The organism is Kosakonia sp. MH5 (assembly GCF_009935945.1).
Taxonomy (GTDB): domain Bacteria; phylum Pseudomonadota; class Gammaproteobacteria; order Enterobacterales; family Enterobacteriaceae; genus Kosakonia; species Kosakonia radicincitans.
This window is the reverse complement of the sequence record NZ_QODH01000013.1, coordinates 1-108,043: the sequence shown is the minus strand read 5'-3', so window position 1 is coordinate 108,043 and position 108,043 is coordinate 1. Positions and strand designations below refer to the sequence as shown.

Sequence of the window (108,043 nt, the reverse complement as noted above, 5' to 3'; positions counted from 1 at the left end):
GTGTGCATATTACGCTTTCCCGCTGTGAAGTCAACTGATTATTTTCAGATTTCTTCACCTGACAGGCCGGTGTGTATACCGTTGTGCCGTGTCAGTGGAGGCGCATTATAGGGAGATAATTCCGGCTGACAACCCCTAATTTAAAAAAAGTTTTCAACCGTCTCTTTTTTGTTCAAAGACGCCCTAAAGTGCCAGTTTTTCGAGCGTTTTAAAGCCATAGCGCTGCAAAACGGGCAATAACTGCGCAGTTTCAGGCGTTAGCGCCATACAGTACGCAATATTATCGCCAGCGGATTTTGCATCCGGCGCTTCATGCTCCAGCAACCAGGCGGTACGGCGCGCAATAGCTGCACCGGAATCCACCAGCCGAGTGCCCTCTGGCAGCACCTGCAACAGTTCATCCTGCAGCAGCGGAAAGTGCGTACAACCCAGGACTACGGTATCCGGAGGCTCTTTCATGCGTAACCAGGGACGCAAGATCTGACGTAGCTCTTCAAGCGGCACTTCCTTACCGTGCAGTTTCGCCTCAGCCAGAACAACCAGCTCCGCCGACCCCAGCATCTCAATACGACACTCATTCGCAAAACGCGAAATCAGTTCATGCGTATAAGGGCGTTTCACTGTGCCGCGCGTTGCCAGTAGACCCACAATCCCGTTTGCCGTTAAGCGTGCAGCCGGTTTGATGGCGGGGACAACGCCAACAACAGGAAAGGTGAATTTGTCACGTAACGCGGGAAGAGAGACGGTGCTTGCGGTATTACAGGCGATAACAGCCAGTGAGAGGGGGTATTGCACCTGAACAGCGGTAACAATCTCGACAACACGTTCAACGATAAACTCTTCGCTTTTCTCACCGTAGGGGAAAGCGACATTGTCGAAAGCGTAGATGTAATGGAGATCCGGCAGGAGATGCCGAATCTCATCATAGACGGATAACCCACCGACGCCGGAGTCAAACACCAGGACGGTGGGACGCGCGTCAGAAGGTGTAGCTGCCAGACAAGGTGTATTCCCGTCCTGCAGTTTGGTAGCCATAAGCTGTCTCGTACTCTTTATCGAACAAGTTAGCTATTTTACCACGAACTGTAAGATGAGATGTCACTGGATATGAGGCAGATAGATCAACCGTACTATAACTCGGCAAAACACGTTGCTCAGGGTTATAAGTTGACGTGCGATTGTCATAGCGTTTACCGAAGTATTCCCACGCCAGATCCATATCTACATTGAAAATGGACCAGTCGAGCTGGTACTTGGCCTGGCGTTTTGAGCGGCGCGGCAGCACTTCGTTCGTTTCGTCATCACGCGGATCGATGTACTGCAAGGTTACACGATGCGAGAAGATGCCGGTATCGACGCTTCCTGTCCACTCAACGCCTTTAATGGTTGCAGCGTTAATGTTGTAGTAAGCCGTATCGCTATAGGTGATCAGATTATCGATCTCATAACGGTACGCGGACAAACGCCAGTCAACCGGGCCGGTTAATCCTTCCACACCCGCTTCCCACTGTTTTGACTCTTCCGGTTTCAGATCCGGATTGGAAGCAATGCCAAAGCGCTTCGCGCCGTACTGCTGGCCAAGTGAAGGTGCCAGGAAACTCGTGCCGTAGGAGAGCGTCAGGCGGTAGTTTTCCACAAACTCCCAGCCAGCAGCCGTTTGCCAGGTACCGTGCCAGCCGAACGCATCATCTTTATCTTCGCGCCCGGAAGCCTCCAGCGTAACATCGCCAAACTGCTGCATGCCGTTCAGGTAGAAGCCGGTATTATCGCGATCGTAGCTGTCGCTCGTGCTTTGATTAGATGAAACCAGACGTTCCTGCTTCCAGTCGACACCTGCGCCCAGCGAGCCTTTACCCACCGCAATATTGTTACCCCACTGAATGTAACGCTGCTCCATATCATCCAGCGTAGTGCCATCGTTATAACGGCCATAGATGCTGCTGTAGTTGTAGTCTTTGCTTTTTTGATAGCTGGCCAGCAGCTGCGATGAGTAGATCCCCTGGTTGAAATTCAGCCCGGTATCCCAGCCCTGAACATACAACTGGCGCTCATCGGCGCTGTAATCTGGCGAATACGGCTCGCTGCCCAAATCGTAATCCACATTATTACTGAAGTTGTAGCCACGGAAGAAACCATCAAAATGGTCATCGAACTTATGCTGTAAGCTGCCCCAGAACGTTTTATTGCGGTAGCCATCACGATCTTCATCATGATCCCATGTCGAATCCGGCTGCACGTTGAATCCGCGCGTACTGGTATAAGAACCTGCCGCGGTCACCATCGTATCGCCAAAACGCTGGCGCCAAGTGCCGTCATAGGTTTGATAACCTTTCGAGCCCATGCTGGCGTTGACCTGGGATTTCTCGCTATCCGTCATCGTAATGACGTTGACCACGCCGCCAATCGCGCCGGAGCCATAAACTGCAGAGCGCGGCCCGCGAATATACTCAACGCGCTGCACCAACGAGAGCGGGATTTGATTGAGTTCGGGATCGTTCGAAATCCCTGAACGCGCCACCGGTACGCCATCAATCAGCAGCAGCAGATGTTTTGCTTCCGTACCGCGAACATAAACGGACGCTGTTTGTCCCAGCCCACCGTTTTGCGCGATATCCACGCCCGGTAAACGGCGTAGCACATCAATGAGTGAACGGGATTGCCAGCGATCGATATCCTCGCGCGTGACCACCTCGGTCGGCGCCAGCACGGTTTTAGCCGATTGTTGAAAACGATTTGCTGTCACCACCAAATTGTCTGAGCTGCTATCCTGCGCCCAGCCGGAAAATGCCGTGACGGAGAGCGCCGTCAGCAGCGAAGCTTTTTTAATCATTGTGAGAGCATCCACAAAATAAAAAGGATGCCGCAGGTTCCATCAATAGCACGCGATGATGTTACCAGATGCGACGTATTCCGGCAGGTCTTCGGGCTTGGAGGTACAACAAGACAGGACTTCCCACCACTGGCAGTGTCTGCTGTCTCACCTTAATCCTTACCGCTGCGCGTCAGCCCCAGATTTACACTGGGTTCCCTTTTAACTCACAGGACCGGAACACGGATGCTACATTCGGTTACATATGGATGTCCAGACTGCTAAGTGAGTATTTCAAAAACATCCAGCACTGGACATCCGGTGAGCAATCCCTACAATCGCCGCGTTATTCTTAATCTCTCAGGAAGCATCATGACCCCCGAACACCTGCCGACAGAACAATACGAAGCTCAACTGGCCGAAAAAGTCGTGCGTCTGCAATCGCTGATGACGCCATTTTCCGCGCCGCTTCCGGAGGTGTTCCGCTCGCCGGTCAGCCATTACCGCATGCGCGCCGAGTTCCGGATTTGGCATGACGGGGACGATCTCTACCACATCATCTTCGATCAGCAGACAAAATCGCGTATCCGCGTCGACAGCTTCCCGGCGGCCAGCGAACTGATTAACGTGTTAATGAAGGTGATGATTGATGCCGTGCGCGGCAACCACACGCTGCGCCATAAGCTGTTTCAGATTGACTACCTGAGCACCATGAGCAATCAGGCGATTGTGACGCTGCTGTATCACAAAAAGCTGGATAACGAGTGGCATGAAGCCGCCACCCAGTTGCGTGATGCGCTGCGGGCGCAAAACCTGAATGTGCAACTGATTGGCCGCGCCACAAAAACCAAAATCGAGCTCGATCAGGATTATGTCGATGAACGCCTGCCGGTCGGTGGCAGAGAAATGATCTACCGCCAGGTGGAAAACAGTTTTACCCAGCCTAACGCGGCAATGAATATTCAGATGCTGGAATGGGCGCAGGATGTCACCCGCGACGCCAGCGGCGATTTGCTTGAACTGTATTGCGGTAACGGCAACTTCTCACTGGCGCTGGCGCGCAATTTCAACCGCGTGCTGGCCACAGAAATCGCCAAGCCTTCTGTCGCCGCTGCGCAATACAACATCGCCGCCAACCATATTGATAATGTACAAATCATTCGTATGTCTGCGGAGGAGTTCACTCAGGCGATGAACGGCGTACGCGCCTTTAACCGTTTGCAGGGGATCGATCTGAAAAGCTACCAGTGCGAAACGATCTTCGTCGATCCGCCCCGCAGCGGGCTGGATGCGGAAACCGAAAAAATGGTGCAGGCCTATCCGCGCATTCTGTACATCTCCTGCAACCCGGAAACGTTGTGCAAAAACCTCGAAACATTAAGCCAGACGCATGACGTTTCGCGTCTGGCATTGTTTGATCAGTTCCCTTACACGCACCACATGGAGTGCGGCGTTCTGTTGACCAGAAAGTAAAATCTCTCATCCCTCTCCCATAAAGGAGAGGGAAAAATCACTCCGATGCTTCGTGTTTGCGGCTACGACTGCGCAGGCGGAAACCAATCCAGAAGACCAGCACCACCGACAGCACGGCCGGCAGGAAGTTGGAGCCGATCACCGGGTATTCAGCGCGAACGACCGTACTGTACAGAAGCACACCGAGAATAAAGCAGGCGGCGGCAAGGCCCGGCAGGCCAACTGGCATGGTGCGATTCTGGTAACGCTGATGCAGGCAATAGACCGTCAGCACCAGCGAGATAACCGGAAACAGAGAAAAGGGAACCACGGAACTGAACACAGCGGAAAATGCGCCGTTAATCGATAAGCCAGCAACCAGCGCCAGCAGCAACGTACCTTTATCTTGACCTGACTGTTTCATTACTCATCCTTTGCTTCACTCGTCGGTTGATGCGCCAGTTTTTCCTGCTCGCGGCGATACCAGTAATAGGCGCCTTTTGAAATCATCCGCAACTGTAGTACCAGCCGCTCTTCTAACTGCCGACGTTGTTCGGCACTCACATCCAGCGCCTCTGCGCCGGCGTTGAAAACGATCGTTACCATCGCCTCGGCTTGCGCCTCGGTAAAGGCGCGCGGCATATGGTTTTCGAGTTCGAGATAGTCAGCAAGTTCCGCGATAAAGTGCTGAATTTCGCGCGCGACCGCCGCGCGGAAAGCGGCTGACGTCCCGGAACGCTCACGCAGCAGTAGCTGAAATGCGTTGGGATTGTTGCCAATAAATTCCATAAAGGTGGAAACCGAGGTGCGGATTACGCTGCCGCCTTTGGCAATACGCTGGCGCGCCTGGCGCATCAACTGGCGCAGCATCAACCCGCTTTCGTCCACCATGGTCAGACCGAGCTCATCAACATCACGAAAATGCCGGTAAAAAGACGTCGGTGCGATACCCGCCTCGCGGGCAACTTCCCGCAGGCTCAGGCTGGCAAAACTTCGCTCGGCGCTCAGTTGGCTAAATGCCGCTTCCACCAGCGAACGCCGGGTTCTCTCTTTTTGTTGCGCTCTTACACCCATCACTATGTTTGAATCCTTCCTGGGGCTTTCTGGCAATATACCAGAGAAAAATCCGATCTGATCGTACTGGATTGTGACCGATTATTTACACGGCGTTTCTTCTTTTTTGCATGAAAAAAGCACAACGATAATTGGGATATCGTGGCTTTAATGTTAGTATTCTGTTGTTTTTATGTATAAGAACAGGTAAGCCTTACCATGCCACATTCCTACGATTATGATGCAATTGTAATAGGCTCCGGCCCAGGCGGCGAAGGCGCAGCTATGGGTCTGGTTAAACAAGGAGCACGGGTCGCGGTTGTTGAGCGTTACCATAACGTCGGCGGCGGCTGTACGCACTGGGGAACCATCCCCTCGAAAGCGTTGCGCCATGCCGTTAGCCGCATTATCGAATTCAACCAAAACCCTCTCTACAGCGACCATAGCCGCCTCCTCCGCTCCTCTTTTGCTGATATTCTGAACCACGCAGAGAGCGTGATTAATCAGCAAACCCGCATGCGTCAGGGCTTTTATGAGCGTAACCGTTGCGAAATTCTTGAAGGCAACGCCCACTTTATTGATGACCACACGCTGGCGCTGGAGTGCCACGACGGCACGGTAGAAACGATCACCGCAGAGAAGTTTGTTATCGCCTGCGGCTCGCGCCCCTACCATCCGGCCGATGTGGATTTTACCCATCCGCGTGTCTACGACAGCGATTCAATCCTCGATATGCACCATGAACCCCGCCATGTCATTATCTATGGCGCCGGGGTGATCGGCTGCGAATATGCATCGATCTTCCGGGGAATGAACGTCAAAGTCGACCTGATTAACACTCGCGATCGTCTGCTGGCGTTTCTCGATCAGGAGATGTCGGATTCGCTCTCGTACCACTTCTGGAACAGCGGTGTCGTTATCCGTCACAACGAAGAGTATGAGCGTATCGAACCGCTGGAAGACGGCGTTATCATGCACCTCAAATCGGGCAAGAAACTGAAAGCCGATTGTCTGCTCTATGCTAACGGCCGTACCGGTAATACCGACAGCCTGCAGCTGAGTAACATTGGTCTGGAAGCCGATGGTCGCGGGCAGCTGAAGGTCAACAGCATGTACCAGACCGCGCTGCCGCACGTTTATGCGGTGGGCGATGTGATTGGCTACCCAAGCCTGGCGTCAGCGGCTTACGATCAAGGGCGTATCGCCGCGCAGGCGATGATTAAAGGCGAAGCGACAGCGCACCTGATTGAAGATATCCCGACCGGCATCTACACCATTCCGGAAATCAGTTCTGTCGGCAAAACCGAGCAACAGCTGACCGCAATGAAAGTGCCGTACGAAGTGGGTCGCGCGCAGTTTAAACACCTGGCGCGGGCGCAAATTGTCGGCATGAATGTCGGAACCCTGAAGATCTTGTTCCACCGCGAAACGAAAGAAATTTTGGGGATCCACTGCTTTGGCGAGCGCGCGGCCGAAATTATTCATATCGGCCAGGCGATTATGGAGCAGAAAGGTGGCGGTAACACGATCGAGTACTTCGTTAACACCACCTTCAACTACCCGACAATGGCGGAAGCCTATCGGGTTGCCGCGCTAAACGGTTTAAACCGCCTGTTTTAACGTGTTATCGAAATGGCCATCCATTGCACCGCGGATGGCCTCTGCCAGCTGCTCATAGCGGCTGCGCAGCGGTGACCCCGGGCGATAAACCAGGCCGACAGTACGTTTCGGTTCCGGCTTAATGCACGGCAGGTAAACCACGCCATCACGTTTACGCTCACGCGGCACAGCCAGCGCGGGCAGCAATGTGATGCCACTCCCTGCCGCCACCATATTGCGCAGCGTTTCCAGGCTGGTAGCGCGGAAGTGCGTATCTTCGTCTGCCCCGGCTTCAAAGCAGAAACCCATCGCCTGATCGCGTAGGCAGTGGCCATCTTCCAGCATCAGCAGCTTTTCACCCGCCAAATCGGCCATCGGCACGCAGTCGCGATTCGCCCACGGATGATCTTCATAAATCGCCAGCAGCATCGGTTCGTCAAACAGCGGCACTTCAATAAAGGCTTCGCTCTCTTTCACCAGCGCCAGAATCGCGCAGTCGAGCTTGCCGCTGTCCAGTTGCGCCAGCAACTGATGCGTCTGCGCTTCATGCAGATACATTTCCAGTTTCGGGAACGTTTGATGCAGAAGTGGAATAATATGCGGCAACAGATAAGGCCCAACGGTTGGGATCAAGCCGATATGCAGCGGGCCGGACATGGTTTCCCCCTGCTGGCTTGCCATTTCCTTCAGCACTTTGACCTCGCGCAACACCGTGCGCGCCTGATCCACCAGCAACAAACCCGCCTGGGTGAACAGCACTTTGCGGCTGGTACGTTCCAGCAACATCACGCCCAGTTCATCTTCCAGCTTACGAATCTGCCCGCTCAGCGTTGGCTGGCTGACGTGGCAGGAGTCGGCTGCCCGGCGAAAATGGCGGTGTTCGGCTAACGCCACCAGGTATTCAAGATCACGAATATTCATTATTCATCCTCCGTCGCCACGATAGTTCATGGCGATAGATAGCATAGCAACGAACGATTATCCCTATCAAGCATTCTGTTGAATAATAAGCAACAGAAGCGAAGCGGAGCCTCACTTACCCCGTGATGAGACTATTAACCCTTTGTTTCTCTCTGAACAACTAAAGCCAACGTGAACGTTTAGCGGACCTGAGTGTCCGCTTTTTTTTGCGTAAAAAAGCCCGGCGAAGAGCCAGGCCCGGTATTGCGTTTTCTTGCCGGTTACACCAGACGCGCTTTCGCATCGGCGATAGCCTGCGCCACCTGAACCGGCGATACGCCGCCTTTCGCCGCACGTTTATCCAGGCAGGATTGCAGCGACAGCACAGGATAAACATCGTCGCCAATCACCGTACTGAATTTTTGCAGATCGGCAAGCGTCAGCGCTTCCAGCGGCTTCGCCTGGCGAATCGCTTCCACCACGGCTTCACCAACAATATGGTGCGCTTCACGGAACGGCACGCCTTTAGCGACAAGGTAATCGGCCAGTTCGGTGGCGTTTGCATAACCCTGCTGCGCCGCTTCCTGGCAGCGCGGACGTTTCACCTGAATACCGTCCAGCACCAGCGCCGCCATATGCAGGCAGTCGAGCCAGGTATCAAGCGCATCGAACAGCCCTTCTTTATCTTCCTGCATATCTTTGTTGTAGGCCAGCGGCAGCCCTTTCAGCGTCATCATCATGCCGGTCAGCGCGCCCTGCACGCGGCCGCATTTACCACGGATCAGCTCCAGCGCATCCGGGTTTTTCTTTTGCGGCATCAGTGAAGAACCGGATGTCACCCGATCAGACAGCTCAACAAAACCCGCTTCGCCAGAGTTGAAGAAGATCAGATCTTCGGCAAAACGCGATAAATGCACCATGCCGATAGAAGCATCAGAGAGCAGTTCCAGAACATGATCACGATCGGAGACGCTATCCAGGCTGTTGCGGGTTGCCGAGGCAAAACCCAGCCAGCCAGCCAGTTGCTCGCGATCGATTTCATAAGCCGTACCCGCCAGTGCGCCGCAACCAAGCGGGCTGACATCGAGGCGTTTCAGCGAATCCTGCAGACGGCTCTCATCACGCGCCAGCATCTCAACGTAGGCCAGCGCCCAGTGGGCAAATGTCACCGGCTGCGCACGTTGCAGGTGCGTATAACCTGGCATTACAGCATCCTGATTATTCTCTGCAGTTACCACCAACGCGCTCTGCAACTGACGGTTCGCCAGTAGCAATTCGCTGATGGTGTCTTTACACCACAATTTCAGATCGGTGGCGACCTGGTCATTACGGCTACGCCCGGTATGCAGTTTTTTACCCAGTTGGCCGACTTTATCGATCAGCTTGCCTTCTACCCAACTGTGAATATCTTCCGCATCGCTTTGCAGGATCTGCTGCGGATCGGCCTGCACTTCCTGCAACAGATTGTTCAGCGCCTCTTCCAGCTGCTGTTGCTCTGCCTGCGTCAGTACGCCAACCGTCACCAGCGCTTTAGACCAGGCCACAGAGCCAACAATATCCTGCTCTGCCAGGCGATAGTCAAAGCGCAAAGAGTCGTTGAACTGTTTGAACCGTTGATCCGCTGCCTGAGTAAAACGCCCGCCCCAAAGTGCCATAATATGCTTCCTTAATTTCTTGAATTTCATTGCCGGATAGCGCTGCGCTTATCCGGCCTGGAGGTTCAGTTCACGCAGGCCCGATAAGGCGTAGCCGCCATCGGGCACATACATTGGTTACGCCAGAATACGCGTGCCGATCGGCGTACCGTTAAACAGTGCCGGTAACTGCTCGGCATGACGCCAGGAGGCGATATCAACCGGGCGACCCAGCGTGCGCGCCGCATCCAGCGCAGCATTCACTTTAACGATCATGCCATCGGTAATAATGCCCTGAGCGATCAGTTGCTCGGCTTTGGCTGCTGTCATTTCCGCAATACGCTGACCTTTACCGTCGAGAATACCGCTCACGTCAGAGAGCAGGATCAGATCCGCGCCGAGCGTTGCCGCCAGCGCAGTCGCCGCCTGATCCGCGTTGACATTCATCAGCGCGCCTTCGTCGGTCACGCCAATAGAGCTAATCACCGGCAGAAAACCACCTTCCAGCAGTGCATTAATCAGTTTCGGCGAGCCGGGCTGCGCCAGACCAACATGGCCCAGTTCCTCATCCAACTGGGTTACCTTGACGCTGTCGCCATCGCCGAGGAACAGGCCAACGGAAGCGATATGGTGTTTCTTCGCCCACGCAAGCAGCGTTTTGTTGGCGGTACCCGCCAGCGCGCCGGTGATGATGTCGATTTGATCGGCAGGCGTCACGCGCAGGCCGTTTTTCTTCTTCACCGGCAGGTTAAGTTGTTTCATTAACTCATCCACTACGCAACCGCCGCCGTGGACAATGACTAACGGGCGCTGATGAGATTCGCGATATTGCACCAGCGCCGTAAACAGACGCTCCAGCGCTTCTTCACTGTCCAGCAGTACACCACCGAGCTTAATAATTAATGGATTCATCATCACGCCTGTCTTAAATAAGTGACTGGGTTTCAGCATAGCCGAAACGAATATTTGCACACTGCATCGCCTGTGCCGCCGCGCCTTTCAGCAGGTTATCTTCCGTGGCGACCACAATCAGATGCTCGCCCTGAACGGCGAAACCAATATCGCAGAACGGCAGACCGACCACGTTTTTCAGCGCCGGAACGCCTTTGTCATACAGACGTACCAGCGGCTTGTTACCGTAAACCTGTTTGAACAGATCGGCGATCTGTGCCTGCGTAACGCCAGGCTTCAGGCGGCAGGTGATAGTTTCCAGAATGCCGCGCGGGAAGCTCGCCAGGTGCGGCGTAAAAATCACGTCCGTGCCAAGATGTGTGGCAATTTCCGGCTGATGGCGGTGGTTAAAAATGCCGTAAGGTTGCAGGCTCACTTCGCAGAAGCTATTGGAGAGCGCCGCTTTACGCCCGGCGCCGCTCACGCCGCTGGTCGCGTTGATCACCGGCCACTGGTTCAGATCGAGCAGACCGGCATCGATCAACGGTTTCAGCGAGAGCTGCGCTGCCGTCGGGTAGCAACCCGGCACGGCAATTAATTGCGCTTCTTTCAGTTTATCGTGGTTCCACTCCGCCAGCCCGTAAACCGCCTGCGCGAGTAAATCGGCGTGCTGATGGGTGAAGCCATAGAATTTTTCGTAGAACGCGGGATCGTTAACGCGGAACGCGCCAGAGAGATCGAACACCACACAGCCTGCAGCCAGGCAAACCGGTGCCAGGTCGTGGCTCACTTCATGTGCCGTCGCCAGGAAAACGACGTCCACGCCATCAAGAAACTCAGTGATGTCGGACATCGGCTGCAACGGGAGATCGACAATGCCTTTCAACTGCGGATGTAAATCGGAGATACACTTTCCTGCATCATTACTTTGCGCAGAAACCGTCAAAGCGGTTATGTTCATATGAGGATGGCGATTTACATAGGTCACTAGCTCTGCGCCGGCGTAACCGCTGGCGCCCACAATTAATGTGTTCAACATTGGGGCGGTTTACCTTCTTACGTCATGTGTGCCAGGGAAAGACTCAGCATCCCTCCCACGTTGCTGAGCAAGTCGCCTTTTGGGTTCCCTTACGCTCAGCATTAATGTATTTTTATTCACATTTAGTGCATGAATATTGATACTATCACGAACTCAGGTATGTCAACAATGAAAATGAATTTGCCGCCATTTATCGAGATTTACCGCGCCCTGATTGCCACTCCATCAATCAGCGCAACGGAAGAAGCGCTGGATCAGAGCAATGCGTCTTTAATCAATCTGCTGGCAGGATGGTTTGGCGATCTCGGTTTCACTGTTGAAGTGCAGCCGGTGCCAGGCACGCGCAATAAATTCAATATGCTCGCCAGTGCCGGAACGGGCGCGGGCGGCCTGCTGCTGACCGGCCACACCGATACCGTGCCGTTTGATGACGGGCGCTGGACGCGCGATCCCTTCACGCTGACCGAACATGACAACAAACTCTACGGCCTCGGCACCGCCGACATGAAAGGCTTTTTTGCCTTCATTCTTGATGCGCTGCGTGACGTCGATGTGACAAAGCTGAGCAAACCGCTCTACATTCTCGCCACCGCCGATGAAGAGACCAGCATGGCGGGCGCGCGTTATTTTTCCGAAAATACGCAGCTGCGTCCGGATTGCGCCATCATCGGCGAGCCAACCTCCCTGCAACCGGTGCGCGCGCATAAAGGCCATATCTCCAACGCGATTCGTATCCTCGGACAGTCCGGCCACTCCAGCGATCCGGCGCGCGGCGTCAACGCTATCGAACTGATGCACGATGCCATTGGCCATATTCTGCAACTGCGTGACAACCTGAAAGAGCGTTATCACTATGCGGCGTTCACCGTACCGTACCCGACGCTGAACCTGGGGCATATTCATGGTGGTGATGCGGCGAACCGTATTTGCGCCTGTTGCGAACTGCATATGGATATTCGCCCGCTACCGGGCATGACGCTGAACGATCTGAATGGGTTGCTGAATGAGGCGCTGGAGCCGGTCAGTTCCCGCTGGCCGGGCCGTCTGACCATTTCTGAACTGCATCCGCCCATTCCGGGCTACGAGTGCCCGCCGGATCACCAACTGGTGAGCGTGGTGGAAAAACTGCTCGGCGTTGAAACCGAAGTGGTGAATTACTGTACCGAAGCGCCCTTTATTCAGACGCTGTGTCCAACGCTGGTGCTCGGTCCGGGCTCAATTAATCAGGCTCATCAGCCGGATGAATATCTGGAAACGCGCTTTATTAAGCCAACGCGCGAACTTATTACCCAGGTTGTCCGTCATTTCTGCTGGCACTGATCGTCCTTTCCCCCGCCAATAACCCCTCTGCGGAAGGGGTTTTTAGGCGCGCGAAAGGGTGACAAATGTCACAATCTCATAAGCATTTCTTATCTGGCAGAAAGCGAATTAAATTTCGTAAATTGACGCCATTTATTCGTTTGCTGAAGCGATTTCGCAGCAATTGACGTAGTGGGTTTTACGTGGCTTTATAAAAGGCGGTGTCTTATATCTGCGCGACGGCAGATATAACAAAATAAAATGAGATGGGGTGTCTGGGGTAACATGAACGAACAATATTCCGCTTTGCGTAGTAATGTCAGTATGCTCGGCAAACTGCTGGGAGATACCATCAAGGATGCTCTCGGCGAGAACATTCTCGACCGGGTAGAAACAATCCGTAAGCTGTCCAAATCTTCTCGCGCCGGTAATGAAGCCAGCCGTCAGGAACTGCTCACCACCTTGCAGAATCTGTCTAATGACGAACTGCTGCCAGTGGCGCGCGCTTTCAGCCAGTTCCTGAATCTTGCGAACACCGCTGAGCAGTACCACAGCATTTCTGCCAAAGGCGAAGCGGCCAGCAACCCGGAAGTGATTGCCCGCACTATCAAAAAGCTGAAAGACCAACCCAATCTCAACGAAGCCACCATCATTAAAGCTGTTGAATCGCTGTCGCTGGAACTGGTACTGACCGCCCACCCAACCGAGATCACCCGCCGTACGCTGATCCACAAAATGGTGGAAGTGAACAACTGCCTGAAACAACTGGATAACAGCGATATCGCCGACTACGAACGCCACCAGTTAATGCGCCGTCTGCGCCAGTTGATTGCTCAGTCCTGGCATACCGACGAAATCCGCCGCAATCGCCCAAGCCCGGTTGATGAGGCCAAATGGGGTTTCGCGGTCGTGGAAAACAGCCTGTGGGAAGGCGTGCCGAATTACCTGCGCGAACTGAACGAACAGCTGGAAGAGCACCTCAATTACAAGCTGCCGGTTGATTTTGTACCGGTGCGCTTTACCTCGTGGATGGGCGGCGACCGCGATGGCAACCCGAACGTCACCGCCGACATCACTCGCCATGTGCTGCTGCTCAGCCGCTGGAAAGCGACCGATCTGTTCCTGAAAGATATTCAGTTGCTGATCTCCGAGCTGTCGATGGTCGAATGCACCGATGAACTGCGTGAGCTGGCAGGCGCAGAAGGCGCACGCGAACCGTACCGTTATCTGATGAAAAAATTGCGTTCCGACCTGATGGCGACCCAGGCCTGGCTGGAAGCGCGTCTGAAGGGACAAAAACTGCCGAAGCCTGCCGGTTTGCTGACGCAAAATGAGCAACTGTGGGAACCGCTATACGCCTGTTATAAATCGCTGCAAGCCTGCGGTATGAGCATTATCGCCAATGGTGAGCTGCTCGATACATTACGCCGCGTGAAGAGTTTCGGCGTGCCGCTGGTGCGCATCGATATTCGTCAGGAGAGTACCCGACATACCGAAGCGCTGGGCGAACTGACCCGCTATCTCGGCATCGGCGATTACGAAAGCTGGTCGGAAGCGGACAAACAGGCATTCCTGATCCGCGAACTGAATTCCAAACGTCCGCTGCTGCCGCGCCAGTGGGAGCCAAGCGACGAGACCCGCGAAGTGCTGGACACCTGCCGGGTGATCGCCGAAGCGCCGCGCGGTTCCATCGCCGCCTATGTGATCTCCATGGCCAAAACGCCGTCCGATGTGCTGGCCGTTCATCTGCTGCTGAAAGAAGCCGGTATCGGCTTTGCCCTGCCAGTTGCGCCGCTGTTTGAAACGCTGGATGACCTCAACAATGCCGACGACGTAATGACCCAGTTGCTGAATATCGACTGGTATCGCGGCTTTATCCAGGGCAAACAGATGGTGATGATTGGCTATTCCGACTCGGCGAAAGACGCGGGCGTAATGGCCGCAAGCTGGGCGCAATACCAGGCTCAGGATGCGCTGATCAAAACCTGTGAGAAAGCCGGCATCGAACTGACGCTGTTCCACGGCCGCGGCGGCTCTATCGGTCGCGGTGGCGCGCCAGCGCATGCGGCGCTGCTCTCTCAACCGCCAGGTAGCCTGAAAGGCGGTCTGCGCGTGACCGAACAGGGCGAAATGATCCGCTTTAAATACGGTCTGCCGGAAGTCACTATCAGCAGCCTGTCGCTTTATACCAGCGCCATTATGGAAGCGAACCTGCTGCCGCCGCCGGAACCTAAACCACAGTGGCGCCACATTATGGACGCACTGTCAGAGAGCTCCTGTGAGATGTACCGTGGCTACGTGCGCGAAAACAAAGACTTTGTTCCCTATTTCCGTTCGGCAACACCGGAGCAGGAACTGGGTAAACTGCCGCTCGGCTCACGTCCGGCGAAACGCCGTCCGACCGGCGGCGTCGAGTCGCTGCGTGCTATTCCGTGGATCTTCGCCTGGACGCAGAACCGCCTGATGCTTCCGGCCTGGCTGGGCGCAGGCGCGGCGTTACAGAAAGTAGTGGAAGATGGTAAACAGAGCGAACTGGAAGCAATGTGCCGCGACTGGCCATTCTTCTCAACCCGCCTTGGCATGCTGGAGATGGTCTTCTCCAAAGCCGACCTGTGGCTGGCGGAATACTACGATCAGCGTCTGGTAAAACCGGAACTGTGGGGGCTGGGCAGCGAGTTGCGTAAACTGCTGCAGGCGGATATCAATGTGGTACTGGCAATTGCCAACGACTCCCACCTGATGGCCGATCTGCCGTGGATCGCCGAATCCATCCAGTTACGTAACATCTACACCGACCCGCTGAACGTCTTGCAGGCCGAGCTGCTGCACCGTTCGCGTCTGGCCGAAGAAGCCGGTGAAACGCCGGACGAGCGTGTAGAACAAGCGTTGATGGTGACCATTGCGGGTGTTGCAGCAGGCATGCGTAACACGGGCTAATTTTCTCCCCGCATCGCAAAAGGCCACACTTGCTGTGGCCTTTTTTTATGTCGCCAGCTAAGGTTGTTCCTTCGCCTGTCACGGAAGGGAAAGCATGAGCCACGACGTCAGCCATCTCATCTCCCGCCTGATCAACGGCCCGCTGCCGCTGCGTCAGGTCTGTTTTGCCGGAGTCACCGGTAGTGCGCCTGCGCTGGCCTGTCAGGTCGATTTTCCACGTCTGGAAATTGTGCTGGAAGGGTCGCTCATGGATGTCGGGATCGCCGGGGAAGCACCGTTGATGACGCAACATGACGTTCTGTATATTCCGGCTGGCGGCTGGAACTGGCAGCAATGGCAGGCGCCGGCCAGCACCTTAAGCGTACTGTTCGGCAAGCAGCAACTGAGCTTTACCGTGAATCAGTGGAATGGCGAAACCCTGCAAAACCTGGCGAAACAACATGTCGCACGCCGCGGTCCGCGCGTGGGTTCGTTCCTGCTGCAGACACTGCATGAAATGCAAATGCAGCCGCGCGAACAGCAAACCGCACGGCTGATTGTCACCAGCCTGCTCAGCCACTGCCACGATCTGCTCGGTAGCCATATCCAGACCGCTTCCCGCAGCGAAGCACTGTTCGAAGCCATTCGCAGCTATATCGACGAACATTACGCCAAGCCGCTCACGCGCGAATCGGTGGCGCAGGCGTTTTACATCTCGCCCAATTATCTTTCGCACCTGTTCCAGAAAACCGGCAGTCTCGGTTTTAACGAATACCTCAATCACACCCGGCTGGAGCATGCCAAAACGCTGCTCAAGGGTTACGACTTAAAAATCAAAGAAGTCGCGCACACCTGCGGTTTTGTAGACAGTAACTACTTCTGCCGCCTGTTCCGTAAAAATACCGAACGTTCCCCCTCCGAATACCGTCAGCAGTACCACAGCCATCTCAGCGAAAAACAGGATTGAGCCTGCGACACTGGATTTTTATACGTTAAAAATCGCATCACGCTGCGCAGAAAAGGCCTGACACCCCGCGTTTCATCGTGATACAGCGCAACTTGTGAGCCAAATCTCAATTCGCCGTGGAGCTTACATTTGTCCAGTGTTTGGCAGATTTGTTATATGGCGACCGCGTGGCAAGCGCTCGTATGCTGAGGTCAGAAACGTTATACGAGGAAGCACGATGGAACTCTATCTGGACACCGCCAACGTGGCGGAAGTTGAACGCCTGGCGCGAATTTATCCGCTCGCGGGTGTCACCACCAACCCCAGCATTATTGCCGCCGGGAAAACGCCGATATGGGATGTGTTGCCGCGTCTGCAAAACGCCATCGGCCCGGACGGAACGCTGTTTGCGCAGGTGATGAGCCGCGACGCGGAGGGCATGGTGTCTGAAGCCAGACGCTTCAACAGCGCCTTTCCCGGCATTGTGGTAAAAATCCCGGTCACAGCGGAAGGCCTTGCCGCCATCAAGCAGTTGAAAAAAGAGAATATCGTCACCCTCGGCACCGCTGTCTACAGCGCCGCGCAGGGCTTACTCGCTGCCCTTGCCGGAGCAAAATATGTTGCGCCTTATGTCAACCGTGTTGATGCCCAGGGCGGCGATGGCATTCGCATGGTGCAGGAATTGCAAACGCTGCTGAAACTCCACGCGCCGCAAAGCAAAGTGCTGGCCGCCAGCTTCAAAACGCCGCGTCAGGCACTCGACTGCCTGCTCGCCGGATGTGAAGCAATCACGCTGCCATTAGATGTAGCGCAACAAATGCTCAATACGCCCGCAGTAGAGTCAGCAATAGAGAAGTTTGAGCAGGACTGGAAAACGGCTTTTGGCAACCTCAACCTGTAAGGAGGCAATATATGGATCGCATCATCCAGTCGCCAGGTAAGTACATCCAGGGTGCAGACGTCATCACCCGTCTCGGCGACTATCTCAAACCGCTGGCCGATCGCTGGCTGGTCGTGGGCGATAAATTTGTGCTTGGTTTTGCCCAGGAAACGCTGCAAAAAAGTCTGGCGGATGCCGGGCTGGCCTGTGAAGTTGTGCCATTCGGCGGCGAGTGTTCACAAAATGAAATTGACCGGCTGCGCGGCGTTGCGGAAAACGCTCACTGTGGCGCAGTGCTCGGTATTGGCGGCGGGAAAACACTGGATACCGCCAAAGCACTGGCGCACTTCATGCACGTTCCGGTGGCAATTGCGCCAACAATCGCTTCCACCGACGCGCCGTGCAGCGCGCTTTCGGTTATCTACACTGACAACGGTGAATTCGATCGCTATCTGTTACTTCCCAACAACCCAAACCGCGTGATTGTCGATACCAAAATCGTTGCCGGCGCACCGGCGCGGCTGCTGGCTGCGGGGATCGGCGATGCGCTCTCCACCTGGTTTGAAGCCCGCGCCTGCTCACGCAGCGGCGCAAAAACCATGGCCGGCGGGCAAAGCACACAATCTGCGCTGGCGCTGGCCGAGCTATGCTACAACACGCTGCTGGAAGAGGGTGAAAAAGCCATGCTCGCGGCTGAACAGCATGTGGTAACGCCTGCGCTGGAGCGCGTGGTGGAAGCGAATACCTATCTGAGCGGCGTTGGCTTCGAGAGCGGCGGTCTGGCGGCTGCGCATGCCATCCACAACGGTTTAACCGCCCTTGCCGACGCGCACCACTACTATCATGGTGAGAAAGTGGCGTTCGGTACGTTGACGCAACTGGTGCTGGAAAACGCGCCGCTGGATGAGATCGAAACGGTTGCAGCGCTGTGCCACAACGTTGGTCTGCCGATCACGCTGGCGCAACTGGATATCAAAACGGATATTCCGGCGAAGATGCGCATCGTTGCCGAAGCAGCCTGTGCGGAAGGTGAAACCATCCACAACATGCCAGGCGGCGCAACGCCGGATCAGGTCTATGCCGCACTGCTGGTCGCTGACCAGTACGGACAGCGTTTCCTGGAAGAGTGGGAATAAGCGTTAACATACCCGGTAGAGCGAATATCCACCGGGCCTGTAAAGCAAAAGCCCGGAACGGTTGTTCCGGGCTTTTTATTTCAGGTTAGACGCCGGGGCGAACGCCCAGCGTGTGGCAAATCGCGTAGCTCATTTCCGCGCGGTTCAGCGTGTAGAAGTGGAAATCCTTCACCCCTTCGCGGCTCAAAATCTTCACCATATCCATCGCGATATTTGCTCCCACCAGCTTGCGGGTCTCAGCGTCATCATCCAGACCGTCGAACATTTGCGACATCCATGCCGGAATACGTACGTTGGTCATATCAGCGAATTTTTTCGCCTGCTTGAAGTTGGAAACCGGCAGAATACCCGGAACGATCTCCACATCAATGCCGGTCGCCGCGCAGCGATCGCGAAAGCGCAGGTAGCTTTCCACATCAAAAAAGAACTGGGTGATTGCACGGCTGGCGCCGGCATCCACTTTGCGCTTCAGGTTGAGCAGATCCGCCTGCGCGCTCTTCGCTTCCGGGTGTACTTCCGGGTAGGCGGCAACAGAGATATCGAAATCGGCAACCTCTTTTAACAGCGTCACCAGATCGGCGGCATACATATCCGGCTTACCGCCGCCCGGCGGTAAATCCCCGCGCAGCGCCACGATATGGCGGATGCCGTTATTCCAGTAATCCCGCGCAATCGCGCGCAGTTCATCGCGGGTGGCGTCAATGCAGGTCAGATGCGGTACGGCTTCCAGGCCGGTGCGCTCTTTGATGCCTTTGATTATGCTGTGAGTACGGTCGCGCTCGCCGGAGTTCGCGCCGTAAGTCACTGAAACGAATTTTGGCTTCAGGCTGCTCAGGCGATCGATGGAGTTCCATAAGGTTTGTTCCATTTCACTGGTGCGCGGCGGGAAAAATTCAAAGGAAACATTAATCTGGCCATGTACTTCCGCCAGGCTTTGATTCAGGGCTTCCCGCTGGTTGGCGTGAAAAAAGCTCATACCTTACCTCATCAATCGCATGTCATTGTCTGTTGTTTGTGAACTTCTATACGTTTAGACGTCCAGATGTAAAAATGACGGAATTTGCACAGGCCGTCAACCGGAAAATCATTATTCTGAGTGAGGAATGTTCAGCGAAGATGAAAAAAGTTCATGATGCGGGATGTAATGCCCTCTCCCCGCCGGGGAGAGGGTGAAGAGAAGATTACAGCAATTGCGCCAGACGGTTGATATCTGACTGGATAGCGCCAGCGGTGACATCACGCCCTGCGCCCGGCCCGCGAATGACCAGCGGATTATCGCGATACCAGCGGCTTTCAATGGCGAAGACGTTATCACCCGGCAGAACCGCCGCCAGCGGATGCTCCGGACGGACCGCTTCCACGCCTACACGTGCTTTGCCGTTCGCATCGAAACGCGCAACATAACGCAGCACAAGGCCCATTTCACTGGCGGCTTCCAGCCGCTGTACCATCTGTTCATTCAGTTCGTCGCCGTTTTCGAAAAAGTGATCCACCGAACCTTCTTCACAATGCGGTGGCACCAGCGATTCCACGCGAACCTGCTCAGGTTCGATGTCATAACCGGCTTCACGGGCGAGGATCACCAGCTTGCGCATCACATCTTTACCGGCGAGATCGACACGCGGATCCGGCTCAGTCAGCCCCTGCTGCCACGCCTGATCGACCAGGTCGGTAAACGGCACAGTACCGTCGAATTGCAGGAACAACCAGGAGAGGGTGCCGGAGAAGATACCGCTGATCGCCAGAATCGCATCGCCGCTATCGCGCAGATCGCGCACCGTATGGTTAACCGGCAATCCGGCGCCGACGGTAGCGTTGTACAGCCAGTGACGACCCGTCTTTTCAAACGCATCGTGGATCTGGCGATAATTATTGGTCGTGCTCGCCCCGGCCAGTTTGTTGGCGCTGATCACATGAAAACCGTGGCTGGCGAAATCCAGATACTGCCCGGCCAGTTGCTCGCTGGCGGTCACATCCAGTACGACCAGGTCGTCATACGGGTGAGCGCGCATCCACAGGAACAGCGACTCTTCATCCTGCTCGACGGCTTCATCATTGAAGAAAGCCAGCGCACGGCTGGCATCCAGCCCATCGTAATTCAGCAGGCTACGGCGGCTATCCACCACGCCGGCCAGCACAAATTCAAACCCGGTACGCGCCGAAAGCGCGCTCTGCTCGCGGGAGAACAACTCCAGCCAGCGGGAGCCGATATTTCCCTTGCCGAACAGCATCAGACCGATTCGTTTTTCCGCGCGGAACAGCGACTGGTGCAGCCCCTGAATCAGGCTCTCGGTCGGGCCAACGCGCAGTACAGCGACCAGGCTGATACCTTCGTCGGACTGCCAGATAAACTCAACCGGCTGGCCTTTCAGTTGCTGCCAGAAACGGTGGCTGTGCAACGGGTTACGGCATACGCCAGCACCGACCATCGCCACCAGCGCCAGCCCCTGACGCAGGCGTAATTCACCCGGCAGACCGGCTTCATCCAGCAGTTTAAAGACGCTGTCGACCACTTCCGAGGTGTAGCAGAGTTGCAGCAGATTACGGTCGGCATGAGCGCCCACCGCCAGCGGACGCGCCTGCGCGCGTTTGAGGAGCAGATCGATCTCTTTTTGCGCCAGTTTAAAATCCTGCCCGGCCGGAACGATAAACTCAATCAAACAGACATCATCGTGACTGGTCACGATGCGCGCGCCAGTGCCGGATGCCAGTACGCGTTCAATCCGCGTAGAGCCTTGATCGGGGTTATAGCTACAGCGCAATTGCAGATCGATATTGCTGCCGGAGACCGGTTGCAGCGTGCGGGCATGCAGTACCGGAGCGGCAAGACGCGCCAGTTCGCTGGCTTCATCGAGACGCAGCAGCGGCAGCAGACAGGCATCTTTCACTTTGCGCGGGTCGGCGCTATAGACACCGGCCACGTCGCTCCAGATGGTGACGCGGGAAACATCGCCCAGCGCGCCAATCTGCGTTGCTGAATAGTCAGAGCCGTTACGCCCCAGCAGCACCGTTTCACCCGCCTCATTACGGCTGATAAAACCGGTGACAACAATGCGTTTGCCTGGATGTTGCGCCAGCTTTTGCTGCAAAAGGGGATAAGACGCCCCTTCGTTCACCTGCGGCTGCGCCGAACGCTCGGCACGCAGAAAATCGCGGGCATCCAGCCAGGCCGCATCAAGGCCTTGCTGATTAAGTACGGCGGCCATCAAGCGCGCCGACCAGATTTCACCGTGGCCGACCACTTCCGCGTAAACCGCGTCGGTAATGCCGCCGTCGAGTAGCGCCGCCAGGTGTTCCAGATCGTGGATAAATTCGCTGGTCAGTCCATCGGCCACATCGGCGGGCAACAGCCCGCCAATCAAGTCACTTTGATAACGACGCAGGGATTGCTGAACCTGATGCGCAGAGAGCCTGTCAGTCTGGCTTAATTTCAGCCAGTTGATCAGCTGATTGGTGGTGCTGCCTGCGGCGGAGACAACCATCATGTCGCCCGGTTGTGAATACTCCGCCATGATCCCTGCAACGCGGAGGTAACACTTCACATCCGCCAGACTACTGCCACCAAATTTGTGCAGCTGACGAGCCTTCGTCCCTGCCTGCGCAATCACACTCATGTTTACCCCTCAGCTGCGACCCGGAAGCCATTTTCCAGATCGGCAATTAAATCTTCACTATCTTCAATACCGGTCGAGATACGCAACAACGTTTCCGAGATCCCGGCAGCGGCGCGCGCTTCCGGCGCCATACCTGCGTGCGTCATGGTGGCGGCGTGGGAGATTAAACTTTCTACCCCACCTAATGATTCCGCCAGAGTAAACAGTGACAAACCGCTCAGGAAACGACGCAGCGTTTGCTCGCCGCCATCCAGTTCAAAACTTAACATCGCGCCAAAGCCTTTTTGTTGACGCGCAGCAATCTCATGCCCCTGATTATCCGGCAGAGACGGGTGGTAAAGCTTTTTCACCAGCGGCTGAGTTTGCAGGAAATCGACAATCGCCTGTGCGTTACGCTGCGCCACTTCCATACGCGGCGACAACGTGCGCAGCCCGCGCAACAGCAAATAGCTGTCGAAGGCGCTACCGGTGACGCCAATATTATTCGCCCACCATGCCAGTTCGGTGACAGTCTCCGCGTCTTTTGCAATCACCACGCCCGCCACCACATCGGAATGACCGTTGAGGTATTTTGTGCAGGAGTGCAGTACCAGATCGGCACCCAGCGCCAACGGATTTTGCAACGCCGGGCTTAAGAAGGTGTTATCAACGACGCTAACTGCGCCCGCTTCACGCGCCAGTTGGCAGATTTTCGCAATATCCACGACGCGCAACAATGGGTTGCTTGGACTTTCTACCAGCACCAGTTTCGGTTTTTCCGCCAGCGCCGCTTTCAGTGCCTGTTCATCGCCCTGATCGACGAATTTCACCCGATAGCAACCGCGTTTCGCCAGACTGTCGAACAGGCGATAGCTGCCGCCGTAGCAATCATGCGGTGCAACCAGCAGATCGCCAGGCTTGAGGAAAACCGTGGTCACCAGATGAATCGCCGACATGCCGGTATTGGTCAACACCGCGCCAGCGCCCCCTTCCAGCTCCGCCAGCGCGCGCTGTACAACATCGCGCGTGGGGTTACCGCGACGCGAGTAGTCATGTGCGCGGGGTTCATTAAAACCGGTGAAATTATAGGTACTGGAGAGGTGAATTGGCGGGACAACGCAGCCATACTGCTCGTCATCGTTCAATCCGCTACGCACTGCAATGGTGGCCTGTTTACGCGTCATGGTGAAGGCTTCCTGGCTTAATGGATGAAAAATCTGACCACAGAGTAAACATTGAATAGATAGACGTCAATACATCTGGACATCTAAACTTCTTTGCGTATAGATTGAGCAAACGCGCAATAGCCGTTAAAATTATATGCTTTAGTGTGGGCGCGCAGAGCGATACACCGTGTCACTGTGATGACTCTACGGTAAACTACGCGGGATTACGGCCTGGGCTCGCCCGGGTTTAGACTAATGACTGAGAGGATTAAAGGTATCTCATGGCTGAATGGAGCGGCGAATATATCAGCCCATACGCTGAGCACGGCAAGAAGAGTGAGCAAGTAAAGAAAATTACGGTTTCCATTCCTCTTAAGGTGTTAAAAATCCTCACCGATGAACGTACCCGTCGTCAGGTGAACAACCTGCGTCACGCCACCAACAGCGAGCTGCTGTGCGAGGCATTCCTGCACGCGTTCACCGGTCAGCCTCTGCCGAACGATGAAGATCTGCGCAAAGAGCGCAGTGATGAAATCCCGGAAGAGGCAAAAGTGATTATGCGTGAACTGGGCATCGACCCGGATACATGGGAATACTGATTCAAAACAAAAGGGCGGAAGATATCTTCCGCCCTTTTTGCTTATGTCAGCTGCCCAATCAGAAGCGCGTCACTTCCGGGTGCACTTCTGCGAGAGAAAGCAGGTAAGACATAAATACATTTTTCATTGCCGTCAGCATCTCACGCCTCTTTTTTGCTCTGTTCACAGGACTGGAATGGCGAAAAGAATATGTGCGTTTTTTAATCAGAACAATATTTTCGTGATTCATTTCACAAAAATATCCCCCTCCGGCAAACGGCAGAGACAAAAAAAGCGCCTCGCGGCGCTTTTTTCTTTGGCAACTTATTTGCTGCCCGGGATGCTGAAGCGTTTGTTGAAACGCTCAACACGACCACCGGTATCAACAACACGTTGTTTACCAGTAAAGAACGGGTGGCATTTGCCGCACACGTCCAGGTTCAGGTCGTGGCCCACGGTGGAGTGGGTTTTGATCACATTACCGCAAGAACAGGTTGCAGTAATCGCAACGTAATTCGGGTGAATACCTTTTTTCATGGGAAACCTCAGTTTAAGGCCGCGTCGCTCTTCCAGCCCTAACGCCAGACACCACGCGAGTTAAATAATAAGTGTATCTTTGGCGCGCTAAATCCGCACTAAAGGCGGCGAATCATACAGAAATTAACCAGCACATGCAAACTGATCCGCTCGTCCGTAGCAACAATGTGTATACTAACCCGCCAGTTTTCAAGTCAGGAAGATGAGATGCCCGTCGCCCACGTTGCGCTGTCTGTACCCTTGCCCCGCACCTTTGATTATCTGTTGCCGGACGACATGATCGCCCGCGCAGGTTGTCGCGTGCGCGTGCCGTTCGGTACTCAGCAACGCGTTGGCATTGTGGTGGCGGTCAGCGATAAAAGCGAGCTGCCGCTTACCGAGCTGAAGCAGGTAGAAGAAGTGCTCGACAGCGAGCCCGCGTTTTCACCCGCCGTCTGGCGTCTGTTGTTATGGGCAGCTGACTATTACCATCATCCGATTGGCGATGTGCTGTTCAACGCCCTTCCCGTTCTGTTACGCCAGACAAAAACTGCCAGCGCAGAGTTTCAGGGCTACTGGTTCGCCACTGAGCAGGGCCAGGCGACGGACATTAATCGCGTAAAGTCGGCAAAGCAGCAGCAGGCCCTTTCAGCTCTGCGTAAAGGTAAAATCTGGCAACACCAGCTGGCAGCGCTGGATCTGAAAAGCGTCACTCTGCAGGCGCTGCGCGCCAAAGGGCTGGCGGAGATGAGCAGCGAAACGCCGACGTTCAGCGACTGGCGCAGCCAGTTCTCCGTCAGCGGCGACAGGCTGCGGCTGAACACAGAGCAGGCCACTGCCGTCGGCGCGATTCACAGCGCGGCCGATCAATTCTCTGCCTGGCTGCTGGCAGGCGTCACGGGTTCCGGTAAGACCGAAGTCTATTTAAGCGTACTGGAAAATGTGCTGGCGCAGGGGAAACAGGCACTGGTGATGGTGCCGGAGATTGGCCTGACGCCGCAAACCATCGCCCGTTTTCGCGAGCGCTTTAACGCGCCGGTCGAAGTGCTGCATTCAGGCCTGAACGACAGTGAACGTCTTACCACATGGCAAAAAGCGAAAAACGGCGAGGCGGCAATTGTTATCGGCACGCGCTCATCGCTGTTCACACCGTTTAAAAACCTCGGCGTGATCGTTATCGATGAAGAGCACGACAGCTCCTATAAACAGCAGGAAGGCTGGCGCTATCACGCGCGGGATCTGGCGGTCTATCGCGCCCATAGCGAACAGATCCCCATCATTCTCGGCTCGGCGACTCCCGCGCTGGAGACCTTATATAATGTGCGGGCGCGAAAATACCGGCTGCTGCGCCTGACGCGCCGCGCCGGTAGCGCGCGCCCGGCAACGCAACATGTGCTGGATATGAAAGGCCAGCAGTTGCAGGCCGGATTAGCGCCCGCGCTCATCAACCGCATGCGCCAGCATTTGCAGGCAGGCAACCAGGTAATTCTGTTTCTTAACCGCCGGGGGTTCGCTCCGGCACTGCTGTGCCATGACTGCGGCTGGATAGCAGAGTGCCCGCGTTGCGATCACTACTACACCTTTCACCAGGCGCAGCAGCATTTGCGCTGCCACCATTGCGATAGCCAGCGCCCGGTACCGCGCCAGTGCCCCTCCTGCGGTTCCACGCACCTGCTGCCCGTCGGTTTAGGAACTGAGCAACTGGAACAGGCGCTTGCGCCGCTGTTCCCTGGCGTGCCGGTGTCGCGCATTGACCGCGATACCACCAGCCGCAAAGGCGCGCTGGAGCAGCACCTGGCGGAAGTTCATCGCGGCGGCGCGCGGCTCCTGATTGGCACGCAGATGCTGGCGAAAGGCCATCACTTTCCGGATGTGACGTTGGTTGCCTTGCTGGATGTCGATGGCGCACTCTTTTCTGCGGATTTCCGTGCGGCGGAACGGTTCGCTCAGCTCTATACCCAGGTGTCGGGCCGCGCCGGGCGCGCCGGAAAGCAGGGCGAAGTGGTGCTGCAAACCCACCATCCTGAGCATCCTTTGCTGCAAACTTTGCTGCATAAAGGTTATGACACCTTTGCAGAACAGGCGCTGGCCGAACGGCAAACGCTGCAACTGCCGCCGTGGACCAGCCACGTGTTGATCCGCGCAGAAGATCAGAACAATCAGTTCGCTCCGCTGTTCCTGCAACAGTTGAAAAACTTACTGCAAGCCAGCCCGCTGGCGGATAATCAATTGTGGATCCTCGGCCCGGTTCCGGCGCTGGCAGCGAAGCGCGCCGGACGCTATCGCTGGCAGATCCTGCTGCAACACCCTTCCCGCATTCGCTTACAACATATTGTCAGCGGCGCGCTGGCATTGATTAACACGCTGCCCGATGCACGGCGGGTTAAATGGGTGCTGGATGTCGATCCCATTGAGAGTTGAGGTTGCGATCGGCGGCATAAAATTCAACTTTCATCACACTTTTCATGAAAATTCTGTAACCGCTGCGCCTAACTATCTGATAAAAATGTGACTACGCTTGCGCCGTGCATGCGAGGAGAACAAGTTGAAACCCAAAAATCAGGTTGCAGCAGCGACCATGAAAGATGTTGCCATGAAAGCAAAGGTTTCTACGGCAACCGTATCCCGTGCATTAATGAATCCGGAAAAAGTGTCGCAGACGACCCGTAATCGGGTTGAGCAAGCCGCCATGGAAGTGGGTTATTTACCCCAGTCGATGGGGCGTAACGTCAAGCGAAACGAATCCCGCACTTTGCTGGTGATTGTGCCGGATATCTGCGATCCCTTTTTCAGCGAAATCATTCGCGGTATCGAAGTTACCGCAGCCGAACACGGCTATCTGGTACTGATTGGCGACTGCGCCCACCAGAATCAGCAAGAAAAAACCTTTATCGATCTGATCATTACCAAGCAAATCGACGGCATGCTGCTGTTAGGTTCACGCCTGCCGTTCGACGCCAGTATTGAAGAGCAGCGCAATTTGCCGCCGATGGTCATGGCGAATGAATTTGCTCCTGAGCTGGAGCTGCCTACCGTACACATTGATAACCTGACCGCCGCTTTTAACGCCGTCAATTATCTACAGGAACAGGGGCACCATCTGATTGGCTGTATTGCCGGGCCGGAAGAGATGCCATTGTGCCACTACCGCTTGCAGGGTTATGTGCAGGCGCTGCGCCGCTCAGGAACGACTGTCGATCCGCACTATATTGCACGCGGTGATTTTACCTTTGAAGCCGGAGCGCACGCGCTGGAACAGCTACTGGCGTTGCCCAAGCCGCCAACGGCGGTGTTCTGCCATAGCGACGTTATGGCGCTGGGTGCGCTGTCGCTCGCCAAACGCCGGGGGCTGAAAGTACCGGACGACTTATCGATTATCGGTTTTGATAACATTTCACTGGCAGAGTACTCTGACCCGCCGCTAACCACCGTTGCGCAGCCGCGCTACGAAATTGGCCGGGAATCGATGCTGCTCCTGCTGGAACAACTGCAAGGTCATAACGTCAATAGCGGATCGCGCCTGCTGGATTGCGAATTGATCCTGCGCGGCAGTACCCGGGCGATTACGTAAATACCTGGCTTTAAGACACCCCCTTCTGGTCAAAAGCCCGTCGCTTAAGTAACATGGCGGGCTGATAAACGATATAAATACAGCGAAACGATAGTGGCACAACGAGATTATGTACGCCGCGGCCAGCCGGCTCCTGCGCGGCGAAAAGCGAGCAACTCAAGGAAAAAGCAACGCAGCAGGTCTGCGGTCTCTCCAGCCATGGTCGCCATCGCGGCCGCCGTGCTGGTCGCCTTTATCGGTGGTCTGTACTTTATTACGCACCACAAAAAAGAAGAATCCGAATCGCTACAAAATCAAAAGGTCACCGGTAACGGCCTGCCGCCGAAGCCGGAAGAGCGCTGGCGCTACATTAAAGAGCTGGAAAGCCGTCAGCCAGGCGTGCTTGCGCCTACTGAACCTTCTGCAGGCGGCGAAGTGAAAAACCCGGATCAGCTGACAGATGAACAGCGCCAGCTGTTAGCGCAGATGCAGGCGGATATGCGCCAGCAGCCGACGCAGCTTAATGAAGTGCCGTGGAACGAACAGACGCCGGAACAACGTCAGCAAACGTTGCAGCGCCAGCGCCAGGCTCAGCAGCAGCAACCGCAGTGGACGCAAACGCAGCCGGTACAGCAGCCGCGTACGCAGACGCGTGTAGTGGAACAACCGGTACAGCAACAACCGGCTCGGACAACGGCCACTGCGCCGCGTCAAACACAGACGCAAACGCAGCAGCAGCCGAAAGCCGCCGCAACATCGCAGCCGTATCAGGATCTGTTGCAAACGCCGCCGCATACTACCGCAGCACAGCCGAAAGCGCAGCAGGCTGCGCCGATAACACGTGAGGCGGAAGCGCCGAAAACGCAAACGGCGGAGAAAAAAGATGACCGCCGCTGGATGATCCAGTGCGGTTCGTTTAAAGGCCAGGAGCAGGCAGAAACCGTTCGCGCCCAGCTGGCGTTCGAAGGGTTTGATTCACGTATCACCAGCAACAACGGCTGGAACCGCGTGGTACTTGGCCCGGTGAAAGGCAAAGAGAATGCTGATTCCACCATTAGCCGTCTGAAAATGGCGGGTCATACAAACTGTATCCGTCTCGCCTCCGGGGGTTGAAACCCCCGAAATCCCCCCCATCTATAATTGCATTCTGCCCCGTACGCTGTGCGGGGCGCTGTATTCTGCATTTGTAACCAAGGGGTCTGCTCGTGACAACAATCGTAAGCGTACGCCGTAACGGCCATGTCGTTATTGCCGGTGATGGCCAGGCCACACTGGGTAATACCGTAATGAAGGGCAACGTGAAAAAAGTCCGCCGCCTGTATAACGACAAAGTTATCGCAGGTTTTGCCGGTGGTACGGCCGATGCCTTCACTTTGTTCGAACTCTTCGAACGCAAACTGGAAATGCACCAGGGCCATCTGGTGAAAGCGGCTGTCGAGCTGGCAAAGGACTGGCGCACCGATCGCATGCTGCGCAAGCTGGAAGCGCTGCTGGCGGTGGCAGATGAGAACGCGTCGCTGATCATCACCGGTAATGGTGATGTGGTTCAGCCGGAAAATGACCTGATCGCTATCGGTTCCGGTGGGCCATACGCCCAGGCCGCAGCCCGTGCGTTACTGGAAAATACCGAGCTTGGCGCGCGTGAAATCGCTGAGAAGGCGTTGGATATTGCAGGCGATATCTGCATTTACACCAACCACTTCCATACCATCGAAGAATTACCCTCTAAAGCGTAAGGATCTCCCATGTCTGAAATGACCCCACGCGAAATTGTCAGCGAACTGGACAAACATATTATCGGCCAGGACGCGGCTAAGCGTTCTGTGGCAATCGCCTTGCGTAACCGCTGGCGCCGTATGCAGCTTGATGAAGAGCTGCGTCACGAAGTGACACCAAAAAATATTCTGATGATCGGCCCGACCGGCGTCGGTAAAACCGAAATTGCGCGTCGTCTGGCGAAACTGGCTAACGCGCCGTTTATCAAAGTTGAAGCGACCAAGTTCACCGAAGTGGGCTATGTCGGGAAAGAAGTGGATTCTATCATCCGCGATCTGACCGATTCCGCAGTGAAAATGGTACGTATCCAGTCGATCGAGAAAAACCGCTACCGCGCCGAAGAGTTGGCTGAAGAGCGTATTCTCGACGTGCTGATCCCACCGGCGAAAAACAACTGGGGCCAACCGGAGCAATCCGCTGAACCTTCAGCTGCGCGCCAGTCCTTCCGCAAAAAACTGCGCGAAGGCCAGCTCGACGATAAAGAGATTGAAATCGATCTCGCTGCTGCACCGATGGGCGTAGAGATCATGGCGCCTCCGGGCATGGAAGAGATGACCAATCAGTTGCAGTCCATGTTCCAGAACCTGGGTGGGCAGAAGCAGAAACCGCGTAAGCTGAAAATTAAAGACGCGATGAAGCTGCTGATTGAAGAAGAAGCCGCGAAGCTGGTCAACCCGGAAGAGCTGAAACAGGACGCTATCGAAGCCGTTGAGCAGCACGGGATCGTGTTTATCGACGAAATCGACAAAATCTGTAAGCGCGGCAACACCTCCGGGCCGGACGTTTCCCGCGAAGGCGTACAGCGCGACCTGCTGCCGCTGGTGGAAGGCTGCACCGTCTCAACCAAGCACGGCATGGTGAAAACCGATCACATTCTGTTTATCGCCTCCGGCGCGTTCCAGGTTGCCAGCCCGTCGGATCTGATCCCGGAATTGCAGGGCCGTCTGCCGATTCGCGTTGAATTGAAGGCGTTAACGACGGAAGATTTCGAGCGCATTCTGACCGAGCCAAACGCGTCTGTGACGGTACAGTACAAAGCACTGATGGCGACCGAAGGCGTGAATATCGAATTTACTGACGACGGCATCAAACGCATTGCGCAGGCTGCCTGGCAGGTGAACGAAACCACGGAAAACATCGGCGCCCGCCGTTTGCATACCGTGCTGGAACGCCTGATGGAAGACATCTCCTACGACGCCAGCGATCTGGGCGGTAAGACCATTATCATCGATGCCGACTATGTAAGTAAGCACCTTGATGCTTTAGTGGCAGATGAAGATCTGAGCCGTTTTATCCTATAATCCCGTTCACAACGTTTTCATCACACTCGATGGGGGCTTATGCCCCCATTTTTGTTGGCGTAATTTATGAACGAAACGCAATCTCTCAGCCTTACTCAGGCCTGGCTGGAAAGCCTGCGACCTAAAACATTACCGCTGGCATTCGCGGCCATTGTCGTGGGCACCGTGCTGGCGTGGTGGCAAGGTTATTTTGATCCGCTGGTCGCCGTGCTCGCACTGATCACCGCTGGCCTGCTACAAATCCTCTCCAACCTTGCCAATGATTACGGCGATGCAGTGAAGGGCAGCGATAAACCGGATCGCATTGGGCCGCTGCGCGGTATGCAGAAAGGTGCTATCTCGCTCGCGCAAATGAAACGAGCGCTGATTATCGTGATTGTGCTGAGTTGCATTTCCGGGCTGTTGCTGGTGACGGCAGCAACCCAGACGCTGGCAGATTTTATCGGTTTCCTCGTGCTCGGCGGCCTGTCGATCATTGCGGCGATTACCTACACCATTGGTAAGCGCCCGTATGGCTATCTCGGCCTTGGCGATATCTCAGTGCTGATTTTCTTTGGCTGGCTGAGCGTGATGGGAAGCTGGTATCTACAAACGCATATGCTGATCCCGGCGGTTATCCTGCCCGCCACGGCCTGCGGCCTGCTGGCGACTGCTGTATTGAATATCAATAACTTGCGTGATATCGACAGTGACCGCGAGAACGGCAAAAACACGCTGGTGGTGCGTTTAGGGCCAATCAACGCCCGCCGTTATCACGCCAGCTTGCTGATCGGCGCGCTGCTGTGCCTGGCGCTGTTCAACCTGCTGTCATTGCATAGTCTGTGGGGATGGTTATTTCTCCTTGCAGCACCGCTACTTATCAAACAAGTGCGCTTTGTGTTGCGCGAACGCGATCCGCGCGCTATGCCGCCAATGCTTGAACGTACGGTAAAAGGCGCATTGCTTACTAACTTATTGTTTGTTATTGGAATAATTCTCAGCCAGACACACCTTTAACTGATTAATGTCAATTAACAATTGATGATTTTGCCAACAGTGCGGGATGCGCGATATACTAACGTTTCTCGCATCAACTGAACGTTAATCCTATGAAATACGATACTTCTGAGCTTTGTGACATCTACCAGGAAGAGATCAACGTTGTAGAGCCGCTATTCTCTAATTTTGGCGGTCGGTCGTCTTTTGGCGGACAAATCATCACGGTGAAATGTTTCGAGGATAACGGGTTGCTGTACGATCTGCTCGAACAAAATGGCCGTGGTCGCGTCCTGCTGGTCGACGGCGGCGGTTCTATGCGTCGCGCGTTAATCGACGCCGATCTCGCACGCACTGCGGTGCAAAACGAGTGGGAAGGCATTGTGGTTTATGGTGCTGTGCGCCAGGTTGACGATCTGGAAGAGCTGGATATCGGCATCCAGGCGATTGCCGCTATTCCGGTTGGCGCAGCAGGTGAAGGCATTGGTGAAAGCGACGTGCGCGTCAATTTCGGCGGCGTCACCTTCTTCTCTGGCGACCATCTGTATGCCGACAATACCGGCATTATCCTTTCCGAAGATCCCCTCGATATCGAGTAAAAAAAGGGCGCCATCAGGCGCCCTTCTTCTTTTGCGTCAGACAACGCTTCGCTTATCCGATCCGAACGATTTCATGTTGTAGCAAGGCGGCAAGCAAATGAATTCCCGGCAGCACAGATAGCCTGACCGGAGTGAATGCGCGCAGCCAACACCGTGAAAGATAAAGCGTAATCAGACTTCTTCCATGCGGCCCAGCAGCGCCTGCAAACGCTCCTGCCAGCCATGCTGCTGCTCTTTCAGCTGGTTGTTTTCGCGCTCCAGCTCTTCGCGACTATGCTGTGCAGCCTGAACGTCCTGCGCCAGACTATTGTTCTTTTCTTTCAGCTCTTCGATTTCCATCTGCAACAGCGTGATGGTATCAATCGCCTGCTGCACTTTCGCTTCCAGTTTCTCGAATACTTCTAATGACATTGTCATACCTCTCCTGAGTTGCAAGGCGTTGATAGGTAAATCTTCGTCCCTAATACCGGCGACGCCTTAATAAAAATGAGCGCATTTCGCTTGCCTCCGATTGTATGAATCACGCCAGCCCCTGTCCAGCGCGGAGCCGCGCTGTTTGCGCTTTGCAACACTTTTCGTCCTCATCCTGGTGCAACAGCGGTGCCCGTCTCTAAATTGTTAAGAGTGAAGTTACAAAAATGATTCAGCTCACATTTCGATATGGTACAAAAACACCCCAATTCGCGCGAAAACGCTCATTTTATTGACGCAGTACACACATTTTAATTTCGATATTTCTCGTTTTTGCTCGTTAACGATAAATTAACACTATGTCTACACGACATCATGGGAGACGTTGGCCCCATGCTAACAATAACCATTACTCTTTAGCAGGATCCGATTATGAGTCAGACATCAACCTTAAAAGGCCAGTGCATCGCCGAGTTTCTCGGAACCGGGTTGTTGATTTTTTTCGGTGTCGGGTGTGTCGCAGCGCTGAAAGTGGCAGGTGCCACCTTCGGCCAGTGGGAAATCAGCATCATCTGGGGTCTTGGCGTGGCTATGGCCATCTACCTGACTGCAGGGGTTTCCGGCGCGCATCTTAACCCCGCGGTAACGATCGCACTATGGCTCTTCGCCAGTTTTGACGGGCGCAAAGTAACTCCCTTCATCATTTCGCAGTTTGCCGGCGCGTTTTGCGCAGCGGCGCTTGTTTACGGGCTTTACTACAATCTTTTCCTCGACTTCGAACATACGCACAATATGGTGCGCGGCAGCGTCGAAAGTCTTGATTTAGCGGGTATCTTTTCAACCTACCCTAACCCGCACATCAACTTTGTGCAGGCTTTCGCAGTTGAAATGGTCATTACCGCTGTTCTGATGGGCGTCATCATGGCGCTGGGTGATGATGGCAATGGTGTTCCACGCGGGCCGCTGGCCCCCCTGCTGATTGGTCTGCTGATTGCGGTTATCGGCGCGTCAATGGGGCCACTGACCGGCTTTGCCATGAACCCGGCGCGTGATATTGGCCCGAAAACCTTCGCCTGGCTCGCAGGCTGGGGCGACGTCGCCTTTACCGGCGGCAAAGATATTCCCTACTTCCTCGTACCGCTGTTCGGGCCGATCGTAGGCGCGGCGCTCGGTGCGTTCGGTTATCGTAAACTGATTGGCCGCCATCTGCCGTCAGGAACCAGTGAGGCGGCGGAAGAAAAAGGCACTGCCTCAACGACTCAACAAAAAGCTTCGCTGTAATGTGACTACGGGACTCTAACCATGACTGACAAAAAATATATCGTTGCGCTCGACCAGGGTACTACCAGTTCCCGCGCGGTTGTGATGGATCACGACGCCAACATCATCAGCGTTTCACAGCGCGAATTTGAACAAATTTACCCGAAGCCAGGCTGGGTTGAGCATGATCCCATGGAAATCTGGGCATCGCAAAGCTCCACGCTGGTCGAAGTGTTAGCGAAGGCAGACATCAACTCCGACGAAATCGCCGCCATCGGTATTACCAACCAGCGTGAAACGGCCATCGTCTGGGAACGCGAAACCGGCAAACCGATCTACAACGCGATTGTCTGGCAGTGCCGTCGTACCGCCGAGATTTGCGAGCAGCTCAAACGCGATGGCATGGAAGAGTACGTGCGCAACACCACCGGCCTTGTGATTGACCCGTACTTCTCCGGCACCAAAGTGAAGTGGATCCTCGATCACGTTGAAGGCTCCCGTGAACGTGCGAAGCGCGGCGAACTGCTGTTCGGCACCGTGGATACCTGGCTTATCTGGAAAATGACGCAGGGCCGCGTTCACGTGACCGATTACACTAACGCCTCGCGTACCATGCTGTTCAACATCCACGCGCTGGACTGGGACGACAAAATGCTGGATGCGCTGGATATCCCGCGCGCCATGCTGCCGGAAGTGCGCAAATCCTCCGAAGTGTACGGTCAGACCAACATTGGTGGTAAAGGCGGTACGCGTATTCCTATTGCCGGGATCGCCGGTGACCAGCAGGCCGCGCTGTTTGGCCAGCTGTGCGTGAAAGAAGGGATGGCGAAAAATACCTACGGCACCGGCTGTTTTATGCTGATGAACACCGGCGAGAAAGCGGTGAAATCCGAGCACGGTCTGCTGACCACCATTGGCTGCGGCCCGAAAGGCGAAGTGAACTACGCGCTGGAAGGCGCAGTGTTCATGGCGGGGGCTTCCATCCAGTGGCTGCGTGATGAAATGAAGCTGATCAGCGATGCATTCGACTCTGAATATTTCGCTACCAAAGTAAAAGACACCAACGGCGTATATGTGGTTCCCGCTTTTACCGGCCTCGGCGCGCCATACTGGGACCCGTACGCACGCGGCGCAATCTTCGGCCTGACGCGCGGTGTGAACGCTAACCACATCATTCGCGCCACGCTGGAATCGATCGCCTACCAGACGCGCGACGTTCTGGAAGCGATGCAGGCAGACTCCGGTATTCGTTTACACGCGCTGCGTGTGGATGGCGGCGCGGTGGCCAACAACTTCCTGATGCAGTTCCAGTCCGATATTCTGGGCACCCGCGTAGAACGCCCGGAAGTGCGTGAAGTGACGGCGCTGGGCGCGGCCTACCTTGCTGGTCTGGCGGTCGGTTTCTGGCAGAATCTTGATGAATTGCAGGAAAAAGCGGTCATCGAACGCGAATTCCGCCCTGGCATCGAAACCACCGAGCGCAACTACCGTTACAGCGGCTGGAAAAAAGCCGTTAAACGCGCGCTGGCGTGGGAAGAACACGACGAGTAATCCTGCCACCTCTCCCCTCCCCCGTTTGGGGGAGGGGATCAATCCTCTCCCCCTCTCCCTGTGGTAAACTTTGTGCAATTTCTTTCACTACAGAGTGTGTTATGAGACGAGAACTTGCCATCGAATTCTCCCGCGTTACCGAGGCTGCGGCGCTGGCTGGCTACAAGTGGCTGGGACGTGGCGATAAAAACACGGCGGACGGCGCAGCGGTAAACGCTATGCGCATCATGCTCAACAATGTCGACATTGACGGTACCATCGTCATTGGCGAAGGGGAGATCGATGAAGCGCCGATGCTGTTTATCGGTGAGAAAGTCGGCACAGGAAAAGGCGACGCCGTGGATATCGCGGTCGATCCTATTGAAGGCACCCGCATGACAGCGATGGGCCAGGCAAATGCGCTGGCGGTACTGGCTGTCGGCGATAAGGGTTGCTTCCTGAATGCGCCGGATATGTACATGGAAAAACTGATTGTCGGCCCAGGCGCTAAAGGCGCTATCGACCTCAATCTGCCGCTGGCGGATAACCTGCGCAATGTCGCTGACGCGCTGAACAAACCCCTGACTGAATTGACGGTCACCATCCTTGCCAAACCGCGCCATGACGCAACGATTGCAGAGATGCAAAAGCTCGGCGTGCGCGTTTTTGCCATTCCCGACGGCGATGTCGCGGCGTCCATTCTTACCTGTATGCCGGATAGCGAAGTCGATGTGCTGTACGGTATCGGCGGCGCGCCGGAAGGTGTGGTTTCCGCAGCGGTGATACGCGCGCTTGATGGTGACATGCAGGGACGTCTGCTGGCGCGCCATCAGGTGAAAGGCGACAGCGAAGAGAACCGCCGCATCGGCGAACAGGAGCTGAAACGCTGCCGTGGCATGGGCATTCAGGCGGGCAACGTGCTGCGTCTGGACGATATGGCGCGTAGCGATAATGTGATTTTTGCGGCAACCGGCATCACCAAAGGCGATCTGCTGGATGGCATTACCCGCAAAGGTAATATCGCCACCACGGAAACGCTATTGATCCGCGGGAAATCGCGCACGATTCGCCGCATTCAGTCCATCCACTACCTCGATCGTAAAGATCCGGATGTGCAACGCCACATCCTGTAAGGCTATTTGTTCAATTGAGCTTTCCGGCCCGCACGGGCTGGAAATCTCCCTCCACAGGCACGAAGATAAGGCAACGCAACTGAACAGGAGATAACCATGGCGGAATGGGTAACAGGAAAAGTCACTAAGGTGCAGTTCTGGACCGATGCGCTATTTAGCCTCACCGTGCATGCCCCCGTTAACCCCTTCACTGCCGGGCAGTTCGCCAAACTTGGTCTGGAAATTGACGGCGAGCGCGTTCAGCGCGCTTACTCTTACGTCAATGCGCCGGGTAACCCCGACCTCGAGTTCTATCTTGTCACCGTACCGGAAGGCAAACTCAGCCCGCGCCTGGCAGCCCTGCAACCGGGAGACGAAGTGCAAATTGTCAGCGAAGCCGCCGGTTTCTTTGTGCTTGAGGAAGTACCGGATTGCGAAACGCTATGGATGCTGGCCACCGGCACCGCCATTGGGCCATATCTGTCGATTTTGCAGGAAGGCAAGGATCTGCAACGCTTTAAAAATCTGGTGCTGGTGCACGCCGTGCGCTATGCCGCGGATCTCAGCTACTTGCCGCTGATGCTGGAACTGCAACAGCGTTATGAAGGGAAACTGCGTATTCAGACGGTAGTCAGCCGGGAGACGATTTCCGGCTCACTGACCGGACGCGTACCGGCGTTGATTGAAAGCGGTGCGCTGGAAGAAGCCGTCGGGCTGCCGATGAACACCGAAACCAGCCATGTGATGCTGTGTGGCAACCCGCAAATGGTACGCGATACCACACAACTCCTTAAAGATTCCCGGCAAATGACCAAGCACCTGCGCCGCCGACCGGGGCATATCACCGCAGAACACTACTGGTAATCAGCGATACTTCACTTCCAGCGTCTCTTTGCCATATTTGTTTTCTCCCTGGGTGCCGACAAACGCGCCCAGGTCGATCAGCATCATGACAATAATCACCACCGGAATCAGACGTCCCACCGCCCATTCCAGCGTGCCGTTCAGCACTTCCCAGTGGCCGGAAAGCAGCATCCACGCCAGCACCATCAGCAATCCCCACGCGCCATGACGGCCGCGATCGTGCAAACGTTTCACCATTACGCAGGCAGTCGGCCAGATGAGGCACACCAGAATAAACGCGGCCATCTGGAAATCGAGCATTCCACTGTTTGCCAGCGCAAACAGCACTGTCATGCTCACTACCCAGAGGATGATCCAGACCCAAAAGTCGCGTCGACCAATGCGCCCTTTAAACGAAAACAACCACTGCTGTATGCCCATGTAAGGTTCCTTATTATCGTAATGCTGCGTAGTTTACCCTGGCAGCGGGAGTTTTTGACAAGCCAGCCCGATATCGTTTTAATCGTGAGCACACTTTAGAGAGGGCGATGTAATGAAAGCATGGCGTTACCCGATTTGGCTGCTCTTCTCAGCGCTGATCTTCGGCTCCCCGGTGTGGGCGGAAGAGACGCCTGCCACAGCAACCGCGCCCTACCTGCTGCCGGGCGCGCCGACATTCGACCAGTCGATCAGTCAGTTCCGGGAAAAATTTAATACCGACAACCCGACGCTTCCGCTGAACGAGTTTCGCGCTGTTGATGGCCGTAACGATCAGGCGAACCTGACGCGCGCCGCAACAAAAATTAACGACAATCTTTATGCATCGACAGCGCTGGAGCGCGGTACGCTGAAAATAAAGTCGATGCAAATCACCTGGCTGCCGGTACAGGGTCCAGAGCAAAAGGCGGCGAAAGCGAAAGCCCAGGAGTATATGGCAGCGATAATTCGCGCGTTTTCGCCGACGATGACTACCGCGCAAAGCGGGCAAAAGCTGCAAAAGTTGCTGAATAACGGCAAAAACAAACAGTACTACGCGGAAACAGAAGGCGCAGTACGTTATGTGGTGGCAGATAACGGCGAAAAGGGGCTGACCTTCGCTGTTGAACCGATTAAGCTGACGCTATCTGAATCGCTTGAAGATAACAATAAATGACAAAAAGCAAAGCCTTTCAGGGGATGAATCTCTATACTGTTTCACAGACCATGCTGCCCTGAAGGGCGGCCATATTCCTTAATTCGCCAAGCGCGTGGAGAGTAAAAATGCGACATCCTTTAGTGATGGGTAACTGGAAACTGAACGGCAGCCGCCACATGGTAAACGAACTGGTTGCAAACCTGCGTACCGAGCTGGCTGGCGTAACGGGCTGTGCGGTCGCGATTGCGCCGCCGGAAATGTACCTGGATCTGGCTAAACATGCTGCTGACGGTAGCCACATCATCCTGGGCGCGCAGAACGTCGACGTTAACCTGTCCGGCGCTTTCACCGGTGAAACCTCTGCCGAAATGCTGAAAGATATCGGCGCAAAATACATCATCATCGGCCACTCTGAGCGTCGTACTTACCACGCAGAATCCGATGAATTCATCGCCAAAAAATTCGCCGTACTGAAAGCGCAGGGCCTGATCCCGGTACTGTGCATCGGTGAAACCGAAGCAGAAAACGAAGCGGGTAAAACCGAAGAAGTCTGCGCACGCCAGATCGATGCTGTGCTGAAAACCCAGGGCGCGAGCGCGTTCGAAGGCGCAGTGATTGCCTACGAACCGGTTTGGGCGATCGGTACCGGCAAATCCGCAACTCCGGCGCAGGCGCAGGCTGTACACAAATTTATCCGTGACCACATTGCTAAAGCAGACGCGAAAGTGGCTGAGCAAGTGATCATTCAGTACGGCGGTTCCGTGAATGCAGGCAACGCCGCAGAGCTGTTCACCCAGCCGGACATCGACGGTGCGCTGGTTGGCGGCGCGTCCCTGAAAGCTGACGCTTTCGCCGTGATCGTCAAAGCAGCAGAAGCCGCAAAACAGGCGTAATGCTGTTGCATGGCGGGCGGCGCTTGCGCTTACCCGCCCTACGCAAAGCCAGGCCCGGTATGCGCTAACGCCACCGGGCTTTTTTACACCTATCCTCTCCTGCAGAAATAAGCGCATCGCTATCCGGCAATGTCAGACCGTTACAGTTTCCCCAGCACGCTAAACCACGCGTAATCCAGCGGTAACAATATCAGATACGTCACCACTGCCAGCGCCAGACAGAACAGCATTCCCGCGCGTGCCGGCACTTTCCCCAGCGCCATAGCTACCACAATCGGCGACGCCTGATACGGCAACAGCGGCGTGGAGTAGCCCAGCACCTGAATCATAATGACCGACAACAGCGGGAATCCGGTCGCGTCAGAAAAACTCTGCGCCAGCGTGGTAAACAGCGCCGGAACACCGTTGGCGGTCATAATGAAATTGAGTGCCGTGGTGATGCCCGTCAGCGCAAGAAAACTGGTGAACGGGTTAGCTGGATCGAGTGGCATCACCCTCAGCAACGCTTCCCCGACCGCACTGCCGATACCGGTTTGCGTCACCGTGATCGCCAAGCCCAAAATCCCGGCAACGTAAATACAGGTGCGGATATTCACCCCGCTGGAAAACTCGTCGCCATTGATAAAGCCAATGCGCGGCAGCAAGGTGACACAGGCCGCCGCCAGCCCGGTCCACGCCGGACCAATACCGTGCCAGCTCTCCGTCACCCACATCGTCAGCACCACCGCCAGCAGCCACGCCAGCCGTTTCTCCTCCCGGCTCATCGGCGCAGAAATGGCCTCTTCACGCGGTGCCTGCGGCTGCCCCGGAAACAGCCAGCAGATCAGGCCAATCAGAATAACGCCTTTCAGAATGCCGAGTACCGGCGTGTGCAACAGCAAATAGGGAAGATAGTTGAGATGGATGCCATAAGAGCCTTCCGCCGCACCGCTCATCACCAGATTGGGAACGTTGGCGGGCAGTATAGTGGCCGAAAGCTGGAACGTGCCGAAACCGACGGCCAGCGCCAGCCCGTACCATGAACGTGTACCTTCCTGAATGCCCGATCGCGCCGCCATCGCTGCAACGATCGGCATCAGCAGCGCAATGCGTCCCATATTCGACGGCATCACAAAAGCCAGCGCATAGCTCAACAGCACGACGCTGGCGACCATTTGCAGCCATGATGTTGTCAGCCTCGATGACAACGCGCGGGCGGCTCTGTCCGCCAGACCGGTTTTACGGATCGCCACGCCCAGCACAAAGCCGCTGAACACCAGCCAGAATGCCGAAGAAGCAAACCCACCGAAGACCACCTCCGGCGGCGCGATTTTCGCCACCATCGCTGCGGTAAAGAACAGCAGTGCAGTAATAAACTCCGGTAACAGCGAGGTCGCCCACAGCACAATGGTGATGCCGACAATTAACGAGGGAAGGAACAGAGGGTGAGTAAGCCAGAGCGACATGCCTGTCTCCTGTAGATTTTTTCAGCAAGTCTACGGCGACAGGCAGGTTGAGTAAACGCGAATTATAGTGGGGTTATTTGAGGATATCGCATTGATGATCCTGAATTTCCTCCGCAGAAGCGCGATTAAGCGCCAGCAGATTACGCTCGGTTGCCAGCAGCACAAATGAGCCGTCCGCCTGTTGCACCATCGCCAGCGCAAAACGCCCCATATGCGCTTTTGCTTCCGGGATTTCTTCCGCCAGCATCAGGAACGGGCTACGCTGCACCAGTTCTGCTTCCGTCACGCGTCGGGCCAAATATTGATGGCCAAGCAAACCGCCCGGGAATTCCAGCCACTGGCTGCTAATACGCGCGGCATTATCATTTAACTGCCGACGTACATCGGGGCGCAGACAAGAGATGTGAATGTGAAAGTGGTTTTGTGTACGCCCCATGCGGGAGTTGATGGTCAGAGAGATGGCATTATCCGGCACTTCGCTGCCGCGCAGTTTGCTCATCACATCGCGGGATTGCCACGCCTGCCAGAAAAAGTTTGGCGTTGTCGCTTGCAGCAGCAGCGGGCTTTCCGTGCCGTTGATGCGATAAGTCGACATCAACAGAAATTGCAGCGGCCCATTGCGATCTTTCATCAGCACGTAACCACTTTTCAGGTTCACCTGCGTACAGGGAGCGGGCGAATTATGTTCGCGGGCATTTGGCAGGCATTGCCCGATAACGATCTGCCGCAACGCGTCCGGATTGCCGCGACCTTTAAACCAGTATGCAGTTCCCGCGCCCGCCAGAACAACCAGCACTAACAGGGCAATGATAAGACGACGTACGGTTTTCATATTTCCGCTTCCTTTGCTGAAAGAACCGGAATGATAGCGCAAAACAGCAGTGAAGTCGGAAATCCTGGATTTTACGCAGGTGTAAAAACAACATCGCCCTCAAAAGAGGGCGATGTCTGGAGGATTAGCGTTTGCTGATTTGGTCGAACGTACCGCCGTTAGAGAAGTGCTCTTTTTGCGCTTTGGTCCAGCCGCCAAACTCATCATCAATGGTGAAGAGTTTCAGTTTCGGGAACTCACTCGCGTATTTCGCGGCAATTTGCGGATCGCGCGGACGGTAGAAGTTCTTCGCGACGATCTCCTGACCTTCCGGCGAGTAGAGATATTTCAGGTAGGCTTCAGCCACTTTCTCGGTGCCTTTTTTCTCGGCAACTTTATCAACGACAGAAACCGTTGGCTCAGCGAGGATCGATTCGCTCGGCGTCACGATTTCAAACTTGTCTTTGCCCAGTTCGTTGGTTGCCAGCAGCGCTTCGTTTTCCCACGCAATCAGCACATCACCAATGCCGCGTTCAACAAAGGTACTGGTTGCGCCGCGCGCGCCGGAATCCAGCACTTCAACGTTTTTATACAGCGCCTTCACGAACTCTTGCGCTTTTGCCTGATCGCCATTGTTATGGTGCAGAGCGTAGCCCCAGGCTGCCAAATAGTTCCAGCGTGCGCCGCCGGAGCTTTTCGGGTTCGGCGTAATAACGGAAATGCCCGGTTTTACCAGATCGTTCCAGTCATGAATCTGTTTCGGGTTGCCTTTGCGTACCAGGAAGACGATGGTTGAGGTGTAAGGCGCGGAGTTGTCCGGCAGGCGTTTGATCCAGTTTTTATCAATACGACCACGTTCAGCGATAGCGTCAACGTCATAAGCCAGCGCCAGCGTCACAACATCGGCATCAATGCCGTTAATTACCGAGGTCGCCTGTTTGCCAGAGCCGCCGTGAGATTGACGGATCACAACATTATCGCCGGTCTCTTGTTTCCAGTGCGCGCTAAACGCTTTGTTGTACTGTTCGTACAGCTCACGCGTTGGATCGTAAGACACGTTTAATAACTGGATGTCCTTAGCCAGAACGCTGGTGGAAGCCAGCAGTAAAGTAATTCCCACGCCCCATTTATTCATCGCCCACTCTCTTTGGTTGTGTATTTTGATAAGACCAGCGTGCCAGAAAGATAATCAATGATTAAAGAATAAAAAAAGATTGGCTATAACTATGAGGAATAAACAGACATAAAAAAATGCCCTCATACCGAGGGCATTTTCATGCGATCAGAAGAGTTTCTTCGCGCAGTCCAGCCAGTCGCCTTTGAACGGGCGCTTCATGTTCTCGATAGCGTCGATAATGTCGTGGTGAACCATTTTTTCGTTCTGGATACCGACGCAGCGACCGCCAAAGCCCTGCAGCAGCAGTTCAATAGCGTAAGAACCCATACGGGATGCCAGGATACGGTCGTAAGGCACCGGAGAGCCGCCACGCTGAATATGGCCGAGAACGGTCGCACGCGTTTCACGCTGTGTTTCGCTTTCGATATATTTTGCCAGCTCGTCAATGTCGCAGATGTGCTCAGTGATCGCCACAATCGCATGTTTTTTACCTTTGGCGATACCGGCTTTGATTTCTGCAACTAGATCTTCACGGTTGAATTCTACTTCTGGCAGAACGATAAACTCACAGCCGCCGGCAATTGCCGCAGCCAGAGTCAGGTCGCCGCAGTAACGGCCCATCACTTCAACGATGGAGATACGCTGGTGGGAAGAAGAGGTATCACGCAGGCGGTCAATCGCTTCAACGACGGTTTGCAGCGCGGTGAAATAACCGATGGTGTAGTCCGTTCCCGCAACGTCGTTATCGATGGTGCCCGGCAGACCAATGCACGGGAAACCCATTTCAGTCAGGCGTTTGGCGCCCATATAAGAACCGTCACCACCGATAACAACCAGGGCATCGATGCCGCGTTTTTTCATGTTCTCAATAGCCACGGCACGGATATGCTCTTCGCGGAATTCCGGGAAGCGGGCAGAGCCGAGGAATGTACCGCCGCGGTTGATCATATCCGATACGCTGTAGCGGTCGAGTTGGATCATGCGGTCTTCGTACAGGCCGAGGTAACCATCATAGATACCTGCAACTTCCAGACCTTCTGTTAATGCGGCACGGACGACCCCGCGGATCGCGGCATTCATGCCTGGCGCATCACCGCCACTTGTCAACACACCGATTTTTTTAATCATGACTACCTCTGAACTAGGAATGCAAAATAAATTCTGTGGCCCGAAGCGACTCCCCACGGGAGCGAACAACTATGCTGCAAATAGTATATCAATCACTGCTTGCTGAATTGATTCAGGTCAGCCCAAATGGCGGTAATTTATACACAAAAAACGGGTCTGGCTCACTTTTTTACAATGGAATACGAATGCACTGTTGTGCTTAACGTCCCTGAGGTACGACAGAGCAGGGATCCTGGTGAATAATTACATCCGATCCCGGAAAACGTTGCAGAATGGCCTGCTCTACCTGCTCAGCCACGAGATGCGCCTGAACCAACGGCAGGTTATCGTCCATTTCTAAATGTATTTGAATAAAGCGGGTCGGCCCTGACTGCCGCGTGCGAAGATCGTGCGCGCCGCTAACGCCTGGCCAGGCAGTGACGATATCCACAATCTCCCGGCGCTCTTCGTCGGGTAACGCTCTGTCCAGCAACGCCTGAACCGCTTCATAACCCATGCGTAACGCGCTATACAGAATATAGCTGCCAATCCCCAGTGCAAACAGCGCATCCGCCCGGTGCCAGCCGTACCAGGACAGACCAAGCGCGATGAGAATTGCACCGTTCATCATAACATCAGACTGATAATGAAGCATATCCGCCCGCACCGCCTGGCTGTGGGTTTTACGTACCACCCAACGCTGAAAAGTGACTAATATCACAGTACTGAATAACGCGATTAGCGTCACGGTAATACCAATCCCGGCAGCACGAAGCGGCTCGGGGTTAGCCAGATGCTGAATACCGGTCAAAAACAGAAACAGCGCCGAACCGGAAATAAACATACTTTGCGCCAGCGCGGCCAACGACTCCGCTTTACCATGCCCGAAAGTATGTTCTTCATCAGCGGGCTGCAACGAGTAACGCACCACTAACAGGTTGGTCAGCGATGCCGCGATATCCACCAGAGAATCCACCAATGCCGCCAGAATACTTACCGACCCGGTGAACCACCATGCAAAAATTTTAATTAACAGTAGTGACGATGCCATGACGGTCGCCGCGACTGCTGCCCGGGTAATCAGCCGCCCATAGGATTGATTCATAAACGCTCCTGCTTTGTCCTGCGGGAATTATAACGGATGGCATCGGTGGGAATAGTACGATTAAGCGTAAGATTGTTTGATAGTGAAGTGCATTGCGACAGAGAATCAACGACGAGTAACGATCACCTGGGGAAGATTCTCCTCCCCAGGTGATCTTAAAAAGATCGGGCCTTTGAAATCACTCAGTCACATTGTCAAACAGTGAAACAGAATACAGCCACGATGGCGCTTCACCAATTAAGTTATTATAACCATTGTAATCATTATAAATTGGCTCTTGGCAACCATGATGTTGCATATAATTTACAGATAACATACCCGAGTGGATAAAATATTTATCAACCAATGATGCCACACAGAAATAAGGCTTTTGGTTGGCATTTTTAACGAATTGTGCAATAGCTTCCTTATCACTCGACTTAATAAAAACAGGTACATCGCCAAGCTCCAAAGGATTCACATCCTTTTTAAAAGTAAAGTCATCATCTTTTTCTCCCACGGACAAAAAAAGATGATGGGGTAATACATTCCTATCATAGAAATATTTATTAAGAGATGGTTTATGATCACCATAAACGACAACGAGAGCATCCTTATCGATTTCTTCAATTTGATCCAAAAAATCTGACAGACGAGAAACAGCTTCCTCTGCCCTAGATCTATAAACAGCCTCGCCAGAATCATTCACATAAGGGAAAGGACCATGGGTTGACATTGTTATTAGATTCATAAAAATAGGCTTTCCGTTCTTCTCACGCAGCTTTTTTAATGCCGCCCGATATAGTAGGTAATCATCCGCCTGAACCACATAAGGCTTCTTGCCTTTGCTCAACTCAGCTGGTAACTCCCCCATCGCAAATATATCTTCAAATTGGTCGAAACCAAACTTAGGATAAACTGCAACTCTTTTCCAGAAGGCCCGATCATTATTATGTGCGGCGAATGTATAATAATTACTACGTTTTAATACACTAGCAAAAGACTCAGCATTATTTTTAAATACATCCGCATATTCTTGATAAAGGATGCCGGAAAGTAATCGTGTATTACTGGGTAACCCAGTTAACATCTCAAACTCTACGTTAGCCGTACCTCCACCATATACAGGAGAGGTTGCCCGGAATGTAGTCATTCCGTGGTTCAGTAAAGGCTGGAAAATATCCTTGAAATTATTATTGTCATACCAACATGACTCACATAAAATAAATATTATAGTTTTATTAATTGGTTGCGTTGGGGTATAGCTTTTACGGAAAGAATGATACTCATCTATTCCTTCCTTACTAATCTTAGGCGCCGCAATCCGCACACTAGTCTGAACCAAATGCATCGGCAAACCATGAGCTACAGCATTTCCAGGCCAGTTCCATGAGAAATAATCCATTTCATATTTATAATTAAGCTTACTGACACTTTCTTTTACCAAAACAGGAACAGAATCTGATGCAGTTAAATACGGGGAAAAAGCCATAGGTATAGTAATAGAAAAAAGTATCGCAATGACTTTTGATTGTGTTTTCTGCGTTTTTAATTTCTTATCCAAAAAAAACAAAAATATACCAACAAATATCACTTCGAAACAAAAAATAAAGTTATCTACAGTAAGATACTTCGCCGCAAGTGAAATGTTTGAACCTGCAATAATATCATTAAACGAAAGCGGCTCACCGGTAAGTGAAAATTTTTGTTGACTAATAAAGTTAATAACAAAAGAAGTCAGCACTACAAGGAAAAGAGAAAAAAAGACTCTTAACTTCATTAAACGAAGAAGCAAATAAATACAAATAACTGGTGAGGACATCCAATAAACTCTAATTAATTCATTACTATTTATACCGTTCTGGCTCTCACCCAATACACCCAATACGGATTTAAGGAAAAAAACCAATACGAAAACGAAAAGAACCTCCACAACAAGTTCTTTCAAAATTCTACTACTATTTTTTTCTAAATAGGCTGCTTCAATTCTCTGCGACATACCCTGAACCCCAAATATATTCCATGCAAATCAAAGAATTACAAAATAATATTCTATTATAATACATGTGTTTTTTGGAAAAAACTCACAATTGAGGATTTGTTTGCAAGAGTATGACAGAAAAATTAAAATTTTGATAAAAAACCTCATCATGGATGGGAAAGACAGGAATGGTAATTTAAACCCATGCCTATCAACATGAAATAAAAGGATTTATTTCATGCAGCATCCACCCTGCGATCACATTGACACAAAATCCGCTCTACAATCGCAGGACGTTTTCCACATCCACAAATTTTGTTGTCCTGAAATCGTCGGGCGTGGTCTGACTGGCTTCAGATATAGCGCTGTAGTGACTCCAGCGTTACAGATGTCGCACTACGTTAACGTTTTGGCATTGGTGATAACGCTCCTTGGTGGTATCTGTCCTGTAACAGCGGGTACGCGCATGAGCGGCATGTTGGCATAACGGGCAATGGAACATAATGAGCACCTCGACGGTTTGAGCAATGTCGAAATTTTACGATAAAAACCTTTAAATAACAAAAAGTTAAATCAATAACATCACTCATCGTTTTCTGATTCGTACTCAACCTCAGAAAGCTTTATTTCGAGCTCTACGCCCGTCGTGAAGCCATTATTATTGAGGTTATGAGTTACCCTACTAATCAACCACGCCTGCTCATCTATGACGCTCTTAAACCCTGAGACTTTAACCGGCGTTTCCGGGTAGAGATCGGCACGCCCGACGGCCAGACTTATCGAGAACTCCGCAACACCGCGCTGTAGCTTGTCCCATTTCGCCTGCGCCGCCCGCATGGCCTGGGCTTTTGTGGCATACACCGTTGTAAGCGCAAATACGTTATCCGCCTCACCGCCCAGATATTCGCCCTCGCGGGCTTCCGGTACTCTGGTTTCCTTCTTTCTGGCTTTGGCTTTCGGATGCTGTAGCGCGCGTAAATGCTGCTCTTTGGGCTTGCGCTTCACCTTCACTTTTTTCGGTTTCGGGTCTTTGGTGTGAAGCCACTGAGCCGTAACGCCGGTATAAGCTCCCCGGTCGGCAATCGCAAACTGGTGCCGGTCACCATCGCTGCGGGCGATCGTCACCTGGGAATGCGTTTGCTGTTGACGGTCGTTGCATTTCCGGCTTTGATGAAAAGTCATTTATCCATCTTGACCGACACCTCGCCGCCGTTCCGGTTAGCCAGACGCGTCAGGAATCTGGCGTCGGATTCCTGCGTCTGGTCGATATGAGGGATATGAATCCCGGCCAGCGCCGGGGTGACACTCGCGGTCAGCTTGTTGCGCGCGGCGATCACCGCCACGATATCGCCGAGGGTTTTGTCATGCCAGGACTCCTCACGCCGGGAATTCAGCGTCCCGCGAAAATCTGCGCTGCGGGCGCGGATAGTCAGCCACTGGAGCCAGTCGGTGATATTGCCGCCGGTCTGCACGCGACAGCGCCCGACGTTAAGATCGGTTTCGACAATAACGCCGGTGCGTATCATATTGCGGATGGCGCGGGCAAGTTCGTTAATGTTTGCTAGTGTGTTCATACAACGAAGCATGCAGCCACAAATATAAAACAGCAAAATATGTAGCTTTATTGACACATGAAACAACAGAGAGTAGAAAAATACTTCATTTCTGAATAAATAATAAAGGGAACGGGATGGCAACAGCGGAAAACAGCTCCAGACCTCTGACGGCTGGCGAAATAAGAATGATAAAACCTTTATTTAAAGATGCGATCAATTATAGTGCCGTAAAGGTTTATAACGGTGAGTATCTGCCTTTCGGACTTCAAGACAATCGCACTGCAATGACTCCCAACGGATATATGTATTATCCCGGAGACCTGTTTCAGTAAGATTTTTCCTTTGGCTTTGTCGGTAATATGGCTTTGTTTGTACATGAAATGGGACATGTCTGGCAGCATCAGATGGGCGCTAATGTCAGAACAAGAGGGCTGTTTAGCTGGGCGGCAAGCTATGAATACTCGTTGCCAGAAGAAAAAGATTTAGCCGATTACAACCTTGAGCAACAAGCCTCGATTATCGCCGACTATTATATCCTTACGAAATTTGGCGTTAATGTATTCGTGGATCAATCAACATTTAAAGGAATAATTGGCCCCGACTTAAAAAACAAATATGAGAATACTCTCAAATACTTTTTAGCCTCTCCTGCAGATAAACGGTGCCTTTGGAAATGAAAAAAATAATTTTGACTGTAGTATCGATGGTTTTGGGTGGCTGTACGTTACATAACTCACCTTACCGGGCGGCTGATATTTCATTGACTCAAAACGGTCAACCCTGCTTTGCCGTACCGAATGACTCACTGACAAAGGGAGGGAAATCCAAATTATTGGTTATCAGAGTAGCGGAGCGTTTTCCCGATAATTATATGCACCCGGTCTGGGAACGTGACTACAAGAGCGAGCCGACATTCAGCGTACAGCCAGGCACGTGCCTGCCAGTTGACTATCATTTTGAGAAAGGCAAAGAATACACTATTGACGCAATTACGGCATTTTCAGTAAGTGAAGTCGAAACAAAGCGCATCTGGTTAGCGAGCTTTACCCTGGAAAAGTTAGCTGAAAGAAAGTGACGACATAGCCCTTCCGGGCTTTTTAGTTTTGCAGATGTTGAAACACCATCTCTTCAATCGCCAGCATATCGGCGGCATTCAGCCCCAACAACGTACGTTCCGGGTATGTTAATACCGGGCTGTTTCTTCCGGGTCTGTCCTTCAAGCCAAACTGATGAACTCTGGCGATGCGCTGCACTTTGCCGGTAAACTCCACCACTGCCGCGCTGTCATTACCGCTGGCTTTCAGATAGCGATTCGTGCGCAGCTTCGCGAACATTTCTCGCTTAATCCGGCCTTTCTTTGCGCGCAGCGGCTGGGGCTTTCGCTTTGCATACGGTGAGCCGTCCGGGTTTTTCTGGGCTTTGACGCGCTGCTGTTGTTGCTGGCGCAGCTTCTTCGCTATCTCCATAGTCAGGCGACGACGTCCAGCGGGTGACAGCGCTGCCAGCAGCCCGGCAAGCTCATTCTCAAACGGTTTAAATTCAATCATCCCATTTACTCACCAGTTCGCCATTGATATACAGCTCCACCGGACGTGTGACCGGCTCCGGTGGGGCGGAGTAGGGGGCGTAACGCCCCGAACTTCAACGCCCATTTGAGCCAAAAGCCGTTAAACATTGCTGACTGAGACACTCAACCTGCATAAGTTGATTATGAAAAATTTTGCGGGGTCTTACGCAACGTGAAACCTGACATTCCACCCAATCAGGCAACACATATTCTGCGCCACACTTTCGCAAGCCATTTCATGATGAACGGGGGAAATATTATTGCCCTGCAACAGATTCTCGGGCATGCAAGCATTCAGCAGACAAGGGCCTATGCGCACCTTGCTCCTGACTACCTGCAAAATGCTGTCGCATTGAACCCCCTTAACGGAGGAGTGACGGTATAAATCATCTCTCTGAGTGTCCACATTGTGTCCACACTCAGAGGGTTTTGAAAACGTTCCATACCGTTACAGATTTTTATAAGTTGCTGTTTTATTTAGAATTATGCGTAATTGATTGATAAAAAAAACCCCCACATCATGTGGGGGAAGACAGGGATGGTGTCTATGGCAAGGAAAAACAGGGTTTGTTACCTGGTACTACTGCTACTTAACTCGGTCACCGGTGAACTTTGCTGCATTTGCGCTACGCTGCGTAACTGGTTCATCCGTTGTTGATGTTTCTGGTTCAAAACCGCTTGCTGCTCCGGCGTGAGCAGGTTGTACATCTGGTTGCGCACTCTGGCCATTTCAACCTGACGAGCTACCTGTTCCTGCGCCATTTTTTCTGCCTGAGCGCGCACAGCGTTTTCATCAAATTTTTCTGCGATGACAAGGCGATGCATTGTCTCCATTTCGCTAACATTAACAGGAGGCTGATCGTGCCGTGCCTGTCGCATGAGATCCCGCATCTGTTGACGCTGGTGTTCCGTTAAATTAATACCGTCGAACATATGGCTCTGAACACTGCGCTGCGCGAATCCCTCAGTCGGGTGCCAGTTATCGCCTGTTTCAACGTCAGCAGCACGACTAACCGTGCTTAACGCCAGCGTTGAGGCCATGACGGCAGCGGTAACGATGCGCATCATTTGCTCCAGTAACCTTTTCATCTCTCGATTCAACGATAATCAGTCTACGATTCAGGCTGCAAACATGCGTCAGGGGGTGTAAAACAACGTAAAGTCATGGATTAGCGACTCTTGATGACGTAATTTCTGCCTCGGAGGTAGTTAAACAATGAATAAAATCCTTTTAGTAGATGATGACCGAGAGCTTACTTCCTTGTTAAAGGAGCTACTCGACATGGAAGGTTTTAACGTGCTCGTTGCCCATGACGGAGAGCAGGCGCTCGACCTCCTCGACGACAGCATCGACTTGCTTTTACTTGATGTCATGATGCCGAAGAAAAACGGCATTGACACACTTAAAGAGCTACGCCAGACACACCAGACACCGGTAATTATGTTAACTGCGCGCGGCAGCGAGCTCGATCGCGTCCTTGGCCTTGAGCTGGGCGCGGATGACTATCTGCCGAAACCCTTTAACGATCGTGAACTGGTCGCACGTATTCGTGCGATCCTGCGCCGTTCCCACTGGAGCGAGCAACAACAAAGCAGCGACAACGGTTCACCCACGCTGGAAGTGGATGCCCTGAGCCTCAATCCGGGCCGCCAGGAAGCCAGTTTTGATGGGCAATCACTGGAACTTACAGGCACTGAATTCACCCTGCTCTATCTGCTGGCTCAGCATTTAGGCCAAGTGGTTTCACGTGAACATCTGAGCCAGGAAGTGCTGGGTAAACGCCTGACGCCATTCGATCGCGCCATCGACATGCACATCTCCAACCTGCGCCGCAAATTGCCGGATCGCAAAGATGGGCATCCGTGGTTTAAAACCCTGCGTGGTCGCGGTTATCTGATGGTATCCGCTTCATGATAGGAAGTTTGACCGCCCGCATCTTTGCCATTTTCTGGTTAACGCTGGCGCTGGTGCTGATGCTGGTGCTGATGGTGCCGAAGCTGGATTCCCGTCAAATGACGGAGCTTCTGGACAGCGAACAGCGCCAGGGCGTGATGATTGAACAGCATGTTGAAGCGGAGCTGGCAAATGACCCGCCGAACGACCTGATGTGGTGGCGCAGGCTGTTTCGCGCTATCGACAAATGGGCGCCGCCGGGTCAACGCCTGCTGCTGGTCACCAGCGAAGGGCGCGTCATTGGCGCCGAACGCAACGAAATGCAGATTATCCGCAACTTTATAGGCCAGGCGGATAACTCAGACCATCCGCAGAAGAAAAAGTATGGCCGGGTTGAGATGGTAGGGCCGTTCTCAGTTCGCGACGGAGAAGATAACTATCAGCTCTATCTCATCCGTCCTGCCAGCAACTCACAATCTGACTTTATCAATTTGCTGTTTGACCGCCCGTTACTGCTGCTGATCGTCACCATGCTTATCAGTTCGCCGCTGCTGCTGTGGCTGGCATGGAGCCTGGCGAAACCCGCACGTAAACTGAAAAACGCGGCGGATGAGGTTGCACAGGGCAACCTGCGACAGCATCCGGAGCTGGAAGCCGGGCCGCAGGAATTCCTTGCCGCCGGGGCCAGTTTTAACCAGATGGTGACCGCGCTGGAACGTATGATGACCGCCCAGCAGCGCCTGCTATCTGACATCTCCCATGAGTTGCGTACGCCGCTGACGCGTTTACAGCTTGGTACTGCGCTGCTGCGTCGTCGCAGCGGTGAAAGTAAAGAACTGGAACGTATCGAAACGGAAGCTCAGCGGCTGGACAGCATGATCAACGATCTGCTGGTGATGTCGCGCAATCAGCAGAAAAACGCGCTGGTCAGTGAAACCGTGAAAGCCAATCAGATGTGGAATGAAGTGCTGGATAACGCCGCCTTCGAAGCTGAGCAGATGGGCAAATCGTTCACGGTGAATTTCCCGCCAGGTCCGTGGCCGCTGTACGGTAACCCCAGCGCGCTGGAAAGCGCGGTGGAGAACATCGTGCGTAACGCGCTGCGCTATTCGCACAGTAAAATCGAAGTAAGCTTTGCGGTGGATAAAGACGGCATCACCATTAACGTGGACGATGACGGCCCCGGCGTCAGTCCGGAAGATCGGGAACAGATTTTCCGCCCGTTCTACCGCACCGACGAAGCGCGCGATCGTGAATCCGGCGGCACGGGCCTCGGGCTGGCGATTGTCGAAACGGCTATTCAGCAGCATCGCGGCTGGGTGAAAGCGGACGACAGCCCGCTTGGCGGGTTACGCTTAACGCTCTGGCTACCGCTGTACAAACGCGCCTGATAAACGCCCTCTCATCGCAGAGGGCGTTTTTTTATTTTCCCCACAGTCGGCGCGACTGATCCTCAATCTTGCCGTGAGTGCGTCGATTCTGCATAGTGCGCGTCCAGCTTGCCGACAGCCCCGCAGCCGAAAGCAGACGGTGATATTGTTCATCATCAAACGGCTGAAACCACGCAATCGCCGCCGCGTCATACACGCTGACATCGCTGACCCGGGAGAGCAGTTCAAGCGGCGCTTCTGCCGATACTTTCCCCGCAGCAACCACGCGATAAAGCCAGCCGACGCGGCCGCTGGCCTGCATCTGCGCGGAGATGTCGCCAATGCCGAAATGGAAGTTAAGTTTGAAGCAGGGCGAGCGCGGTTGCGTCACCTGAATCAGCGTATCGCCCCAGCGAAAAATATCGCCGATAAACACGTTCTGCTCGGTCAGCCCTTCCGTTGAGAGATTCTCGCCAAACGCTGGCGCGCAAAACAGCGCGGCCTGCTCCGGGAACATCTGCGCCCAGTGAGCATAGTGTTCACGAGGATAGTGGCACAACGCGCGATCGGTGCCGCCGTGGTAACTTTTTTCCGCCTGCTCGTCACCCGCGATGCCCAATTCCGTGAGGATTAGCTCGCCTTCCACCTGCAATTTAGCAATCGCGCTTGGCCGACTGCCGTCATAATCCCTTATTTTTCCAGTAAAAACGTCTACCTGATATTGCATGTTCCCTCCGGCCGCTCGTCGTCATCACGCTATTACATCACATTTGTTTGCTGACCTAACCTGCAAAAATGCGACATTCATGCCGATCCGCACCGGTCGGGCGTGCTATCACTTAACACAGTATTTGAAACGCAATTTCATTAATCAAGGAGGTTACAACGTGATCCGCGAAACATCTTTCTCCGGTGTCTGGTGCCCTTCCATCACGCCAATGAACAACGAAGGGAAACCTGACCTTAGCGCGCTGAGCCAGCATATCGCCCGGCTGGCAGCGGCGAAAATCGATGTGGTCTTGCTGATGGGCAGTATCGGCGAGTTTGCCTCCTTCTCGCTGGAAGAGCGGCTACTGTTGATTCGTGAAGCGCGCGGCATGTCGCCGATAACCATGGTGGCCAACGTCTCTTCAACCTGCTTTAACGACATTCTGTGGATGGCTGATGAAGCCTGGCGTACCGGCTATGACGCGGTCATGGTGCTGCCGCCTTACTATTACGGACAAACGCAAAATCAATTGTTGAGCTACTTCCGCGCCCTGGGCAAAGCGATAAGCGGCAAATGGTTCGCCTATAACTTTCCGGCGCGTACCGGCTGCGATCTGACGCCGGAGCTGGTCGCCACGCTGGCCGCCGAATTCCCGGATTTTGCTGGCATCAAAGAGACTGTCGATTGCCAGTCGCATACCCGTAATATGATTCAGGCCACCGCCCAAGTGCGTGAGGATTTTGCCGTGCTGTGCGGCTACGACGAGTACTTTATCCCCACTCTGCTGGCAGGCGGCGCGGGCGTTATTTCCGGGTTGAATAATGTGATGCCAGAACTGTTTGTCCAGGCGCGGGAGGCGTGGCGACAGGGCGATTTGCCGACGTTGCATGCAACCCAGCGGGAAATTGGCAAATTTATGGCGATCTACGCGATTGGCGATGACTTCGTTACCACCATCAAAACCGTGGTTTCACGCAAGTTTGGCTACTGCACGCCCGTATCACGTAACTTTGGCGGCACGCTGAATGAAGCGCAGTGCCAAATTATCGATCGGGTATTTGGAATTCAATAATTGCCGGATAGCGCTACGCTTATCGGGCCTGCAAAACGAACATGCCCGGTAAGCATTTCGCCACCGGGCAAACCGTTATTTCACCGCATTACGCATCACCACTTCCGCCTCTGCCGTTTTCACCTTGCGCGACCAGACGGACGTTAAAATCGGCACCAGAATTGACGTGACAATCACCGAGGTCGCCACCAGCGCAGTTGCGGCTGGCGCCATCGGTTTAAAGTCCGGCACCATTTCGGCGATCAGCACCGGCGTTGCCACTGCCGCGCCCGCAGAACTGGAGGCCGCCAGCCCTGCTGTACCATCACCGCCGCCAATCAGTTTATCGGCGATAATCAGCGGAACACCGGTAATCACAATCACCGCCACCCCCAGCAAAATCCCCAACAAGCCGGTCTGCGCAATCACGCTTAAATCAATCGTGTTACCCAGTGCGAAAGCAAAGAACGGAATCAGGGTTTGCACCGCTTTGCTGGAAAACTCCCGTAATTCCGGGTCCAGATTCCCCAGCGCGAACCCGACCAGGAACGGCAGCACCGCACCAACAAACACGTGCGGCTCGAACGAGGCAATTCCCGCTGTGCCGAGGATAATCATCGTCATCAGCGGGCCAGATTCCAGCGACATCAACACGAACGCACCGGCTTCCTCTTTGGTGCCGTACTGCTGCATGATTGACGCATACAGCCCGCCGTTAGTCATATCCATCGATGCTACCAGCGCCAGCGTCGATAACCCGGCGAAAAAACCCGCCTCTACACCGTGTTCAGGAATCAGCCGTGAGGCCACGGCCGCCACCACCCAGGCAACCGCAATTTTGGTCACCACCAGCGTGCCGGACTTACGCAACACCGTGCCGGTGGCGCTCAGTTTGATGGAAGCGCCCATACAGAAAAACCACACCGCCAGAATCGGCACCGTGCCAGTAATCATGCCGTTAGTGAACGAGCCAAAGTACTTTCCCGCGCCGGGCGCAAAAGTATGGCAGAGAGCGCCGATGAACAAAGGAATCAGCATCATCCCGCCAGGGATTTTTTCGATTGCACGCTTGATTTGCATATCTTCACCTGTCAAAAAACGTCCGATTTTTTGAGCGCCGACCCGCTATGTTTGCGGGACAACAGCAGCGCGGATGAAGAGAGGGTAGACCGGGTTTAGCGGAAGAAAAGTGATCAGACAATCATAACAAAACAATATTTCATTATTTTTAGATCATCGTTCCTGTTAGTTTTTATCTGAAGAAAGGATATAAAAAACCCCCGCAGACTAAGCCTGCCGGGGGTTCTGGCTCACGCTAACGCGCGGGGGAAAGCAAACTTATTTTTTCGCAGCGAAACGAGCCGCTGCTTCGTCCCAGTTCACCACGTTCCAGAACTCTTTGATGTAGTCCGGGCGGCGGTTCTGGAATTTCAGGTAGTAAGCGTGTTCCCACACGTCCAGACCCAGGATCGGGAAACCGGACGCGCCAGAGATCGCTTCACCCATCAGCGGGGAATCCTGGTTAGCAGTAGAAACCACAGCCAGTTTGTCGCCTTTCAGCACCAGCCAAGCCCAACCGGAACCAAAACGCGTGGCGGCTGCTTTTTCGAATTCAGCTTTGAAGTTGTCTACGGAACCGAAATCACGCTCGATAGCCGCTTTCAGATCGCCCTGCAGGGTGGTGCCTTTTTTCAGGCCTTTCCAGAACAGGCTGTGGTTAGCGTGACCGCCTGCGTTGTTACGCAGAACGGTTTTTTTGTCTGCCGGCAGTTGATCCAGTTTGGTGATCAGTTCTTCAGCTGACAGGCTGGCGAACTCCGGCAGGCTTTCCAGCGCGGCATTCGCGTTATTTACGTAAGTCTGGTGATGTTTAGTGTGATGGATTTCCATCGTCTGCTTGTCGAAATGAGGCTCAAGGGCATCATACGCGTACGGCAGAGCGGGCAGTGTATAGCTCATTTTCATCTCCATTATTGTCTGGCGGCATATATGTTAATGCCGCGTAAGCAGTCGGATCATTATAGTTAATTAAATGATATTGAAAATGTTTATCAATGCCGTAGTTTTAATAAGGTTATAACTTTTGGTTATGTTATTGAAATTGTGAAGCTGCTCACCTCCATCACGCGCTCATTGCCAGTTCGCCATCTATCGCGGCAAACGCCTCAAGGTTAATCTCCTGACTGATTTTTACACTCCTCAGGTCGGCTGCTCGTATTCCGACGATAAAAACAAAGAGGATGAGAAAATGAGTAACGCGATTACGATGGGTATTCTTTGGCATTTGATAGGTGCGGCCAGTGCAGCCTGTTTCTATGCCCCGTTCAAGAAGGTTAAAAATTGGTCCTGGGAGACCATGTGGTCAATCGGCGGCATCGTCTCCTGGTTGATTCTCCCCTGGACCATCAGCGCGCTGTTACTGCCTGATTTTTGGGCCTATTACAGCTCGTTCAGCGCTTCCACCCTGCTACCGGTCTTTCTCTTCGGCGCAATGTGGGGCATCGGTAACATCAACTACGGCCTCACCATGCGCTACCTCGGCATGTCGATGGGCATTGGCATCGCTATCGGCATTACGCTGATTGTTGGTACGCTTATGACACCAATTATCAACGGTAATTTTGACGTGCTGATCAACACCGATGGCGGTCGAATGACGCTGCTTGGCGTGCTGGTTGCACTTATAGGCGTCGGAATTGTGACCCGCGCAGGCCAGCTGAAAGAGCGCAAAATGGGCATTAAAGCCGAAGAGTTCAACCTGAAAAAGGGGCTGACGCTGGCGGTGATGTGCGGCGTATTCTCCGCCGGCATGTCCTTTGCCATGAACGCCGCCAAACCGATGCACGAAGCCGCTGCGGCGCTGGGCATCGATCCGCTTTACACCGCCTTGCCAAGTTATGTGGTGATTATGGGCGGCGGCGCGCTGATTAACCTTGGCTTCTGCTTTATTCGGCTGGTAAAACTGAAAAACTTGTCGGTAAAAGCCGATTTCTCGCTGGCAAAACCGCAGATCATCAGCAACATTCTGCTCTCGGCGCTGGGCGGTCTGATGTGGTATCTGCAATTCTTCTTCTACGCCTGGGGCCATGCCCGCATTCCGGCGCAGTACGACTACATCAGTTGGATGCTACACATGAGCTTCTACGTGCTGTGCGGCGGCATTGTCGGGCTGATCCTGAAAGAGTGGAAGAACGCGGGTCGCCAGCCGGTGAGCGTGCTGAGCCTTGGTTGCGTGGTGATCATTGTTGCCGCCAATATCGTCGGCCTCGGTATGGCGAACTAATCAGGCAGCAACCCGGCTACGATGACGCCACTGACCTGGCGTCATCCCCACTTCCCGGCTAAACACCACCGAAAAATAGTTACTGTCCTCAAACCCGCACTGCATGGCGATTTCGCCGATCATCTGCTCGGAATGCTGAAGCAAATACTGCGCATGGCAGATGCGCAACTGGCGCAGATAGTGGTTGATGGTCATCCCGGTCTGGGTGCGGAATTGCTGGCGCAGCGCGCGCTCGCTGCACTGTTCCTGCTCGCAAAACTGCTCCAGCGCAAAGCTGCGATTCAGGCTGCCGGAGAGCGCGGTAATCAGCTTATCGAGCAGCGTCTCACTGTGCGTCGCCGCCAGGTTATCGGCAGCAAAACGGTGGCGTTTGAGCGTCATCACCAGTTGGGCAAACAGCGTTTCTGCCATGATATTGGCCAGCGGATCGGCTTTGGCGCTCTCATGCTCCAGTTGCGCAATCACCTGTCGTGCCTGCGCCATACCGGTGCTGCCAATCCGCCAGTGCGGCGTTCTTGTCGTGCCGTTAAGTCCGGGAATATGCGCCGCCCAGTCGAGGTTAAGCGTCAATCGATCCGGGCAGTAGATGATATTTTGCAACACCAGATCGTTAACTGAAGCGTAAGAGTGGCAATCTTCGGCGCGGATATAAAACAGGTCGCCGCGCGTAATGCGGTAAGGACGGTCATTCAGCACATGCAGACCGTTGCCACGCCACACCATCACCAGTTCGCAAAATTCATGGGTGTGTTCAGCAAAGACATTTTGCGGATAGCGATCGGCCACCGCTACCGCTTGCCCGGCACGGGGAAAGAAATCCGCTTTGCGAAGAATCAGTTGGCCTGCCACACACTCACCTCTGCCTTGAACAACCTGAAATTATTAGCGGATCTTCGGCGACAAATCGGTGACAGCCTTCGCGTTACTGAAGCTGCGTATCGCGCCCCTGGCGGATATCGCGGGGCGACCAGTTGAATTCCCGGCGAAACAGGGTTGAGAAGTGATTGCTGTCGCCAAACCCGCAACGGAAAGCGATATCGGTGACGCTCTCGTCGCTGTGGCGCAACATGTGCCGCGCTTTGGTCAGCCTTAACCGGTTGAGATAGCGCTGCGGCGTCAGGCCCGTTGAATGCTTCAACTGGCGATGCAGCGTGCGCAAAGAGAGTGTGAACTGGCCGGCCAGCGTTTCCCAACAGACATCCTCGGCAAAGTGATCTTCCAGCCACAACATCAGTTGATTGAGGCGGGCATCGCTGCTGACAGCGCCCTCCTGCTGGCTCCCTTTACGCAGCATCACCAGCAGTTGCATAAACAGGATCTCGCGGTTCGCAATACCGTGGGTATCCATTTCGGGATCCAGTTTTTCCATCTGCCCGATGATCTCCCGTACCTGCGCCAGCGTCTGCTGGCTCACCCGCCAGTGCGATGGATAGTGACCATCCTGCTCCTGCGGCAGTAACTGGTTCAAACCGGCAAGGAACTGGAAAGCCTCCGGCGAACGGTACAGCACATTGGTCAGGCACAGGTTATCGGTATGCTCATATAAGTGCCGATCATGGTCGCGGACAAAACAGACGGTGCCGCCGCTGATAGTGAAAGGCTGACCATTAAAAACGTGGATCCCGGTGCCGTGTTCAACGATCACAATTTCATGAAAATCATGATGATGCTCAGGGAAAGCCGCCTGCGGAAGCCGGGGTTCAATGGCAACAGGTGATTGACCTGCCGGGAAAAAATCCACGCTATGAAGTACGGTCATGATTGCCCCAATAATGAGAAACTTTCTCAAAATAGTAATTAAGGGTTATCAACCTCACCTTAAATTTTCGACAGCTTTTCGCGCATAGCCTGCCGTTTTTTCAAGAAACGACCGGAAAGATCGGGAAATGTGGCAACGGTCACAATGGCTTAAATCCCCGTCATTACTGGAAACTGTGAACTTTCTCACGTTCACCTTTGCTTTCTTGCCAGCGGCAATTGGCGGCTGTCAGTAGCAAGAAGGTACGCCTTACCCCTCTTTTTTAGACTGTCTGCAATGACTCTAAGAAGGACCCAATCATGACTTTTCGCCACTGTGTCGCAGTTGATTTAGGCGCCTCAAGCGGACGCGTCATGCTGGCGCGTTATGACAGCCAGCAGCGCATCCTTTCGCTTCGCGAAATCCACCGTTTTAGTAACTGTCTGCAAAAAGTGGACGGCTTTGATTGCTGGGATATCGACAGCCTGGAAAGCGAAATTCGCCTCGGCCTACTGAAGGTTTGCGAAGAAGGCATTCAGCCCGACAGCATCGGCATCGATACCTGGGGCGTCGATTACATTCTGATTAACCGCGACGGCCAGCGCGTCGGTCTGCCGATTGCTTACCGCGACGATCGCACCGATGGCGTGATGCAGCGTGCGATGCAGAATCCCGGCAAAGCCGATATTTATCGCCGCAGCGGCATCCAGTTTTTACCCTTCAACACGCTGTATCAGTTACGCGCGCTGACGGAACAACAGCCGGAGCTGATTGACCAGGTCGCGCATGCGCTGCTGATCCCCGATTACTTTAGCTACCGTCTGACCGGCCAATTGAACTGGGAATACACCAATGCCACCACCACGCAACTGGTCAATATCAACACCGATAACTGGGACGATACGCTGCTGGCGTGGGCGGGCGTTCCGGCCAGTTGGTTTGGCACGGCCACACATCCCGGCAATGTGATTGGTCACTGGATCTGCCCGCAGGGCAATGCGATTCCGGTGGTCGCCGTCGCCAGCCACGATACCGCCAGCGCGGTGATCGCCTCGCCGCTGGCGGATAAAGACGCAGCCTATTTGTCCTCCGGTACCTGGTCGTTAATGGGTTTTGAGAGCAAAACCCCTTACACCAGCGATGACGCGCTGGCGGCGAATATCACCAACGAAGGCGGCGCGGAAGGCCGCTACCGCGTGCTGAAAAACATTATGGGGCTGTGGTTGCTGCAACGGGTACTGAGAGAGCAACAGGTAAGCGATCTGCCCGCGCTGATTGCCGCCACCGAACAGCTTGCGCCCTGCCGCTTTGTTATCAACCCAAACGACGATCGTTTTATCAACCCGCAGAACATGAGCGCCGAACTTCAGGCCGCCTGCCGGGAAGCGGGCCAGCCTGTGCCGCAAAACGCTGCCGAACTGGCGCGCTGCATCTTCGACAGCCTCGCCCTGCTGTATGCCGACATCCTTGCCGAGCTGGCCTTTCTGCGCGGTAAGCCCTTCAGCCGCCTGCATATCGTCGGAGGAGGTTGCCAGAACCAGTTACTGAATCAGCTCTGCGCCGACGCCTGCGGGCTGCCGGTGGTGGCCGGTCCGGTGGAAGCCTCCACGCTCGGCAACATCGGCATTCAGCTGATGACGCTGGATGAACTGAGCAACGTCGATGATTTCCGGCAGGTGGTGGCGAGCAACCATAACCTGATCACTTTTACCCCTAATCCTGACCATGAAATCGCCCGTTACGTCGCGCGCTTTCAGCAAAAACGACAGACAAAGGAGCTTTGCGCATGACCACTCAACTTGAACACGCCTGGGAAATTGCCAAACAGCGCTTCGCCGCTGTGGGGATTGATGTCGAGGAGGCGCTGCGCCAGCTCGATCGCCTGCCGGTTTCCATGCACTGCTGGCAGGGCGATGACGTCGCCGGTTTCGAAAACCCGCAAGGCAGCCTGACGGGCGGCATTCAGGCCACCGGCAACTATCCGGGCAAAGCGCGCAATGCCAGCGAACTGCGCACCGATCTGGAGCAGGCGCTGAGCCTGATCCCCGGCCCGAAACGCCTTAACCTGCACGCCATTTACCTCGAAGCCGACGGCCCGGTTGGTCGCGATGAGATCAAACCGGAACACTTCACGAATTGGGTACAGTGGGCGAAAACGAACAAACTGGGGCTGGATTTTAACCCTTCCTGCTTCTCGCACCCGCTGAGTGCCGACGGTTTTACCCTCTCCCACGCTAACGATGAGATCCGCCAGTTCTGGATTGACCACGTCAAAGCCAGCCGCCGCGTGTCGGCCTGGTTCGGCGAGCAACTCGGCACACCGTCGGTAATGAATATCTGGATCCCGGACGGCATGAAAGATGTCACCGTTGACCGCCTGGCGCCGCGCCAGCGTCTGCTGAATGCGCTGGACGAAGCGCTCAGCGAAAAACTCAACCCGGCGCACCATATCGACGCCGTCGAAAGCAAGCTGTTCGGTATTGGCGCAGAGAGCTACACCGTTGGCTCCAACGAGTTTTACATGGGTTATGCCACCAGCCGCCAGACCGCGCTGTGCCTCGATGCAGGTCACTTCCACCCGACAGAGGTGATCTCCGACAAAATCTCCGCCGCCATGCTTTATGTACCGCGCCTGCTGCTGCACGTCAGCCGTCCGGTGCGCTGGGACAGCGATCACGTAGTGCTATTGGATGACGAAACCCAGGCCATCGCCAGCGAGATCGTGCGCCACCAGTTGTTTGACCGCGTGCACATCGGTCTCGACTTCTTCGACGCCTCGATCAACCGCATCGCCGCGTGGGTCATCGGCACCCGCAACATGAAAAAAGCCCTGCTGCGCGCGCTGCTGGAGCCAGTTGAAACGCTGCGCAAACTGGAAGCCGACGGCGATTACACCGCCCGCCTGGCGCTGCTGGAAGAGCAGAAATCCCTGCCATGGCAGGCCGTATGGGAGATGTATTGCCAGCGCCATGACACGCCAGTCAGCAGCCAGTGGCTGGACAGCGTGCGGGCATATGAAAAAGAGATTTTGAGTACACGTCGTTAACCGGAAGCCAGGGTGCGGGCCGGATAAGCGCAGCGCCATCCGGCAAGCAACGTTATTAAGAAAAAATGCCGGATGGCGAGGCCATCGCAGCTTATCCGGCCTACGTGAGACCCGAGAGATGTCGGGCACTAAACAGGACAGAAAGACTATGCAGACCATTATTAATTCCTGGTTCGTCCAGGGAATGATCAGAGCCACCTCCGATGCCTGGCTGAAGGGCTGGGACGAACGTAACGGCGGCAACCTGACGCTGCGCCTGGATGATGCGGATATCGCGCCGTATGAAGCCGATTTTCACCAGAAACCGCGCTATATCGCGCTCAGCCAGCCGATGCCGCTGCTGGCGAACACGCCGTTTATCGTCACCGGCTCCGGCAAATTCTTCCGCAACGTGCAGCTCGATCCGGCCGCGAACTTAGGCGTGGTGAAAGTGGACAGCGATGGCGCGGGCTACCACATTCTGTGGGGATTGACGTCTGAAGCGGTACCGACCTCGGAACTGCCCGCTCACTTCCTGTCTCACTGCCAGCGCATCCAGCTCACCGGCGGAAAAGATCGCGTGATCATGCACTGCCACGCCACCAACCTGATAGCGCTCACTTATGTGCTGGAAAACACGTCCGATCTGATGACCCGCAAACTGTGGGAAGGCAGCACCGAATGCCTGGTGGTGTTCCCGGATGGCGTCGGTATTCTGCCGTGGATGGTGCCCGGCACCGATGAAATCGGCCAGGCGACCGCCGAAGAAATGCAGAAACATTCGCTGGTGCTGTGGCCATTCCACGGCGTTTTCGGCAGCGGCCCGACGCTCGACGAAACCTTTGGCCTGATTGACACCGCCGAGAAGTCGGCGGAGGTGCTGGTGAAAATCTATTCCATGGGCGGAATGAAGCAAACCATTAGTCAGCAAGAACTGATTGCGCTGGGCAAACGCTTTGGCGTTACTCCGCTGCAATCGGCACTGGATTTGTACAAATAACAACATCGCGCCCCGCACAAAGACGGGGCGAACTCTGTCACCTGCAAAACAACTCTTCCCTGAAGATTTCGCGGTGCGCTGCAACGCGAAAGACGACGGGAATCTAACTCGTGGAGTAAAAGCAATGAAAACAAAAGCTAGCTTGATCCTCACCGTGGCCCTCATGGCGTTGTCCGGTTCCGCTGTCGCTGAAGTAAAAATCGCCCTCGTGGCGAAATCTTTAGGCAATGGCTTTTTTGAAGCAGCAAACACCGGCGCGCAGGAGGCGGCCAAAGAGTTAGGCGATGTCAAAGTGATCTATACCGGCCCGACCACAACCACGGCCGAAGCGCAGATCGAAGTGCTGAATGGCTTGATCGCCCAGGGGGTGGATGCGATCGCCATTTCAGCCAATGATCCGGACGCCGTGGTGCCAGTGCTGAAAAAAGCGATGCAGCGCGGCATCAAAGTGGTTTCATGGGATTCCGGCGTGGCGAAAGCGGGCCGCCAGATCCACCTGAATCCTTCCAATAATGCGCTGATCGGCGAAACCAACGTCAAACTCGCCGCCGATGCGCTGAAAGCGCTGAATGTGGATAAAGGCGACGTTGCCATCCTCAGCGCCACACCGACCTCCACCAACCAGAACATCTGGATTGCGGAGATGAAAAAAGTGCTGCCGAAATACCCGTCCGTCAATCTGGTGACCGTCGCCTATGGCGATGACTTATCGGATAAAAGTTACCGCGAAGCGGTCGGTTTGCTGAAGTCATACCCCGATCTGAAAGTGATCGTATCGCCGTCGTCAGTCGGCATTGTCGCCGCGGCGCAGGCGGTAAAAGACCAGGGCAAGATCGGCAAAGTGTATGTCACCGGTCTGGGCCTGCCGTCTGAAATGGCAGGTGCGATTAAATCCGGCGCCAGCAAAAGTTTCGCCATCTGGAACCCGATCGATCTCGGTTATGCCGCCACATATCTGGCGGATGATTTAGTGAAAGGCACGGCGACCAAAGAGGAAGCCAGCATGGGCAAACTGGGCAAAGTGAAGCTCGATGCTGACGGCAGCGGCGCGATGGCTGAGCCGTTTGTCTACGATGCCAGCAACATTGATAAGTTCTCGAAGATTTTCTGATCCCTTACCTGCCCTTTCCCGGCGGGAGAGGGCAAAAACTGGAGAACGATCATGACGGCATCCCCCCCTCTGCTGTCGCTTAAGGGCATCACCAAGGTTTTCCCCGGTGTGCGTGCTCTTGAGAATGTGCAGCTTGATCTCTGGCCCGGCAAAGTCACCGCGTTGATCGGTGAAAACGGCGCAGGGAAATCGACGCTGGTCAAAGTGATGACCGGCATTTATCAACCGGACGAAGGTAAAATCCTCTATAAAGCGATCCCTATTGCGCTGCCGACGCCGGAATCCGCCCATAAAGTGGGGATCACCGCTATCCATCAGGAGACGGTTCTGTTTGATGAGCTGTCGGTGACCGAGAACATTTTTGTCGGCCAGTATCTTTATAAAGGACTGCTGAAAAAACTCGACTGGCCCGCCATGCACCAGCAGGCGCGGGATATTCTTGCCCGACTGGAAGTGCAAATCGATCCGCGCGCCACACTGAAAACCCTGAGCATCGCCCAGCGCCATATGGTGGCGATTGCCCGCGCACTCTCTTTTGACGCGCAGGTAGTGATTCTGGATGAGCCCACGGCCGCGCTTTCGCAGCATGAGATCCTGGAGTTTTACCAAATCGTCGAGCGTCTGAAACAGGAAGGCAAAGCGATCCTGTTTATCTCGCACAAGTTCGATGAAATCTTTGAACTGGCCGATCACTACACTATTTTGCGCGACGGCGTTTATGTTGATTCCGGCGCGATAAAGGCGATCACCGAAGAGCGAATGGTGGCGATGATGGTTGGCCGCACGCTGAGCCAGAGCTGGCCGAAAGTGGCCTGCGAACCGGGTGAAACGGTACTGGAAGTGCGCGATCTGTGTCATCCCACCGAGTTTGCCCATATCAACTTTTCCCTGCGTAAAGGCGAGATCCTCGGCTTTTACGGCCTGGTTGGCGCCGGGCGCACCGAACTGATGCAGGCGCTTTCCGGCGTTTCACGCCCCTCGTCCGGCGAGATCATCCTCAACGGCAAATCCGTGCAGTTCCGCCAGCCAGCGGATGCCATTCAGGCCGGTATTGTCTGCGTGCCGGAAGAGCGGCAAAAGCAGGGGGCGATTATCGAGCTGTCGATTGCGCAGAACATCAGCCTGCCGCAGCTTAGCAAGCTGAACTGCAACGGCGTGCTGAATGAGGCGAAAGAGTGGGCGCTGGCCGATGAGTACGCGCGACGTTTGCAGGTAAAAGCCTTTAGCTGGAGACAAGCGGTAGAAACGCTCTCCGGCGGCAATCAGCAAAAAGTGGTGATCGGTAAATGGCTCGCCACGCATCCGGAGGTGATCATCCTCGACGAACCGACCAAAGGGATCGATATCGGCTCAAAAGCGGCGGTGCACCAGTTTATGTCGGAACTGGTGGCGCACGGGCTGGCAGTGATTATGGTCTCCTCCGAGTTGCCGGAAGTGATGGGCATGGCCGATCGGGTGATTGTGATGCATGAAGGACTGATGGTGGCGCAGTACAACGCAGGCGACGCCACGGCGGAAACCATTGTCAGCGCGGCCAGCGGCGCCGGGAAGGAGGCAGCATAATGTGGCAACAACTGCTTAAACACCGCGAAGCGCTGCTCGGCGGCGTGATTGTACTGCTTGTACTGAGTATCGGCAGCCGTGTTCCTTCGTTTATCAGCCCCGGCAATCTGGTAGAGATGTTCAACGATACCGCCATTCTGATCATTCTTGCGCTCGGGCAGATGATGGTGCTGCTGACCAAAGGCATCGATCTGTCGATGGCGGCAAACCTCGCGCTGACCGGCATGATTGTCGCACTGATCAACTTCCATCACCCGGACGTTCCGGTCTGGTCGTTGTTGCTGCTGGCCACGCTGCTTGGTCTGCTGATGGGCATGATCAACGGCCTGCTGGTATGGAAACTGGGAATTCCGGCCATTGTGGTAACGCTCGGCACCATGAGCATCTACCGCGGCATTATCTTCTTACTTTCCGGCGGCGGCTGGGTGAATTCCAATCAGATGGGTGCGGATTTTCTCGGCCTGCCGCGCGCGTCGGTGCTGGGTTTACCGGTGCTGAGCTGGTGCGCTGTCGCCGCGCTACTGCTGGTGGGATATTTCCTGCGTTACAGCCGTACCGGGCGGGCGCTCTATACCGCAGGCGGCAACGCGACGGCAGCGTATTACACCGGAATCAACGCTGGCAAGATGCAGTTTGTCAGTTTCTGCCTCTCCGGCGCGCTGGCGGGCTTTTGCGGCTATTTGTGGATCTCGCGCTTTGCCGTGGCGTATGTCGATGTGGCTAACGGTTTTGAGCTGCAGGTGGTGGCAGCCTGTGTGATTGGCGGCATCAGCACCATGGGCGGCACCGGGCGCGTGCTCGGCTGTCTGTTCGGCGCATTATTCCTCGGGGTGATCAATAACGCGCTGCCGGTCATCGGTATTTCTCCCTTCTGGCAGATGGCTATCTCCGGCACGGTGATTGTCATTGCGGTTCTGCTGAATGAACGCGCCAACAAGCGCAAAGGCCGCTTGATCCTGCGTGATGCGGCGCTGGCACGACAAAAACAGGCGGTGAAATCATGAGCAAAATATTGACCTCCGATGCCGTGAAAAACGCACCAGCCACCTCACCTTTCCTCCAGCGCCTGCTGTGCTGGGAAGGTTTTTTGCTGGCCGTGACCCTGGCGGTATTTGTGGCGAATGCCATCGCGTCACCCTACTTCCTCAATATCTGGAACCTCTCTGACGCGACGTTCAACTTTACCGAAAAAGCGATCATCGTCCTGCCAATGGCAATGCTGATCATCGCCCGCGAGATCGATTTATCCGTCGCCGCCAACATGGCGCTTAGCTCCACGGTAATGGGGTTTTGCGCGCAGACAGGAATGGATACGCCGCTGCTGGTCGCGGTGGGCCTTGGCGTCGGGCTGCTGTGCGGATTGTTCAACGGCATTCTCGTCACCCGTTTCAATCTGTCATCGATAGTGATCACCATCGGCACCATGAGCCTCTTTCGCGGCATCACTTACATTCTGCTTGGCGATCAGGCGCTGAACCGCTGGCCAGAGAGCTTCGCATGGTTTGGCCAGGGCTACGTCTGGGGCGCGCTGTCGTTTGAGTTTGCCCTGTTTATGGTGCTGGCCGCCGCGTTTGCGTTCCTGTTGCACAAAACCAACTTTGGCCGCCGCACCTACGCGATAGGCAACAACCCGACCGGCGCGTGGTATTCCGGCATCAATGTGAAGCGTCACAACCTGATCCTCTTCGCGCTGGTGGGGCTGATGGCGGGGCTGGCGTCGGTACTGCTGACATCACGCCTTGGCAGCACACGTCCGACGCTGGCGCTCGGCTGGGAGCTTTCCGTGGTGACGATGGCCGTGCTGGGGGGCGTCAATATCCTCGGCGGCTCCGGCAGTATGGTCGGCGTCATCATCGCCGCCTTCCTGATGGGGCTGGTGACCTTCGGCCTGAGCCTGCTCAATGTACCGGGCATTGTGATGTCGATTATCGTCGGCGCGATGCTGATTGTGGTGATTTCGCTGCCGATCATTACTCGCCGCGTGATGCAGCGCAGGCGTATGTAATTGCCGGATGGCGGCTGACAAAACCGCGCCGCAGATAAATGCAGGCCCGGTAAGGCAACAAGAATTCCCCCGGCGACATGGAGTATTGCCGCCGGAAAAATCACAGCAAATTAAGGAGAGTCACGATGAGCTTTATGTTAGCCCTACCAAAAATCAGCCTGCATGGCGCAGGCGCTATCGGCGATATGGTCAATCTGGTGGCGAACAAACAGTGGGGTAAAGCGCTGATTGTCACCGATGGACAACTGGTAAAACTGGGCCTGCTGGACAGTCTGTTTACTGCGCTGAAAGCGCACAACATGGCGTATCACCTGTTTGATGACGTGTTCCCGAACCCGACGGAAGAACTGGTGCAAAAAGGGTATGCCGCATACCAGCACACCGCCTGTGATTACATCATCGCTTTCGGCGGCGGCAGCCCGATCGACACCGCCAAAGCGGTGAAAATCCTTACCGCCAACCCGGGGCCGTCCACTGCGTATTCTGGCGTTGGCAAAGTGAAAAACCCCGGCGTGCCGCTGGTCGCGATCAATACCACGGCCGGTACCGCAGCGGAAATGACCAGTAACGCCGTGATCATCGACTCGGCGCGACAAGTCAAAGAGGTGATTATCGACCCCAATATTATCCCCGACATCGCCGTGGACGACGCCAGCGTAATGCTGGAAATCCCCGCATCGGTAACCGCCGCCACCGGGATGGATGCGCTGACGCACGCGGTAGAAGCCTATGTTTCTGTCGGCGCGCATCCATTAACCGACGCCAACGCGCTGGAAGCGATTCGCCTGATCAACCTGTGGCTGCCGAAAGCGGTGGACGACGGGCATAACCTCGAAGCGCGTGAGCAGATGGCTTACGGCCAGTATCTTGCCGGGATGGCCTTTAACAGCGCCGGTCTTGGCCTGGTGCATGCGCTGGCGCATCAACCGGGGGCGACCCACAACCTGCCGCACGGCGTGTGCAACGCTATTCTGCTGCCGATCATCGAAAACTTTAACCGCCCGAATGCCGTTTCCCGTTTTGCCCGCGTTGCGCAGGCGATGGGCGTTGATACCAAAGGGATGAGCGATGAAGCCGCCAGTATGGAGGCGATCAACGCTATTCGCCGCCTCAGCGTACGCGTGGGCATTCCTTCCGGTTTTAGCAAACTGGGCGTGACCAAAGCGGATATCGAAGGCTGGCTGGATAAAGCGCTGGCCGATCCCTGCGCCCCGTGCAACCCGCGTACCGCCAGCCGCGATGAAGTCCGCGAGCTGTATCTGGAGGCGTTATGATCCGTAAAGCCTTTGTGATGCAGGTCAATCCTGAGGCCCATGAAGAGTATGAACGTCGCCATAATCCCATCTGGCCGGAGCTGGAAGCGGCGCTGAAAGAGGGTGGCGCGCACCATTACGCGATTTATCTCGATAAAGCGCGCCATCTGCTGTTCGCCACCGTGGAAATTGAGTCTGAAGAGCGCTGGAATGCGGTCGCCAGCACCGAAGTTTGCCAGCGCTGGTGGAAATATATGCGCGACGTAATGCCCGCCAACCCGGATAACAGCCCGGTCAGCGCGGAGCTGAAAGAAGTGTTTTACCTGGCCTGAGCCCTGTTCCCCCTCTCTGTCACGGAGAGGGGATCACTGAAGCGGGAACTCCCTGGCCGTCACGTGGCCGAGATCGTCTATCAGTTCAGCTTTTACGCGCAGCGGTAAATTTCTCGCCAGGTTTGCCGCTTCAACGAAATAACGCTTTTCGCTGAAGGGCGAAACCATCATGTCCGGCTGCTGCCCGGCGGCATAAGTTTTGTCACCAGCGAGTAGCGAAATACCGGCAAATGAGACATGCCACGGCGAAGTGTTATGGCACACGATCTCAATATCTTTGCCGCTTTTTTCCCGATGAAAGCTGATTTTTTCCGCAATGTTATCGGGATCGCCAATTTTTTTCGGCCGCCAGAAGATTTTCATCTGCGTATTCATGGTCAGTACCACGCTCTGCGCCTGCGGCGAAATCGTGGAGGATTTGGGCGGGATCTCATACAGATTCAGCCAGAAAACGGATTCGCGATCCTCGGGCAATGCCTGCTGGTTATAGATCAGCCGTAGCCCCTGCATCGCCTGCGGTTCTAATTTGAACAGCGCCGGAACTGCAACAAATGGCGTTTTAATGCGATCGGGCATCGCCACGCTCGTGTTGCCGTTATCCACCCAGCTTTGCGCCATTACTGGCCAGCTATTGGTGTTCACCAGCATCAGACTCTGTTGCGTCTGCCCCTCTTTAAAAATCACCCGCGTTGAGGATGCGATGAGTCCGGCATGAGAGCAAAATGCGGCTGCCCACAGCGCCGCTAACACCATCGTTTTAACATGCTTTCTCATTGGACTTTCACCACAACATAAGCACTGGCATCCACTTTGCCCGGAGTGACCGTCTGGCCCGGAAGACGTGTCAGGAACGCATTGAAATGGACAATATATTCACTCAGTCCCGATGCGCCGCCATTGGAGATTTGTGTCGCTCCATCCCGCACAGAGTACCAGCCGCTGCTATTACCGAAGCGGCAGTCGCTTAGCGAACACCAGTACCAGCCGAGCAGATTGCGTGGTACGCCATCGCTGGCGTTCGCTATCTGGATACCGACACCCGTGGCAATGCCTGGGTAGCCATAGCGATCGGACAACAAATGACTTACACCGCCCAATGGATTCACCAGATTCAGCAGCTCGGCCATCGTGTAACTGTAATATGAGGTTTGAAATGCCAGCGCCGTCATACCCTGAGACGTCCCGCTTTGCGCCGCCCCCTCGCAGAGAATATTGACGTTGAAATTCGCCTGCGCCTTTTGCCCATTGTTCAAATCCGCGACGGAAATCGTTGGAAACAGCACGACAGGCGTGGTGCTTTTTGCCACACAGGTTGGCGTCGATACCAGTATTGAACCAGGCGTGGTAGCCGAGCCCATGGTTAGCGCCATCCAGTTATCCAGATACCAGCCAGTGTAATCCAGGGAAGCATCCCCGCTATCACAGTAAGCATCCGGGCTGCCGGGCGAGCAAAAAGAGACGTAACCATTAGGCTGGTTACAACTATAGAGACCCGAACTGAGCTGCGTTGAACGGCCACAATAGTCTGTAGGAGCCTGCCCTCTGGACGTGGTGGAACTCACACGAATCAGATCGGCGCGGATGGGGCTAAAATCTTTGACGCGAATATAAATTTGCTTGCCATCCGGTGAAACCGCGTAATTTTTCATCGGGATACGCTGATAATTACGGGTAAATACCGTACCCGAATTCATGTGCGTCAGACGTATCGCCACATGGCTAAACAGCGTGCCGTAGTAGTTGGGATAACCATCGGCAGCGCCCAAATCAAAAAATCCCCCGTTACGGTCATCGCCATTGGTGGCAATGATTTCGAAGATATTATTTTTATCCGCAATATCGCAGACCCACAGAACACTGTCCGGGCCTTTGTAACGCGGGTTACTCGCGAATGACACAATGCTTGAGCCAAGCGGCGAACCGATGGGATGGATCGCCAGGCTGGAGACGTTAACCGTTCCCAGCGATAAGCCAAGGCCAAAGGCATCTTCCTCGGTGCGGACGAAATCCGGCCCTTTATTACACACTGCGCCTGCGGAGAGGCTCGCGATTAAAAGGACGTTAAGTAAAATAGCGCGCAGTAAATTCATAAACAGCTCCGTCAATTAACGACAAGGCAGATCCATCAAAAGCAGCGGTTTTCGGGGCGATGTGGCATGCCACGTAAGCTGGCAGCTTTCCTTAGCGCCTTCACCCCAGCGCAGCCGCAGCTCCCCTTTTTTCTCGCTGGAACGCAGGTAGATCTGGTTAGCCTGCCCCACCATGCCGATATAGTTGTCATAGCCGTCATACACTAAGGTGCCCATCGGGATCGGCTCATTCGCCTGACGTTGTGCCGTGATCAACATCGCCTGGCCATTCAGGGTGTTAAAACGCACCCGAACCGTCGCGCCAGCATAGGGCGCAATGCGCTGCTGCGAGGTTTGCAGCTCGGCGTCATCGTTCATATTGCGGGGATCGAGGCCAATGCTATTGAACTGGTACGCGCCGAGCGTTGGCGCAATGGCGTAGCCAAATGCATCAATGCGTGCGCCCTGGCCGCCGATCACTTCAGCGCCGCTTGCGCCAGGCGCATCGATCAGGGCAAAACTGTCTCCTACCCAGTGTCCAAGCGTGATGCCTCCTTTATGCGCAACCGCCGACCCCTGTAGTGAAGCTGAGGCCTGCCAGTAATTTTTTGACGATGACCAGGAGAGTCCGGCATTGGCAAAAGAGAAATTTTGCTGCAAACCACCGCCCCACACCGACTGCTCTCCTTTGTCATCGGTAGAGTAATTCAGGCTGTAGTTCAGTGGATTTTTGTCGCCATACATACCGCTCAGCGTGGATTGATAACCGCCATCTGAATCGCTGCGGTGTGCGCTGGTCGAAAGAACAGGTGAGAGCGGCTGAGTTCCAAGCGGTACAGAGACCGAAAGCGACCACAGGGTTTGTATCTGGTCACGCAATGCAATCGTGTGTTCGTTACCGCTATCCTGCCAGGTATTGCTGGCGCTGGCGGGCGCAACGTTATAAGTACGCGCCACGCCAAGATTCAACGCGATGCCATAATCGAAGGTTTTATTCCAGTTGAACTGAAGTTGCTTATCGCGCTTTTTGTTATCGCGATAATCCTGCGTTGAGGCGGAGAGGTTAATGTTGCCGTAATCGCCTAATGTCTGGCCCGCCGAGATCTCAAGGCGATTGCGCTGTTTCCAGCTATGCGATTGCCACTGGGCACCATGTTTATAGGCCTCACGAGCCCCTAACGCGTCATACAATTCAGAGTATCCGGCCGTTGAATAGCGATAGCCTGCGAGCGTAAATGACGTTCCAGATTGCGGAATAAATTTGCTGTAGTTCGCCCGTAACGTCCAGCCGCTTCGGGTTCCTTCATCCGCCAGAGAGGCGCGGGAAAACAGGCTGGTCAAACCAAATGCGCCTGCGGAGGTAGTGTATACGCCTCCCAGCGAATAGCTCATATAGTCGGTTGCCAGCTGGTTGCCGAGGCTCAAAGTAAACGCATTCGTTAACCCTTGCCGCCAGACCACTTCGCTGAACACGTCCTTATCGCCGACATCCCGCGCCTGAGCCAGCGTGAAAACGTAATCTGAGGAGCCTGGTCGCATGGATTCAGACAGCGCGGAAAAAGGCACCGTAAAGGTATTAACGCTGCCATCGGCCTCATTGACGACAACGGTCAGGTCACCGGCGAAATTTGTCGGATAGAGATCGTCAATAATGAACGGGCCTGCCGCAACTGTCGTTTCATACAGCGTGGCTTTCCCCTGCAAGATAGTGACGTTAGCGTTAGTGTTAGCAATACCCCGCACAACGGGTGCATAGCCCCGGCGCGAATGGGGCAGCATACGCGTATCCGATGAAAGCTGGAGTCCGCGAAAACTCATCCCGGAGAAAAATTGTCCGTTCGTAAAGCCTTCACCCACCATTAATTCGCTGCGCAGCGGGTAAATGGCGCGCTGAAGATAACGACGGTTCGTATTCCAGCGGCTGCCTTCTTCATTGCTGTAGCTCAGGCTTGACTGCTGGCGGTAGCGCCACAGCCCAAGGTTAAAACCACCATTGAAATTCAGCCAGCTGGAATCCATGCTCTCTGCGCCGCCATGGCGCGACGTCACATGATATTGGTTGGCGATATAGTTCAGAAAGAGCATGCTTTCCCCGGCATCCAGGCTTGCTTCGCTGACGCTGCCGCGGGGAACGGATTTCAACAATGCCTGCGGCACACTAAAATCCATACGCAATTGTGCAAGATCATCTTTGATGATGACGCCCTTCATCACCTCATCATCATTCCAGTAGCAGGATGATTTCATCTCTGGCGTTAAGGCCTTCAGACCTAACGTTGTTAATAATTCAGATGGCAGGCAGGGGCTAATATTCTCTCCCCGGCGGGAATACTCTATTTCACTGTGCGTGATAAACTTACCGTTAAGATAAATATCCAGCGAGTGACGTCCTGGCGTTATCATTTCGCCTTTATTTAAACGATGCAGATCCTCAACCGATAACCCGCTGCCTCTTAATAATGAGGCATCAAAATAGAACCCCTCATCTTCCGCCGACGCTGAAAAAGACAAAACAGAAATCAGCCCCATAAAAATACGAAAGCAGGTTGAATGCAGATGCATTATAGTCACCAGAGTTGAGCAATATATTTATATCATCAAGCAGAAGTTTTACCGAACCAATGAATAGGTCTTGCTAAATACGCCGCCGTAATCATTTATTGCATTAATTGTTAATTTATCACCTGTGCCTTTCGGCAATACCCATTGAGCAGAAGAATATGGCGCAATCATTCCCGTCGACTTAACCGCTATATTTTTCTTTCCATTGTCTATAAAAGCACTAACAACGGATATATGCCACGGGCTGGTATTTTTAATATCAATCTTTTGATCATGCAGGCTGACATTCAACTCATCTAGTGATTTATTTGCATCACCAACGAGACCGGCAGGCCGGTAAAATATTTTCATCCGGCTTTTTACCAGCATGGTTAAAGAGTTTTTACCCTGTGCAGCGGCACTTTTTGCGGGGTATTGCAGGAAATTCAACCAGAAAAGAGATTCTCTGTCCTGTGGCAGCGCTATTCCCGTAAATTTCAGCCGCAGGCTATGCTGCGCGTGCGGATTAACGCGGAAAATAGAGGGCATTGCGATAAAAGGTGCGTCTGCCGTTGCTGCTGTTGAATTTGGATTATTTTTGTCAGTCCACACTTGCACTAAAAAAGGGGTGTCGCCAGCATTAGTGAAATCAAGAGATTTTTCTTTAATATCTGCTTCGTAAATAATACGAGTTCCGAGCATCGTCACGCTGGCAGAAGCATTGCCAATAACTGAAGAGAACAGGAAGACAGAGAAAAAAGCAGAGAATAATTTATGTTTTGACATGCTCATTTTAACTCCATAAAAAGCGCTGCATGAAGCAGCGCCTTAGAGGGTGTTACATGTAAGTTACGGCAAACTGCACCTGCGCTTCTACAGTACCCGCCGTAGATACACCGGTTGCAAAATAACGCGCAGTCAGGTCGTAGGTTGCGCTGGTATTCGCGCCACCAACAGACTGGGAGGCGGTCTGGGCTTTATTTCCCACAAAATCCAGTGCGGTAGTGCCTTCCATTAATTGGATCGCAACATTTGATGCCGGAGAAGTTGTCGCAGTATTTTTCAAATTCATACCATCAACATCATTAGCAACAAAAAGAACGCTTGCGTTAGAGGTTTGCGCTCCGCAACCAGACAGCATTACAGTGAATGGAGTTTCACCGGTAGTATCTCCTGCATTAGCCAATTGCGCTTTTGCAGCGGTCGGCAGAAGAATAACCGGAGCAGAGCTGCTGCCATTTACAGTAATATTACAGGTTTGTTCACTTACTTCACCCATAAAACGCACAGTATTATTTGACATTGCAGCAAAAGAAGCAGTACTTACACCAAAAGCAAAAACAGCGGTTGCCGCACAAATAGCTTTCATACGATTCATAAAAAACCTTAATTCAAAATTGACATTCCATATCAAGATGATTTACCAGGCGGTAAACGTCTTAAATCCGAAAACAAAAATACACCTGCAACCATATGCTGTAAATGCAGATAAAAAAGCAAAATTAAAACAATAATTGAATTAGCATCCACTCAGAAAATAAAACAAGGAATATTATTCACATCAATAACAATTTAAAAACAAAAACATCATTACAACAAAGAGTTAAAGTGGTAAGAGGTGTATGCGCATCCGCATAAAAACAAAAATATAGAATAAAATATTAGGAATACATCTATATTAAAAGACGTTGTCACGCGCCTACAAAAACATGCCAGAAATAGATTATTAAGAACAGGAAGGATTGTTAGCATTAATGCGTACATCTCCTTCCCGATATAAGAAATCCTTTAGGATCAGAATATATAATTAACTCTGCTCTGCCACTAAAATAGCCTGTGTATCAGGTTCCAGCGCTTTAAAAATATGCTCCTGATCCGCCGGGTAGCAGATGTAATCCCCTTCACCTAACTCCTCTGGTGCTTCGGTTAGCCCCACCAGCGCGCGCCCCTGCGTCACGATAATATGCTCGACAGAACCCTGCGGATGAGGATGCGAAATACGGTCCGCGCCCGGCTGCGTCAGCAGCAGGTAGATATCGCGCCGCGCGCCTGGCGGGCAGGCAGCCAGTAAAATCGCCTGATAATTAGCCTGTTCAGCAATCACTTTGGTGCCTTCACCGCGGCGAATCACCTGTGTTTTCGGGCTTTGCGGTTCCAGCAGTCGGGCAAAGGGGATATCCAGCGCCACGCACAACGCCCACAAGGTTTCCAGGCTGGGATTGCCATTCCCGGCTTCCAATTGAGACAGCGTGGATTTGGCGATCCCGGCGCGGCGGGCAATTTCTGCCAGCGAAAGGCCGGTTCGCTGACGCTCGCGCACCAGACTTTTGGCTATGATGCTAATTGGTTGTGTCATACACGACCCCAAACGTTCATTTAATCGAACGAATCGTTCTTATTGAAAAACGATTCAGATGTGTTCATTATAATGGATAAACGTTCGATATGGCTAAAATGAGATGTTTACACAACACTTCGCATCGCTAAAAAGCGATACCATCAAAGCAATATTCCTTGTTTGCCTGGCGGTCGGCGTCGTCGGCGTCTCCTACGGATCGCTGGCCATGGCGTACGGCTTTCCCTTGTGGGTACCGCTTGCGCTCTCCACGCTGGTACTGGCGGGTGCCAGCGAGTTTATGTTCATCGGCATTGTTGCCAGCGGTGGTAATCCACTGGCAGCCTCCATTGCTGGCTTACTGGTTAATGCCCGACACATACCTTTTGGCGTCACGGTGCGTGAACTGGTCGGTCAGCGGGCGGCGGGTTTTCTCGGCTGCCACATTATGAATGACGAAAGCGTGGTGTTCGGTTTGTCGCAGCCTACGCCGGAACAGCGTAAAGCCGCTTACTGGTTGTGCGGATTGGGCGTCGCGCTGCTGTGGCCTGTGGGTGTACTGGTTGGCGCGGCGGTCGGTACGCTGTTACCGGCACCGGAAACCATCGGGCTCGACGCAGTATTCCCGGCGATCCTGCTGGCGCTGGTGTTACCGGCGCTGAAAAAACGCACCACGCTGATCCGCGCTTCCAGCGGTGCGCTGTTATCACTGGCAACCGTTCCCTTCGCCCCGGTTGGCTTACCGGTGCTGCTCTCTTTACTGGGTTTACTGACGAGGAAGAAATAATGGTCAGCGTTTCCTTAATTATCGGCGGCATCGCGGTTCTTTCCGTTGGCACTTATTTGATGCGCTTCGGCGGCGCAAAACTCGGCAGCAGGCTGGCGCTCTCAGAGCACTCACAGGCACTACTTTCCGACGCAGCAACGACGTTGTTATTCGCGGTCGCGCTGGCGGCCATGCTCTACGAAGGGGATCATTTTGCCGGAATGGCACGTGTGCTGGGCGTGGTGTTTGCCCTTTTCCTGGCCTGGCGAAAGATGCCGCTCATTGTGGTGATCATCTCGGCGGCCGTGGTGACGGCGCTGTTGCGCCTGGCGGGAATGCATTAAAAAAAAAGCGCCCGCAGGCGCTCTTTCGACAATATTGCAATTTATTTGGTCAGTTCGGCAGTCATATGAACCTGGTTGCCGTTGTACGCTTCGGTGATGTGGTAAGAAGAAGCGCCTGCCTGCTGAGCCTGAGCGGCTATTTGTGCTTCTGCACCGCTGAGAGTGGTGTCAGTTACGCTTACAGACTGGGCAGCAAAAGAACCGAAAGAAGCAGACAGAGCGATAACAGCGACAAAAGTTTTGATGCTTTTCATGATATAAACCCTTACGTTAATTTGTTGTAGTGAGGCACCGTGCCTCGATGAAATAAATACTAGACCTGTTCACTCACAACAAAAAGCGGAAGGATTTGTTCTCATCATTCAAAATTACTGATTAACAATTAACCGCTGTGGATGGGTATAGATCGTCGCCCTGCCCGGCTTACAAAAACCGACCAGCGTCAGGTTGCAGCGTTCCGCCACTTCCACGGCCAGCGTTGTCGCCGCCGATACCGCAAACAGAATTTCTACGCCGCACATCGCCGATTTTTGCACCATTTCATAGCTGGCGCGGCTGGACACCAGCACCGCTCCTTGCTCCCACGCTTCACCTTCACGCGCGCGATGACCAAGCAGCTTATCCAGCGCTACATGACGCCCGACATCTTCATGGCCGCCCGTCAGTTCGCCGGATGGCAACATCCACGCGGCCGCATGCGTACAACCGGTTAACTGCCCGACCGGCTGAAAATCGGTTAAATGCGCCAGTGCGTTATCCAGTAACGCCAAATCAAAGCGCTGCGTGAACGGCAGCGGCGCTATCGGCTTGCCGATATCGTTGAGCTGCTCCACACCGCACACGCCACAGCCGGTTCGCCCGGCCAGCGCGCGCCGCCGCTCTTTTAACCCCATAAAACGGCGGCTGGAGAGTTCGATTTGCACTTCGAGACCGTTACATGAAGGCACCACATCCATGCCGTAAATTTCCGCCGGGTTTTCGATAATCCCTTCGGATAAGGAGAAGCCAATCGCGAACCATTCGAGATCTTTTGGCGAGGCCATCATCACTACATGGGAGATGCCGTTGTAGACCAGCGCGACAGGAACTTCTTCCGCCAGCATATCCGGCTGCGTCTGCTGTAAATCGGCGCGTTTCCACAGGGAAACCTCGCGGGCCCCTGTGACGGATGTTGCATTTTCGTGCTTTTTAGGGTGCAAATCGTTCACTTTGTCTTAACCGTTATCAAACAAGCGTACCAACAATATGGTATTCTTCGCGTATATCCCTTGGGGAAAAGAGGGAATAGCAGCGATTCTGAGGACTTACGACAGAATTGACCTACCTATATTGTAGTAATCTTCGTTGCTAATCCCCCAGGATGAGGGATTACCAGCAATTCTGAACCTTTGCGAAAACCACCGCAAAGAAAAAACGATAAGAGTAATGTCGAACCAGGAGCAAACCATGCAGGTCAGCAGAAGGCAGTTCTTTAAGATCTGCGCTGGCGGTATGGCAGGAACAACGGCTGCGGCATTGGGCTTTGCCCCCAATATCGCACTTGCGGAAACACGGCAGTATAAGCTGCTGCGCACCCGTGAAACCCGTAATACCTGCACATATTGTTCCGTCGGCTGTGGGCTGTTGATGTACAGCCTCGGCGACGGTGCCAAGAACGCCAAAGCGTCAATCTTTCATATCGAGGGTGACCCGGATCATCCGGTAAACCGTGGCGCGCTGTGCCCGAAAGGCGCAGGTCTGGTGGATTTCATCCACTCGGAAAGCCGCCTGAAATACCCGGAATACCGTGCGCCAGGCTCTGATAAATGGCAGCGCATCACGTGGGATGATGCGTTTGACCGCATCGCGAAGCTGATTAAAGCCGACCGCGACGCCAACTTTATCGCGCAAAATGCCGCAGGCACCACCGTCAACCGCTGGCTGAGCACCGGGATGCTGTGCGCATCCGCGTCCAGCAATGAAACTGGCTATTTAACGCAAAAATTCACCCGCGCACTCGGCATGTTAGCCGTCGACAACCAGGCGCGTGTCTGACACGGACCAACGGTAGCAAGTCTTGCTCCAACATTTGGTCGCGGTGCGATGACCAACCACTGGGTCGACATGAAGAACGCCAACCTTATCATTGTGATGGGTGGGAACGCGGCTGAAGCACATCCGGTGGGATTCCGCTGGGCGATGGAAGCCAAGATCCATAATGGCGCGAAGCTGATTGTTATCGATCCGCGCTTTACGCGTACCGCCTCTGTTGCGGATTTCTATACGCCGATTCGTTCCGGTACTGACATTGCCTTCCTGTCAGGCGTGTTGCTGTACCTGATGACCAACGAAAAATATAACCGCGAATATACCGAAGCCTATACCAACGCCAGCCTGATCGTGCGGGAAGATTATGGTTTCGAAGATGGCCTGTTTACTGGCTATGACGCGGATAAACGTAAATACGACAAAACCAGCTGGAACTACGAACTGGATGAGAAAGGTTTCGCCAAACGCGATACCACGCTCACCCATCCGCGCTGCGTATGGAACCTGCTGAAACAGCACGTTTCTCGCTATACGCCGGACGTGGTTGAAAACATCTGCGGGACGCCAAAAGCGGATTTCCTGAAGGTGTGCGAATACATCGCCGAAACCAGTGTGCATGATAAAACGGCCTCGTTCCTCTATGCGCTGGGCTGGACGCAGCACTCTGTCGGTGCGCAAAACATTCGCACCATGGCGATGATCCAGCTGCTGCTGGGGAACATGGGGATGGCTGGTGGCGGCGTAAACGCCCTGCGCGGTCACTCCAACATTCAGGGACTGACGGACCTTGGTTTGCTGTCACAAAGCCTGCCGGGCTATATGACGCTGCCGAGTGAGAAACAGGCCGATCTCCAGACCTATCTTGCCGCCAACACGCCGAAACCGCTGCTTGAAGGCCAGGTAAACTACTGGGGTAACTACCCGAAATTCTTCGTTTCGATGATGAAAGCCTTCTTTGGCGACAAAGCCACGGCGGAAAATAGCTGGGGCTTTGACTGGTTGCCGAAGTGGGACAAAAGTTACGACGTTCTGCAGTACTTCGACATGATGTACAAAGGCCAGGTAAACGGCTATCTGTGCCAGGGCTTTAACCCGGTGGCCTCGTTCCCGAACAAGAACAAGGTTGTGGCATCGCTGTCGAAACTGAAATTCCTGGTGACCATCGATCCGCTGAACACCGAAACCTCGACTTTCTGGCAAAACCACGGCGAGTCAAACGATGTCGATCCGGCGAAAATCCAGACCGAAGTGTTCCGTCTGCCTTCAACCTGCTTCGCCGAAGAGAACGGCTCGATCGTGAACTCCGGCCGCTGGCTGCAATGGCACTGGAAAGGCGCTGACGGCCCGGGTGAAGCTGTGACCGATGGCGAGATCCTCGCCGGTATCTTTACGCGCCTGCGTAAGATGTATGCCGAAGAGGGTGGCGCGTGCCCGGAACCGGTGCTGAATATGACCTGGAACTACTCCACCCCGCATGAACCGGCATCGGAAGAAGTGGCGATGGAGAGCAACGGTAAAGCACTGGCAGACATTATCGATCCGGCGACGGGCGCGGTAATCGTCAAAAAAGGCCAGCAGCTTAGCTCGTTTGCTCAACTGCGCGATGACGGCACCACCTCCAGCGGTTGCTGGATCTTCGCCGGTAGCTGGACGCCGGATGGCAACCAGATGGCACGTCGCGATAACGCCGATCCGTCAGGCCTTGGCAATACGCTGGGCTGGGCGTGGGCATGGCCGCTTAACCGCCGCATTCTTTACAACCGTGCTTCTGCCGATCCGCAGGGTAAACCGTGGGATCCGAAGCGTCAGTTGCTGAAGTGGGACGGCGCGAAGTGGGCCGGCGTGGATATTCCGGACTACAGCGCTGCCGCGCCAGGCAGCGATGTCGGGCCGTTTATCATGCAGCCGGAAGGGATGGGTCGCCTGTTTGCTATTGATAAGATGGCGGAAGGGCCGTTCCCGGAACACTACGAGCCGTTTGAAACGCCGCTGGGCACGAACCCGCTGCACCCGAACGTCGTATCCAACCCGGCAGCCCGCGTCTTTAAAGACGATATGGAAGCCATGGGTAAAGCGGATAAATTCCCTTATGTCGGCACCACTTACCGTCTGACCGAGCACTTCCACTACTGGACCAAGCACGCGCTGCTTAACGCTATCGCGCAGCCAGAACAGTTTGTGGAGATCGGTGAGAAGCTGGCGGGCAAGCTGGGCATCGTTCAGGGTGATACGGTTCGTGTCTCCTCCAACCGTGGCTATATCAAAGCCAAAGCGGTGGTGACCAAGCGTATCCGCACGCTGAAAGTGAACGGCAAAGATGTCGATACCATCGGTATTCCTATTCACTGGGGTTACGAAGGTGTGGCGAAGAAAGGTTTTATCGCCAATACGTTAACGCCGTTCGTCGGCGATGCGAACACCCAAACGCCGGAGTTCAAGGCGTTCCTGGTGAATGTGGAAAAGGTGTAACGGAGACGACTTATGGCTTATCAATCGCAAGACATCATCCGTCGTTCCGCAACTAACGGCTTCACGCCCGCGCCACAGGCGCGGGATCACCAGCAGGAAGTGGCGAAACTTATCGACGTCACCACCTGTATTGGCTGTAAAGCCTGTCAGGTGGCCTGTTCCGAGTGGAACGACATCCGTGATGAAGTGGGGCATAACGTCGGGGTGTATGACAACCCGGCGGATCTGACCGCGAAATCCTGGACGGTTATGCGCTTCTCGGAAGTGGAGCAGAACGACAAACTGGAGTGGCTGATCCGTAAAGATGGCTGCATGCACTGCGCCGATCCTGGTTGTCTGAAAGCATGCCCGTCAGAAGGAGCTATCATTCAGTATGCCAACGGCATTGTCGACTTCCAGTCTGAGCAGTGCATCGGCTGCGGTTACTGCATCGCGGGCTGCCCGTTCGATGTGCCGCGTCTGAACCCGGAAGACAACCGCGTCTACAAATGTACGCTGTGCGTTGACCGTGTCACCGTGGGCCAGGAACCGGCATGCGTGAAAACCTGCCCGACCGGCGCTATCCACTTTGGCTCCAAAGAGGATATGAAAACCCTCGCTGGCGAACGCGTCGCGGAGCTGAAAACCCGCGGTTACGATAACGCCGGGCTGTACGATCCGGCGGGCGTTGGCGGAACACATGTAATGTACGTGCTGCATCACGCCGACAAGCCGAATCTGTATCACGGCCTGCCGGAAAACCCGCAGATCAGTGCAACCGTGAAGTTCTGGAAAGGCATCTGGAAACCGCTTGCGGCGGTCGGCTTTGCAGCGACCTTCGCGGCCAGCATCTTCCACTATGTCGGTGTCGGTCCGAACCGTGCTGAAGAGGAAGACGATAACCTGCATGAAGAGAAAGACGAGGTGCGCAAATGAAAAAACGTGACACCATCGTGCGCTACACGGCACCGGAGCGCATTAACCACTGGGTCACCGCCTTCTGCTTCGTGCTGGCGGCGGTGAGCGGGCTGGGGTTTTTCTTCCCCTCCTTCAACTGGTTAATGGGGATTCTCGGTACGCCGCAGCTGGCGCGCATTCTCCATCCGTTCGTCGGTGTGGTGATGTTTGCGTCGTTTATCATCATGTTTTTCCGCTACTGGCACCATAACCTCATCACCAGGGATGATATCTTTTGGGCGAAGAATATTCGTAAGATTGTCGTCAATGAGGAAGTGGGCGACACCGGGCGATATAACTTCGGTCAGAAATGCGTGTTCTGGGCGGCGATTATTTTCCTGGTGTTGCTACTGGTAAGCGGCGTGGTTATCTGGCGCCCTTACTTCGCGCCAGCGTTCCCTATTCCGCTAATCCGATTAGCGCTGATGGTGCATTCATTTGCCGCAGTCGCGTTAATTGTGGTTATTATGGTGCATATTTACGCCGCCCTGTGGGTTAAAGGCACCATAACCGCAATGGTGGAAGGCTGGGTCACCAGCTCGTGGGCGAAGAAACATCACCCGCGCTGGTACCGGGAAGTTCGCAAGACAACGGAAAAATCGACTGAATGAGTATTCGCATAATCCCGCAAGATGAGCTGGAGAAGAGCGATAAACGCACGGCGGAAGTTATTCCGCCGTTATTATTCCCCAGACTGAAAAATCTCTACAACCGCCGCGCAGAGCGTCTGCGCGAACTTGCAGAGAGTAACCCGCTGGGTGATTACCTGCGTTTTGCTGCGCTTATCGCCCATGCCCAGGAAGTGGTGCTGTACGACCACCCCTTGCAAATCGACCTGACAGCGCGCATTAAAGAAGCCGCTGAACAGGGTAAACCGCCGCTCGATATTCACGTGCTGCCGCGTGATACACACTGGCACAAACTGCTGCATTCGCTCATCGCCGAGCTGAAGCCGGAGATGAGCGGCCCGGCGCTGGCGGTCATTGAGAACCTGGAAAAGGCCTCCGCGCAGGAACTGGAAGCAATGGCCAGCGCGCTGTTTGCTGCTGACTTCGCCGCTGTGAGCAGCGATAAATCGCCGTTTATCTGGGCCGCGCTGTCGCTCTACTGGGCGCAAATGGCCAGCCTGATCCCAGGAAAAGCCCGTGCTGAATATGGTGAACAACGCCAGTTCTGCCCGGTGTGCGGCGCCATGCCGGTTTCCAGCGTGGTACATATCGGCACAACGCAGGGGCTGCGTTACCTGCACTGCAATCTGTGCGAAACCGAATGGCACGTGGTGCGCGTCAAATGTAGCAACTGCGAGCAGACCCGCGATCTGCACTACTGGTCGCTGGATAATGAGCAGGCAGCCATTAAAGCCGAAAGTTGCGGCGACTGCGGCACTTACCTGAAGATCCTGTACCAGGAAAAAGACCCGAACGTCGAACCGGTGGCCGATGACTTAGCTTCGCTGGTGCTTGATGCCCGCATGGAGCAGGAAGGTTTCGCCCGTAGCTCCATCAACCCGTTCCTCTTCCCGGGCGAAGGGGAATAATCCTGACAGGTCGCGGTAAGCTGTGCTTACCCGGCCTGCCATTGTTTCCATATCAGTCTTGCTATTCTGTTCCTGCCCAATTTAGCCCTCCTCACCGAAATCTGTCGCAACGTTAATGATTTCAGTACATTTTGCAGCACACCATACCGCCACTTTCGGCAAAAACAAGCGGGTTCAAAAGTTATAAACCGGCTTTACGAGCAGCCTTCCAAATTTGTGCTTTCCACAAAATCAGCCGTTCCCATTTCATAAAAACCAGGCTATAAAACTGGATATTTATACAGATATAGGTGAGCGGAATGGCACTGGAAAAAGGCATTGCCGGGTTGGTGAGCGACTTTATCGCCGCCGGGCGCCCATCGGCGCGCGCCAGAAGTATTGATGAACGGCGCGCGGGTTATATCGCCAGCGCGTCGCTTGCCGGGGAAACAGAAACCCGCGTTCGGGTTGAAGACGTCACACTTGAAGGCGTGACGCTGCGCGTGTTCTCGCCGCTGGAGGCCAACGGTAAACTGCCTGCGCTGATCTATTACCACGGCGGCTGCTTTATCAGCGGCGGGTTTGCCACTCATGATAAACAGTTGCGTCAGTTAGCGTGGTACAGCGGCTGTCGGGTGATTGCCGTGCAGTATCGGCTGGCGCCGGAACATCGCTGGCCTGCTGCGCACGATGATGCGCTACAGGGTGCAGAGGTGATATGGAAAAATGCCGAACGTCTCAACGTTGATCCGCAACGAATTACGCTAGCGGGCGACAGCGCAGGCGGCCATCTGGCGCTGGTCACAGCGCTACGATTGAAGGCAGCGGCAGTCTGGCAACCCGCGCAACTGGTGTTGATCTACCCAATGCTGGATGCCACGGCCTACTTCGACAGCTATACCTTTAACGGTTCTGATTACGTCATAACCCGTGATGCGCTGCTGTCAGGCTACGAAATGTATCTTGGCGATACAGACCGCCTGCTATCGGATGTCAGCCCGCTATGGCGCGATGATTTCGCAGGTCTGCCGCCGGTACACATTATTACGGCAGAGTTCGATCCGCTGTGCGATGAAGGGGAAGCGTTATACCAGCATATGACGGACCAGGGCGTAAATTGTACCTGTTCCCGCTACCTCGGCGTTATTCATGGCTTCTTCCAGCTTGCCGGTATCAGCCAGAGCGCCCGTGATGCCATACAAGACGTGGCCGCACGCGTGGCCAGAGCATAAAACCCAAAGGAGAGCCGATGTCTGTCGTAAGCCCCGTAGAACAGCAGTTCGCCGCGTACAATGACCATGATATTGAAGCGTTCGTCGCATGCTTTAGTGAAGATTTCACCGCCTACCGTTTGCCCTCCATAGTGCCATCGCTGCAAGGGCGGGAAGCCTTACGCGAGTTCTATGCCGGGCACCGTTTTAATAACCCGGCGCTCCGCGCAGAGCTGCTCTCGCGTACGGTGATGGGCAATAAGGTGTTCGATCACGAAAAAATCTACGGCATTGGCGAATCGGTCATCGAAAATATGGCGGTTTATGAAGTGCAGGATGGGCGCATCACCACCGCGTGGTTTTTCTTTGCGCAGTGAAGAGCAGCAATAAGGCTGCGCGCCTGCGTCAACAAGCGCGCGGTCGGTTACTCTTCTTCGTTGCCGCCCTCTTCATAAGGGCCAAAAGGTTTCGCGGGCAGTACGATGTAAATCCCTTCGAAAATCGCACCCTGCTTGCCCTCGCCAAACAGCTCAACCTGAAGCTGCACGCGCGCTTTACGCCCGCGCGCCAGGCGATCGAGATCGCCGCTTAACGAACCGAGATCGGCAATCGCGCTGGGTTTGCCCGTAATTGGCGTGCTGTATCGAATGTGTGCATCGGCCAGAATAATGGTGCCGCCAAGATGTCGTTCGCGCAGCATCAGCCAGATCAACCCCCAGCCAGTCAACGTCGCCAGCGAAAAAAGGCTGCCGGCAAACAGCGTATGGTGCGGGTTCTGGTTGCCGGTCTCCGGCATGGTAGTGATAAATTTCTGCCCGGTGTACTGCTGAATACGCACGCCCATCTTTTCGCTCAGCGGAATATGCTCGTACCAGGCTTGTTGCAGCTGTCCGCACCAGTCGCCGCGATGCAGAATATCGTCCAGCGTGGCCACGGGTTTGATCATCAAAAAATGGCGCACCGGCGTGGTTTGCGGCGCGGTGATCTCCCCTTCATTGATAAACCCGAGCTTGGCAAAAAACTCTACGGCATCTTCGCGGGCGCTACAGGTCACCCGCTTCACCCCTTCCTGACGGGCAACGGATTCCAGCGTCATCGCCATCAACGTGCCCAGCCCTTTATCCTGCACAGAAGGGTGCACGGCCATAAAACGAATTGAGGCTTCATTGTCGGCGTTGATATACAGCCTGCCGACCGCCACCATATTGCCCTCTTCATCAACCACCATCTGGTGATGCGCCATTGCATCCCATGCATCGCGTTCGGAACCTTTTGGCTGATGCAGGGGTTTGCGCAGCATTTCCCAGCGGAACTGGTAATAACGCTCTAACTCTTCTTCAGTCTGCGGTACGCGGAGGTGATACATAGCGGTGTTCTCTCTTGTGGCTCTGGGCCACGCCGCAAGCTGGCTCATATCTGCAACCAGAATGTGACAGGACCATCGTTGACCAGCGAAACCTGCATGTCGGCAGCGAATCGCCCGGTTTGCGTTTCCATCTGCTGGCTGCGGCAACGTTCGACAAAGTAGTTATACAGCGCTTCCGCTTTATCCGGCGCGGCGCCTCTGGAAAACCCAGGACGCATTCCGCGTTCAGTGTCCGCCGCCAGCGTAAATTGCGACACCACCAGCACGCTCCCACCTGCCTGCTGGACGTTAAGATTCATTTTTCCTTCAGCGTCGCTAAAAATGCGATACCCCAGCACTCGCTCGCACAGGCGGTTCGCTTTTTGTTCATCGTCTTCCCTTTCGACCCCTAACAACACTAAAAGTCCCGGACCAATTTCGCCCGTCACCTCGCCCGCCACGCTAACGCTTGCGCGGGAAACACGTTGGATTAATGCAATCATGGTTGGTCTGCTTCTTCTTGCTGTGCGGCTATTTTGAGTTTTCGGTATTCACCGAGAGTGACAGTTATTTCTGCACCTAGCAAGACGATACACCAGGTCCAGTAGACCCAGAGGAACAAAATCGGGATGACAGCCAGCACGCCATAAATAAGCTGGTAGGAAGGGAACATGGTGATATAGAGGCCAAACACTTTCTTGCCCAACTCGAACAACAGTGCCGCGACAAAGGCGCCGATAATGGCGTCGCGGTTAGGCACCCGCGTCGTGGGTACAATGCTGTAAAGCAGCCAGAAAGAGAGCCAGGATAAAATCAGCGGGAAAATCCGCAGCACATCATCAATCACGCTGTTCAGTTCACTGGCCCAGCGCAGTGACAGCAAATAGGAACTAATGGCAAGGCTGGCACCTGCCAGTAGTGGCCCAAGCGTGAGGATCATCCAGTACACCGCAAATGAGTAAACATGCGGGCGAACCCGCGTGCTGCGCCAGATAGTGTTCAGCGCCGTATCAATGGAGTACATCAACAGCAGTGATGTGACGATCAGCCCGCACGCACCGACAGCGGTCATTTTGGTGGAGTTCGCCACAAACTGCTCAATATAGTTCTGAATGACATCGCCGGTTGCCGGAATAAAATTGGCAAACACAAAATGACGTAGCTGAATGCTGATTTCAGAAAACATTGGAAATGCAGCAAACAGCGCGAATATCACGGCGATCAGCGGCACCAGCGAGAGCAACGAGACGTAAGCGAGATTCCCCGCCAGCGTCGTCATATGATCTTCATCGATGCGCTGCCAGAGTAGTTTTAACCATGACCACAATACGCGCGCGCGATGTCTGGCATGCTGCCGAACGTTTTTTAGCATAACTGCTTCGCGAAATAATCGGGGATCGTCGTTTTGCCCGTTACCAGAATACTGGTGATACCCAGTTGTTCTGCGCCAGCGATATTGTCAGCATTGTCATCGAAAAAGATGGCATCGTCGGCAGAAAAGCCTTCAAGTGATAATACTTGCTGATAAATGCGTGCTTCGGGCTTACGCATCCCCATTTCCTGGGAAAGATAGATATGATCGGCAGCAGCCTGGATTTCGGGATACTGCTCCGGCCAGTAAGTGGTATGCAGGCGGTTGGTATTCGACAGAACCACCACGCGATGCCCCTGCGCGCGCAACTTGTGCATGATGTCGATAACGTCGCTACGCAGAGCGACAAACACCGCCTGCCAGCCGGTAGAAAATTGCTCGTAGCTCAGCGGCATTTCCATCTCTTCACACAGCGCTTTGGCAAAATCCTCGTCGCTGATCTCTCCGCGCTCATGCTGATGAAAAGCCTCGCCCATGGTGAAACTCTGTTTCAAATTCGCCAGCGGCACACGGCTGAAATCACTCCAGGCACCCAGCACCCGATTAAAGTCGATATCGACAATCACATTACCTAAATCAAAGATATAGAGCATTTCTCTCTCCTTGCCAGCCGTGGAGAGTTAACTGTAGCGGTAAAGTGTGAAATTGAATAGTTTACCGTCTCACATGCGGGCATAAAAAAAGCCGCTGAATATCAGCGGCTTTTTCACGGAAAAGAGGAGAAATTACTCTTCTTTTGCACCGCGCATTGCGCGTTTACGATCGTTTTCCGTCAGGTGACGTTTACGAATACGGATAGACAGCGGGGTCACTTCTACCAGTTCGTCGTCATCGATAAACTCCAGAGCCTGCTCCAGGGTCATCTTAACCGGTGGAACCAGAACCGTTGCTTCGTCCGTACCGGACGCACGCATGTTGGTCAGTTTCTTACCGGTCAGGCAGTTTACCGTCAGGTCGTTAGAACGGCTATGAATACCGATGATCTGGCCTTCATAAACTTCCGCACCGTGACCAAGGAACAACTTACCGCGATCCTGCAAACCGAACAGCGCGAACGCTACCGCTTTACCCTGACCGTTGGAGATCAGTACGCCGTTGTTACGCTGACCAACTTCACCCGGACGAACATCGTCATAGTGGCTGAAGGTGGAGTACAGCAGACCGGTACCGGAAGTCATGGTCATGAACTCAGAGCGGAAGCCGATCAGGCCACGGCTTGGGATCACGTAGTCAAGACGTACGCGACCTTTGCCATCCGGATTCATGTTTTTCAGGTCGCCTTTACGCTCGCCCAGCGCCTGCATGACAGAACCCTGGTGCTGCTCTTCAACGTCCAGCGTCACGTTTTCAAACGGTTCCTGACGGCGGCCGTCGATTTCACGGAAGATAACTTTCGGACGGGAAACCGCCATCTCGAAACCTTCACGACGCATGTTCTCGATCAGAACAGACAGGTGCAGCTCACCACGACCGGAAACGCGGAATGCATCAGCGTCTTCAGTTTCTTCAACGCGCAGCGCAACGTTATGCACCAGCTCTTTGTTCAGGCGGTCAAGGATCTGACGTGAAGTCACGTACTTACCTTCTTTACCACAGAACGGAGAGGTGTTGACGTTGAAGAACATAGTTACGGTCGGCTCATCAACAGACAGCGCCGGCAGCGCTTCCACATTCTGCGGGTCGCAGATGGTGTCGGAGATGTTCAGTTCGCCCAGACCGGTGATCGCGATGATATCGCCGGCTTCAGCGATTTCGCTGTCGATACGTTCCAGACCCAGATGGGTCAGTACCTTACCGACTTTACCGTTGCGGGTTTTGCCTTCGCTATCAATGATAGTAACCTGCTGGTTCGGCTTCACTTTACCGCGTTTGATACGACCAATACCGATAACACCAACGTAGTTGTTGTAGTCGAGCTGGGAGATCTGCATTTGCAGGGTCCCGTCGAGATCAACGTTCGGTGCCGGTACATGGTCAACAATCGCCTGATACAGCGGGGTCATGTCTTCAGCCATGTCTTCATGGTCCATACCCGCGATACCGTTCAACGCAGAAGCGTAAACGATCGGGAAGTCCAGCTGTTCGTCGGTCGCGTCGAGGTTAACGAACAGATCGAAGACCTGATCAACAACCCAGTCCGGACGCGCGCCAGGACGGTCAACTTTGTTGATTACCACAATCGGCTTGAGGCCATGGGCAAATGCTTTTTTGGTCACGAAGCGCGTTTGCGGCATCGGGCCGTCAAACGCATCAACCACCAGCAGCACGGAATCGACCATGGACATCACACGCTCAACTTCACCACCGAAGTCGGCGTGCCCAGGGGTATCAACGATGTTGATACGGTAATCATTCCATTTGATAGCGGTGTTTTTCGCGAGGATGGTAATCCCACGCTCTTTCTCCAAATCGTTGGAGTCCATCACACGCTCTTGAGTTTCAGCACGTTCGTCGAACGTACCGGATTGCTGCAGCAGCTTGTCAACCAGGGTTGTTTTACCATGGTCAACGTGAGCAATGATGGCGATGTTACGCAGATTTTCGATCACAACTTTGCCTCAGGCATTAGAAATAGCGAGTTATTGTACACGTATTAATCGAAGGACAAAACAGGATCACAAACATCCTCCGCAAACAAGTATTGCAGAGTTGCTTTGTGATCGCTTTCACGGAGCGTTAAAAGGGCCGCCAACAAAAAATTGCACCAATACGGTGCTTAATGTTCACACGAAAGCACTATATTGGTGCAACTTAACCATCATGGTGCAGCCCTTTTGCACTATACCGGGCATAATAACGCCTTTTGAGGGGCATTTAAAAGTTGGCATAGATTTCGCTTTATCTATTTTACGGCAACTACGCCAGGTTTCACGCAGTATTTGAAGACCTCGTTACCACGACGACAATGACAAATCCGGGAGAGTTTAAGTATGTCCGCTGAACACGTTTTGACGATGCTGAATGAGCACGAAGTGAAGTTTGTTGATCTGCGCTTCACCGATACCAAAGGTAAAGAACAGCACGTCACTATCCCAGCCCATCAGGTTAATGCTGACTTCTTTGAAGAAGGCAAAATGTTTGATGGTTCTTCGATTGGTGGCTGGAAAGGCATCAACGAATCAGACATGGTGCTGATGCCGGACGCGACTACCGCTGTCATTGACCCGTTCTACGAAGAAACAACGCTGATCATCCGTTGCGATATCCTCGAACCAGGCACCATGCAGGGTTACGACCGCGACCCGCGTTCCATCGCAAAACGCGCTGAAGAGTACCTGCGTTCTACCGGTCTGGCAGACACCGTTCTGTTTGGGCCTGAGCCGGAATTCTTCCTGTTCGACGACGTTCGTTTCGGCAGCTCCATTTCAGGTTCCAGCGTTGCTATCGATGATATCGAAGGCGCATGGAACACCTCCACCAAATACGAAGGTGGTAACAAAGGTCACCGTCCGGCTGTTAAAGGCGGTTACTTCCCGGTTCCGCCGGTTGATTCATCACAGGATTTGCGTTCCACCATGTGTCTGGTGATGGAAGAAATGGGCCTGGTTGTTGAAGCTCACCACCACGAAGTGGCAACGGCTGGTCAGAACGAAGTGGCTACCCGCTTCAACACCATGACCAAAAAAGCGGACGAAATTCAGATCTACAAATATGTGGTACACAACGTTGCTCACCGCTTCGGTAAAACCGCGACCTTTATGCCGAAACCAATGTTCGGTGATAACGGTTCCGGTATGCACTGCCACATGTCCCTGTCCAAGAACGGTACTAACCTGTTCTCTGGCGACAAATACGCAGGCCTGTCTGAAATGGCGCTGTACTACATCGGCGGCGTAATCAAACACGCTAAAGCTATCAACGCCCTGTCTAACCCGACCACCAACTCCTACAAACGTCTGGTCCCGGGTTATGAAGCGCCGGTAATGCTGGCTTACTCTGCCCGTAACCGTTCAGCTTCTATCCGTATTCCGGTCGTTGCCTCTCCGAAAGCACGCCGTATCGAAGTGCGCTTCCCGGATCCGGCGGCTAACCCGTACCTGTGCTTCGCAGCACTGATGATGGCCGGTCTGGATGGTATTAAAAACAAAATCCACCCGGGCGAAGCAATGGACAAAAACCTGTATGACCTGCCGCCGGAAGAAGCGAAAGAGATCCCGCAGGTTGCAGGCTCTCTGGAAGAAGCGCTCAACGCGCTGGATGCTGACCGCGAGTTCCTGACAGCCGGTGGCGTGTTCACCGACGACGCTATCGATGCTTACATCGCGCTGCGTCTGGAAGAGAACGACCGCGTTCGCATGACGCCGCACCCGGTAGAGTTCGAACTGTACTACAGCGTTTAATCGTATTACTGAAGATCCAACGGATTTCGCGTTGCAGCAAGGCGGCAACCGAATGAATCCCGATGAGCATAGTCTACTAAGTGATTCGGGTGAATGAGGGCAGCCAACACCGCTGTAACGTGAAAGACGTTAGGATATTTTGTTGCCGTGGAACTTTTAGCCCATCCCTGGATGGGCTTTTTTCTCCACCAACACTCTGTTCTGACGCATTTTTTACCTATAAAAAGCTATACTGCACTAAATTAGTGCATATCTCCGGGAGACTGCTAAATGGCAAGTGGCGCGCTGCCCGATGCTGGGCAGATCCTCAATTCTTTGATCAACAGTATCTTACTGGTTGATGACGAACTGGCGGTGCATTACGCCAACCCTGCGGCACAGCAATTGCTGGCGCAGAGTTCGCGTAAATTATTCGGCACACCGCTGCCTGAACTGCTGAGCTACTTTTCACTGAATATCGATTTGATGCGTGAAAGTTTGCATGCAGGTCAGGGTTTTACCGATAACGAAGTGACTCTTGTGATCGATGGTCGCTCACATATTTTGTCGCTGACGGCGCAACGTTTACCGGACGGTTTAGTCCTGCTGGAAATGGCGCCAATGGATAATCAGCGACGTCTGAGCCAGGAACAATTGCAGCACGCCCAACAGGTGGCTGCGCGTGATCTGGTGCGTGGACTGGCGCATGAAATCAAGAACCCGCTTGGCGGGTTACGCGGTGCGGCGCAACTGCTTAGCAAAGCGCTGCCCGATCCGGCGCTAATGGAATACACCAAAGTCATTATTGAGCAGGCCGACCGTCTGCGAAATCTGGTGGATCGTCTGTTAGGGCCGCAGCAGCCGGGAATGCATGTTACCGAAAGCATCCACAAAGTTGCCGAACGCGTGGTGAAACTGGTGTCGATGGAACTGCCGGACAACGTAACGCTGGTTCGCGATTACGATCCAAGTTTGCCGGAGTTGGCCCACGATCCAGACCAAATTGAACAGGTTTTACTGAATATCGTCCGCAACGCTCTGCAGGCGCTGGGGCCGGAAGGGGGCGAAATTATTCTTCGTACCCGTACCGCCTTCCAGTTAACGCTGCACGGAATTCGCTATCGCCTCGCGGCGAGAATAGATGTGGAAGATAACGGCCCAGGTATTCCGTCGCATCTCCAGGATACGCTGTTCTATCCCATGGTGAGCGGGCGTGAGGGCGGCACCGGGCTGGGATTATCTATCGCACGCAGTTTGATTGATCAACATTCTGGCAAAATTGAATTCACCAGTTGGCCAGGTCATACCGAATTCTCGGTATTTCTGCCTATTCGGAAGTAGAGGTGTTTATGCAACGAGGGATAGTCTGGATCGTTGATGACGATAGCTCCATCCGTTGGGTGCTGGAACGCGCGCTCAGCGGGGCAGGCTTGAGTTGTACAACGTTTGAAAGTGCCAATGAAGTGCTTGATGCGCTCACCACCAAAACCCCGGATGTACTGCTTTCGGATATTCGTATGCCAGGGATGGATGGACTTGCACTGTTAAAACAGATCAAACAGCGCCATCCAATGCTCCCGGTCATCATTATGACCGCGCATTCCGATCTGGATGCGGCGGTAAGTGCTTATCAGCAAGGGGCTTTTGATTACCTGCCCAAACCTTTTGATATCGATGAAGCCGTCGCGCTGGTTGAACGCGCGATTAGCCATTATCAGGAACAGCAGCAGCCGCGCAATATACAGGCCAGCGGCCCGACCACCGATATTATCGGCGAAGCGCCGGCGATGCAGGATGTGTTTCGCATTATCGGTCGCCTGTCGCGCTCGTCGATTAGCGTCCTGATTAACGGCGAATCAGGGACCGGTAAAGAACTGGTGGCGCATGCGCTGCATCGCCATAGCCCGCGAGTGAAAGCGCCATTTATCGCCCTGAATATGGCGGCAATTCCCAAAGATCTGATTGAATCAGAACTGTTTGGCCATGAGAAAGGTGCCTTTACCGGTGCGAACACGATCCGCCAGGGGCGTTTTGAACAGGCCGATGGCGGGACGCTGTTTCTCGACGAGATCGGCGACATGCCGCTGGATGTGCAAACCCGTTTGTTGCGCGTGCTGGCCGATGGTCAGTTCTATCGCGTCGGCGGCTACGCGCCGGTAAAGGTTGATGTGCGCATTATTGCGGCGACGCACCAGAATCTGGAGCTGCGCGTTCAGGAAGGCAAATTCCGTGAGGACTTGTTCCACCGGTTGAACGTTATTCGCGTCCATTTGCCGCCGCTGCGCGAACGCCGGGAAGACATTCCTCGCCTTGCGCGTCATTTCTTGCAAGTCGCGGCACGTGAACTGGGAGTGGAAGCCAAGCAGTTGCATCCGGAAACTGAAGCGGCGCTCACGCGTCTGGCCTGGCCGGGTAACGTACGCCAGCTTGAGAACACCTGTCGCTGGTTAACGGTGATGGCTGCGGGCCAGGAAGTGCTGATCCAGGACCTGCCCAGTGAACTGTTTGAAACCACGGTGCCGGACAGCCCGTCGCAGAGTTTGCCTGACAGTTGGGCTACGCTGCTGGCGCAGTGGGCCGATCGGGCATTGCGTTCCGGACATCAAAACCTGCTTTCTGAAGCGCAACCGGAGATGGAACGGACATTGCTGACCACCGCGCTGCGCCATACTCAGGGGCATAAACAGGAAGCGGCGCGCTTGCTTGGCTGGGGACGTAATACTCTGACACGCAAGTTGAAAGAGCTGGGAATGGAGTAACGAGCGGGTGAAATGTAAATTATGAATCTCAGCCGCAAATTGACGCTATTTTGCGCTTTACTGTTTATCGCAGTGAAGTATGATCTTGCCCGTTCACGGGGGAGTTCATGATGCTGGAATCAATTATCAGTGTGGTCAGTGCGGGCGTCGAAGCTGGCGCATCAGCAAGCCACACACCGCAAACGGCTATCGCGGCTGTTCTTTGCGCCGCGCTGGTTGGGCTGTTTAGCTAGTTTTGCTTGCCGCCGCCGCAAGGCGCTATGCGTTTCAGGCCAGTGGTTTTTGCCCTGGCCTGATAACGCTTTCACTTAAATTACCCTTGAGAACTGCTGCATACGCGCTTTCTGGCGCAAATACGCATCAAAGCACATACAGATATTGCGGATCAGCAAACGCCCTTTCGGCGTGACCTGTATCCCCTGCTCATTCATCTCCACCAGCCCATCGTTCACCAGCGGCGCTAACAGGCGTAAGTCTTCAGCAAAATAGTCGCGGAAATTAAGATCCCAGACGCGTTCCGTTGTACTGAAATCCAGCCGGAAATTACAAATCAGGCCTTTAATCACATCGCGGCGAATACAGTCGTCGCGGGTAAGCGCAATACCGCGCCACAACGCGTCGCCACGTTCGTCAACCTGCTGGTAGTAGAGCTTCAGCTCTTTCTGGTTTTGCGCATAGCTGTCGCCGATCATGCTGATGGCGGAAACGCCCAGCCCCAGCAAATCGCTGTCGCCTTGCGTGGTGTATCCCTGGAAGTTACGGTGCAAAACGCCGTCGCGCTGGGCAATCGCCAGCTCATCATCCGGGCGGGCGAAGTGATCCATACCGATAAACTGATAACCGGAGCCGGTCAGCGAAACGATGGTTTGTTGCAAAATATCGAGCTTCTGCTGCGCCGAAGGCAGATCGGCGTCTTTGATTTTGCGTTGCGCGGCAAACAGCGTTGGCAGATGCGCATAGTTGAAGACGCTCAGGCGATCCGGGCTAAGCTCTGCAACACGTTGTAGCGTAAAGGCGAAGCTTTCCGGCGTCTGTTTTGGCAACCCGTAAATCAGATCGATATTTGTTGAGGTAAAACCAATCTCGCGGGCGTGGTTGAGCAGCGCAAAGATAAACTCTTCGTCCTGCTCGCGGTTGACCAGCCTTTGCACCTCTTTGTTGAAATCCTGCACGCCCATACTCAGGCGGTTAAAGCCTTCCGCACGCAAATGGTCAAGCACGTCGAGTTCAATTTCACGAGGATCGACCTCAATAGAGATCTCTGCATCGGTATTGAAATCAAAATGACTGCGCAGCAGCCCCATCAGGCGGCTGATTTGCGTTTTGTTGAGGTACGTTGGCGTACCGCCGCCCCAATGCAACTGGCTGACGTGGCGACCGCGAAACAGCGGCGCGCGATGGGCGATCTCCTGTTCCAGCGCATCGAGATATTGATCGGCCTTATGCTGCTGGCGGGTAACGATTTTATTGCAGCCGCAGAAGTAGCAAAGCTTGTGGCAAAACGGAATATGCACATACAGCGACAGCGGACGCTCAGGATAACGTGCAACCGCCTGGCGGAAATCCTCTTCACCGTAAGCGTCTGAAAACTCCAGCGCGGTGGGATAGGACGTGTAGCGCGGCCCGGAATAGTTATATTTCTGGATCAGGGCCAGATCCCAGTCGATAATTTGCTCTGACATTGCTTACTCCTTCCGATGACGCCGCTGGCGGTTCCGGCGGCCCGGCCTGACCTCGTTGCGGGTCATAAGCCGGTTGCGCAGCCAGACTCTGCGCTGCGACAACCGCTGTAGTTTAACGAATAACCACACCAGATAACATATAACCGGAAGGGTTATAAGCAGGACGGGAAAGCCCATAGAAAAGGATCAGTTGCCGCCTTTCAGCAGGCGCATCATATCTTCCCGGCCTTCCTCTTCTTCTTCGTCTTCATCATCATCGTAAGAAAGGCCCAGTTTCTGCATCAACTCATCGATGCGGTCCAGTTTGGCGTTAACCCACGCTTGATCGTCAGCGCTCAGGGTTTCACCCTCTTCAAGACGTTCCAGTAGCGCATCCAGGCGCTCATCCGTTTCCAGCATCTCCAACTCAGCCTGCGGTGAAAGCATAGGTTTCTCGCTCTTAGGTTTGTGCTGCTTGTTGACCGGTGTGTCGGTGACACCCAGCGGGATCGGTTTTTTGCTGCCAACGCGCGGGTCTTTCTGCAACTTGCCTTTACCGGTGCCAGAAGACTCACCGCCACCGTTCGCACGGCTGCCAGAGACATTACCGCGATGCTTTTTCTCGCGCTTACGATCGCGGCCTTCCTGATTCAATTCTTCACGGGTTTTACGGCGCACTTTGCTGCGCGGATTGGAGGACGGTTTTTTCATAATGGTCGTCTTAAGTCGTTTTCTTCAGTATAGAATTGCGGCGGAATCTAGCAGAAAGCAAGCAAAGAAAAAAGGCGACAGTGTAAACCGTCGCCTTTTTTCTTGACCTTCAACCCGAAGCCGGGTTTTACGTTCCCTGTTTGCTGTCAACTACCCTGTCTATCCCTTAGCTAAGAACGTTCCCTGTTGAGGTCCCTTTCCTTGCAAACATCTCCTGACATTATCCTGTGGTCTTCGCCTCCTGGCGCTCCCGCCCCCTCGATCCTTGAGTCTTCCTTCCCTTTCAGGCCTCCTGCCTTGTAGGGGTTACTTTACCCTTCTGAGCTAAACAGACAAGCATTAACAGGACTTAAAACGCTAGTTTCAGACTATTCTTCAAGCATAAGTTATTGATTAAAATATTCTTATCTATTTATCAACCTGAAATTCCTCTGAAAGTTCGCATAGCTGGAAGAGCCAATATCTTACAAATGGCGCGGTAATGGCTTACGGCTGCCAGACAGGTTTCTGGCGAGAAAAACAGCCTTTTGTTCCGGTTCAGGTATAATCGCCGCATGCTTTGATGATGGAGACGACCGTTTTGACAAACCTGAATTACCAAAAGACGCATTTTGTCACCAGTGCGCCTGATATTCGCCACTTGCCTGCCGATACCGGCGTTGAAGTGGCTTTTGCCGGCCGTTCCAATGCAGGTAAATCGAGCGCGCTAAACACATTAACTCAACAGAAAAACCTGGCGCGCACCTCAAAAACCCCCGGACGTACGCAGCTGATTAACCTGTTTGAAGTTGCCGAGGGCAAGCGCCTCGTCGATTTGCCGGGTTACGGCTACGCCGAAGTGCCGGAAGAGATGAAACTCAAATGGCAACGTGCATTGGGTGAATATCTGGAAAAACGCCAGTGTTTGCAGGGACTGGTGGTGCTGATGGACATTCGCCATCCGTTAAAAGACCTCGATCAACAGATGATCTCATGGGCAGTAGAGAGCAACTTGCAGGTTCTCGTGCTGCTGACCAAAGCGGACAAACTGGCCAGCGGCGCGCGTAAAACGCAGCTTAATATGGTACGGGAAGCAGTGCTGGCTTTTAACGGTGAAGTACAGGTAGAAGCATTCTCTTCACTGAAAAAACAGGGCGTGGATAAACTGCGTGAAAAGCTGGACGGCTGGTTCAGTTCTCTGCCGCCGGTTGAAGAAACCGACGCATAAACCCCAGGTGCGGCGTCCGCCGCGCTTTTTCTTTCGCGCAATAAAAAACGCCCCAGTCATTACTGACTGGGGCGGCTAAATATTCAGCCAAATCCGATTACGTGAAGTAAAAGGTCTGAAAGATAGAACATCTTACCTCTGTACCCTACGCAAATAACTCTACTCCCTTTTTGGATCCTGACAAAGCATTTTTTGTAATTTCTTTTCACTTTTTACATATGGAATTCTAATGATTGTCACAAAACTGTCGGCGATATGTTGCTTACTTACAGAAAAAGTCCCTTATTCACCGAACGCTTAGTGCGCTTGATCCCAGTTTTGCCCGCTCCCCACTTCTACCAGCAAAGGCACATCAAGCGTGGTGCTACTTTCCATCAGTTCATGGATCTTTTTCGACACTGCATCAACATCATCTTTATGCACTTCGAACACCAGTTCATCGTGTACCTGCATGATCATACGCACACGAGGTTTTTCGCTTTGCAGCCAGCCATCAACGGCGATCATTGCCCGTTTGATGATATCGGCCGCCGTACCCTGCATCGGGGCGTTGATTGCTGCACGCTCCGCTCCTGCGCGTCGGGCAGCATTGCTGGATTTGATGTCCGGCAGATAGAGGCGACGACCATCCAGTGTTTCCACATAACCGCGATCTTTCGCCTGCGCCCGTGTGCGCTCCATATACTCCAGCACACCAGGATAACGCTCAAAGTAAAGATCCATGTACTTCTGCGACTCTTTACGCGGAATATTAAGTTGTCGGGACAAACCAAAGGCGCTCATTCCGTAGATCAAACCAAAGTTGATCGCTTTCGCGCTGCGACGCTGTTCATTGCTTACGCTTTCCAGCGGCAAGCCGAAGACTTCGGCAGCGGTCGCCCGGTGAATATCTTTACCTTCAGCAAAGGCTGACAGCAGGCCTTTATCGCGCGATAAATGCGCCATAATTCGCAGTTCGATTTGCGAGTAGTCTGCCGAGACAATCACATAATCTTTCGGCGCAATAAACGCCTGGCGAATACGTCGCCCTTCATCATTACGTACCGGAATGTTTTGCAGGTTTGGATCGGTAGATGATAAACGCCCGGTTGCCGTCACCGCCTGATGATACGAGGTGTGTACGCGCCCGGTTTTTGGATTAATCATCAGCGGCAGTTTGTCGGTGTAGGTTGACTTGAGTTTGGCCAACCCACGGTATTCCAGAATGACTTTCGGCAACGGGTAATCCAGCGCCAGCTCTTCCAGTACCTCTTCTGACGTTGAAGGCGCGCCGCCCGGCGTTTTCTTCAGCGGTTTAATCCCCTGTTTTTCAAACAGAATAGTTTGCAGCTGCTTGGTTGATGAGAGGTTAAATGGCTCACCTGCAATGTCGTGCGCTTTTTTCTCCAACTCAGCCAGACGCAATGTCAGCTCTTCGGAGTGCTTATGTAACACAGCAGGATCAATATTGACGCCGTTACGTTCAATGCGCGAGAGCACAGGAACCAGCGGCATTTCGATATTCTGGAATACATTCAGCGGCCCGGCATTTTTTTGCAACTCCGGCCACATCTTCAGATGCAATTGCAGCGTGACATCAGCATCTTCCGCCGCGTAGCGCCCCGCCTGCTCCAGATCGATTTGGTTAAAAGTGAGCTGGTTTTTACCCTTGCCGGCAATCTCTTCGAAGGTGATGGTTTTATGCTGCAGCCAGCGTTCAGACAGGCTGTCCATATCGTGGCGACCGACAACGCTATCCAGCGTATAGGATTCGAGCATGGTGTCGAACGCGATCCCGCGCAGCTCAATGCCGTAGTTTTCCAGCACACCGCGATCGTATTTCAGGTTTTGCCCTACCTTGCGGGCATTCTCATCTTCCAGCAGCGGTTTGAGCAGCTCTAACACACGATCGCGGGCGATTTGGTCAGGTGCATCAAGGTAATCATGCGCGACCGGCACATAAGCGGCGACGCCGGGTTCAATCGCAAAGGAGAGGCCAACCAGATTAGCACTGATATTATCGAGGCTGTCCGTTTCAGTATCAAAGGCAAACAGCGGCGCGCTCTTCAGTTTCGCGATCCATTGTTGCAACGTCTCTTCGTCAAGAATAGTGACGTACTGTTCCGCAGAGAGTGTGGCAGCTGGCATATCAGCTTCCGCTTCCACCACAATGGTTTCCTGCGGTTTCGCTGTGGGTTTTGCGCCTCTCGCCTGCAACCATTTACCGGCTTCGACGTCGGTTATCCAGCGTTTGAATTCATATTGCTTAAACAACCCAAGCAGTTCCTGAGCCGCAGGCTGCTGCACTTCCAGTTGCTCACACGTCAGTTCCAGTTCGACATCGGTTTTGATGGTCGCCAGTTGATAAGAGAGGTACGCCACCTCTTTATTCTGCTCCAGCTTCGCGGCCATGGTTTTCGCACCACGGAAAGTCAATCCGGCAATTTTATCTGATTCAGCATACAGCGTATCCAGACCACCCAGCCCCTGTAGCAGCGCCTGCGCGGTTTTCTCACCCACACCAGGAACGCCCGGAATGTTATCGGAGGAGTCACCCATCAGCGCCAGGAAATCGATGATCAGTTCAGGTGGTACACCATATTTGGTGACAACCTCATCCGGACCAAGAATGGTGTTGGTCATAGTATTGATCAACGTGATACCCGGCGTTACCAGTTGCGCCATATCTTTATCACCGGTACTGATCAACACCGGACGCCCCATTTTCTCGGCTTCTCGCGCCAGCGTGCCGATCACATCATCCGCTTCCACGCCAGAAACCGCCAATAGCGGCAGGCCCATCGCTTTAACCATGGCGTGCAGCGGTTCTATTTGCGCACGCAGATCGTCTGGCATCGGAGGACGATGGGATTTGTAATGCTCAAACAGCTCATCACGGAAGGTTTTTCCCTTCGCATCAAATACCACGGCGGCATGAGTCGGCTGATATTGCAGGATCAGGCTACGCAGCATATTCAGCACGCCGTACATGGCACCGGTGGGCTCTCCGGCGCTGTTGGTCAGCGGCGGGAACGCATGATATGCGCGATAGAGGTAAGACGAGCCGTCAACAAGGATAAGTGGGTTTTCTGGGATCTGAACCATGATGTCCGTGCCTGTTTATCAATTTATAGCTAAAGGATGCCACAGACAGGGAGAAAACATGAGTTTTTCACGGTATTTGCCGGAAAAGATTTCGCGATCGTCGGGATCGCTCGCACAATAAACCTGTGGATAAGTTTGTGAATAGTTTCTGTTCGGCTGGATTTTTGTGCCCTTCTGTCGATCGTAAAAAAACACAATTACTTTATATTTAATAAGTTACACAAAGACAAAAGATCATTATTGCCTTTTGATGGCAATTTACTCTATGTGGATATAAGAAAAGTCAATTGGCATTCTCTATTCCAGAGGCACCAGGTATTACCAGCAAGGTTTAAGCATTCCCGCATTGGGTTTTCTGGTAAAATCAGCGCCTTACTCTTCTTTATTGTGTGGCTTTAGCAGCTAACTTTCTGAATACTTTAACTATGTCGAGATTGCTTGCAGTATTCACTCTGTTTATGAGTGTCCTGCTTACCATACTGGTTACTATTTTTTGCTCCGTGCCAATTATTGTCGCCGGCTTACTCAAGCTGCTGCTTCCAGTGCCGGTATTGTGGAGAGCGATCTCAGCCTTCTGTAATTTCATGATGTATTGCTGGTGTGTAGGCCTCTCATGGCTGCTGCATCTCAATCCGCATTTAAAATGGGATGTTGAAGGGCTGGAAGGGCTGAATAAAAAGAACTGGTATTTGCTGATCTGCAATCACCATAGCTGGGCAGATATCGTGGTGTTATGCGTGCTGTTCCGCAAACATATCCCGATGAATAAATATTTCCTTAAGCAACAACTCGCCTGGGTACCCTTTATCGGGCTTGCCTGCTGGGCGCTGGATATGCCATTTATGCGCCGCTACTCCAGAAGCTATCTGCTCCGTCACCCGGAACGCCGCGGCAAAGATGTGGAAACCACACGGCGCTCGTGTGAGAAGTTTCGCCATCATCCCACAACGATTGTGAATTTCGTGGAAGGCTCGCGCTTTACCGAGGAAAAACGTCGCCAGACACGTTCCCCCTTCAAAAATCTTTTGCCACCAAAAGCGGCCGGTATTGCCATGGCGCTGAACGTGCTGGGAGAACAGTTTGATAAGCTGCTGGATGTTACTTTGTGCTACCCGGAAAATGATAAGACGCCTTTCTTTGATATGCTCAGCGGCAAGCTGACACGCATTGTCGTACGTATTAATTTGCTGCCGGTGAATGAAGAACTGCATGGCGATTACGTCAACGACAAGAATTTTAAACGCGGTTTTCAGCAATGGCTGAATAAATTATGGTCCGACAAAGATGAACATATAGACGCGATAAAAGCGCAATATAAAAACGCCGGTCATTGACCGGCGCTATTTTTTACTTCTTCTCTACCAGATATTTTACAGTATCTGCGTAGTCTTTCACGAAAGCATCCAGACTGCTGCCGTCCATGCCCTGCTGGTTAACCTGGTATTTGCCGTTAACAAACATGGCCGGAACGCCCTGCAATTGAAGGTCAGCAGCCGCTTTTTCCTGCTGAGCAACCAGTGATTTCACCACGAAGCTGTTCCACGCCGCATCATACTCTTCGCCTTTTACGCCAGCGCTGATGAAGACATCGCGGATATCAGCAACGGACTGAACAGTCTGCGTTTTTTGTACCGCTTCAAACATCGGGGAAGTAATTTTATCTTCCACACCAAGCGCCATTGCAACCGCCCAGGCCTGGGTCATTTCTTTACCCAGTGGCCCCAGAAATTCAACATGGTACTTGGTCATTTTGGTGCCCTGCGGCAGCTTTTCTTTCACAGCGCTGGCAACATGCCACACCTGTTCAAAGTCATAGCAATGCGGGCAATAGAACGAAAAGAACTCAAGGACCTGCGGCTCCCCTGCCACCGGCTTATCAAGCGTAATAAACTGCTTACCATCAGTAGGTTGAGCAGCTACGGCGCTAAAAGCCAGAATCATTCCTGCCAGCGCCAAAAAGATCTTCTTCATGGTTAATTCTCTCCATTTAATACATTGGTGTTAATGCTAAAGGTGGTTCTTGCAGAACATTCACCTGATCCAGAAAAATCGAAGTTTGCCTGCGCCAGTGATCTTCACTGCGCAGCCATGGAAAGTTTTTCGGAAACGCCGGATCGTCCCAGCGACGAATAAGCCACGCCAGATAGTACACCTGACGCATGGCGCGAAGAGGCTCAATCAGGCCAAGCTCGGCACGATTAAATTCACAAAACTCTTCATATGCTTCGACGATCATCTCCAGTTGCATACGCTGCTCGGCTTTATCGCCATGTAGCAGCATCCATAGATCCTGTACCGCAGGACCATTACGCGCATCGTCTAAGTCAACAAACATCGGTCCGTCACGCCAGAGAATATTTCCGGCATGACAGTCTCCGTGCAGACGCAGGAGATTGAAACGGCTGTGCCACTGATCCATAACAGCATCAATAAGCTTATCAACAGCGCTCAAAAATGCCTCTTTCAGCGACGCAGGAATAAGCGTGGTGGTTTCAAATAACTGGCGGGGTTCAATTAAATACTCTTTAACACCAATATCCGGGCGATGAGTAAAACGTTTTTTGCTGCCGGTTTGATGCAATCGCCCGAGATAGCGGCCAACCCATTCCATTTGATCCAGATTGTCGGCTTCGAATTGCCGACCGCCAACGCTTGGGAAGACAGCAAAATAGAAATCCTGATAAGTAAGTAGGGTCTGGTGATTAAAGGCAAGCGGTGCGGCGACCGGTACATCATCGCGCTGAAGATCCAGGGCAAACTCGTGCTCTTCAAGGATCTGCACGGCCGACCAGCGTTCAGGACGGTAAAATTTCACCACATAACGACGGCGATCTTCGTCCTGAAATTGATAAACGCGGTTTTCGTAGCTATTTAGCGCAGTAAGGCCAGAATCCACACGGATCCCCTGCGCAAATAGCGCATCCATGATGGTGTCGGGGTGTAGTGTCTGGAAAGTAAAAGCGTTACGGGTCATCCTGGCATCCGAAAATTCGACGAATAATTCAGGATACCATTTCGCGGCGCGTTCAGTGGCGCCGCTTACAAGCTTTTACTCTTTAATTACGCCACGTGCGCGCAGCAGAGCGGTTTTAAAATCCTCTTCATAATCCTTCTGAATACCAGGGATGATGGCATCTTTCGCTGAGTCACGCATTTTCAGATGATAGATCAGGATGTCATCACTTAAATCGACCAGTTCACCCTCATAACCTGACTCTTGCGCCAGTTTCTGCAAGAATTGCATTAAGTTTAACTCGGGTTCTTTTTGCCACGCAGGCTGGAGAAGTTCGATAACTTCGTTCAGGCGTTTACATTTCATGTTCGTGCTCCTTACTCTTGGTACAGACACGTTAGCAGGGTCAAACCCACAATAAAAGAGGCGATACTGGTGGCAGTAAGTGATGCGGTAACTGGCGTAATTCTGGCGGGAGGGAAAGCCTCACGTATGGGAGGAAATGATAAGGGATTATTGCAACTTAATGGCCAACCACTTTGGGAGCATGTAGCGCAAAAACTGAAGCCACAGGTGACAGATATGGTTATTAGCGCTAATCGAAACCTCGATATCTATCGTGCCAGTGGCCTGCCAGTGCTGACCGATACGCTACGTGATTATCCCGGGCCGCTGGCAGGAATTCTATCAGTGATGCAGCAACATTCTGGGCTATGGTTCCTTTTCTGTCCCTGCGATACCCCTCATATACCGGCAGATCTTGCCATACGGTTACAGAGAAACCGTCAGCAGGCTTTGGCTATCTGGGTCCACGATGGCGAGCGGGATCATCCAACTATCGCGCTAATTCATCGCGATATCATGCCCTCTTTACAGGAATATCTGGCACGCGGTGAACGCAGGGTAATGGTATTCCTGCGCGAGGCTGGCGGCCATGCGGTGGATTTTAGCGATGTTAAAGACGCTTTCGCTAATGTGAATACCCCGGAAGACCTGGCTCATTGGCAGGAGTAACTATGATCCCACTACTGGCTATTGCCGCATGGAGCGGTACAGGAAAGACCACGCTACTCAAAAAGTTAATTCCAGAGCTTTGTGCTCATGGTATCCGTCCCGGCTTAATAAAACATACCCACCACGATATGGATGTCGATAAACCGGGTAAAGATAGCTATGAGCTACGCAAGGCGGGAGCAGCACAGACTCTGGTCGCCAGTTCGCAGCGTTGGGCGCTGATGACAGAAACACCAGATGAAACCAGTCTGGATCTGGCGTATCTTGCTGGTCGAATGGATGCAACGAAACTGGATTTAGTTCTGGTCGAAGGTTTTAAACATGAGTCCGTGGCAAAAATTATGCTCTGGCGACAGGACTGCGGGCATAATCTGCAAGAGCTTATACTGGATGAGCATGTCATCGCGGTAGCCAGCGATGTAGCACTGGAACTTGATGTACCGGTGCTGGATATAAATGATATTGCTCAGATTGCTGGCTTTATTCTTCATTGGTTACGCGCATAGAGCGTGTGACCTTTTATTTTATCTGAACGCAAAAAGGCCATCCTTCCGGATGGCCTCTTCACTGGTTTGATGCCTGGCAGTTCCCTACTCTCGCATGGGGAGA

At 53.8% G+C, this 108,043-nt stretch carries 100 protein-coding genes, 4 pseudogenes and 1 riboswitch; of the genes and pseudogenes, 54 read left to right on the top strand and 50 right to left on the bottom strand.

The window, feature by feature from the left end; translation table 11 throughout:
• Positions 1-183 precede the first annotated feature (183 nt).
• Positions 184-1,035: a glutamate racemase gene (murI, locus tag DK872_RS24315; RefSeq protein ID WP_161518923.1), complete on the bottom strand. Its 852-nt coding sequence runs from the start codon at positions 1,033-1,035 to the stop codon at positions 184-186.
• Entirely contained in the window at positions 980-2,830 is a 1,851-nt protein-coding gene (btuB, locus tag DK872_RS24310; protein ID WP_161518922.1) for a TonB-dependent vitamin B12 receptor BtuB, read from the bottom strand. Before btuB ends, murI begins: the two co-directional genes overlap by 56 nt.
• Positions 2,831-2,894: 64 nt before the next feature.
• Positions 2,895-3,064: riboswitch (cobalamin riboswitch) on the bottom strand.
• A 117-nt stretch (positions 3,065-3,181) separates the two neighbouring features.
• Between btuB and trmA the strand changes: the two genes are divergently transcribed.
• Entirely contained in the window at positions 3,182-4,282 is a 1,101-nt protein-coding gene (gene trmA / locus DK872_RS24305) for a tRNA (uridine(54)-C5)-methyltransferase TrmA (RefSeq protein ID WP_071921770.1), read from the top strand.
• 37 nt (positions 4,283-4,319) lie between these two features.
• On the opposite strand, the gene DK872_RS24300 is transcribed toward trmA, so the two are convergent.
• The gene (locus DK872_RS24300; protein WP_007369204.1) at positions 4,320-4,685 is read right to left on the bottom strand and encodes a YijD family membrane protein; all 366 of its coding nucleotides are present in this window, start codon (positions 4,683-4,685) and stop codon (positions 4,320-4,322) included.
• Positions 4,685-5,338: an HTH-type transcriptional repressor FabR gene (gene fabR, locus DK872_RS24295; RefSeq protein WP_035889190.1), complete on the bottom strand. Its 654-nt coding sequence runs from the start codon at positions 5,336-5,338 to the stop codon at positions 4,685-4,687. Before fabR ends, DK872_RS24300 begins: the two co-directional genes overlap by 1 nt.
• A gap of 195 nt (positions 5,339-5,533) precedes the next feature.
• Here fabR and sthA point away from each other — a divergent pair, with 195 nt between their 5' ends.
• Positions 5,534-6,934 (top strand): Si-specific NAD(P)(+) transhydrogenase, encoded by a 1,401-nt coding sequence (gene sthA / locus DK872_RS24290; protein ID WP_035889188.1) that lies wholly within the window; start codon positions 5,534-5,536, stop codon positions 6,932-6,934.
• Here the strand turns inward: sthA and oxyR are convergent.
• The 4 genes from oxyR to argC all read right to left on the bottom strand — a co-directional run bounded on the left by oxyR (position 6,917) and on the right by argC (position 11,377).
• Complete coding sequence (gene oxyR, locus DK872_RS24285) at positions 6,917-7,834, bottom strand: DNA-binding transcriptional regulator OxyR (RefSeq protein WP_007369207.1); 918 nt, start codon at positions 7,832-7,834, stop codon at positions 6,917-6,919. The two genes, sthA and oxyR, sit on opposite strands and share 18 nt — an antisense overlap.
• A 260-nt stretch (positions 7,835-8,094) precedes the next feature.
• Positions 8,095-9,468 (bottom strand): argininosuccinate lyase, encoded by a 1,374-nt coding sequence (argH, locus tag DK872_RS24280; protein WP_072441531.1) that lies wholly within the window; start codon positions 9,466-9,468, stop codon positions 8,095-8,097.
• Between the two features lie 117 nt (positions 9,469-9,585).
• On the bottom strand, positions 9,586-10,362 hold the full coding sequence (argB, locus tag DK872_RS24275) for an acetylglutamate kinase (protein WP_090398622.1): 777 nt from the start codon (positions 10,360-10,362) through the stop codon (positions 9,586-9,588).
• Positions 10,363-10,372: 10 nt separating this feature from the next.
• A complete protein-coding gene (gene argC / locus DK872_RS24270; protein WP_007369210.1) occupies positions 10,373-11,377 on the bottom strand; it encodes an N-acetyl-gamma-glutamyl-phosphate reductase in 1,005 nt (334 codons plus the stop codon).
• 168 nt (positions 11,378-11,545) lie between these two features.
• Here argC and argE point away from each other — a divergent pair, with 168 nt between their 5' ends.
• The 5 genes from argE (at position 11,546) to DK872_RS24245 (ending at position 18,554) form a co-directional block, all read left to right on the top strand.
• The gene (argE, locus tag DK872_RS24265) at positions 11,546-12,697 is read left to right on the top strand and encodes an acetylornithine deacetylase (RefSeq protein ID WP_035889183.1); all 1,152 of its coding nucleotides are present in this window, start codon (positions 11,546-11,548) and stop codon (positions 12,695-12,697) included.
• Positions 12,698-12,961: 264 nt separating this feature from the next.
• Positions 12,962-15,613, top strand: a complete 2,652-nt coding sequence (gene ppc / locus DK872_RS24260) for a phosphoenolpyruvate carboxylase (RefSeq protein WP_035889182.1) — start codon at positions 12,962-12,964, stop codon at positions 15,611-15,613.
• 94 nt (positions 15,614-15,707) lie between these two features.
• Entirely contained in the window at positions 15,708-16,559 is an 852-nt protein-coding gene (locus tag DK872_RS24255; protein WP_007369213.1) for a helix-turn-helix domain-containing protein, read from the top strand.
• 217 nt (positions 16,560-16,776) lie between these two features.
• Positions 16,777-17,439, top strand: a complete 663-nt coding sequence (gene fsa, locus DK872_RS24250) for a fructose-6-phosphate aldolase (RefSeq protein ID WP_071921769.1) — start codon at positions 16,777-16,779, stop codon at positions 17,437-17,439.
• An 11-nt stretch (positions 17,440-17,450) separates the two neighbouring features.
• A complete protein-coding gene (locus DK872_RS24245; protein WP_007369215.1) occupies positions 17,451-18,554 on the top strand; it encodes a glycerol dehydrogenase in 1,104 nt (367 codons plus the stop codon).
• An 85-nt stretch (positions 18,555-18,639) separates the two neighbouring features.
• Here the strand turns inward: DK872_RS24245 and metF are convergent, their stop codons facing one another.
• From metF to metB, 3 genes are all read right to left on the bottom strand, one after another.
• On the bottom strand, positions 18,640-19,530 hold the full coding sequence (gene metF / locus DK872_RS24240; protein ID WP_071921768.1) for a methylenetetrahydrofolate reductase: 891 nt from the start codon (positions 19,528-19,530) through the stop codon (positions 18,640-18,642).
• 205 nt (positions 19,531-19,735) lie between these two features.
• Positions 19,736-22,168, bottom strand: a complete 2,433-nt coding sequence (locus DK872_RS24235; RefSeq protein WP_007369218.1) for a bifunctional aspartate kinase/homoserine dehydrogenase II — start codon at positions 22,166-22,168, stop codon at positions 19,736-19,738.
• Between the two features lie 2 nt (positions 22,169-22,170).
• Positions 22,171-23,331 (bottom strand): cystathionine gamma-synthase, encoded by a 1,161-nt coding sequence (gene metB, locus DK872_RS24230; RefSeq protein WP_007369219.1) that lies wholly within the window; start codon positions 23,329-23,331, stop codon positions 22,171-22,173.
• A gap of 263 nt (positions 23,332-23,594) precedes the next feature.
• On the opposite strand from metB, the gene metJ reads away from it, so the two are divergent.
• Positions 23,595-23,912 carry a met regulon transcriptional regulator MetJ gene (metJ, locus tag DK872_RS24225; RefSeq protein ID WP_007369220.1) on the top strand — a complete coding sequence of 106 codons (318 nt, stop codon included), beginning with the start codon at positions 23,595-23,597 and terminating at the stop codon, positions 23,910-23,912.
• A 58-nt stretch (positions 23,913-23,970) separates the two neighbouring features.
• On the opposite strand, the gene DK872_RS27395 is transcribed toward metJ, so the two are convergent.
• Both DK872_RS27395 and rpmE read right to left on the bottom strand, forming a co-directional pair.
• Positions 23,971-24,180 (bottom strand): hypothetical protein, encoded by a 210-nt coding sequence (locus tag DK872_RS27395; protein WP_143091392.1) that lies wholly within the window; start codon positions 24,178-24,180, stop codon positions 23,971-23,973.
• A 35-nt stretch (positions 24,181-24,215) separates the two neighbouring features.
• On the bottom strand, positions 24,216-24,428 hold the full coding sequence (gene rpmE / locus DK872_RS24220; RefSeq protein WP_007369223.1) for a 50S ribosomal protein L31: 213 nt from the start codon (positions 24,426-24,428) through the stop codon (positions 24,216-24,218).
• Positions 24,429-24,635: 207 nt separating this feature from the next.
• Between rpmE and priA the strand changes: the two genes are divergently transcribed.
• The 7 genes from priA to rraA all read left to right on the top strand — a co-directional run bounded on the left by priA (position 24,636) and on the right by rraA (position 32,608).
• Positions 24,636-26,828, top strand: a complete 2,193-nt coding sequence (gene priA / locus DK872_RS24215) for a primosomal protein N' (protein WP_161518921.1) — start codon at positions 24,636-24,638, stop codon at positions 26,826-26,828.
• Positions 26,829-26,952: 124 nt separating this feature from the next.
• Entirely contained in the window at positions 26,953-27,978 is a 1,026-nt protein-coding gene (gene cytR / locus DK872_RS24210) for a DNA-binding transcriptional regulator CytR (protein WP_007369225.1), read from the top strand.
• A 93-nt stretch (positions 27,979-28,071) separates the two neighbouring features.
• Positions 28,072-29,070 (top strand): cell division protein FtsN, encoded by a 999-nt coding sequence (gene ftsN, locus DK872_RS24205; protein WP_161518920.1) that lies wholly within the window; start codon positions 28,072-28,074, stop codon positions 29,068-29,070.
• A 92-nt stretch (positions 29,071-29,162) separates the two neighbouring features.
• Positions 29,163-29,693, top strand: coding sequence for an ATP-dependent protease subunit HslV (gene hslV, locus DK872_RS24200; protein WP_007369227.1), 531 nt, complete (start codon positions 29,163-29,165; stop codon positions 29,691-29,693).
• Positions 29,694-29,702: 9 nt separating this feature from the next.
• On the top strand, positions 29,703-31,034 hold the full coding sequence (hslU, locus tag DK872_RS24195) for an HslU--HslV peptidase ATPase subunit (protein WP_007369228.1): 1,332 nt from the start codon (positions 29,703-29,705) through the stop codon (positions 31,032-31,034).
• 66 nt (positions 31,035-31,100) lie between these two features.
• Positions 31,101-32,030, top strand: a complete 930-nt coding sequence (gene menA / locus DK872_RS24190; RefSeq protein WP_035889179.1) for a 1,4-dihydroxy-2-naphthoate polyprenyltransferase — start codon at positions 31,101-31,103, stop codon at positions 32,028-32,030.
• Positions 32,031-32,122: 92 nt separating this feature from the next.
• Entirely contained in the window at positions 32,123-32,608 is a 486-nt protein-coding gene (rraA, locus tag DK872_RS24185) for a ribonuclease E activity regulator RraA (RefSeq protein ID WP_007369230.1), read from the top strand.
• Between the two features lie 171 nt (positions 32,609-32,779).
• Here the strand turns inward: rraA and zapB are convergent, their stop codons facing one another.
• Positions 32,780-33,025: a septal ring assembly protein ZapB gene (zapB, locus tag DK872_RS24180; protein WP_007369231.1), complete on the bottom strand. Its 246-nt coding sequence runs from the start codon at positions 33,023-33,025 to the stop codon at positions 32,780-32,782.
• A 426-nt stretch (positions 33,026-33,451) separates the two neighbouring features.
• On the opposite strand from zapB, the gene DK872_RS24175 reads away from it, so the two are divergent.
• The 4 genes from DK872_RS24175 to fpr all read left to right on the top strand — a co-directional run bounded on the left by DK872_RS24175 (position 33,452) and on the right by fpr (position 37,785).
• The gene (locus DK872_RS24175) at positions 33,452-34,300 is read left to right on the top strand and encodes an MIP/aquaporin family protein (protein WP_007369232.1); all 849 of its coding nucleotides are present in this window, start codon (positions 33,452-33,454) and stop codon (positions 34,298-34,300) included.
• Positions 34,301-34,321: 21 nt separating this feature from the next.
• The gene (glpK, locus tag DK872_RS24170; protein ID WP_007369233.1) at positions 34,322-35,830 is read left to right on the top strand and encodes a glycerol kinase GlpK; all 1,509 of its coding nucleotides are present in this window, start codon (positions 34,322-34,324) and stop codon (positions 35,828-35,830) included.
• Between the two features lie 101 nt (positions 35,831-35,931).
• A complete protein-coding gene (gene glpX, locus DK872_RS24165) occupies positions 35,932-36,942 on the top strand; it encodes a class II fructose-bisphosphatase (protein WP_007369234.1) in 1,011 nt (336 codons plus the stop codon).
• A 96-nt stretch (positions 36,943-37,038) separates the two neighbouring features.
• Positions 37,039-37,785, top strand: coding sequence for a ferredoxin--NADP(+) reductase (gene fpr, locus DK872_RS24160; RefSeq protein WP_007369235.1), 747 nt, complete (start codon positions 37,039-37,041; stop codon positions 37,783-37,785).
• Here the strand turns inward: fpr and DK872_RS24155 are convergent, their stop codons facing one another.
• Positions 37,786-38,205: a DUF805 domain-containing protein gene (locus DK872_RS24155; protein WP_007369236.1), complete on the bottom strand. Its 420-nt coding sequence runs from the start codon at positions 38,203-38,205 to the stop codon at positions 37,786-37,788.
• Positions 38,206-38,317: 112 nt separating this feature from the next.
• Here DK872_RS24155 and DK872_RS24150 point away from each other — a divergent pair, with 112 nt between their 5' ends.
• Both DK872_RS24150 and tpiA read left to right on the top strand, forming a co-directional pair.
• Positions 38,318-38,917: a YiiQ family protein gene (locus tag DK872_RS24150; protein ID WP_007369237.1), complete on the top strand. Its 600-nt coding sequence runs from the start codon at positions 38,318-38,320 to the stop codon at positions 38,915-38,917.
• A 107-nt stretch (positions 38,918-39,024) separates the two neighbouring features.
• Positions 39,025-39,792, top strand: a complete 768-nt coding sequence (gene tpiA / locus DK872_RS24145; protein ID WP_007369238.1) for a triose-phosphate isomerase — start codon at positions 39,025-39,027, stop codon at positions 39,790-39,792.
• A gap of 140 nt (positions 39,793-39,932) precedes the next feature.
• Here tpiA and DK872_RS24140 read toward each other — a convergent pair whose 3' ends face one another.
• The 8 genes and pseudogenes from DK872_RS24140 to DK872_RS24105 all read right to left on the bottom strand — a co-directional run.
• The gene (locus tag DK872_RS24140) at positions 39,933-41,237 is read right to left on the bottom strand and encodes an SLC13 family permease (protein WP_072441548.1); all 1,305 of its coding nucleotides are present in this window, start codon (positions 41,235-41,237) and stop codon (positions 39,933-39,935) included.
• A 73-nt stretch (positions 41,238-41,310) separates the two neighbouring features.
• Positions 41,311-42,069, bottom strand: coding sequence for a CDP-diacylglycerol diphosphatase (locus tag DK872_RS24135; RefSeq protein ID WP_161518919.1), 759 nt, complete (start codon positions 42,067-42,069; stop codon positions 41,311-41,313).
• Between the two features lie 124 nt (positions 42,070-42,193).
• A complete protein-coding gene (locus DK872_RS24130) occupies positions 42,194-43,183 on the bottom strand; it encodes a sulfate ABC transporter substrate-binding protein (RefSeq protein WP_007369241.1) in 990 nt (329 codons plus the stop codon).
• A gap of 147 nt (positions 43,184-43,330) precedes the next feature.
• Positions 43,331-44,293 carry a 6-phosphofructokinase gene (pfkA, locus tag DK872_RS24125; protein WP_007369242.1) on the bottom strand — a complete coding sequence of 321 codons (963 nt, stop codon included), beginning with the start codon at positions 44,291-44,293 and terminating at the stop codon, positions 43,331-43,333.
• Positions 44,294-44,492: 199 nt separating this feature from the next.
• Entirely contained in the window at positions 44,493-45,377 is an 885-nt protein-coding gene (gene fieF / locus DK872_RS24120) for a CDF family cation-efflux transporter FieF (protein ID WP_071921762.1), read from the bottom strand.
• Positions 45,378-45,555: 178 nt separating this feature from the next.
• On the bottom strand, positions 45,556-47,355 hold the full coding sequence (locus tag DK872_RS24115) for an LTA synthase family protein (RefSeq protein WP_071921761.1): 1,800 nt from the start codon (positions 47,353-47,355) through the stop codon (positions 45,556-45,558).
• A 240-nt stretch (positions 47,356-47,595) separates the two neighbouring features.
• A pseudogene (locus tag DK872_RS27675) lies at positions 47,596-47,839 on the bottom strand (ogr/Delta-like zinc finger family protein).
• Positions 47,840-47,919: 80 nt separating this feature from the next.
• A pseudogene (locus DK872_RS24105) lies at positions 47,920-48,770 on the bottom strand (contractile injection system protein, VgrG/Pvc8 family); the annotation flags it as partial.
• Between the two features lie 257 nt (positions 48,771-49,027).
• On the opposite strand from DK872_RS24105, the gene DK872_RS27670 reads away from it, so the two are divergent.
• Genes DK872_RS27670 through DK872_RS24095 form a run of 3 tightly spaced genes read left to right on the top strand, consistent with a single transcriptional unit; the run spans position 49,028 to position 49,968 of the window.
• Positions 49,028-49,225 (top strand): hypothetical protein, encoded by a 198-nt coding sequence (locus tag DK872_RS27670; RefSeq protein ID WP_237656250.1) that lies wholly within the window; start codon positions 49,028-49,030, stop codon positions 49,223-49,225.
• Between the two features lie 27 nt (positions 49,226-49,252).
• Positions 49,253-49,570 (top strand): hypothetical protein, encoded by a 318-nt coding sequence (locus DK872_RS27665; protein WP_237656249.1) that lies wholly within the window; start codon positions 49,253-49,255, stop codon positions 49,568-49,570.
• The gene (locus DK872_RS24095) at positions 49,567-49,968 is read left to right on the top strand and encodes a putative T6SS immunity periplasmic lipoprotein (protein WP_071921759.1); all 402 of its coding nucleotides are present in this window, start codon (positions 49,567-49,569) and stop codon (positions 49,966-49,968) included. Before DK872_RS27665 ends, DK872_RS24095 begins: the two co-directional genes overlap by 4 nt.
• 22 nt (positions 49,969-49,990) lie before the next feature.
• Here the strand turns inward: DK872_RS24095 and DK872_RS24090 are convergent, their stop codons facing one another.
• Together DK872_RS24090 and DK872_RS24085 are read right to left on the bottom strand one after the other, a co-directional pair.
• Complete coding sequence (locus tag DK872_RS24090; RefSeq protein WP_161518918.1) at positions 49,991-50,440, bottom strand: phage virion morphogenesis protein; 450 nt, start codon at positions 50,438-50,440, stop codon at positions 49,991-49,993.
• Positions 50,433-50,516, bottom strand: a pseudogene (locus DK872_RS24085) (phage tail protein); the annotation flags it as partial. The gene DK872_RS24090 and the pseudogene DK872_RS24085, both read right to left, overlap by 8 nt.
• An 80-nt stretch (positions 50,517-50,596) precedes the next feature.
• On the opposite strand from DK872_RS24085, the pseudogene DK872_RS24080 reads away from it, so the two are divergent.
• Positions 50,597-50,845: pseudogene (locus DK872_RS24080) on the top strand (tyrosine-type recombinase/integrase); the annotation flags it as partial.
• A 185-nt stretch (positions 50,846-51,030) separates the two neighbouring features.
• Here the strand turns inward: DK872_RS24080 and cpxP are convergent.
• A complete protein-coding gene (cpxP, locus tag DK872_RS24075; RefSeq protein WP_035889122.1) occupies positions 51,031-51,525 on the bottom strand; it encodes a cell-envelope stress modulator CpxP in 495 nt (164 codons plus the stop codon).
• Between the two features lie 151 nt (positions 51,526-51,676).
• On the opposite strand from cpxP, the gene cpxR reads away from it, so the two are divergent.
• Both cpxR and cpxA read left to right on the top strand, forming a co-directional pair.
• Entirely contained in the window at positions 51,677-52,375 is a 699-nt protein-coding gene (gene cpxR / locus DK872_RS24070) for an envelope stress response regulator transcription factor CpxR (RefSeq protein ID WP_035889119.1), read from the top strand.
• The gene (gene cpxA, locus DK872_RS24065) at positions 52,372-53,745 is read left to right on the top strand and encodes an envelope stress sensor histidine kinase CpxA (RefSeq protein WP_007369293.1); all 1,374 of its coding nucleotides are present in this window, start codon (positions 52,372-52,374) and stop codon (positions 53,743-53,745) included. Before cpxR ends, cpxA begins: the two co-directional genes overlap by 4 nt.
• 31 nt (positions 53,746-53,776) lie before the next feature.
• On the opposite strand, the gene yiiM is transcribed toward cpxA, so the two are convergent.
• Entirely contained in the window at positions 53,777-54,451 is a 675-nt protein-coding gene (gene yiiM, locus DK872_RS24060; RefSeq protein ID WP_007369294.1) for a 6-hydroxyaminopurine reductase, read from the bottom strand.
• Between the two features lie 160 nt (positions 54,452-54,611).
• Between yiiM and DK872_RS24055 the strand changes: the two genes are divergently transcribed.
• Positions 54,612-55,505, top strand: coding sequence for a dihydrodipicolinate synthase family protein (locus tag DK872_RS24055; protein ID WP_161518917.1), 894 nt, complete (start codon positions 54,612-54,614; stop codon positions 55,503-55,505).
• Between the two features lie 75 nt (positions 55,506-55,580).
• On the opposite strand, the gene kdgT is transcribed toward DK872_RS24055, so the two are convergent.
• Positions 55,581-56,564 (bottom strand): 2-keto-3-deoxygluconate transporter, encoded by a 984-nt coding sequence (kdgT, locus tag DK872_RS24050; RefSeq protein WP_161518916.1) that lies wholly within the window; start codon positions 56,562-56,564, stop codon positions 55,581-55,583.
• Between the two features lie 258 nt (positions 56,565-56,822).
• A complete protein-coding gene (gene sodA / locus DK872_RS24045; protein ID WP_007369297.1) occupies positions 56,823-57,443 on the bottom strand; it encodes a superoxide dismutase [Mn] in 621 nt (206 codons plus the stop codon).
• 289 nt (positions 57,444-57,732) lie between these two features.
• Here sodA and rhaT point away from each other — a divergent pair, with 289 nt between their 5' ends.
• On the top strand, positions 57,733-58,767 hold the full coding sequence (gene rhaT / locus DK872_RS24040; RefSeq protein WP_161518915.1) for an L-rhamnose/proton symporter RhaT: 1,035 nt from the start codon (positions 57,733-57,735) through the stop codon (positions 58,765-58,767).
• Here rhaT and rhaR read toward each other — a convergent pair whose 3' ends face one another.
• Together rhaR and rhaS (DK872_RS24030) are read right to left on the bottom strand one after the other, a co-directional pair.
• Positions 58,768-59,616 carry an HTH-type transcriptional activator RhaR gene (gene rhaR, locus DK872_RS24035; RefSeq protein ID WP_161518914.1) on the bottom strand — a complete coding sequence of 283 codons (849 nt, stop codon included), beginning with the start codon at positions 59,614-59,616 and terminating at the stop codon, positions 58,768-58,770. It abuts the gene before it with no gap.
• A gap of 73 nt (positions 59,617-59,689) precedes the next feature.
• Positions 59,690-60,526: an HTH-type transcriptional activator RhaS gene (gene rhaS / locus DK872_RS24030; RefSeq protein WP_072441494.1), complete on the bottom strand. Its 837-nt coding sequence runs from the start codon at positions 60,524-60,526 to the stop codon at positions 59,690-59,692.
• A gap of 299 nt (positions 60,527-60,825) precedes the next feature.
• Here rhaS (DK872_RS24030) and rhaB point away from each other — a divergent pair, with 299 nt between their 5' ends.
• The 9 genes from rhaB to rhaM all read left to right on the top strand — a co-directional run bounded on the left by rhaB (position 60,826) and on the right by rhaM (position 70,794).
• Complete coding sequence (rhaB, locus tag DK872_RS24025; protein ID WP_144136395.1) at positions 60,826-62,295, top strand: rhamnulokinase; 1,470 nt, start codon at positions 60,826-60,828, stop codon at positions 62,293-62,295.
• On the top strand, positions 62,292-63,551 hold the full coding sequence (gene rhaA / locus DK872_RS24020; RefSeq protein ID WP_161518913.1) for an L-rhamnose isomerase: 1,260 nt from the start codon (positions 62,292-62,294) through the stop codon (positions 63,549-63,551). Before rhaB ends, rhaA begins: the two co-directional genes overlap by 4 nt.
• Before the next feature lie 148 nt (positions 63,552-63,699).
• Complete coding sequence (gene rhaD / locus DK872_RS24015; protein WP_161518912.1) at positions 63,700-64,530, top strand: rhamnulose-1-phosphate aldolase; 831 nt, start codon at positions 63,700-63,702, stop codon at positions 64,528-64,530.
• A 124-nt stretch (positions 64,531-64,654) separates the two neighbouring features.
• Positions 64,655-65,641: a rhamnose ABC transporter substrate-binding protein gene (gene rhaS / locus DK872_RS24010; RefSeq protein ID WP_043955948.1), complete on the top strand. Its 987-nt coding sequence runs from the start codon at positions 64,655-64,657 to the stop codon at positions 65,639-65,641.
• A gap of 51 nt (positions 65,642-65,692) precedes the next feature.
• Positions 65,693-67,204: a sugar ABC transporter ATP-binding protein gene (locus DK872_RS24005; RefSeq protein WP_161518911.1), complete on the top strand. Its 1,512-nt coding sequence runs from the start codon at positions 65,693-65,695 to the stop codon at positions 67,202-67,204.
• Positions 67,204-68,208, top strand: a complete 1,005-nt coding sequence (locus tag DK872_RS24000; protein WP_161518910.1) for an ABC transporter permease — start codon at positions 67,204-67,206, stop codon at positions 68,206-68,208. The genes DK872_RS24005 and DK872_RS24000 overlap by 1 nt, the downstream gene beginning before the upstream one ends.
• The gene (locus DK872_RS23995) at positions 68,205-69,209 is read left to right on the top strand and encodes an ABC transporter permease (protein ID WP_161518909.1); all 1,005 of its coding nucleotides are present in this window, start codon (positions 68,205-68,207) and stop codon (positions 69,207-69,209) included. The genes DK872_RS24000 and DK872_RS23995 overlap by 4 nt, the downstream gene beginning before the upstream one ends.
• 125 nt (positions 69,210-69,334) lie before the next feature.
• A complete protein-coding gene (fucO, locus tag DK872_RS23990; RefSeq protein WP_007369309.1) occupies positions 69,335-70,483 on the top strand; it encodes a lactaldehyde reductase in 1,149 nt (382 codons plus the stop codon).
• Entirely contained in the window at positions 70,480-70,794 is a 315-nt protein-coding gene (gene rhaM, locus DK872_RS23985; protein WP_007369310.1) for an L-rhamnose mutarotase, read from the top strand. The genes fucO and rhaM overlap by 4 nt, the downstream gene beginning before the upstream one ends.
• A gap of 33 nt (positions 70,795-70,827) precedes the next feature.
• On the opposite strand, the gene DK872_RS23980 is transcribed toward rhaM, so the two are convergent.
• The 6 genes from DK872_RS23980 to DK872_RS23955 form a co-directional block, all read right to left on the bottom strand.
• Positions 70,828-71,568, bottom strand: coding sequence for a molecular chaperone (locus tag DK872_RS23980; protein WP_161518908.1), 741 nt, complete (start codon positions 71,566-71,568; stop codon positions 70,828-70,830).
• Complete coding sequence (locus DK872_RS23975; RefSeq protein WP_090398640.1) at positions 71,565-72,884, bottom strand: fimbrial protein; 1,320 nt, start codon at positions 72,882-72,884, stop codon at positions 71,565-71,567. The genes DK872_RS23980 and DK872_RS23975 overlap by 4 nt, the downstream gene beginning before the upstream one ends.
• A 15-nt stretch (positions 72,885-72,899) precedes the next feature.
• Positions 72,900-75,425, bottom strand: coding sequence for a fimbria/pilus outer membrane usher protein (locus tag DK872_RS23970; RefSeq protein WP_161518907.1), 2,526 nt, complete (start codon positions 75,423-75,425; stop codon positions 72,900-72,902).
• A 48-nt stretch (positions 75,426-75,473) separates the two neighbouring features.
• Complete coding sequence (locus tag DK872_RS23965; RefSeq protein WP_051644046.1) at positions 75,474-76,196, bottom strand: molecular chaperone; 723 nt, start codon at positions 76,194-76,196, stop codon at positions 75,474-75,476.
• Between the two features lie 46 nt (positions 76,197-76,242).
• A complete protein-coding gene (locus DK872_RS23960; RefSeq protein ID WP_051644045.1) occupies positions 76,243-76,782 on the bottom strand; it encodes a fimbrial protein in 540 nt (179 codons plus the stop codon).
• Positions 76,783-77,211: 429 nt separating this feature from the next.
• A complete protein-coding gene (locus DK872_RS23955) occupies positions 77,212-77,760 on the bottom strand; it encodes a helix-turn-helix domain-containing protein (RefSeq protein ID WP_007369317.1) in 549 nt (182 codons plus the stop codon).
• A gap of 103 nt (positions 77,761-77,863) precedes the next feature.
• On the opposite strand from DK872_RS23955, the gene DK872_RS23950 reads away from it, so the two are divergent.
• Both DK872_RS23950 and DK872_RS23945 read left to right on the top strand, forming a co-directional pair.
• On the top strand, positions 77,864-78,526 hold the full coding sequence (locus DK872_RS23950) for an AzlC family ABC transporter permease (RefSeq protein ID WP_161518906.1): 663 nt from the start codon (positions 77,864-77,866) through the stop codon (positions 78,524-78,526).
• Positions 78,526-78,849: an AzlD domain-containing protein gene (locus DK872_RS23945; protein ID WP_007369319.1), complete on the top strand. Its 324-nt coding sequence runs from the start codon at positions 78,526-78,528 to the stop codon at positions 78,847-78,849. Before DK872_RS23950 ends, DK872_RS23945 begins: the two co-directional genes overlap by 1 nt.
• 41 nt (positions 78,850-78,890) lie before the next feature.
• Here the strand turns inward: DK872_RS23945 and DK872_RS23940 are convergent, their stop codons facing one another.
• Positions 78,891-79,103 carry a YdgH/BhsA/McbA-like domain containing protein gene (locus DK872_RS23940; RefSeq protein WP_007369320.1) on the bottom strand — a complete coding sequence of 71 codons (213 nt, stop codon included), beginning with the start codon at positions 79,101-79,103 and terminating at the stop codon, positions 78,891-78,893.
• A 114-nt stretch (positions 79,104-79,217) separates the two neighbouring features.
• The gene (gene fdhD / locus DK872_RS23935; RefSeq protein ID WP_007369321.1) at positions 79,218-80,057 is read right to left on the bottom strand and encodes a formate dehydrogenase accessory sulfurtransferase FdhD; all 840 of its coding nucleotides are present in this window, start codon (positions 80,055-80,057) and stop codon (positions 79,218-79,220) included.
• A gap of 238 nt (positions 80,058-80,295) precedes the next feature.
• On the opposite strand from fdhD, the gene fdnG reads away from it, so the two are divergent.
• From fdnG to DK872_RS23905, 6 genes are all read left to right on the top strand, one after another.
• Complete coding sequence (gene fdnG / locus DK872_RS23930; protein WP_161518905.1) at positions 80,296-83,346, top strand: formate dehydrogenase-N subunit alpha; 3,051 nt, start codon at positions 80,296-80,298, stop codon at positions 83,344-83,346.
• Between the two features lie 12 nt (positions 83,347-83,358).
• Complete coding sequence (gene fdxH, locus DK872_RS23925; RefSeq protein ID WP_035890345.1) at positions 83,359-84,261, top strand: formate dehydrogenase subunit beta; 903 nt, start codon at positions 83,359-83,361, stop codon at positions 84,259-84,261.
• On the top strand, positions 84,258-84,893 hold the full coding sequence (fdoI, locus tag DK872_RS23920) for a formate dehydrogenase cytochrome b556 subunit (protein ID WP_007369325.1): 636 nt from the start codon (positions 84,258-84,260) through the stop codon (positions 84,891-84,893). Before fdxH ends, fdoI begins: the two co-directional genes overlap by 4 nt.
• Positions 84,890-85,819, top strand: coding sequence for a formate dehydrogenase accessory protein FdhE (gene fdhE / locus DK872_RS23915; protein WP_007369326.1), 930 nt, complete (start codon positions 84,890-84,892; stop codon positions 85,817-85,819). Before fdoI ends, fdhE begins: the two co-directional genes overlap by 4 nt.
• Positions 85,820-86,118: 299 nt before the next feature.
• Positions 86,119-87,030: an alpha/beta hydrolase gene (locus tag DK872_RS23910; protein ID WP_161518904.1), complete on the top strand. Its 912-nt coding sequence runs from the start codon at positions 86,119-86,121 to the stop codon at positions 87,028-87,030.
• Positions 87,031-87,047: 17 nt separating this feature from the next.
• Complete coding sequence (locus DK872_RS23905) at positions 87,048-87,386, top strand: nuclear transport factor 2 family protein (protein WP_161518903.1); 339 nt, start codon at positions 87,048-87,050, stop codon at positions 87,384-87,386.
• Positions 87,387-87,433: 47 nt separating this feature from the next.
• On the opposite strand, the gene fabY is transcribed toward DK872_RS23905, so the two are convergent.
• The 5 genes from fabY to typA form a co-directional block, all read right to left on the bottom strand.
• Positions 87,434-88,375, bottom strand: a complete 942-nt coding sequence (gene fabY / locus DK872_RS23900) for a fatty acid biosynthesis protein FabY (RefSeq protein ID WP_007369329.1) — start codon at positions 88,373-88,375, stop codon at positions 87,434-87,436.
• 44 nt (positions 88,376-88,419) lie between these two features.
• Entirely contained in the window at positions 88,420-88,857 is a 438-nt protein-coding gene (gene dtd, locus DK872_RS23895) for a D-aminoacyl-tRNA deacylase (RefSeq protein WP_007369330.1), read from the bottom strand.
• Entirely contained in the window at positions 88,854-89,726 is an 873-nt protein-coding gene (locus DK872_RS23890) for a virulence factor BrkB family protein (RefSeq protein WP_007369331.1), read from the bottom strand. The genes dtd and DK872_RS23890 overlap by 4 nt, the downstream gene beginning before the upstream one ends.
• Entirely contained in the window at positions 89,720-90,319 is a 600-nt protein-coding gene (gene yihX / locus DK872_RS23885; protein ID WP_007369332.1) for a glucose-1-phosphatase, read from the bottom strand. The genes DK872_RS23890 and yihX overlap by 7 nt, the downstream gene beginning before the upstream one ends.
• Positions 90,320-90,451: 132 nt before the next feature.
• Entirely contained in the window at positions 90,452-92,275 is a 1,824-nt protein-coding gene (gene typA, locus DK872_RS23880; RefSeq protein ID WP_007369333.1) for a ribosome-dependent GTPase TypA, read from the bottom strand.
• 381 nt (positions 92,276-92,656) lie between these two features.
• Between typA and glnA the strand changes: the two genes are divergently transcribed.
• The 4 genes from glnA (at position 92,657) to DK872_RS23860 (ending at position 97,037) form a co-directional block, all read left to right on the top strand.
• Positions 92,657-94,066: a glutamate--ammonia ligase gene (glnA, locus tag DK872_RS23875; RefSeq protein WP_007369334.1), complete on the top strand. Its 1,410-nt coding sequence runs from the start codon at positions 92,657-92,659 to the stop codon at positions 94,064-94,066.
• Positions 94,067-94,336: 270 nt separating this feature from the next.
• Entirely contained in the window at positions 94,337-95,386 is a 1,050-nt protein-coding gene (glnL, locus tag DK872_RS23870) for a nitrogen regulation protein NR(II) (protein WP_007369335.1), read from the top strand.
• A gap of 8 nt (positions 95,387-95,394) precedes the next feature.
• Entirely contained in the window at positions 95,395-96,804 is a 1,410-nt protein-coding gene (glnG, locus tag DK872_RS23865; RefSeq protein ID WP_007369336.1) for a nitrogen regulation protein NR(I), read from the top strand.
• Between the two features lie 110 nt (positions 96,805-96,914).
• Positions 96,915-97,037, top strand: coding sequence for a YshB family small membrane protein (locus DK872_RS23860; protein ID WP_007369337.1), 123 nt, complete (start codon positions 96,915-96,917; stop codon positions 97,035-97,037).
• A gap of 75 nt (positions 97,038-97,112) precedes the next feature.
• On the opposite strand, the gene hemN is transcribed toward DK872_RS23860, so the two are convergent.
• A complete protein-coding gene (gene hemN, locus DK872_RS23855) occupies positions 97,113-98,486 on the bottom strand; it encodes an oxygen-independent coproporphyrinogen III oxidase (RefSeq protein ID WP_007369338.1) in 1,374 nt (457 codons plus the stop codon).
• A gap of 186 nt (positions 98,487-98,672) precedes the next feature.
• Complete coding sequence (yihI, locus tag DK872_RS23850; protein ID WP_007369339.1) at positions 98,673-99,176, bottom strand: Der GTPase-activating protein YihI; 504 nt, start codon at positions 99,174-99,176, stop codon at positions 98,673-98,675.
• A gap of 580 nt (positions 99,177-99,756) precedes the next feature.
• On the opposite strand from yihI, the gene yihA reads away from it, so the two are divergent.
• The gene (gene yihA / locus DK872_RS23845; protein ID WP_007369340.1) at positions 99,757-100,383 is read left to right on the top strand and encodes a ribosome biogenesis GTP-binding protein YihA/YsxC; all 627 of its coding nucleotides are present in this window, start codon (positions 99,757-99,759) and stop codon (positions 100,381-100,383) included.
• A 297-nt stretch (positions 100,384-100,680) separates the two neighbouring features.
• On the opposite strand, the gene polA is transcribed toward yihA, so the two are convergent.
• Positions 100,681-103,467 (bottom strand): DNA polymerase I, encoded by a 2,787-nt coding sequence (gene polA / locus DK872_RS23840; protein ID WP_144136402.1) that lies wholly within the window; start codon positions 103,465-103,467, stop codon positions 100,681-100,683.
• 425 nt (positions 103,468-103,892) lie between these two features.
• On the opposite strand from polA, the gene DK872_RS23835 reads away from it, so the two are divergent.
• Entirely contained in the window at positions 103,893-104,801 is a 909-nt protein-coding gene (locus DK872_RS23835; protein WP_035890352.1) for an acyltransferase, read from the top strand.
• 13 nt (positions 104,802-104,814) lie between these two features.
• On the opposite strand, the gene dsbA is transcribed toward DK872_RS23835, so the two are convergent.
• The 3 genes from dsbA to DK872_RS23820 form a co-directional block, all read right to left on the bottom strand.
• Positions 104,815-105,438, bottom strand: a complete 624-nt coding sequence (dsbA, locus tag DK872_RS23830) for a thiol:disulfide interchange protein DsbA (protein WP_007369343.1) — start codon at positions 105,436-105,438, stop codon at positions 104,815-104,817.
• Between the two features lie 16 nt (positions 105,439-105,454).
• Positions 105,455-106,441, bottom strand: coding sequence for a serine/threonine protein kinase (locus DK872_RS23825; protein WP_007369344.1), 987 nt, complete (start codon positions 106,439-106,441; stop codon positions 105,455-105,457).
• Positions 106,442-106,516: 75 nt separating this feature from the next.
• A complete protein-coding gene (locus DK872_RS23820; protein ID WP_035890354.1) occupies positions 106,517-106,786 on the bottom strand; it encodes a YihD family protein in 270 nt (89 codons plus the stop codon).
• A 69-nt stretch (positions 106,787-106,855) separates the two neighbouring features.
• Between DK872_RS23820 and mobA the strand changes: the two genes are divergently transcribed.
• Positions 106,856-107,434, top strand: a complete 579-nt coding sequence (gene mobA, locus DK872_RS23815; protein WP_071921741.1) for a molybdenum cofactor guanylyltransferase MobA — start codon at positions 106,856-106,858, stop codon at positions 107,432-107,434.
• A 2-nt stretch (positions 107,435-107,436) separates the two neighbouring features.
• Positions 107,437-107,940, top strand: a complete 504-nt coding sequence (mobB, locus tag DK872_RS23810; RefSeq protein WP_079517153.1) for a molybdopterin-guanine dinucleotide biosynthesis protein MobB — start codon at positions 107,437-107,439, stop codon at positions 107,938-107,940.
• Positions 107,941-108,043 lie beyond the last annotated feature (103 nt).

What these genes read in the sequence shown, in the direction of transcription:
- murI (WP_161518923.1), bottom strand. Translation starts at nt 1,035, where the DNA reads ATGGCTACCAAACTGCAGGACGGGAATACACCTTGTCTGGCAGCTACA.
- btuB (WP_161518922.1), bottom strand. Translation starts at nt 2,830, where the DNA reads ATGATTAAAAAAGCTTCGCTGCTGACGGCGCTCTCCGTCACGGCATTT.
- trmA (WP_071921770.1), top strand. Translation starts at nt 3,182, where the DNA reads ATGACCCCCGAACACCTGCCGACAGAACAATACGAAGCTCAACTGGCC.
- DK872_RS24300 (WP_007369204.1), bottom strand. Translation starts at nt 4,685, where the DNA reads ATGAAACAGTCAGGTCAAGATAAAGGTACGTTGCTGCTGGCGCTGGTT.
- sthA (WP_035889188.1), top strand. Translation starts at nt 5,534, where the DNA reads ATGCCACATTCCTACGATTATGATGCAATTGTAATAGGCTCCGGCCCA.
- oxyR (WP_007369207.1), bottom strand. Translation starts at nt 7,834, where the DNA reads ATGAATATTCGTGATCTTGAATACCTGGTGGCGTTAGCCGAACACCGC.
- argH (WP_072441531.1), bottom strand. Translation starts at nt 9,468, where the DNA reads ATGGCACTTTGGGGCGGGCGTTTTACTCAGGCAGCGGATCAACGGTTC.
- argB (WP_090398622.1), bottom strand. Translation starts at nt 10,362, where the DNA reads ATGATGAATCCATTAATTATTAAGCTCGGTGGTGTACTGCTGGACAGT.
- argC (WP_007369210.1), bottom strand. Translation starts at nt 11,377, where the DNA reads ATGTTGAACACATTAATTGTGGGCGCCAGCGGTTACGCCGGCGCAGAG.
- argE (WP_035889183.1), top strand. Translation starts at nt 11,546, where the DNA reads ATGAAAATGAATTTGCCGCCATTTATCGAGATTTACCGCGCCCTGATT.
- ppc (WP_035889182.1), top strand. Translation starts at nt 12,962, where the DNA reads ATGAACGAACAATATTCCGCTTTGCGTAGTAATGTCAGTATGCTCGGC.
- DK872_RS24255 (WP_007369213.1), top strand. Translation starts at nt 15,708, where the DNA reads ATGAGCCACGACGTCAGCCATCTCATCTCCCGCCTGATCAACGGCCCG.
- fsa (WP_071921769.1), top strand. Translation starts at nt 16,777, where the DNA reads ATGGAACTCTATCTGGACACCGCCAACGTGGCGGAAGTTGAACGCCTG.
- DK872_RS24245 (WP_007369215.1), top strand. Translation starts at nt 17,451, where the DNA reads ATGGATCGCATCATCCAGTCGCCAGGTAAGTACATCCAGGGTGCAGAC.
- metF (WP_071921768.1), bottom strand. Translation starts at nt 19,530, where the DNA reads ATGAGCTTTTTTCACGCCAACCAGCGGGAAGCCCTGAATCAAAGCCTG.
- DK872_RS24235 (WP_007369218.1), bottom strand. Translation starts at nt 22,168, where the DNA reads ATGAGTGTGATTGCGCAGGCAGGGACGAAGGCTCGTCAGCTGCACAAA.
- metB (WP_007369219.1), bottom strand. Translation starts at nt 23,331, where the DNA reads ATGACGCGTAAACAGGCCACCATTGCAGTGCGTAGCGGATTGAACGAT.
- metJ (WP_007369220.1), top strand. Translation starts at nt 23,595, where the DNA reads ATGGCTGAATGGAGCGGCGAATATATCAGCCCATACGCTGAGCACGGC.
- rpmE (WP_007369223.1), bottom strand. Translation starts at nt 24,428, where the DNA reads ATGAAAAAAGGTATTCACCCGAATTACGTTGCGATTACTGCAACCTGT.
- priA (WP_161518921.1), top strand. Translation starts at nt 24,636, where the DNA reads ATGCCCGTCGCCCACGTTGCGCTGTCTGTACCCTTGCCCCGCACCTTT.
- hslU (WP_007369228.1), top strand. Translation starts at nt 29,703, where the DNA reads ATGTCTGAAATGACCCCACGCGAAATTGTCAGCGAACTGGACAAACAT.
- menA (WP_035889179.1), top strand. Translation starts at nt 31,101, where the DNA reads ATGAACGAAACGCAATCTCTCAGCCTTACTCAGGCCTGGCTGGAAAGC.
- rraA (WP_007369230.1), top strand. Translation starts at nt 32,123, where the DNA reads ATGAAATACGATACTTCTGAGCTTTGTGACATCTACCAGGAAGAGATC.
- zapB (WP_007369231.1), bottom strand. Translation starts at nt 33,025, where the DNA reads ATGACAATGTCATTAGAAGTATTCGAGAAACTGGAAGCGAAAGTGCAG.
- DK872_RS24175 (WP_007369232.1), top strand. Translation starts at nt 33,452, where the DNA reads ATGAGTCAGACATCAACCTTAAAAGGCCAGTGCATCGCCGAGTTTCTC.
- glpK (WP_007369233.1), top strand. Translation starts at nt 34,322, where the DNA reads ATGACTGACAAAAAATATATCGTTGCGCTCGACCAGGGTACTACCAGT.
- glpX (WP_007369234.1), top strand. Translation starts at nt 35,932, where the DNA reads ATGAGACGAGAACTTGCCATCGAATTCTCCCGCGTTACCGAGGCTGCG.
- fpr (WP_007369235.1), top strand. Translation starts at nt 37,039, where the DNA reads ATGGCGGAATGGGTAACAGGAAAAGTCACTAAGGTGCAGTTCTGGACC.
- DK872_RS24155 (WP_007369236.1), bottom strand. Translation starts at nt 38,205, where the DNA reads ATGGGCATACAGCAGTGGTTGTTTTCGTTTAAAGGGCGCATTGGTCGA.
- DK872_RS24150 (WP_007369237.1), top strand. Translation starts at nt 38,318, where the DNA reads ATGAAAGCATGGCGTTACCCGATTTGGCTGCTCTTCTCAGCGCTGATC.
- tpiA (WP_007369238.1), top strand. Translation starts at nt 39,025, where the DNA reads ATGCGACATCCTTTAGTGATGGGTAACTGGAAACTGAACGGCAGCCGC.
- DK872_RS24140 (WP_072441548.1), bottom strand. Translation starts at nt 41,237, where the DNA reads ATGTCGCTCTGGCTTACTCACCCTCTGTTCCTTCCCTCGTTAATTGTC.
- DK872_RS24135 (WP_161518919.1), bottom strand. Translation starts at nt 42,069, where the DNA reads ATGAAAACCGTACGTCGTCTTATCATTGCCCTGTTAGTGCTGGTTGTT.
- DK872_RS24130 (WP_007369241.1), bottom strand. Translation starts at nt 43,183, where the DNA reads ATGAATAAATGGGGCGTGGGAATTACTTTACTGCTGGCTTCCACCAGC.
- pfkA (WP_007369242.1), bottom strand. Translation starts at nt 44,293, where the DNA reads ATGATTAAAAAAATCGGTGTGTTGACAAGTGGCGGTGATGCGCCAGGC.
- fieF (WP_071921762.1), bottom strand. Translation starts at nt 45,377, where the DNA reads ATGAATCAATCCTATGGGCGGCTGATTACCCGGGCAGCAGTCGCGGCG.
- DK872_RS24115 (WP_071921761.1), bottom strand. Translation starts at nt 47,355, where the DNA reads ATGTCGCAGAGAATTGAAGCAGCCTATTTAGAAAAAAATAGTAGTAGA.
- DK872_RS27670 (WP_237656250.1), top strand. Translation starts at nt 49,028, where the DNA reads ATGGCAACAGCGGAAAACAGCTCCAGACCTCTGACGGCTGGCGAAATA.
- DK872_RS27665 (WP_237656249.1), top strand. Translation starts at nt 49,253, where the DNA reads ATGGCTTTGTTTGTACATGAAATGGGACATGTCTGGCAGCATCAGATG.
- DK872_RS24095 (WP_071921759.1), top strand. Translation starts at nt 49,567, where the DNA reads ATGAAAAAAATAATTTTGACTGTAGTATCGATGGTTTTGGGTGGCTGT.
- DK872_RS24090 (WP_161518918.1), bottom strand. Translation starts at nt 50,440, where the DNA reads ATGATTGAATTTAAACCGTTTGAGAATGAGCTTGCCGGGCTGCTGGCA.
- cpxP (WP_035889122.1), bottom strand. Translation starts at nt 51,525, where the DNA reads ATGCGCATCGTTACCGCTGCCGTCATGGCCTCAACGCTGGCGTTAAGC.
- cpxR (WP_035889119.1), top strand. Translation starts at nt 51,677, where the DNA reads ATGAATAAAATCCTTTTAGTAGATGATGACCGAGAGCTTACTTCCTTG.
- cpxA (WP_007369293.1), top strand. Translation starts at nt 52,372, where the DNA reads ATGATAGGAAGTTTGACCGCCCGCATCTTTGCCATTTTCTGGTTAACG.
- yiiM (WP_007369294.1), bottom strand. Translation starts at nt 54,451, where the DNA reads ATGCAATATCAGGTAGACGTTTTTACTGGAAAAATAAGGGATTATGAC.
- kdgT (WP_161518916.1), bottom strand. Translation starts at nt 56,564, where the DNA reads ATGCAAATCAAGCGTGCAATCGAAAAAATCCCTGGCGGGATGATGCTG.
- sodA (WP_007369297.1), bottom strand. Translation starts at nt 57,443, where the DNA reads ATGAGCTATACACTGCCCGCTCTGCCGTACGCGTATGATGCCCTTGAG.
- rhaT (WP_161518915.1), top strand. Translation starts at nt 57,733, where the DNA reads ATGAGTAACGCGATTACGATGGGTATTCTTTGGCATTTGATAGGTGCG.
- rhaS (WP_072441494.1), bottom strand. Translation starts at nt 60,526, where the DNA reads ATGACCGTACTTCATAGCGTGGATTTTTTCCCGGCAGGTCAATCACCT.
- rhaB (WP_144136395.1), top strand. Translation starts at nt 60,826, where the DNA reads ATGACTTTTCGCCACTGTGTCGCAGTTGATTTAGGCGCCTCAAGCGGA.
- rhaA (WP_161518913.1), top strand. Translation starts at nt 62,292, where the DNA reads ATGACCACTCAACTTGAACACGCCTGGGAAATTGCCAAACAGCGCTTC.
- rhaD (WP_161518912.1), top strand. Translation starts at nt 63,700, where the DNA reads ATGCAGACCATTATTAATTCCTGGTTCGTCCAGGGAATGATCAGAGCC.
- rhaS (WP_043955948.1), top strand. Translation starts at nt 64,655, where the DNA reads ATGAAAACAAAAGCTAGCTTGATCCTCACCGTGGCCCTCATGGCGTTG.
- DK872_RS24005 (WP_161518911.1), top strand. Translation starts at nt 65,693, where the DNA reads ATGACGGCATCCCCCCCTCTGCTGTCGCTTAAGGGCATCACCAAGGTT.
- DK872_RS24000 (WP_161518910.1), top strand. Translation starts at nt 67,204, where the DNA reads ATGTGGCAACAACTGCTTAAACACCGCGAAGCGCTGCTCGGCGGCGTG.
- DK872_RS23995 (WP_161518909.1), top strand. Translation starts at nt 68,205, where the DNA reads ATGAGCAAAATATTGACCTCCGATGCCGTGAAAAACGCACCAGCCACC.
- fucO (WP_007369309.1), top strand. Translation starts at nt 69,335, where the DNA reads ATGAGCTTTATGTTAGCCCTACCAAAAATCAGCCTGCATGGCGCAGGC.
- rhaM (WP_007369310.1), top strand. Translation starts at nt 70,480, where the DNA reads ATGATCCGTAAAGCCTTTGTGATGCAGGTCAATCCTGAGGCCCATGAA.
- DK872_RS23980 (WP_161518908.1), bottom strand. Translation starts at nt 71,568, where the DNA reads ATGAGAAAGCATGTTAAAACGATGGTGTTAGCGGCGCTGTGGGCAGCC.
- DK872_RS23975 (WP_090398640.1), bottom strand. Translation starts at nt 72,884, where the DNA reads ATGAATTTACTGCGCGCTATTTTACTTAACGTCCTTTTAATCGCGAGC.
- DK872_RS23970 (WP_161518907.1), bottom strand. Translation starts at nt 75,425, where the DNA reads ATGCATCTGCATTCAACCTGCTTTCGTATTTTTATGGGGCTGATTTCT.
- DK872_RS23965 (WP_051644046.1), bottom strand. Translation starts at nt 76,196, where the DNA reads ATGAGCATGTCAAAACATAAATTATTCTCTGCTTTTTTCTCTGTCTTC.
- DK872_RS23960 (WP_051644045.1), bottom strand. Translation starts at nt 76,782, where the DNA reads ATGAATCGTATGAAAGCTATTTGTGCGGCAACCGCTGTTTTTGCTTTT.
- DK872_RS23955 (WP_007369317.1), bottom strand. Translation starts at nt 77,760, where the DNA reads ATGACACAACCAATTAGCATCATAGCCAAAAGTCTGGTGCGCGAGCGT.
- DK872_RS23950 (WP_161518906.1), top strand. Translation starts at nt 77,864, where the DNA reads ATGTTTACACAACACTTCGCATCGCTAAAAAGCGATACCATCAAAGCA.
- DK872_RS23945 (WP_007369319.1), top strand. Translation starts at nt 78,526, where the DNA reads ATGGTCAGCGTTTCCTTAATTATCGGCGGCATCGCGGTTCTTTCCGTT.
- DK872_RS23940 (WP_007369320.1), bottom strand. Translation starts at nt 79,103, where the DNA reads ATGAAAAGCATCAAAACTTTTGTCGCTGTTATCGCTCTGTCTGCTTCT.
- fdxH (WP_035890345.1), top strand. Translation starts at nt 83,359, where the DNA reads ATGGCTTATCAATCGCAAGACATCATCCGTCGTTCCGCAACTAACGGC.
- fdoI (WP_007369325.1), top strand. Translation starts at nt 84,258, where the DNA reads ATGAAAAAACGTGACACCATCGTGCGCTACACGGCACCGGAGCGCATT.
- fdhE (WP_007369326.1), top strand. Translation starts at nt 84,890, where the DNA reads ATGAGTATTCGCATAATCCCGCAAGATGAGCTGGAGAAGAGCGATAAA.
- DK872_RS23910 (WP_161518904.1), top strand. Translation starts at nt 86,119, where the DNA reads ATGGCACTGGAAAAAGGCATTGCCGGGTTGGTGAGCGACTTTATCGCC.
- DK872_RS23905 (WP_161518903.1), top strand. Translation starts at nt 87,048, where the DNA reads ATGTCTGTCGTAAGCCCCGTAGAACAGCAGTTCGCCGCGTACAATGAC.
- fabY (WP_007369329.1), bottom strand. Translation starts at nt 88,375, where the DNA reads ATGTATCACCTCCGCGTACCGCAGACTGAAGAAGAGTTAGAGCGTTAT.
- dtd (WP_007369330.1), bottom strand. Translation starts at nt 88,857, where the DNA reads ATGATTGCATTAATCCAACGTGTTTCCCGCGCAAGCGTTAGCGTGGCG.
- DK872_RS23890 (WP_007369331.1), bottom strand. Translation starts at nt 89,726, where the DNA reads ATGCTAAAAAACGTTCGGCAGCATGCCAGACATCGCGCGCGCGTATTG.
- yihX (WP_007369332.1), bottom strand. Translation starts at nt 90,319, where the DNA reads ATGCTCTATATCTTTGATTTAGGTAATGTGATTGTCGATATCGACTTT.
- glnA (WP_007369334.1), top strand. Translation starts at nt 92,657, where the DNA reads ATGTCCGCTGAACACGTTTTGACGATGCTGAATGAGCACGAAGTGAAG.
- glnL (WP_007369335.1), top strand. Translation starts at nt 94,337, where the DNA reads ATGGCAAGTGGCGCGCTGCCCGATGCTGGGCAGATCCTCAATTCTTTG.
- glnG (WP_007369336.1), top strand. Translation starts at nt 95,395, where the DNA reads ATGCAACGAGGGATAGTCTGGATCGTTGATGACGATAGCTCCATCCGT.
- DK872_RS23860 (WP_007369337.1), top strand. Translation starts at nt 96,915, where the DNA reads ATGCTGGAATCAATTATCAGTGTGGTCAGTGCGGGCGTCGAAGCTGGC.
- hemN (WP_007369338.1), bottom strand. Translation starts at nt 98,486, where the DNA reads ATGTCAGAGCAAATTATCGACTGGGATCTGGCCCTGATCCAGAAATAT.
- yihI (WP_007369339.1), bottom strand. Translation starts at nt 99,176, where the DNA reads ATGAAAAAACCGTCCTCCAATCCGCGCAGCAAAGTGCGCCGTAAAACC.
- polA (WP_144136402.1), bottom strand. Translation starts at nt 103,467, where the DNA reads ATGGTTCAGATCCCAGAAAACCCACTTATCCTTGTTGACGGCTCGTCT.
- DK872_RS23835 (WP_035890352.1), top strand. Translation starts at nt 103,893, where the DNA reads ATGTCGAGATTGCTTGCAGTATTCACTCTGTTTATGAGTGTCCTGCTT.
- dsbA (WP_007369343.1), bottom strand. Translation starts at nt 105,438, where the DNA reads ATGAAGAAGATCTTTTTGGCGCTGGCAGGAATGATTCTGGCTTTTAGC.
- DK872_RS23825 (WP_007369344.1), bottom strand. Translation starts at nt 106,441, where the DNA reads ATGACCCGTAACGCTTTTACTTTCCAGACACTACACCCCGACACCATC.
- DK872_RS23820 (WP_035890354.1), bottom strand. Translation starts at nt 106,786, where the DNA reads ATGAAATGTAAACGCCTGAACGAAGTTATCGAACTTCTCCAGCCTGCG.
- mobB (WP_079517153.1), top strand. Translation starts at nt 107,437, where the DNA reads ATGATCCCACTACTGGCTATTGCCGCATGGAGCGGTACAGGAAAGACC.